Below are 112891 nucleotides of genomic sequence, written 5' to 3'. Positions count from 1 at the left end.
TTGATCATATACGTCAAGAAACTCATGAAACGTTTCTTTTGGATTCTCATAGCGAGTATCAAGCATGGCTGCGATCGTAAATCGCTGTGATGATTTTAACGTAGAAAACATCCCTACTTGATTTTTGATATAGTCGCTTAACTCGAGGTAATCCTGAAGCTTGAGCGGTTTACCTTTCACTGCATACATAGAAGCGATAGCCATAAACTGCTTGTGATCTCCTACTTTCCATTTCAGTTCATTTTTTAAGCTGATATAAAAATCTCTATACTGATTTACTTTTTGTTGAATATTCTCTGGCACCATCTCAACACGTCCTTTATTAGGTGTTAGCTTATATACGTAACACTTCAACAAAAGTTTCAATATTTGGTAAATGTTCTGCGCATTTATTGCAAAAAAAAGACCTCGGAATATTCCGAGGTCTTTTTTTTTCAGTTCTATTTATTAACCTCTTCCCGCTTGGAAAGAAGGATATTTTGTCATACCGCCATCCGCAAATAATGTAATACCTGTTACATAGCTTGCTTGTGATGATGCTAAGAATGCTGCAACTGACGCGATTTCTTCCGGGTTACCGATGTAGCCCATTGGAATCATACTTTCTACGTCTGCACGCTGTTCTGGATCAGCGAATTTTTCAGCGTTAATTGGTGTATCAATTGCCCCAGGTCCAATGTTATTCACGCGGATTCCTTTTGGTGCATATTCAAGAGCCAATGTTTCTGTCATTAGCTTCATGCCGCCTTTACTTGCTGCATAGTGAACAAATAATGGCCAAGGAATCATTTCGTGAACGCTAGACATGTTAATAACGTTTCCTTTGATATCATTTTCCACAAAATATTTAATCGCTTCGCGGCTGCCTAAAAACGCGCCCGTTAAGTTTGTGTCGATTACTTGATTCCAGTTTTCTAATGATAATTCATGAGAAGGAACCGGGTTTTCAACACCAGCATTATTAATCATAACGTCTAATGTGCCAAATTCTTTAACAGCTGTCTCTACAAGGTTCACAACGTCTTCTTCTTTTGTTACGTCGCCTCGAACAATAATTGCTTGACCGCCAGCTTGTTCAATTTCTTTTTTCACTTCTAGCGCTTCGTCTTCATTGCTGCGGTAGTTTACAACTACTTTTGACTGCTCTTGACCAAAACGAACGGCCATTGCGCGACCCAATCCTTTTGATCCACCTGTTACAACTACTACTTTACCTTTTAAATCTGTATACATCTTGAAGTCCTCCTACTTTTCCTGCGTGATATGTCTTGTTATACTGTATTAATTATAGATACAGTTTAAGTTTTAAAAAGAGAATAAACATTTTTCTATCTCTTCTTTCTCAAACTGTCATTCATTTAAAAAGTAACAAATTCACTTTTGTTTCTTTTCGTTACTTATCGTAACCAAGAGAAATAAAGTAGTCAAACTTTTTGTTTGATCATTTTTATCATTTCTTTTTTCCTTACTCTCTTTATAGTTGTTTGTTCACTGGAGAATGATTCTTCACACTTCCAATTCACACCACTTCAAAAGTTTAAACTTTTTCCCTTGCAATTCTTAAATCAATGTATTATATTGTTGATGTATCAATTATTGATATGTCAAACAATTGTCCACAATCAAAAATATGGAAATGACAATAAATATGTTTAACGCCTAAAAAGAAAGGAATAATGACTATGACTACAAAAGACTTTAACGAAATTGCTTTAAAACGTCGTTCAATTAAAAAATATGATCCTTCAATAAAAATTAGCCGTGAGGAAATGGAGGAAATTCTTACAGAAGCTATGCGCGCTCCTTCTTCTGTTAATATGCAGCCGTGGCGCTTTGTTGTAATTGAAACGCCGGAAGGAAAAGAAAAGCTAGCTGAACTTGCGAAATTTAACAGTGAACAAGTTCATACATCTTCAGCTGTTATTGCCGTGTTTGGTGATATGAATAACGTTGAATATGCAGATGAGATTTTCGGCAAGGCCGTAGAGCTTGGCTATATGCCTCAAGACATTAAAGAACAGCAGCTAAATTTCTTTAAGCCGATTTACGAAAACATGCCAAAAGCAGATATGAAAGACATCGTGCTGATCGATTCAGGTCTTGTATCTATGCAGCTTATGCTTGTTGCTCGTGCTCACGGGTATGATACAAATCCAATTGGCGGATACGAAAAACACTTAATTGCAGAAGCATTCGGTCTAGATAAAGAACGTTATCTTCCAATTATGCTTATCTCAATCGGAAAAGCAGCAAGCGAAGGCCATGCTTCTTACCGTTTACCGGTCAATACGGTTACGACTTGGAAATAAGCAGCTAGTTCTATTCAATAAGTAAAGAGCTAAAAATGTGAAGTAAAAGGAGACTTTCTGATGAATAACTATCAAGAACTTACAAAAAAACAGCTTTCATTCTTCAACAGCGGTAAAACAAAAGACGTTGCGTTCCGTATCGAAACGCTAAAAAAATTAAGAGAACTTGTGGTGCGTCATGAAGAGGACATTTTAAAAGCAGTAAAAGCTGACCTTAACAAACCAGAAATGGAAGCAAAACGTGCAGAAGTTGGTCTTGTGCTAAGCGAAATCGACTTTGCAGTTGAGAATCTTGCAGAATGGGCATCGCCAAAAGAAGTAGAAACACCATCTACTCACGCTGGAGCAAAAAGCTACATTTATCAAGATCCATACGGTTTAGCTCTAGTGATTGCACCTTGGAACTATCCGTTCCAACTTGCTGTCTCACCGGTAGTAGGCGCGATTGCTGCAGGTAACTGCGTGGTGTTAAAACCTTCTGAATTAACACCTCATACGTCAAGCCTTCTTGCTAAGATGTTTAATGAAAACTTTCCTGAAGAATACTTGACTGTAGTCGAAGGTGAAGTGGAAACAAGCACGGCTTTACTAAAAGAAAACTTTGATTACATCTTCTTTACAGGAAGTACAATGGTCGGCAAAATTGTAGCAGAAGCTGCAGCTAAACATTTAACGCCTGTTACGCTAGAACTAGGCGGAAAAAGTCCTACAATTGTACACGAAGATGCTAATATTGAAGAAGCAGCTAAACGCATTGCGCGTGGTAAATTTGCAAATGCTGGTCAAACTTGCGTAGCGCCAGACTACATTCTTGTTCAGCGAAATGTAAAAGACGAGCTGCTAGCTAACCTAAAAGCAGTCGTAACAAACACATACGGTGAAGATGTTTCACAAAACCTAGACTTCCCTCACGTAGTGAGCGAAAAGCATTTTGATCGTCTTAGCAGCTTCTTAACAAACGGAGATATCGTTTTTGGAGGCAAAACGGATCGTTCTCGTCTGTTTATTGAACCAACTGTTCTTGACAACATCTCATGGGAAGATGATGTGATGCAAGATGAAATCTTTGGACCAATTCTTCCAGTCATCGTATACGATGAAATCTCAGAAGTAATCCAAGCAATCGTCAAACGTCCAAAACCATTAGCACTTTATCTTTTCTCTGAAGATGAAGCTGTTCAAGATCACATTTTAAACAGCGTGTCATTTGGCGGCGGTTCTATTAACGATACAATTAACCATATGACATCTCACTACCTTCCATTTGGCGGCGTTGGTGACAGCGGAATGGGTGCGTATCACGGAAAAGCAAGCTTTGATACATTTTCACATGCTAAAAGCATCTTAAAACGTTCAAATAAATAAAGAAAAAGCCGAAGTCAGCGTCTGACTTCGGCTTTTTTTATTCTTTCATTTGTTTGGCGATTTGTTCATACTGCTCTTCTTTTTTTGTGGAAACCGCTAAATCGCAAAGAATATGTAAAAAATATTTTTTATCTTGAACAAATAAATACTCTTCTTCAAAGCCTTTAGAAATGTATACGGCGAACTCCCAGATGTCGTCATAATAAGCTGGCCCAATGGCCTCAGCGAGATTTCCAAGCGTTTTGAGCAGCTCCATCGTAATGATAATATTCCGTCTCGCATAGTGCCGGATATTCGCAAATCCATCATATAAAAAGTCCTCAAACTTTTTGTCAGGGATCACCATTCGTATCACGCCTTTATCATCAACTAAGTAAGAAGAAAATTGACTCGCGGCACAAATTTCCCGAAGAATATCGCTAATTTGGTGAATGGAGTTAACTGCCGTTTTGAAGTCATCATTTCCTAGTGATTTAATCGCCATCTCCACAAACTTGGTAATAATATACGTCGTGTCTTGAATATCAGTCTGGGATTTCCCTACATGGATATATTGGTGAAAGACGGTGCAATCCATTTCATCGTGCTCTGTCGAATCTCTATGCCAATAATAAAACAATACGGTTCCGCTGAGCACATAATCCCCTACTTCACGCTCCATTTTTATCACTAAATTATGCTCTTTGGCACAGTGAATCAATTGGCTGTAGTTCAACGTTTGAATATAGCCAGATGTTTGAATACATACCGGCTTTTTCTCTCCTTCTGGAAAGGAAAATTGTTCGCTATGACTAGACTGCGTTCGATGAATCTCCAGTTCCTCGCGAATCGTTGTCTTAATCGCTTTTATGGACGCTGTTTTCATCGATTGAGTCATATGATTTACTTGCAGCCACTTAACAGAATGATTAATGAAGTAGACAAACGTGCCCGCACTAAAAACAGAAAGGGCTGTCGTCACAAAGGGAATCGCAAAATATCCGTCTACTTGAGAGCTGTTTAAAAATAGAAAGACAAAAAGTGTATACAAAAAACTTCCTATAAAAATACCTAAAATTCGCTGAGTAGACTTAGAAGAAGCAAAGTTTTTTAACACGCGAGGAGAAAACTGAGCTGCAAATGATGTAAACACAACAAGCATTAAATTAAAGGTAAATGTGGTAATCGATAAAATCCCGGGCATAATCGTACTCACTAACGTATTCGTTAAATCCATGTTGATTGAAAAAAATGAAGGGACCTTCTCTCCTACTTTGCAATAATAGTCAAGAAACAGCGTCAGTGCAGCTAAAAGAACAGAAAAGAAAGCATAAATTAAGGGACTAAACCAGATTTGACTAGTTAACTCATCTTTAAACGCGCGAGGAGAAAGCTGTTTCCTTGCAGCTATCCATCTAAATGTATTCATATAAAACCTTCCTTTTTATTTGTAAATCTCTAACTTTTTTCTTAGTTCCCTTAATTTTTCTAATTATGCTTATACAATGGAAAAAATCTATTTTTTAAGATATAGGCACACAACGCAAAAAAGAGGTTGAGATACCCCTAATTATTTCATCTAAATGAGTACAAATAGAATACATGAGCTGAACCGCTCATGACGCGGCCGGTGAGCCTTTCCCCGCAGGAGTCTTCGCCTCGCCCTCCAATCAACTGCTAGAAGGAACTGAATGAAGATATGAAAGCTATGTTCACCATCCAAACAAAAAATCCGAACGCGTTGGATTCTCAATCAAGAATCCATCACGTTCGGATTTTCTTTCAACTAACCTAATTTTATCTCAGCTTCTTTTAACTCTTATCTTTTTACCAGCCTCGGCTCGCTCCGCCGCCTCCGGAGCTGCCGCCTCCCCCTCCGCGAGGACCGCTTCCACTGCCGCCACCTCCGCCGCCTCTTCCTCCAAACATGACAAGGAAGTTTAGCAGAAATTGAGTGATGGCTCCTTTAAAAAAGACAAAGTCAAGGATAAGCAAGCCCACAATAACAGCTGCAATCAGCAGCGTTTGAAGCGTTGTGAAATGAACACCGCTATCAGAAGGAGGGGCTGCTTTTGGCACTTTTTGTTCAAAATCTGTTCCTAAATCATACTCTTTTACGACTTGGTTATAAACAGCTTTGTATGTGCTTTCTAGCGCCGTATCGTATTTGCCGTTTTTTAAGTTAGGAATAGCATAAGAGTCAATGATTTCTCCAGATTTGATATCGGTGATAGCTCCTTCTAACCCATACCCTACTTCGATTCGGATTTTTTGTTCTTTTTTAGCGAGCAAAATAAGAACGCCATTGTTCAGCTTTTTATCACCGAGTTTGTACTTTCGAAACGCTTCATTTGCGTACTCTTCTACATCCGAATCACCTAATGAATTCACGGTCAGAATCGCTACTTGAGCTTTCGTTTCATCATCTAACTTTCTGCCCATTTGATTGAAATCCGCTTTTTCCTGGTCATTTAACAGATGAGCAAAATCTTGAACGTAAATATCGCCTACCGGATTTGGGATATCAGGTGCAGCAAAAGCAACGCTTGCGGTATTACATAAAAGAGATAATAATAAAGCAAACGAAGCAAGAAATTTCATCACTTATCGCTCCCAAAATCAACTTTCGGCGCTTCTTTTTCTTCATTTGTTACTTCAAAATATGACTTTTTTTCAAAGCCGAACGTACCCGCTAACATGCTTTTAGGAAATCTCTTAACGGATTTATTGTATTTCGCAACTTCATCGTTATAGTCTTTACGGGCTACAGCGAGTCGGTTTTCTGTCCCTTCTAAGCTGTCCATTAAGCTTCTGAAGTTTTCGTTCGCTTTTAAGTCTGGGTACTTTTCAACCACTACAAGCAGGCGATTTAACGCGCCGCTTAATTGCTGATCTGCATCAGCTTTATCTTCAGGCGTTTTCGCTCCCGCTAGCTGCGCTCTTGCCTGAGTGACTGAATCAATTGCTTCCTGTTCATGCTTAGCGTAGCCTTTTACCGTTTCCACTAAGTTAGGAATTAAATCAGATCGTCTTTTTAGTTGGTTATCCACTTGGGAAAATTTATTATCTACATCTTCCTCTGCGCTAACGAGGCCATTGTAAGAGCTTATTCCGTAAATTACAATAAGCACTAACACAACAATCGTAGCGATCAAACCTTTGTTTCTCAATGTATTACCTCTTTTCTTCATCAAAATTATGTATCTATTTACTAGTACGAATCATACCCTAAAAAGATTCATTTTTTGCCAATTTTATTTATGATGACCACATGTTTTAACGATCACTCTCTCTATAAGTTGAAATACTTTTATACTACTCTCATCGCAAACTCCTCATTTCTCAAACACGATTCTCTATCTAGTCTTTCTATAATCTAGTACATGTAATCCTTATCCATTTTATCTTATTTCATACATCTAAAAAAGGAATGGCTAAGAACCATTCCTTTTTCTACTTAAGACCAACCTTCAATCTTGTATGCGACTCGGTGAAATTCAGGAACCGTTACAAATTGATAGTCGTTCTTTATTAAATACTTAATGATTTTCGGCAATGAAGCAACAATTTGGTCCCGCGCTCCGCTGCCATACCGATCCCCATCGTGCATGACAATAAGATTCTTTTCTTGTAGATTTTTAATCGTATGTTTGTATATGGCCAGTGGATCTTTTTCACGCCAATCCTGGCTATCTATATTCCATAGAACAGACGTCATTCCCAATTCCTTAATGGCAGCAAGAGCTGTATCATTTATCGAACTGTAAGGTGGACGAAACAGCTTGGGAGAATAACCGATGATTTTCTCTATTTGAGCATTTGTAGAAATGATTTCTTTCCACAACTCATGCTTAGAAAGAGTTGTAATATCAGGATGACTCCACGTGTGATTTCCAATTACGTGCTTTTCTCTATGAATACGTTGGATCAGCTTTGGAAATCTTTCTACTTCCGAACCAACGACAAAAAAGGTCGCACGTACATGATATCTTTTTAGAACTTTTAAAACTGCAGCCGTGTAAGCTGAGGGGCCATCATCAAACGTTAACGCAACGTACTTTGGTGAATTTTGATTCATGTTTTCTCCCCTTATATAAAATAGATATAGAAATATACCCCTCAATTTGTGGGTGTAAGCTGAGGGGCTTTTACGACGAGACAATTTTTAAGAGATGATGTTATATCTTTTTCTGCATGTAATAGCGCTATAGGTAATAGATTTGTTCAAAAGAACTCGCCAAGTAGTCAAATCCGCGAGGGCGCAGTGTTTCGAACTGCTGAATAATTTTTATTCTTTCATCTGATCCTCCTGGGAGATCGTAAAGTTTCGTCACGGGCTGTCCACTATTTAAATATTCAATGATTCTATACAGCATGACGCGAAAAGCATGTTTAAATTCCTTATATTCATCAGGAAAACGCTGCTCCAGCGCTTTATATTCAACTAATGTTCTATGCATATGCATAAACGGAAGCTCTTTCCATTCAAGAGAGAGGATAAGAACGTCTATATTGGGATGTTTTTTAACGAAGCGATAGTGATTTCCCCACTGTTCTTTCACTTTTCGCTTCGATATCCCATGTTCCTGATGATAAGCAACTGTTGAGGGATCTAAAACAAATTGTGCACCATTTTTATACAAACGATATCCAAGCTCCCAGTCTTCTGCCCCATAGCCAACAAACGTTTCATCAAAAAGACCGGATTTTTTTAAGTTCTCTTTTCTTACTGATACATTTCCACTTAAAAATGCAATATAAGGTAGTGTAAACCCTTCAAGTCGCTCACCGAAATGTTTTAGCCCGCTGTTAAGGAAATAGCGATTAGGAAATGATAAACGTTGAAAACGGTTTGTATCAATGTCTTCTTTTGTTACAAGAGGATAAGGAACGTTTGAATGCCACTTCGTCTGTTCATAGTTTTCATACGATCTTCTATACTCAGGATCCCTACCGACTAGTTCTTTTAAGTGGGCCATTTGATCTTCATTATAGTCTGGCATAATAAATGTGTAGACTCCTTCATAATGCATGGCACCGGTAACCACGAGATTTGATTCGTGCATATGATGTTTATAATGATTTTTAATAAAAGAAGGCGGCGCTAGCATTTCTCCATCTAAAAAGATTAAAAGATTCCCTTCAGCATGATTAATTCCTATATTGCGAACAGAGGAGCGTCCTTTATTTTGTTTCATGCGGATATACTTAAATTTGAACGGGACATCAGCTTCTTTAAAAATATTGGGCGTATCATCAGAAGAAGCATCATCCACTAAAATGACTTCATACTCAGCTTGAGGAAACGTTTGTTTTGATAAACTATAAAGCGAGAGAGAGGTTTGATGATATTTATTATACGTAGGCATAATGATACTAACTTTAATAGGATGTTTGTGATTATTTTTTATACTCATACTATATAATGAATGGTCTGCTTTATTTATTTTATTTTTGGTCTCTTTTAAGGGATTTGGACTCTTTTTTTTCTTTTTAATATAGTATTTTCCATCGGAACGGTTGTAATAGGAATCATATAATTCTATTTTAATCATCCTTTCTTTGTTTTTCCTCTATATACTATTCAATAAATGACCGGGTGCTTGTACAATATATAATTTTTTTTGGAAAAGGCGTATATAATAGATTCGGGAACTTTAGTAGATCGTTCTATTGAATTAGAAACATATTCTCTTATCATAAATAAGTGTTCTACTTCTCAGTATAAAAAAGCTGCTTACAACTTCATGTGTTATAAGCAGCTTCCTTTTATAGCTGATTTCCATATACCCCATCAATATTTGCAACAGCCGTTTGATCAAATATATCTGCATCCATATTTGTATTTTTCATTCGCGCACAAGCAGCTGAAATGTCTCCATAGGTTGAGTTGATTCCAACAGATTTAACATCCGCTGTGTGTCCGTTGTGAAGAACTTCTCCAAAATTCATCGATCCATTTCTTGCCATACCATTAATTCTCGTGTTACAGATGTTAATAACTCCTGCCATGACCATACCACCTTTTCTTAAAGAGAATTTGTACATCATATGTTGTGACAAGCCTATGTGTGAAAAGTTTTTATAAAACAAAAGGCAAGGTACAAACATTAGTGAATTTATTCATTTCACCCTGCTTCACCCAAAGTTTCCACATGTTTTTACGCTTTTTCTGTTACAATAAATGCATAAGTTATTTTTCATCCATATTGTTTGAAGGAGGATACGTAATATGGACGAACCAAAAGATATTCAACCTAAAGTAGAAAAAAGTTTCGAACTGATTGGCAAGAAGTGGACAGGATTAATCATCTATGTGCTTATGAGCGGTCCTAAACGCTTTAGTGAATTAAATGAAAGTATACCAGCTTTAAGCAGAAGGCTGTTGACAGAACGGATTAAAGAGCTTGAAGACCACGGAATCGTTGTCCGAAATGTCATTCCCGACCGCCCTATTCGTTCTGAATATTCGCTGACTCAAAAAGGAACAGAGTTAGGTAAAATACTAGGACCGATTAGCCAGTGGGCAGAAAGCTGGGTCCAAGATTAATAAAACTACTCCATAGAAAGGATGAGCATCATGGCAAATGTTCTCTATATTACTGCACACCCTTTAGCTGAAGACGAATCGCTTAGCATGGCTGTAGGGAAAGAATTTATTGACGTGTATAAGCAAACACATCCAGAAGATGATGTGGTTCATTTAGATTTATATCAAGCAGATATTCCATACTTAGATGCAGACGTATTTAACGGATGGAAAAAGCTTCGTTCTCACTCCTCCATCCAGGATTTATCAACGGATGAACGATTAAAAGTGGGACGGTTAGCCGAACTAGGCGGACAGTTCGTACTTGCTGACAAATATATTTTTGTCACGCCAATGTGGAATTTTTCCGTTCCTGCGATCATGAAAACGTACATCGATGCGATTACCGTGTCAGGTAAAACCTTTACATATACAAAAGAAGGCGCTCAGGGATTGCTTAAAGGAAAAAAAGCAATTCACATTCAGTCCCGCGGAGACGTGTATTCAGAAGGCCCAGAAATGGCAAGAGAAATGGGCCACCGCTATTTAGAAATCATGATGGACTTCTTTGGTATTGAAGCGTTTGAAAGCATTATTATTGAAGGGCAAGTAAAATTCCCGGATCAAATTCCGCAAATTAAAGAAAAAGCACTCCAAAAAGCACATTCAATGGCCAAAACGTTTTAAATTCAATAAGAATCAAAAAGACCTCGAAGCTGACCGGGGTCTTTTTCTTTTCTTTCCTCTTCGCTACATTATATTTCCCTTGAAATATTCCTCTCTTTCTGTCTCGTTTTGCGCTAAAAATATATGTTAAACAAACGGTTAAACGCTGTTATTTTTTGTTACTATTAATAACGCATGAAACAAAAATATATAATTTTTCTTTTTCGTTTTTTAATTATCCACCTTCAAAAAAAGATAGTTCCTCTAGATAAATAACGTTTAAAATCACACTTCAACCTGAAAAAACCCTTATTTTTAAAGGATTCAGCCATAAAATCCAAAAGCGTAATACTCTTAAAAATGTTTGTGAACATGATAAAACCCAATAAAAAACCTTTGACTAAATTTGTTACGTAAGTTACTATTAATAACGTAGTAGATGTTTTCGAACATATTATCTTTAATTCATAAAACAACATTTATATATTGAAAACAGAAAGGTGAAAAGAATTATGGCAAAAGTATTATATATTACAGCAAACCCTAACGATGCTACGCAATCATTCAGTATGGCTGCGGGAGATGCATTTATTAATGAGTATAAAGAAGTAAACCCAGCGGATGAGATTGTTCACGTTAACTTATATCAAGAGCATATCCCTCACATCGACGGCGATGTATTCAGCGGATGGGGCAAACTTGGAAGCGGCGCAGAATTTGATACACTTACTTCTGAAGAACAGCGCAAAGTTGCTCGCCTAAACGAGTTAAGTGACCAATTTGCTCAAGCGGACAAATATGTATTTGTTACACCAATGTGGAACTTCTCATTCCCTCCAGTGATGAAAGCATACTTAGATGCTGTAGCAGTAGCTGGAAAATCATTTAAATATACAGCAGAAGGTTCTGTAGGTCTATTAACAGATAAAAAAGCGTATCATATTCAAGCAAACGGCGGTATCTACTCTCGCGGCCCTGCTGGTGAACTAGAAATGGGTCACCGCTATATGCGCATTATGATGAACTTCTTTGGGGTTCCTTCTATCGGAAGCCTATTTGTAGAAGGACAGGCTGCAATGCCAGATAAAGCACAAGAAATTAAAGAAGACGGTATTGCTCGCGCTAAAGAAGCTGCACGTACGTTCTAATAACAAATATAAGCACAAAAAAAAAGGAACATCTCCCCATGTTCCTTTTTTTGTGCTTACAATTATATCTTTGCTTCCCCGCGCAGCAGCGAATAAACATATGTATCAAACGGGATATTGTTTTGATATAGGTACTCTCTTAACGTCCCTTCTTTTTTAAATCCTACTTTGCTTAACAAAGCGATAGATCCGCTATTTTGCGTAAATACAATCGCTCCTATGCGATTGTATTGAAGTTCGTGGAAGCCATAAGAAATCGCTTCATGAACGGCTTCCGTTGCGTATCCTTTGTTCCAGTGCTCTGGAAAAAGAGCATAGCTTATATTTGCTTTTTTATGCTCTGAAGACCACTCTTGAAACCCTATTGTGCCAATCAGCTTTTCGTTTCCTTTTAGCTGAATCCCCCATTTAATCAACTGCTTTTCTTCGTAGCCTTTGGAAAAATTCTCAATGATCCCTTTCACTTGGTCAATCGATTCTAAAGATTTTTGCCCGTAATAGCGCAGCACGTCTTCATCAGAAAAGCATTCTAAAATCTCGCCCGCATCATTTTCTACAATTTTTCTTAATATCAGCCGTTTTGTCTCTAATTCCGGAAACATTTTCTTCCCTCTTTTCTGCGCAGCTTATCTATCTACGGTAAACCATACTATTCTCCTCTCAACTAGCAATATCCTGCTAAAACCTCACCCGGGAGGGCTCATTTCCTATCCAAATAGTCGATTTACAGCAGAGATAGTGGTATTTTATATAGTGGGCATACGTTGCTTTTTATCAATACAGAGGCGGTGAACGCAGAAATGAGCCAAGATAAAGAATTGCTGTCCACGATACACGCTCTTCAAAAAGAGCTGCAGCAAGAAAAAGAAAACCGTGCGTATATGCAAAAAGATATGGACGAACTAAGAAGCGCTTTATTACAATCAGAACAAGTAAAACAAAACTTAATCGATCAGCTAGAAAAGAAAGTTGATTTGATTTTAACGTTGATTCAAAAAGGAGACGCATAAAGGAATGGATTTTTTAAAAAACAGCAAAATACTATACACCATTGTAGCACTTGTGATTGCTCTCATCGCTGTATTTACCAACAATTCGCCTATTTCCCTCATTCAGCAGCATGAAAATTCAAGCAGCACATCCAGCAGTACATCGGGGAGTACATCGGACACTACATCAAGCAACGAATGCTCTGCAGAGACTCAAAGCGACAGGTTATTTACCGGCAAAGAGCTTGTCTTACAAGAAGGAAATGATAAATACGGATATTGCCACATTGTCGCGCATATGCAAAAACCAGGAGCGGACAATTACCATGGTAAAAGCCAATTCAGCAAGTATTTAAATGAAAAACAAGCCATGTCTATTGCCGAAAAAGTCATTAACGAAGGTGAAGACGGCACCAATAATAAATCTGGCAATTACGTTAAAGAAAAATATATTAGTTCTTTAAACCAAGAAGTTAGAGTTGTGTATACCGACTACAGAGGCAAAGACTACGACTACAGTGTAACGACCATGTATCCAATAGGTCATTAACCCTAATATATACAATGAAAAAGCAGGCCCACGCCTGCTTTTTTTCATTATACCTCTTCTCATTATCTACAGCTCTAGAAAGTTAATAATTGATTTAAAGTCTATTTGATATGTAAAAAACCCAACTTTAGACTGTTAAATTTTGGAGATATGACAGTAGCACTTTTACATCTTGGACATATTCTAAATATAAAAAAGAAACAGTCCTTTGCTTCTTTTTTAAGAAAGAGGTTTAAAAATGAGTAACAAATATAAAGTCAGAAAAAACGTATTACATCTTACAGACACCGAAAAAAGAGATTTTATTCGTGCCGTGCTAATACTAAAGGAAAAAGGAATATATGACCGCTATGTAGCCTGGCATGGTGCAGCAGGTAAATTTCATACTCCTCCGGGCAGCGATCGAAATGCAGCACATATGAGTTCTGCTTTTTTGCCGTGGCATCGTGAATACCTTTTGCGATTCGAACGTGACCTCCAGTCGATCAATCCAGAAGTAACCCTTCCTTATTGGGAATGGGAAACGGATGCACAGCTGCAGGATCCATCACAATCAGCAATTTGGAACGCAGATTTTATGGGCGGAAACGGAAATCCCAAAAAGGATTTTATCGTCGATACCGGGCCATTTGCAGCTGGGCGCTGGACGACGATCGATGAACAAGGAAATCCTTCCGGAGGGTTAAAACGTAATTTGGGCGCAACGAAAGAGGCACCTACACTCCCTACTCGAGATGATGTTCTCAAAGCTTTAAAAATAACTCAATATGATACGCCGCCTTGGGATATGACCAGCCAAAACAGCTTTCGTAATCAGCTTGAAGGATTTATTAACGGGCCGCAGCTTCACAATCGTGTACACCGTTGGGTTGGCGGACAGATGGGCATTGTCCCTACTGCTCCGAATGATCCTGTCTTCTTTTTACACCACGCAAATGTGGATCGTATTTGGGCTGTATGGCAAATTGTTCACCGCAATCAAAACTATCTGCCGATGAAAAACGGGCCGTTTGGTCAAAACTTTAGAGATCCGATGTATCCTTGGAATACAACCCCTGAAGATGTTATGAACCATCGAAAGCTTGGGTACGTATACGATATAGAATTAAGAAAATCAAAACGTTCCTCATAACCCGTTCTAGAAACAGCGGTATAAAATTTAGAACAGGTAACCCCCTTCCCTTCTGACATAACTTATAAGGCCACAAGCATTGTAAAACTAAGTTCCACATTTCCATTCACCATAAAATATAGTTAATCAACCATAATTGGGCTGTGAATAAGCTTCATATGAGGACCTTCGAACATATGAATAAGTTATCAAAGCTTTATAAAAGTTTTATAAATGAAGGGAAGATATTAAAATGCATAATAACGTAAACGCACCTTTTAGTTCTAATGAAAATATGCCGTTCTCACCTGCTATGGCTCACCACGGCTATGCTGCTCCTGCTTATGACCATATGATTCCACACTGCGGATATACAATGCCGGACTATGGATATATGGAATGTGGATATAGCGTTCCTTGCCACAGAGGTAATGGTTTTGCCATTATCATCGTACTGTTTATTTTACTCATTATTATTGGTGCATGTGGTTTCGGTTTCCATCACGATGATTGTTAACCTAAAAAACTCCAGTATAAATACTGGAGTTTTTTCATGTCTTAATCGCTGCAAACCTTATAGCGTTTCGTCCAAATCTAGAGGTCTCAGCTTCTCTTCAATTTCTTTGCGCTTCGGCTCTAAAAATGGCGGCAGCGCTAATGTTTGACCCATCGTTTCAAGCGGTTCATCGGTCGCAAATCCAGGTGTGTCCGTTGATAATTCAAATAAAATGCCGTTTGGTTCTCTGAAATAAAGTGCTTTAAAATAGTATCGCTCTACTTTACCGGAATTCGGCAGACTGTTTTCATTTAATCGAGTTGCCCACTTATTGTATTCTTCTTCATTTGGCACACGGAAGGCAACGTGATGAACGCCACCGCGCCCTAAGCGAACTTTCGGCAAATCGGGTCTCGTTTCAATATGAACTTCGGCTCCGCTTCCGCCTTCACCCGTTGCATAAACCAAAATATCCTTTTGATTTTCTGCAAAAGATGGATAAGAACCTACATAGCGAAATCCCATAATGTTTGTTAGTACACCGACTGTTGGTTCTGCCGTGCCCACCGTTAGCGTGACCGGTCCTAAGCCGATGATCGCATGTTCTAACGGAATGTCTTCGCGCTTCCACGGCACGCCTGCTCTTACACCTTTTTCACCGTTGTCCGCGACAAGAAGCAAACGTGTACCTTCGTAATCTTTAAATGCTAATGTATCACGATTAGCTCGTTTAGCTATTTCTTCATATTCCACTCCGTGCTGCTCGAAGCGTTCTTTCCAAAAGTGTAGAGAATCCGTACTTTTAACGCGAAGCGACACAGTCGAAATGTCAGATGCACCTTCATGTGTTCTTGCAAGCCCTGGAATATCAAAAAACGTTACTTCCGTTCCTGGGGTCCCTTCTCCATCTGCATAAAATAAGTGGTAAGACTGAGTGTTATCTTGATTCACCGTTTTTTTTACTAATCGCATGCCTAAAACTTTAGTGAAAAACTGATAGTTTTTCTCAGCTTTCCCCGTCAGAATAGATACATGATGCAACCCTAACAATTCCATCTGATCCGCCTCTTTTCATAATATATAAATTTTTTAACTCACGCTAAAATTATCTTTAATTTAATTATCTTTAATTAAAGATAATTTTAAAGGATATACAGCCTGTTTGTCAATAACAAGAAAAGTACTGTGGACATAAAAAAAGAAACTAAAAACATATTCAGTTTCTTTTTGGATTTAAGCTACCGAATAGATCATTCTTTTAACTAGCCCTTACTTTTTAAGCGCGCGCTGCACATTTTGTTCCATCAGGGCTGCAATTTTCTTTTCATTTTCACGCGACGTCTGCTCTAATTTTTCTATAACTAGCTGCTGTCTCTCTGCTGAATGATTTTGACTTATCTTTTGTTTGCCTTCCATTTTAGTGATATCGATTTTAAATCCAACGATTCCTTTACTTAAACCATTCATATAAGCAGGATCAACGTCATTTAGTGTATATGTACTGCTCGGACTTTCATATTTCTCCACCATCTTCCTCAGCAGCCCAAGCAGTTCTGCTGGTTCTTCAATCATTTTCATCGTTCCATACACGTGAACAGCTTCATAATTCCATGTTGGTACAGCTTGATTCGTTTCATACCAAGACGGTGAAATATAGCAGTGAGGCCCTTGAAACACAATCAAAATATCTTGATTTTCAGCATCTTTCCACTGCTGATTCGGACGAGCAAAATGTCCGTATAAAGCTTTTTCTTTCCGGTTTAACATCAGGGGCAAATGAGTAGCATAAGGCTTTTCGTTATGATACGAAAACAAAGTGGCGAATCCATTATCTTCAATAAAATCATACATGATTTGTTCATCATTCACTTTAAAATACTTTGGAATATACATCGGCGCTTCTCCTTTATCTCTTATTTAGTAAAAGATATAATACTATACGCGTTTGCAACAGCGTCAGTTATGAACTTTTTATGGAGGTCAGCAAACATTTAACCATTTATGAATCGATTTTTTAAGAAGTTTATGCTACACTGGTGCGATGTAAACCGCCGATTTTTTACATGTATTTATTTAGCACATGATGCAATTAGATAGCTGTTGGCTAAATAAAGCTCCCGGAACTCAAAAAAGAAGAGCTTGTTTAAAACAGCTCATTTCTCACGTTTATCTATACAATTGAGGATTTCTTTCTCGTTTGATAGGTCCGCCTTTGGCTATATGCCACTCAATGACGCGGTCGGTTAAACGATCGTATACGTCGTCTTCTAAGTACGGATCTTCTGCCGAAGTGAACAAGATGTGAACATCGGCTTTTATTTCGGCTAACATAGCTGCGCTGAATACGTCCGGGTCATTTAATACGTCTAGTATATATAGCACTAGCATCTCAAATCCGCCGTCCCAATTGGCATTTCCGTTGCCTTGAGCTTCACAGCGAAGCTTTTCAATGGCTCGGATGACCTCGCCTTCTACGATATCCGACTGCCCATTTCTCGGAACATAGTTTAACCATAGTTCTTTTGCTTCGTCAAAATATTTCATTCTGCACTCCTTTCTTCTGAACTTTATTCTTTTTTGTTTCTTTGATTCATCGTCGTTCCAAAAACAACGCCTAATGATGTCCCAATCGCAATACCAAACCCGATATTATCCATCAACATTCCAAGAGAAGCCCCCATTGCAACACCTAAACCTAATCCTACCCCTAGATAATCTGTCTTTTTCTTTTCTTCAGACAAAAAATCACTCCTTGTTGCTACTATTTTATTGATACCTTTTATACGTAAAAAACGCGCTAAAAGTTTCATAAAAATGGAAAAAAGCAGTTACTTTAACTGCTTTTTAGATAATTAGCTGATAAACGGCCTCTCCGAGCAGCAAAATCGACGTAAGCATGCAGATAAAACCGAATACATACATCGTTTTACGTGCAGAAAAATACAAACAACTCAACAGGGAAAGGTATCCAAACCTTAAGAAAAGGGCAGTTTAAAAATAAAAAACTTTTCTTACTTAAAAAGGATGGATCACGTTGACAACCAATCAAAAGGAATATCTTGAAAAAATACATAGTATACAGGAAGATCTCTCCAAAACGTGGGCTGAATATTGGCATCACTACTCCACTCCAGGCTCTTGGCAGTTTTGGGTGACCTTGGGCGCTTTTATTTTACCTTTAGTCATTCTCTATTTTTTTATTGATCGAAAAAAAGCCTTTCACTTAGGGTTTTATGGATTTAACGTGCACGTTTGGTTTCACTATAGTGACACCGCTGGAGTTTATAACGGGCTGTGGACGTATCCTTACCAAATCAACACAATCATACCCGTAAGCTTTAGCCTAGATGCTTCGCTTATTCCCGTTGCTTTTATGCTTCTCTATCAATGGACGATCAACCATCATAAAAATTATTATTTATATGCAACGGCTCTTTGTTTATTTTTTGCTTTTATTTTCAAACCATTATTAACAGGGATCGGCTTTTTCCAGCTGCATGAATGGGCTACTTACGGTTATTTATTTGTATTTTATCTCGGGGTGATAGTGCTATCAAAATGGATTACCAATCTGTTTCTTTATTTTGAAAAGCAGCATTCAATATGATAAGTGGCATCAATAAAAAACGTAAGCACCTTCAAAAGACCTTACGTTTTTTTGCTTATTTTCTTTACTAATTGTCAGCTTCCTCAAAAAACAGCTTTCTTTTCTTAATGTTAATTTAGAACATGCTGCATCTAGCAATAATAAAACTTCTGTTACTAAGGAGAATGGCAATTTTCCTAAGCCCTGCTTAACTTAGCGTTGTATAAGTCCATTAAACTGCTTAAATCATCTAACAACGGGCAGTGGCCTACACCTTTCATGATTTTTAACGTTGCATTTTCCCCTATGCCTTTTGCGATGTCAGATGCATCTCTTGTTGAAACCATCTTATCTTCATCTCCTTGAATAACCATAGTAGGAATCGTGATTTTTTCCACCTCTCCTGTTCCTTGAACAACCCCGTTAAAATCGTTTGAAATGTTAAATCTCATGAGTGCGTAATTGATATCAATTAAGTTGCGCTGCTTGATCGTTCCTTCTAAATACTTTTCAAATTGATCAGCAGACGGCTTATTTTTTGTATATAAAAATTGACGCAGCATCATTTTTAAAAACCATGTGTTTTTTGTTTCTTTCGCGTTTTCTACCATTCTAAATGCTTCTTTTACTTCTTCTTTGGTTTGTATAAAATTGTTAGGAATAGGCAGTTCTAGAAACGTTCTTCTTGGAATGGGATAGCCTTTGATGTTGACGGAGCTTAATAGGATTAAATTTTTGGCATCATTCGGATGATCAATCACATATTGCATAGCAACTGCTCCTCCTAATGACCACCCGCTTATTGTAAAAGCAGACAACTTTAAAGCATCTGCAAACAGTTTGACATCATCTGATAAGTCTTTGATTGTGTGGATAGGTGTATGATAAGTGGAGTCTCCAAACCCTCTTAGGTCGATGGCATAAGCTGTGATGTGTTCTGGCAGTTCGTTCATTAACACATCCCAGTTAAGGGAAGAATTCATGTTTCCGTGAATTAACAAAAGCACCTCTTTTCCGCCTTTTTTCATTCGGTAATTTACTGTTTCTCCATTCGGTAATTCTACTTTTGCTTGTTCTAAAGCAGATACGGTCATCGCTATTTTCCTCTTTTCTTATATGATTAGAACGATAGCTATCTTTAATTTTTACATACCCTATTTATCTAGAGTTAAGCAGTTCAAAAGAAGTTGTACAAACACCAAGATGATTGTGCGTCATTCTATTTGCTAAAAAAAGCAGCCAAATACGCGATTCGGCTGCCTTTTTATTATGAAGAAATATACGAATGAGCAACAAGGCCATTACTTTTTCGGTGCGTCTAATGCTTGATAAGCAAGCTGATATTTCCCGCCTTCAGCCACTTCTGCATGGTAGAGAGCTTTAAGAGCAAAGTTTTTTTCAAGGCTGTGCTCTTTCATCAGTCCATTCAGCTTACCTTGCAGTTCCTGATTGTCTTTAATGAGCTGCTTCATCTGTGATTTTAGATATTTCATGGTGTTTTCCGCTCCTTTCACTTGATGAATATCTATCAAGTATATCACTTAAGGATAGGATAATGGTAAAACGACTTACGATTGACGGATTAAATTTGTACCGCTCTGTTCTTTAAGCGCCCTACAAGCGGAACGACAATGATACCGGCGATAACAACTTGCATCACATTGCCTGGTATAGAGCCAAGCGGAAGGATCCAGTTACCGTAAAGAATCACTTCGGCAAAATAGTAGCCCACGATTTTCACAATCAGCGCAGCAACAACTGCCAGTGTGTTGACAAGTGCTCTTTTACCAGGTGCTTTTTCAGAGATAAGACCTGCTAAAAAGCCCATAGCCCCTACAATAATAAACGTAAACGGTGCCCATGCTGTCCAGCCCGAGATCAGATCGAATAACCCCATTCCAAAAGCGCCGGCGATGGCTCCTGTTTTTTTACCGTAAATAAAGGCCGCTATAAAAAGAGGAACGTTGCCTAAATGGATGAGACCTCCGTTACCCATGATTGGAAGCTTTATGTTGATAAACATTGTCGCTACAAACGTCAGTGCGATAAAAAGCGCATGCATGGATAAAGCTTTGATTTTGGTTGATTCTCTTGGTGAGTATGTTGAATTCATCTGTTGACCTCTTTCTTTTTTTACTACTATCATACTCCTATTTGGATACTAAATAAATATGTAAAACTATTTATTTAGTAGGGTATATCATTCTAGCAGCACACAGAGATCCGCTAACTTCAAAAATTGTCCTATCTCTTCTTAAAAAATAAAGCTGCCTCTCCTTCCTTTAGCAGACTGCACCTCCTAATTTTTGTTATGGCAAAGTGTCTGTTCGGACATAATATGAGCAAATCGTTCTTTTTCAAGAGTTGACGAAGGCTGATAAATATGAGAAGTTATATGTTTGTAGAAATGAATGGAATAACTTAGAATTCCAGCAGAACCTGTTACTATCATTGTACTGATATTGACCAAGTCCGTTCAGATTGTGGCAGTCATAATTTTTACATACAGCAAGCAAGTTATAGGAGGAGCAAGAATGGATAATAACGATATTTTAATTAGATTACGATATGCCTTAGATTTAAAAAATACAGAAATGGTAGAGATCTTTACTCTTGGCGGAGTAGACGTAACAAAAGAAGACGTATTAAAAATCCTTACGAGAACACCGGATGAAGAAGACGAGGATGCAGTTCATGCGGACGATCATATACCGTGCACGAACAGTATGTTAGATTCTTTTTTAAACGGTTTTATTACCTTTAAAAGAGGAAAACAAGATCCTAAATCAGGGCAAGCACCTCCAGCGCCGGTTCAGAGCAATCAAAATATGTATAACGTCTTATTAAAGAAAGTGAAAATCGCTTTATCCCTAACAAGTGAAGAGATGTTAGAAGTATTTGATGACGGTGGAATACGTGTATCTAAAGCAGAATTAGGTGCTTTATTACGAAAAAAAGGCCATAAAAATTACAAACCGTGCAAAGAGAATTTTGCTCGAAAATTCCTAAGAGGCTTAACCGTACAATATAGAGGATAACATGATACACACTTTTTCAAATCAGAGTATCCATTATGAAATACGATATAAAAACCGAAGTTCTTTTGCAATTAAAGTAGACGGATACGGAACGGTCGAAGTCCTTGCTCCTAAAGGAACGTCTACTGAACAAGTACGTATGTTATTAGAGAACAACTGGGCATTGATTCAGCAAAAAATAAATGAAATGAAAGATAGAACGCATGGACCCAAGAAAAAAGTCTATGAACACGGAGAAAGCTTTTTATATGTAGGAAAAAACTATCCGATACAAATTCATCACGATTCGACCATTCCAAAGGATTCTGTAGTGTTTGAAGCGAACACGCTTCAGATTTATGTCAATCAGCACGACGATGAAGCGATAAAACAAGCGCTCAAACGTTTTTACTATCAACAATGTAAAGCGCTCGTAACCAAAAGTATCTCCTCCTATCAAAAACATTTTAAAACAAAGCCGCGATCCATCTCGATTTCCGATAGCAAAAAAGCGTGGGGCACGTGTGATTCTAAGCGTCAGCTAACCTTCAACTGGCGGCTGGCAATGGCACCGCAGCACGTCATTGATTACGTAGTCGTTCATGAAATGTGCCACATGGTTCACATGAATCATGATCGGTCCTTTTGGCGTCTTGTCGGGAAAATTATGCCCGATTATCGTGAACAAGAGCACTGGCTGGAAATGTCGAGCTGGGAAATGACGGTGTAGTGGCTACATAAAAAAGAGCAGAAGCCCCGGGGCATACTGCTCTTTTTTTATCTTTAACTATAGCGATATTTTCTTAAATCTTTTAAAATCGAAATTTCTTTTAACAATTCTTCTCCGACATTTGTTTCTAAAACCATTTTTCTTTCTAGTTCTTTATCGACCAATCGCTTTACGGATAAGACGTCCGTTCCTTCTAATAAAATATCTTCTTTTGAATTAAAGTGTTTGTGAGCAACTAGCTGCATGCCGTAAGAATTATATAATAATGTATATCCAGCGATACCTGTTGTGGATTGATACGCTTTTGAAAAACCGCCGTCAATAACAATCATCTTTCCATTTGCTTTGACCGGGTTTTCTCCTTCGATTTCTTTGACAGGCGTATGACCATTAATAATATGACCGTGATCAGGATTCAGATTAAATTCTGCGAGGATGTTTTGGCAGACTTCCTCATTTTCCCGTAAATAGTAGTATGGATTTTTCTTCTCTTTATGCGTTGCTTTATCACTGATAAAATATCGTTCAAACGTCGTCATGGCGCGTTTCCCAAAGAGTGATGAATATTCTCCTGTCCATAGGTACCAGACCATATCTGTTGCCAAATCATCCGTTTCTTCAGGGTGCGCAAAAGCCTCCTGTAAATAATGTTCAAACACATCAAGCAAGTTACGGCCTGCATACGTTTTATCTTCTATCGTCATTTTTTCCATGTTTCCTTCTTCATCTAAAGGAATGCAGCCGTGTATTAATAAGTTTCCGTTGTATTTCAAATAAAGGCTGCCTTTTTTCATAAGAAACTTCATATGTCTCGCCAGCTTTTCCGAATGCTGCACGGAAAGCAGCAGTCTTTCCATTACCTGCTCTTCTTCTTCTAATAGCTGATCAGGCTGCGCCGGATCCACCGTTGCAAAGCAGCTGTTTTCTAGCGGATATGTGTTTCCGTATATCGTAATTTCATTTTTATCATAATCAATTTTTTCAAGCAGCAGCCTTTCTGACATATTAAAGAAAGGACGTCTTTTTATAATCGGACTTTCAAGCTTGAACTGAATCATCGCAATGGCCTGATGAATTTTCGTGATTTGTAGTCGCTCGTGATCGGATAGCTTGTCACTCGAGCTTACTTTTGGTCTAAAAGCAGGATTATCATCATAGTATTTCTCCGCCAAGTTAAGCAGCGGTCTCAGGTTAATGCCATATACGTCTTCAATAATATCTAGATTGTCGTATCTCGCGCAGATCCGAATAATATTGGCAAGACACACTTTCGAGCCCGCAAAAGCGCCTAGCCATAGCACATCGTGGTTTCCCCACTGAATATCAACGGAGTGATAGTTAATCAGCGTATCCATAATTTTATCCGGTTCAGGTCCACGATCATAAATATCCCCTACTACGTGCAGATGGTCCACAACCAATCTTTGTGTCGTATAAGCTAGCCCTATAATAAGCTTATCGGCTTGCCCTAAAGAAATAATCTGCTGAACAATCTTTGTATAGTACTGTTCTTTATTTGTAAATTCATCGGTTTTATATAGCAGCTCTTCAATAATGTACACAAATTGATCCGGCAATGCTTTACGCAGTTTAGAGCGCGTGTATTTAGAAGAAGCGTACGAGATGAGATTAAGCATACGATCGATGATTTCTTTATACCACTCATATAGTTCTCGTTTGTTTCGAAACTGCGCTTTAATCAACGGTAATTTTTCTTCAGGATAATACACTAATGTCGCAAATTCATTGATTTCTTTGTCAGATAATACATTTTTAAAAAGGTCTTTGATTTTCTCTTTTACATTTCCTGAACCATTTCGCAGCACGTGCTGAAAAGCTTGATACTCGCCGTGTAAATCACTGACAAAATGTTCAGTCCCCTTTGGCAGATGAAGAATAGCTTCAAGGTTAATAATTTCGGTTACCACTTTTTCTTCCGTATCATACTTTTGTGCAAGTAAATCTAGATATTTTGTGTTCAAAACTATGTATCCCCTTTCAACGTTCACCATTTAGTACAATCACTCATCAAGCTTGTGATTATGATGTTAAATACCTTTTATTTAACTCTTCTCTTTTCTCTCCACGCCTCACCCCTTTATTTTAACCTATTTTACGTATGGGTAAAATGGTATAAAGTCTATTTGTCTATAAAGATTAACCGGTCTTGCCCCCTTGAAGATGATAGCTAGCTGCTAACAAAAAAAACCTGCTGATCTTAGTCAACAGGTTCGATACATATGAAAGAAGCGCACATAATTAAGAAAGTTTACTCCGACCTCTATACAATAGCAGAGTTTTTCTTCCCTCGCTGTGAGAAAACGCACAGCGCCAAGTCCTTGGTGGTGGTACGATAAAGATGACCTTTCTGAGACAGGAAAAGTCATCCTTTGTATGATATAAGAATCATCATTCTGTTGAATCTCTGTTCTTCTACGTTCAGAGATTTTTTCTGTTGGCTTTGTTAAGTACAGCACGAGAGGAAAGTGAATACAAATACATATGGTACACGTAGGCTATCTGAGTCTGCTGTTTGACGGCGGAAGAAGTTGCATGTGGCTTTTCCGAGTAACAATTGCTTCTATTATAATATGGAACGCTGTTGTCAAATTTCCAAAGAAGAAATACAAAGGAAAAATCATTACGTGAATGTCTGCAGGTACCCTATCTACTTTAACTCTGACCGTCTCATTTTTTGAGCATATCCGATTTTAAAACCCTCCGCTCAGCATGTGGATTTTACGATATAAAAAAGCAGCGGATGTAAAACATCACGCTGCTTTTTCTTATCTCTACACGCCTAAGTAAAAAAGGATGTGGTAGAGTGTTCTTACAATGTATTGATGATGTTAGTGAATATTATTCTTTCGGAAATTACCGCCTTTAACTTCGGCTACGTCATATACCGTAACAAAAGCCGTCGGGTCAATTTCATTAATAATTTCTTTCATTTTGCTTTCTTCCAAGCGGTTGATTACACATGTGATTTCCTTGAATTTCTCATGGGAGTATCCGCCGTAAGCTTCTTTATATGTAGCGCTTCGACCTAAACGATCACGTATTGTCTCTACCATTAACGCAGGCTGAGAAGTGATAATTTGGAAGGTTTTCGATCCGCTTAGACCTACTTCTACGATGTGAATAACTTTGGATGCAATAAAGTATGCAATTGCAGAAAGAATCGCGCCTTGCAGACCAAATACTAGTGAAACAAAAATAAAGACAAACGCATTTAAGAACAAAATAAGATCACTTGTTCCAAACGGCAATTTTCGAGAAAGCAGTACAGCTAGCATATCGATGCCATCTAGCGCGCCGCCATTACGCAGTGCAATTCCCATTCCAAAACCAAGGATAATACCGCCGACAACGGTTACGAGTAGTGTATCTCCTTCAATAATCGCTGGAGTATGATGCATGAGGCTTGTACCGACAGCTAGTGAGACGATTCCGAGGATGGAAAATATAGCAAAACTTTTCCCGATTTGTTGATATCCTAACCATACAAAAGGAATATTAATAACGGCAATGAGAACTCCTAGTGGTAAGCCAAATAGGTTTGACGCAACGATACTAATGCCTGTTACTCCTCCATCTGAGACGTGGTTTGGAATTAAGACAGTTTCTAAGCCGTAAGCTGCAATAATCCCTCCGATAATGACCATTAGTGCTCGGAAAGCAATTTTTAGCCGCTTAGGCCTGTGGTGTTTTTTAGTTGTGTTCATATAATTCCTCGCTTTTAAATGTTTTTTACTATTTAAGTGTACCACAAACATTCTCTTTATTTGAACTGAGGAGGCTTACGTATCGGTTTTTAGCTCACATAGTGCAAAATAGACAAAGGATAACTTCTAGCTGTACAGACTCTATCCTTGCAATACGTCATCATTTCTGTTAAGTTTAAGGAGAATTATTTTTGTTCGGTAAAGATTGATAAGTTACATAACTTTCGTCTATAGATTTGAGCAAGGATAGTAACACAATGTGTGCGTGTCACACTAGGAGGCAACAATTATGGAACAAGGTAAAGTAAAATGGTTTAACGCAGAAAAAGGTTTTGGATTCATCGAACGCGAAAACGGAGACGATGTATTTGTACATTTCTCAGCAATCCAAAGCGAAGGCTTCAAATCTTTAGACGAAGGTCAAGCAGTTACATTTGAAGTAGAACAAGGTCAACGCGGCCCTCAAGCTACTAACGTTCAAAAAGCGTAATCCGTCATAAATAGAAAAAGACAGACTCCATGGAGTCTGTCTTTTTCATTACTTTGAAAATGTAATAATAAAACCCTATCCACTGAGGAATAGGGCTTATTAATACAAAAATAGTAATCGGTAATACAAATGGTAAACTCAGTATAGCATAGTATTGGCGGAATCCAAACTATAAATCAATATTTCTTCATGAATAATTATGATTCGTGCTTCATTAACTCTTCTTCAAAGAAAAATGTACTGGGATATTTATCAACTGTATAAGAATATCTTTTCATATTTTTCACATAATGACTTTTTAAGATGATCACTATTTCATTAGATGCTTTTATACTTACTGTTTCTCCATTAGCAAATAAGCTTATACTCATATCCTTCATCCTCTCTCATATCAAAAACAAGCAAATTTTTAACTTTATTTATCGGGAAATATAATGTGCATCTTATATTTGAGACGTTATCAGCATTCTGATAGTCGGCAATCTTTTCCAACGGCTAGTCCAGCGAAGATTTCTTTTTTAATTATTAAAATCCAAAGCAAAAAGACCCCTATGTGGAGTCTTTTTACGTTGGATTAATTATGCTACTTTATGAACGTTAGCAGCTTGTGCTCCGCGTTGACCTTGTTCAATGTCAAACGTTACTTTTTGACCTTCTTCTAACGATTTAAAGCCTTCACCTTGAATAGAGCTGAAATGTACGAATACATCGTCTCCGCCTTCAATTTCGATAAAGCCGAAGCCTTTGTCTGCATTAAACCATTTCACTGTACCTTGTTCCATAATAGTGCCTCCTGGTGTGGAATACTCCACGGTTGTATTACTACCCTTGTCCAACCATACTATCTTAAGATAAAAAATTCTATTGAAGAGATTTCTCTTCTCTCAATCCTATACCGAACAAAAATAATTAATTTAATCGTAACATACGGAACCGCAGATAGCAAATACAGGAAATGGAATAAATCATCGAACGATAAAAAGAGCCTTCTCTTTGTAGCTCTATACAAAGAGAAGGCTCTTTTTGAGTGTTCCTATTTTACGCAGCAGTGAATGTAGCAGCTGCTTATTACTTACTTTATTTTTCTGTTTGCTCTGTGTTCCACCATAATGAATCTTTTGGATTTTCAACCGCTTCATTGTACTCAGACTTAGAAGCAACTGTAGGGTATGAACCTTTGAGTGATTTTCCTGCCGTGTTCGCAAACAGGAACAAGATTACGAAAAATCCGATGATGCTCACAATCGTTAAATAGAACGCTGGAGCTAAGTGATTGCCCGTTGCGTGAACTAACCATGTCGCAACTAATGGCGTCGTTCCACCAAAGATAGAAACTGAAACATTAAACGTAATCGCTAATGTTCGGTAGCGAATATCTGTGTAGAACATCGTTGGCAGCGTTCCTGGCATTGTTCCTTCATACGTAGCAAGTAAAACACCTAGAATAAGAATACCGATTGAAATAAAAACCAAACCATTTAAGTTGATTAAATAGAACGAAAAGGCTGACAGTAAGCTCAATCCGCCTAAACCGATTAAGAAAACTTTCTTGTTTCCGATTTTATCGCTCAATTTTCCAAACATAAGAGCAAGCGGCACCATTAAAATCATAACTGCCGTAATTAATACCGTACCAACTGTGTTTGATAAACCAATAATTTCATTCAAATAAGAAGGCATGTACGATAATAGCATATAGTTTGTAATGTTAAAGAAAGCCACGGCTACGAAACAAACAAACACATCTTTTTTGTGATTTTTTAAAATAGAGAGGAAGCTTTCTTCTTCAACTTCGTCTTCGTTGGAAAGTTCATTTTCAAAAATAGGTGTTTCCCCTAAACTTCTTCGTAAATAAAAACCAATAAGTCCTAAAGGCAATCCTAATAAGAAGGGAATTCTCCAGCCCCATGAGGCCATCTGTTTATCCGAGAGAACAAAAAACAGTAAGCTGGCTAGCAGTGAAGCAAGAATATAGCCAACAAGTGTACCGATTTCTAGTCCACTTCCAAGCACATTTCGCTTATTGTCTGGAGACGATTCTGCAATATACACCATCGCACCAGCATATTCACCACCCGTTGAAAAACCTTGAATGATTCGTGCAATTAATAAAAGGATGGGTGCCCATATACCGATTTGATCATATGTAGGTAACAACCCAATGAGTAATGTGGAAAAGGCCATTAAAATAATGGTGGTGGTTAAAACGACTTTCCTTCCTAACTTGTCTCCAATTTTACCGAATATAACACCGCCTAATGGACGCATTAAAAAGGCAATCGCAAATGTGGCAAATGTGAACACTAATTTGAGCTGATCATTTTCAACTGCACTAAAAAAGTTTTGACTAATAATTACGGCTAAATATGAGTACAAGCCAAAGTCAAACCATTCCATCGCGTTTCCTACTCCTGTAGCAAAGACGCTTTTTTTAGCTTTATCAATATCTACGACGTTAATTTTTTTCTTGTTAAACTTCATTTCATCACGTCACCTCCGCGGTATACGATTATACAAGACTGAGTAGTAAAGTCAAATTTGACTTACTGTAATTCACACGTAACTGTCTTGGAACACTACTTATTTTTAAGTAAAAAACAAAAAATATTCATCTGGCGGTAAATATAAAAAAGGTTGCTGCTAAAGGGGTTAGAGCAAAAAAATGCTAAAGAATAATCGTTGATAAAGAAATTAATTAAAAATAAAATAATTTTTTTATTTCAACGTACAATTCACGGATCATAATTTCCACTCAGATCACCTGACAATTATTGTCACAACCCATTAGATACAAGCTTCATTTTTGCAATGAATACACGGTTTTCATTACGAAAATTATGTAAACTTAGTAATAAATTATAAAGCTCGTTCTAATAATTGTAACAGTGTATGATTCTGCCCTTAGAACAAAATTTCAAGAGTTGGCTGGGTTCGGGGGATAAAAATTCAGCTCCTTTCTCCCTATCGTGGTTCGTGGCTTCATGGAAGTTTTCTACCGTAAAAGCAAACTGGTTTACAGCGCTGCTTTTGTCATATTCTTCAAGCTTTGTAATATGCTCGCTCAACCTCCTCACCAAGCTGTTTTTCCAAATTGAAAGATATCCTCTTTCTTCTCTTAGATACCCTCTAAGACAAACTTTAAACCTACATTCACTCATATAGTTTTGAACATAAAGATTCACACTTATTACAATTATTTACATTAAATAAGTGTGAGTGTGCGATGACATAAAAAATAGACCTCCACTTAGGCGGAGATCTATTTTTTCACTTGCTTTATTTTTTAGTAAGGCTGCCATTTCGCTCTAAAATTGGTACTTCAATATCTACCGTATTTGGATATTTAACTCCAAGCCCTGTATTTAAAGCAACAACCGTTTCGTTTTCTTTAATCCAGCTTTCTTCTCGCAAACGGCGTGCAGCTAAAAATGTAGCCGCACCTTCCGGACAAATAAACAATCCTTCAAGCTGCGCAACCTTTTTTTGTTCTTCCACAATCTTATCTTCATCGACCGCAATCGCACATCCATTTGTATTGTAGACTGCTTCTAAAACAAGAAAGTCCCCGATTGCTTTTGGTACGTTGATACCAAAGGCAATGGTTGAAGAATCCGGCCAAAATTCAGATTCTTGTTTTCGTTCATTCCATGCTTTTACAATAGGCGCGCAGTTTTCAGCTTGTACCGCAACTAAACGAGGAAGATCACCTTTAATCCAGCCAAGCTCTTTTAATTCATTTAACGCTTTATAGATTCCAATTAAGCCAACGCCTCCTCCTGTTGGATATAAAATCACATCAGGAAGATTCCAAGAAAACTGTTCAGCAATTTCTAAGCCCATTGTTTTTTTACCTTCGATTCGGTACGGTTCTTTAAGCGTAGAAGCGTCATAAAGACCCCATGCTTTAATAGCCTCGCCGACAATTTTACCCGCATCGCTGATGAGTCCATCGACTAAGTAAAGTTCAGCTCCAGCAACAGCACACTCATTTCGTGTAATAACAGGCGCATCTTTTGGCATGACAACGGTTGCTTTTATGTCAGCGCGTGACGAATACAGTGACCAAGCAGCTCCTGCGTTGCCATTTGTAGGCATCGCTAACTGTTCAACGCCAAGTTCTTTTGCTTTTGACACCCCTACAGCGGCGCCTCTAGCTTTAAATGATCCCGTTGGAATAATGCCTTCATCTTTCATATATAAGTTTGGAATGTTCATTTCTTTCCCTAGCTTAGGCATTTTTATAAGCGGAGTCATCCCTTCACCTAAGGACACGACGTTTTTTGGATCTTCTACTGGAAGCAGCTCATGATATCTCCATAAATTTGGTTCTCTGCTTTGAACAGCTTCTGGAGTCAAGTTAGCTTTCAATCTCTCTAAATCATACGCTACCAATAGCGGTGAGCCACATTCACATAATTGATGTTTTTCTTTTGGACTATATTCTTTTTTGCATTTAGGACAATATAAGTGAGAAACATAACTAAACGGCATCATACACACTCCTTTAAATTCTGTAAACATACTACCCTATATACATTATAATTTATATTATTTTTATCAGAATTGTAAGGTATGATTTACCCATCATTTTATTGAATATTTTAAAAAGCATAAAATACTATTAAATTAAGATTTTATGCTTTTTCCTACGTTGTTTATATTACTTTTTTAGAATTAACCTCAGTAAATTTAAATAAAAATGCGAAAAAGAAACGCACTTCACACTTTAAATATAGGAATAATTATTTTAGTGTGTTAAAAAGCGACTTGAAGGAGGTAACGAAGGGCAGTGAGTGCACTTTCGATGCTGAACAAACGTAATAATAGAATGTACACTTATATAAAACTCCACCTTCACTATTATTCAGAACGAAACTGCTTCAATAAGACCTCTCTTAAACTAGTAGACAAGGCCTCTGCTTGCAGAACTCTATCCAGCTTCTCTTTATTAAACCGGTCTTTGAATTTTACGTCGTTAACTGTTGCTATAGACACTTCGTTCGGATCTTTTTCAAGCAAGATCAACTCATCTCTCACTGAGACGATGCCTTCTTTTAAAACGCGAAATAAAAACCCTGTATAGCCTGTTTCTCTCATTTTCACGACGATATCCGGCACTTCATATTTTGCAGCAAGCTTGTAACAAGGATTTCTAGGTTCAGATACTTGAATAATAGCCTCACCAAATGCAAATATATCCCCGACGTGCGCGTTTCTTTCTGTTAATCCAACGGTTGTGATGTTTTCTCCAAACAACGCGGTTTTAACAGGGTTTTGGATGATGTTATTCCAGTATTCATAATAATCATAAGGATACAGACATAGCGCTTTATCCACTCCTCCATGATCTTTATACGCCTGCTCGTCACCTTCTAGCCCCAACTTACTTAAAAAGACGGGGGCATCTGCTGCTATTTTTCTAATAGCTGATTGAAACGTTCGTTTTCCATACGTAAGTGTTTCAATTTTTCCGTAGTTAAGCGACTGAACTTGATAGTGATCTGCCATATGCTCTCTCCTTTTTTAAATCAATAGATTTTTTCATCATGTGATAATTCTTTCACCTCTGAGCGCTTGTGCATGAATGCAGTAAGCACTAGCAAACAAATTGTTAAAACAAGTAAAACAAAAAATAACGGCGTATTTGTATGAAAGATATCGCGCACAAAACCAGATAAAACCGGAGCGCACCCTCCTACAATATATCCCCCTGATTGCATCATAGCTGTCCATGAGCTCGCTTCTTGAGACGAACTTGTCTCGTTTAACGGCAGCATAAGTGCTAAAGGAAAAAGTCCTCCAAGCCCTATTCCTAATAGTATCGAAGAAAACCAAAGACTGGTTAAAGGATAGAGAATGAAAACTAAACCCGCTGATGCAAATAATGTACTGCTTACAAGCCAAAAGGTTTGGTTTTTATAATAATCGGCTAGCGTTGGAATTAAAAAGCTAAACGCCATTTGAACGAACGTAAAAACGGTAATAAGCGTACCCGCTTCTTGATTGCTCATGCCCAAATCGTGTGCGGCTGGCGCTAGCCATGTGGTCACAGAGTAAAAAATGCCGGCCTGCAGCCCAAAGAAAAGCGTAAACACCCAGGCTTTTTTATTTTTTAACGGCAACTTGTTTTTTCTGGAGCCAAACGCTTGCTGAGATTTACGCGCAATCGGAGACCAAACAATGAGAGCAATCACGGCCAGCACGCTCCAGCTAGCAAGAGCTACATTCCACGAATCGTGTAGTACATGCTGCAAAGGTACCGTCAGCCCCGCGCTTAACGAAGCGCCCGTTCCCATGCCCACGGAGTAAATTCCGATCATGAGGCCTATTCTATTCGGAAATTTCTTTTTGATAAATCCCGATAACAGCGGTCCAGCGATGGCAATACCTACACCTAAAAGAAAAGCACTGCTTAAAAGAACAGATATTGAGTGTGCGGCCACTCTCATACACGTCGCGATTCCAATCACCACTAAGCAAAAAGAAATCACTTTTTCAGCTTCCCACAGCCCTTCAAGTTTTCCTGTAAACAATGCAAACAACCCCATACATAACACAGGAATAGCTGTTAAAAAACTAACTGTAACATTGCTCAATCCCAGCTGATTACGTATGGTTTCAAGCACAGGCGATACGGATGTAATACCGATTCGTAAATTAATTGAAACTAAAAATAAAGCAATCACGTACACATATATTCTCTCTTTTGACTTCATGTTGTTATTCCTCTCTCGTTGATTCAGTATATCATCTGATGTTTAACTTTTTAAAAAAGGAACTTAGATAAGCTCCAAATTTTGACCGGCATATTTTTTTGCTTGTTCTGTATCTCCATTCAAAATAGCGGTAAATAAGTTTTCATGAATGGTGGAATTATCTTTATAATCAACCGTTTTTAAAATCAGCTGACTCAGCGTATGTCGCAGTACAGGCACAAACGATTGATATAAATCCATTAAAACATTATTTTTACTAGCTTCTGCAATCGAAAGATGAAACTGAATATCCGCTTCTATATATTCAGCGTAATTGCCTTTTTCAAGCTCTTTTTTTCGTTTATCTAAATGCCCTTTCATCTTTAACAAGTCTTCATCCGTTCGACGCTGCGCCGCTAACATCGCCACTTGCAAATCGAGCATTTCACGTGCTTCATAAATATGATCAATATCTGCCGTTTGAAGTCTTGTTTCAAACGAATCCTGTGTAAAGCTAAGAGACTTAATTCGCGTTCCTTTTCCTTGTTTCACTTCTAATACATTTGCATGAACAAGAATTTTAACCGCTTCTCGCAAAGTAGATCGCCCTACGCCCAGCTCTTCCATTAGCTGAGGCTCCGTTGGAAGCTGATCTCCTACCTGATATTGACCTGAAAAAATTTTCGTTTGAAGCTGCTCTAGCACCTCATCCACTAGCTTTCGACGCGGTACTTTTGAAAACGATTGTTTATTATGTATATTCATCTGCTCATCTCCTGTTTATATCACTTTTATGATAAACAAATTTCGTTTTTTTAGCAAGGTTGCTAGTTCGATTCTAGGGAGACAAAAAAGACCATTCTGAGCGAATTACCATTAAAGATTGGATTCAACGGCTCGTTTTTAACTTTGCGGCTTAGCTGGGTAGAAATCAACTATACTAGGAACACTTTCATACACAGAATTAGCGTACTCCTGCAGTTTTTTTAGAAAAAGTACAATCTCCGTACTTTCCATTTTCGCATGAGTAAGATGAAAAATATTATCTTTCCCGATAATCAGCTCGTCTTCCAATACATATAGAGGTAAAGTTCGGAACACATACCAAGGATAATAGAGAGAAACAAAGGTTTCTCTAAAGTAAATTCCATTTTCACAAACAATAATTCCGTCCGTTTTCTTTAACGGGAACGTACATAAAAAAGCAACAATCTTTTTATTAGCTTGTAAATTAAAATACCGTATTATTTTCTTTTTTAAGTCTAAAGAAATATGTTCATCTACTAACAGACCATTATTCGGTTCAAATGCTTCCTCATATTTTTCAAATAGCGCACTTATACTATTTAGCTCATGATAAGTTACAGAACAAGATACGTTCTGATGCTTTAAAAGTAATTCATACGAATATTCTTTTAAGAAATCTCTTATGTTTGTCAAAAGATCTATAAATAACAGGGATGGGTAATTGCTTCCTCCACCTATTAAAAATGCTTTTACTTCATCAAAGTGAACTTCAACTTTATTTTGAATTGTAATCCGATTTACTTTACGGAATTCAGTCCATTCTATATTACCTAATCCATTACCTAAACTTCTCCATCTTAATCCTTTATCAGTAAAATAAACTCCAACCTTTCCTGATCCTAATATCGTACAGTCAAGAAAAGCAATAATTTCCTCATTCTCTCCAATTTCAAATCTTTTATTTGCTTTGGACAAAATAGAGGCAGGAATTTCTTCAATGTAAAATTTGTCTTGCTGATACCTTGAGCATAATTCAGTTAAATAATTAAATTTTATTTCCTTCATTCTAACAATCTCCGTTCATTTTAATAGATACTTTCAATATTTATTAAAACATAATTTTTACCTTTTATTCCATTAAAAAGAAGAATCTCTTTTATCTCTTCTTGATATTTAGATTATTAGAGTACCTAAGGTTTATTTATATAAAAGTCGTTCTAAAAATTGAAGACACCAATCCAAATTTAACTTGAATTGGCGTTTTTTATTAATTAAAGATTTTAATTTTGGAGTAATATTACTATCAATCAAACTCTTGATTGTTCTTTCTTTTTTCTTAAATAGATTTATTCACACTCTCTTTCTTAAAGACTCCTATTAAAAGCGTAACAAGTCCTACTAAAAAGAAAAAAGGAAATAATAGCATCATTAAGGCAACCCCTGCAAAACCTTCTTCCTGACTGATTGCATACAGAACCGAAACGACCCATGAAAAAAATGGGGCTATGATTAATATAATCGTTGTTCCCCACACTATATATTTTCTTTTAGCTGTTTTTCCTTGGCTTAGTCCGCTTGCAAACATCAGACCTACTACTAAAACAAGTAATGCCACTCCAATTGCCATTTTATCCCCACCTTTACAGCGTTTTCTTTTTTGCCTCTTGTACGGAAATGAATACGCTTGTAACAACAAGTAAGAGTAAACCTTCTCCGATAATGATTAAACCTTTTATTTGAATGTCTAGAGCATCAAGCCCGCTTATTTTCGCAAAAGCGTAAAAAAGTAGAAATAAACCGAATAACACTGTAACGAAGGAAATAACCAGCGCGGCTATTCTATTGTTAAATACAATACTTACAAAAAGGATTACCACAAATATGATACTAATGGCCATACAATTAGTAAGAATGAAAGACATACGCATCCCCTCAAATCTCTTTTCATTCCATTATTGTGACTCAAACCTAAACCCAATCCCGCCGTCTACAATAATGTTTTGACCCGTAACAAACGATGCGTCATCCGAAAGGAGCCATTTTACTGCTTTTGCGGCTTCAAGCGGATCACCAATTCTGCCTAGCGCGTTTAATTTTTGATAGGATTCATTGAGCTTTTCTTTTTCCTCTGAAGATAGAGCTAAAAACTTTTCTTCTAGCATAGACGTCCGAAATGCACCTGGACACAGAGAGTTAATTCTTATGTTTTGATGGCCATATTCCTGAGCAACTGACTTTGTTAAAGCAATCACACCGCTTTTCCCAGCCGCATATACGCCTGTCCCTGCTGAACATAAAATAGCGTCCATTGACGACGTATTCACGATGACACCGCTGTTTTGTTTGGTCATGACCTGCAGCTGATATTTCATACAAAGCCATACGCTTTTTAACGTAACGTTTATTAAATGGTCAAAGTCTTCTTCTTTGAATTCATGGGTAGCATTAGAAGCTGCCTCCGTGTTAGCCGCATTATTAAAGCCCACATCAATTTTTCCAAAAGTAGAGTATGTGTGGCTCACAAGGTTTTTGACATCTTGACTATTCGTTACATCCGTTTTAATAAAAAGAGAGTGAGGAGACCATTTTCTTAATACAGAAAGAGCTTCTTCTCCTTTTTCACTATTTCTAGAAGCAATCACAACATGCATGCCCTCTTTTGCGAGTAATTCCGCTGTTGCTAAGCCAATCCCCGACGTTCCACCCGTAATAATCCCTACTTTTTCTTCAAACATATAGTTCTCCCCTTTTGTGTTCAATAAGATCCCAAAAAATTAAATTTAGTAACATTAGCCATAGAAGTTATTCAGCTTTGGGTAGATTAATACCTGCTTCGAAACACTAAAAAGAGAGTGAGACACAACTAAAGCATTTCAATCTAAAGGCGAGCAAATCGGATACATGAGCTAGTTTGGGTCACTCGCTACACCGCTGTTGATTTCCGTGCAAGGCTTCGCTTTCCGCGGGCGGCCGCTGAGCCTCCTCGTCGCTTACGCTCCTGCGGGGTCTCACCTATTCCGCTTTTCCCGCAGGAGTCTTCGCCTTGCCCTCCAATCAACTGCTAGACGCACGTACCCACATAAACGAAATCTACGTTCATCCCAATAACAAAAAATCCGAACGAGTTTGATTCTCCATCAAGAATCTCCATTCCTTGTTCGGATTCACCTTCAACTAGACTACTTTTGTCACAACCTCTTTTAATTAGCCACTAACTTGATGATGAGAAACAGATAAAGTAGATTTTCGATTCCATAAATAAAAGGCATATCCGCTTAAAAATAGAAGCAGCGCGTAATTAACAAATAAAGAATCATTTGCGTTGACAGGGCTTGTAAACTGGAGAAAATTATTTAAGCCGTGAAATACGATCGTCACTCCAATCGATTGACCGTTAACGATCAGTAAAGCCAAGACCAACCCAATAACAAATGCAAATAGAATTTGAAAAATTGTATTTGCTACCGATTGACCGCTTAGCATATTCAAACTGTGCGTAAAGGCAAATAGGAACGATGAAAGAAGAACCGCCACTTTATAGCTTTTTGATAACAGCAAATTCAGCATAAATCCTCTAAATACCATCTCCTCTACAAATGCTATGACTAGAGTTTGGGTAAGCAAAATAAGAACAATATCTGCAGTAGAACTTCCGTGTACACCTTTGTTCCCGATGAGGATAATAAGCAAATACAAAAGAAGCGGAGAAAGAACGAGGATTCTTGTTCTAAAGGACATGTTTTGTTGAAAGGAGAAAAAATGCTGCCACTTTTTTGTTTTTGTTAGATAAAAAGCTATTCCTATTGCTAAAGGGACAACTCCTAAAAACTGAAGATAATGTGCAGTAGGATGCGTCATGCTCACGTATGCACCGTTTACCACAAACCAAAAGATAACTAAGATTTCTAGGCCAATAACTTTCCATAAAAGCTTTGACTTGATCATCACTACACTACCTTTCTACTTTAGGCTTCATTGATAACCTATATTCGTTTTAAGGATTTTATATGTTTTCACCTTTTTATCATTCAAGCTCAAAGACCATGTGAGGCAACGCTTTTTCCTTTTAAAATAAGAAGATCGTTCCTCCTTTTTTACTGTGATTACACAAGATACAAAAATGCACAAAACCCTGCCCATGTGACGTAATCACTGAACTCCATTTTTTTATCGCCTCTCACGAGTACATTTACAGCCCAATTTAAAACACTTCCCTCAGACGTTTTATCTACATATTTTCTCGCTAAAGCGTATGCACCCACTCGAAATAAGTAATAGCTGATTAAACATAAAAAAGAGATGGTCATAAAATTTAACTCTTTCACCTTGTACACCTCATCGTTTTTGTGTTATTACATAACATTGCTTTTTATTTCTGTTCATAAAAATCTTTTTTGACACCTTTCAAAAGCTTTAAGATTTCTTTATAAAAACAGATAATTAACATTCCAGCGATGTTTGTCACCATCATAATCATAAGATTGCCGATGATGAGACTCGGAAAATTCCCAAAAAACATGAGGCCAATTCCGATATAAAAGCCTGGGTGAAGCAGCTTATCGTCGTCTTCTTTTTCTTCTTCCTGAATGTTTATTCTGTTTTGTAACGCAGCATCATTTTTAATAAACTCATTAATAGTTGTTCCATAGATGTCGCTTAAGTTTAAAAGTTGTTGGATATCAGGGTAGCTCTGATTACCTTCCCATTTATGTATGTGCTGTACCGATACACTCAGCTGTTCAGCAACCTCTTCTTCTGACATTTTTTGTTCTTCTCTTAATTTTTTTAATTGATTTCCTAGCCTCAACTCATTCACCTCTATAACTGTGGCAGCTTGTAAACAAAATTTGTTTGCACTACGTTTTCTCGTTTTCTACAATTCTAACATATTGTGGTAAAAAAGAAAGAAACAGTAATGAGACGTATAAACCATAAAACGATACCCCTAAAAAATAGTGAGAATTCTCATGTGTAAAAAATGAAAGAATGCACTTTTATCTTCATCCTTTTATTGTTTATACTAAATAGTGGATTGTAAGAACGTAGAACTGAAAAAGGAGGCAAACTGACGATGGAAATGCTGCTTATTTATCTATTTGTTATCGCTCTTATTGGATTCATTATTTGGAGAAAAATGAAAAAGAAAAATAAGCCCATTAAAAAGAATGGACTTGGTATATTAGCACCTATTTTCTTTATAGTCATTGCATTTTCTCTTAGTCTAAGTCAGATGATGCACATACCGGGCCAATCATTTCACTTACCACCCTACTGGGAAATGATGATTGCTGGTGTATTAGGTATTATATTTGGACTCATTATGCTTAGCCAAACAGACTATGAAGTAAGAGAAGATGGCTTTATTTATTCAAAGCCAAACAAGAATTTTAAATATGTAATTATCGCCATTATCTTTATAAGAATGGCTTTGAGCCAGTACTTCAAAGGCTTAGATTCCATAGACTTCGCGGTCTTGACGATGACACTAGCTTTTATATATATTGTCATTTGGAGAGTTGGCAGCTATTTAAAATTCCGTAAATTAAATGGTGATAATTACAGTGTAAATGCTGGGTAATCATCAATATAACTAATCCTTCTTCCTGTTTGGAAAGAAGGATTTTTTGTCATAGTGAGTAAAAGTCTCGCGTGTTGTGTAAGACAACCTATATATTGTATAATGCAATATGTGTTTTTTATAACAGAAGTCTATCTATAAAAACAGATTATAGGAAAACTGTACCTAATCACCAGCTGTTTGATTTACAGGTATATAATGAAAGGAATCGTCACATGACATTTATCAATTCTGTAACAGGCCAAGTCGATGCGTCAGAACTAGGGCTAACACTAATCCATGAGCATATGCGCGTTCGTTCTGAATCTGTTCACGCACAGTTTCCTCAGTTATATGATGAGAAACAAGAAGTGGCAAAAGCAGTCGAACAAGTAAATCGTGCGAAGGCGCTCGGAGTCAAAACAATCTGTGATCCTACGGTGATGGAACAAGGACGCGATATTCGTTTTATTGAGCGAATTGCCCGTGAAACGGATACTCAAATCATCGCAGCCACAGGAATTTATACGTATAACTACATCCCTACTCACTTTCAAACTCGTAGCATTGACTATATGGCAGACCTGTTTGTTCGAGACATTGAAGTCGGCATTCAAAACACATCGATTAAAGCAGGCTTTTTAAAATGCGCTACGGATGCACCTGGCGTAACGGCTGATGTAGAAAAAGTAATGCGCGCTGTCGCACGAGCTCATAAAAAAACGGGCGTGCCAATTATGACTCATTCACATCCTGCAAGCGGCACAGGCTTAAAGCAGCTGGACATCTTACTCGATGAAGGCGCTAATCCAAATCAAATTCTGATTGGACATACGGGAGATACGGATAACCTTGAGTATATTTCAAACATATTAAGTCAAGGTGCCTTTATCGGTATGGACCGCTACGGCCTGACAAGAGAATGTTCAACTGAAAATAGAAATGAAACGGTCATTGAATTGGCTAAACAAGGCTATTCAAACCGCATGTTTCTCTCACAAGACTACTGCTGTACAATGGACTGGTTTCCAGAAGGCGTGATTGAAGAACGTTTTCCAAAATGGTCGATGAGCTTTGTATTAGAAGAAGTCGTGCCTGAGTTAAAAAGAAAAGGCGTAACGGAACAGCAGATTCAGCATATGCTTTTTGATAACGCCCGCTGCTGGTTTGAAGGAAAGTAATTAAAATATTATAAAAAACCCCCACTGTGCAAGCTTACAGTGGGGGTTTTCCGCGTATTATTCTACTTTACGTTAACCTGTTTTTCTTAATAATTTCTGCTTTTCTTTGCTCTTTTTTATCATAAAGTGGGCACCCGACAGGCATAATCCAACGGCGATTCCTATCGTCAAGTTTGTAAACACCGTTAGCGAAAATGTCGTAAGTAAAACCACTGAATGAAACGATTTTTCTTTTATCACCTTTGCAAACTGCTCTTTTTTACTGATATTCCACGCTACGACCATCAAAACTGGGGCGAGACTGGCAAGCGCTACGTATGAAGCATACGGAGCAAGCACTAGCAGCACAATCAACACAAAGATAGCGTGCGTGATTCCTGCAATTGGAGATGAAGCGCCGTTTTTAATATTGGTAACGGTTCTTGCAATCTCTCCTGCCGCAGGAATACCTGAAAACATCGGTGTTACCATGTTTACGATTCCCTGGCCAATCAGTTCTTTTTTGCTGCTGTGCTTTGATTTTGTCATTTCATCCGCAACGCGAGCTGTCAGTAAAGACTGTAGCCCTACAAGTATAGCAATGACAAATGCAGAAGGTAAAAGAGTGACCACCCTCTCCACTGTTATATCTGGAAACGCTGGCGCCGGAAAATGACGAGGTATCTCTCCGTAAATCGAACCAATCGTTTCAAACTGATTGGAAAAGAAAAAAGATGCCAAGCCCGTTGATACAATGATTCCAAGTAAATAGGACATCCCAAGCGACTTTGGTGAAAAATAAAGAACAATTAAAATCGTAGCTAAGCACAATCCTGCTGTAGCGATACTATAGATGTTGATGAAGGGTAAATTACCAAAAATCTCTTTTATATTCAAATGAAAAAATTGAAATTTGTCAATCGCGTGCAGCCCAAGGAAGTTTGGTATCTGCCCGATAAAGATAATCAGCGCAATTCCTGACTGAAATCCTACAATAATAGATGATGGAAAATACTTGATTAAAGCTCCTACTTTGCATAGCGCAAAGATAATGAGGAGAATCCCTGACATAAAGCCGGCAATTAATAAGTTTTCATAGCCATATTGCAACACAATTCCTAATAAAACAGGAACAAACGCACCCGTAGGTCCAGCGATTTGAAACCTACATCCACCTAAAATAGCAATTAACAATCCCGCTACAATCGTCGTATAAAGTCCTGTAACAGGCGATATTCCAGAAGCTATCGCAAATCCTAACCCTAAAGGTATAGCTATGATGCCAACAACAATACCCGATAGTATATCTTTCTTCAAGTGCTGCAAGGAGTAATTTCGAAAAACCTCTAGATTCATAAGTGTACATCAGCCTCCATTTTAAGTAGTGAGGTTACCCATTCGTATTTTCGTCATACAACCTTATTGAGCTTTCTCAAAATAAGGTGGGCTACTCGATTACTTCTATCTTAAAGGAGACAACTTACAAAAAAATAAAGAGGAAATTAGAAGTTTCTTAGACAGTTATTAAAATTTTCTTAAAAATTCTTACTTTTTATTCTTTTAGTTATTTTTTAGATAAACTGCGGTTCTTTGTTGTAAATAAAGCAAGATAACTAGACCCTATAGTAACGATAGAATGAATGGATGTGGACAGGCTGTGTTTAAAAATCTTTAAGTTTAAGTAGACGACACGCCTACCTCCATTCGTTTAACTATATTCGAATTCATAGGAAGCTCGGTTACATAAGGCCAATTAATTACAAACGTGAACACTAAAAGACAGGAGCTTTGAATCATAATTCAAAGCCCCTATTTTTACTAATAAGATATATAATACCAATTTCTTTGTATCTTTTCTATTTCATCAAACTTCATACCAAAATCGCCCGATGAAGGTTTACGGTTTTTTGGGTCATACACAAAACCCGAGAAATGCCCGAATAGTCCACTGCTTGTAAAGAAAAGTACGGAGATTGCCTTTCCTTTGGTTTCTACTGCAACATCATCTCGACCTCTGGACACACTCGCATACTCTTTCGGTAGATCAATTAGCGATGAGTTGTCGGGTTCATTGGAGAAAGGAATGAGCGATGGGTAGTCGACTCCATCGGCTTTCAAGACGCCACTTTGTATGTGAGCTGCCACTTCTTCTCTTTTCTGCTGATGGAGTTTAAAGTTTATGTCTAAATTAAGCTGCTCAAACGGAATGAAGAACCACAGCACAACGGTTATCACTTGAATAACCAGTGGTAGCCACTTTCTACTACTAAAGAGATAAATCAATGTCCACAGCGTTAGTAATAAAAAGAAAGGAAGGACAAAGAATAACCATATATATGGACTTACGTATTTCCCTATACGATCATCTAAATCCCATTGAAACAGGGACAATAAAAAAATGAACAAACTGCTACATAACGATAAAAGCAAAGTTAAATGACGTTTCACATATTTCCCTCTCTCTGAAATAATTCTTTTTAACCTTCACTCTTTATCATTCATTATTTACTATAGTTCTGTGAATCCGTTTTAAGAATTCTCTTATTATTCTAGAAAGCCCATTATTGGCGTTATAAAAATACCCAAAAGAATAAGTTTTATAGTGCGGAGGAGCAAAGTTAACGACTACATATTGATCACTTCTAGATAAACCAGCATCTGTTTTAAATGCGTAGTCAAATCCTATATTTATTGCCGTATTATTTTCCAATGTATGACGAATTGTATCTACATTATTGGTAGTAAACAAGATATCACATGGCAGTGAACTAAAACCTTTCATAAATTCCTGAATATACTTGTCGTTATATAAAACAATTGGCTGGTTAATTAACATCTCTTCAGTAATGAGTGTTTGTTTGGCTAATGGCGACTTCTTATTTACTGCAGCTACCATATGACCATCCAATAACTTTTTAAATACCAAGTTCCGATACTTTTTTTCTTCTTTTTCTGTATAAGTAATGAAACCTACATCTACTTCCCCATCTAGAACTTTATCTATAATATACTCGGTGCTATTTTCATAGACAGAAGCCTTTATGTTCGGATATTCTCTTTTAATTTCTGTTATTAAGCGAACGAGAATCTCCATTGGTCCTGGGTAGGTTGCAATCTTTATTTCACCATTCATTGTATTTGTATACGCTTCTGCTTCATCCATAAATTCTTGAATTTTCAATAAAGCAGCGCTGGCCTTTTCAATTAACCTATGACCTTCTTCAGTTGGAATAGATCCTCTTCTGGAACGATGAAAAATCATTATATTTAGTTCTTTCTCTAAATTTTTTATAGATTGGCTTAATGCAGGTAACGTAATATGCAGGTTACCAGCTGCTTCTTTTAGTGAACCCGTTTTATCTATTTCCACTATATGTTTTAATTGTTCAATATTCATAATGCCCTCTTTTTCTTTTAGTTAAGTATTACTTAACAATCGTTAATATTAACTAAATTTACCATAAGTATATCTGGTTGTATACTGATAGATATAGTAAAAGAAATGACACAAGGAGATGGAGTATATGAAGGCGCTAAGATGGCATAATCAAAAAGATATTCGTCTTGAAGAAATAAATGAACCAGTTGTACAGGCTGGTCAGGTAAAAATGAAAGTTAAATGGTGTGGAATTTGCGGTAGTGATTTGCATGAATACTTAGGTGGTCCCATCTTTATTCCAGTTGATAAACCGCACCCTCTCACTAATGAGGTTGCTCCAGTGACGCTTGGACATGAATTCTCAGGTGAAGTAGTAGAGGTTGGAGAAGGTGTAACCCATTATAAAGTTGGTGATCGTGTGGTTGTTGAGCCAATCTTTGCTACACATGGACACCAAGGCGCTTATAACCTAGATGAACAAATGGGATTCTTAGGTTTAGCCGGAGGCGGTGGCGGTCTTAGTGAATATGTCGCAGTAGACGAAGAACTTTTATTCAAACTTCCAGATGATTTATCTTATGAACAAGGTGCTCTAGTAGAACCAGCGGCAGTAGCTCTTTATGCAGTACGTTCAAGTAAAGTGAAAGCCGGAGACAAAGTTGCTGTATTTGGATGTGGACCAATTGGACTTCTTGTCATTGAAGCGTTGAAAGCAGCAGGTGCAACCGATATTTATGCAGTTGAATTATCTCCAGAAAGACAAGCGAAAGCAGAAGAATTAGGAGCCATCATCATTAATCCTGCTGAAGTTGAAGATACGGTAGCCGAAATTGCTAGATTAACTGACGGTGGCGTAGATGTATCATTTGAAGTAACAGGCGTACCTATTGTATTACGTCAAGCCATCCAATCTACGGGAATTGGCGGAGAAACGATTATCGTTAGCATATGGGAAAAAGGAGCAGAAATTCTACCGAATGATATTGTAATTAAAGAACGAACTGTTAAAGGAATCATTGGCTATCGTAACGTGTTCCCAGCAGTATTGTCTCTTATGCAAAAAGGCTACTTCTCAGCCGAAAAGTTAGTAACGAAAAAGATAGCTCTAGACGATGTAATTGAAGAAGGGTTTGAAAGCCTGATTAAAGAAAAAAACCAAGTTAAAATTCTGGTTAAATCGGAACAGCAATAACAATCATCAACAATGAAGATTTCTCTAAGCCACTGATCGTAATTAGTGGCTTTTTATTTCTTTAATCGGGTCCAGCCGAGAGATGTGTAAAATTTCACCAACACAATTTGACAGTTTAGAAGAATGAACGAGTCAACTACATAACGATGCCCATTGACTTAATTACATTTGAATCCGTGGGACGCTTGGTTACATGAATCCCATGGATTACAGAATTGATCACCTAAAAAACTTTTCTAGTCTAGTGTTGAGGTACCAATGGGTTAATCGACGAGGACTAGACAGATATAAAATACATATGCCCGCCCTTTTTAACCACCGTAGTAATACTTTAAAAAGTTTAAAATGGATAACAGGATAATCAAAATAACCAAAGCTCCTCCTATTAATATCCTTCGTCCTTCTTTTGGGGATTTCTTTTGTTTTTTATGGGCATACAAAACCAGTTTTCGAAAGGAAATGTGAAGTAAAACAACGAAAGCAAACAAACCAATCTTCACAAGAATAAACAGATTATCACATCCATTTCAACAAACTAAAGATCTAAGAGACATTCGGCAAACAACTCAGCTATGAAACTTTTTATTTTCTTTGTTCTTTTGATACTCTACAAAAAAGGATACTGGAACTGCTCCAATACCTATACCAATCGAAATAAACAGCGACTGGTTCAGCTGAAGACTCGGATTTGCCGCTGCCTTACTATAAATGATAGAACACACAAAGCTTAAAAAGCCTATAGCTAAAGGAATGAGCGCGTGCTTATACCATTTCATTGTATTAGCCTCCCCTCTTTTTCACCCCACCTAGCTTGATAGTCTCAGCATACGATTTATTTGTCAGCAATTAAGAGATGCATCGATTAATAGCACCATCCTGTTTAGGTAAAATGACTTCCCGCTATAGCGCTGGCTAAAAGAACGATTACGGCTAGCTCTCTTATCATATAGGTTTGGCTTTCACTCAAAGGTTTCTCCTTTCTTTCACTCATAACAGGGTAAAAATAAAAAAGGTAAAAAGATAAAAGAAAACCCATACCCGCTGTCACAGCTATGATCATTTCCAAATTATCACATCTCCTTTTTTCTTCCTTTTCCTTCTTTTCTTCTTGTTAAACAAGTTTAGCCAAATAGTCAGCGGCGCCTCTACAGAACATACGAGTCCTCTTGAAATCATACAAAAATAAAAAAGGCAGGATTTCTCCTGCCTTTTTGCATATGTAATTCCTCTTCACTATGTCAACTCAGCGCTTTTAGCGAGCATAAAAGCAGAGATACTAAACAAAACAATCAATAAAGAAGCGGCATGTAACAGTAAAAAAAGAAATTTTTGGCCGCCTTTAATGAAGCACGAATAAATCATTCCTAGGATTGTTACTAAGATTAAAAGTGCTGCTGCTACTTTAATTACTATAGCAAAGAAAGCTCCTGAAAATACAATTGACGGAATAAAACACGCTACAATAATTATGTACAAAATCAGTGTAGCAATAAAAGCGGTTTTTGATACGTTTGAAGCCCGTTTAAACAAATTCCCCATATAGTCTCCTTTCACATTTTAAAACTGCATCTTTTACTATAATACATGTGCTTAGAGGACACAATTAACTTTTTTTAAAGTGCCCATCACTTAAGCTTTATCACCAATAATATCGGTTATATTTTTGAGATCTTCTTTGCTTGGTTTATCAAACGTTGTGGCTGTTTTTTTATTTGAACTATTGGTTGATAAATAGTCTTAAAGAACGCTTTGTAGTCTTTACTTCAAAATCAATTCACACTAAAATTCTCTCTTTTGGTAGATAGACAGCGCAATAAAGTAAGAAGCAATATACATCCCCACTCCAAAGAGAGTATATAAGATAGGAACATGCAAAGAAGAAGCGATCGGTAAGCTGGATGCTGCTAATATTTCAACTATATACCCAACAACTCCTTGTAAAGCAATCGCAACGAAAAGGCCGCCCATTCCACCTCCAAGTACTATTCCGTCAGATTTCTCTGCCCCGAATACATAAAGAAGCGGATAAGCAATTGCACCGGCGAAAAGTACGATAAATGTACCAAACGAAACGATATTTACTATATCCTCTACTGCACTCTTGGAAATAAGCGAATACATTGAAAAAACACCATAGGACAGGATGGTTCCGCTGACGACAATTAAAAAGTAAAAAATATAGTGGCTTTGCACCACATTTTTCCGGCTAATTGGAAGAGTAAGCACGTATTTGTCATAGCCGGTCTTACTTTCTAATTTGATCACTTCAAGCGCGGGCATTGCCATTAACAAAATAATTAACATCGCTATAATACGGTAAAATGAAGGATCCGCAAAATAAAAGATGACCGCAGAAATAACTATGGCGAGCGCTGTGTACGTCAAAAAGCTTCGGTGAATGAGGTAGTAATTCGTTAACAATAGACCTTTCATTTACGTTTCACTCCTTGTTAAAAGCACGCTTAGTTCTTCCATCGACATCGGTTCAGTTACAGTTCCACTTGGCAGCTGATGTTTAGCTGTAACGAGTACGCGGACATTCGTATCATACGTTCTTTTTGCTACTACTATCTCTTCGGGAAGTACGTTTAGCTGCTCTTCGTTCATAACGGCAATTGCGTACTCCTCAAACACTTTCTCTTTTTCTTCATTTAATAAAATTTCACCGTTTTTAATCACAACAAGATGGCTCGCGATTTTTTCAACGTCGCTCATAATGTGAGATGAAAGCAGTATTCCGCTGTTGCCATCGCTGACAAAAGCTTTTAACTCATCTAATATTTCCTCTCTAGATGAAGGATCAAGTCCTCCTGTCGCTTCATCTAACAGCAATAGTTTAGCACCGTGAGACAGCGCTACCGCTAGAGATAATTTCATCGACATGCCGCGTGAAAAAGTATGTATTTTTTTATCTTCCGGCAGTGAAAAAGAATGAACCAGTCGGTAAAAATCAGCTTCTTCCCAAGAATGAAATAGCTTCTTAAAAACGTTGTTTAGCTGTTTTATTGTTAAAGAAACCGGCAGATTAATCGCATCAAACACGACTCCAATGTCTTCTTTAATCGTCGCATCTTTATTTAAATTGTCTTCACCAAATATTTCGACCGTACCGCTATCTCTCGAAATTAATCCTAGTACTGCTTTAAACGTCGTCGATTTCCCTGCTCCGTTATCACCAATAAATCCAACAATCGATCCAGGAGGTACATGAAATGAAACATCTTTTAAAACCTCATTTCGGCCAAACGATTTTGCCATGTTTCTAACTTCTAAAAGATTTGTCATGTGCTCACTTCACTTTCTCTATTAGTAGTTAGTGTAATCTAATCGCTATGATGATTCGCGATATCACCTTTTTTTTACAAAAATGACGATTCACTACCAATTATAGCTAATAAACTATAAAAAGTCGATGACGACATAAAGCTTTGTTTCTAACTCGTTCATTTTTTATGACCGTAATATGTATGACAACATCTGCCTGTACTATTCTTGCCTTACCTTTTTACCCAAATCATAAATAAAAAAAGGATCTCCTATAAAAGATCCTTTTGTCTTCACTATAATTGATGACGCTGCTTTTTTTCTTTTTCACTTAATACGTAGTCTGTTATAAAACCAAGAATAAGCCCAACGGCTACCGGTATCAAACCGCCTTTTGCTTCCATTTGAAAATTTTCCGGTTCATTTACATAAAGCCACTGAACTGAAAACAACGAAATATGAAAGGTATTGCCAATAAAAAATAAAAGTGCTATCGTTCCAAGCGTTACGCCGAATGAAATGATGTATTTCTTCACTGTACCCCTCCTTTCATTAAAAGGCTGCTCGAAGCAAAGCAACCTTTTAATTTATTCATTTTGCTTCAAGCACTGCCTTTTCTTGAAAAACCTTCTTTAATACAAGAGACTGAAAAATCATAAACAAACTGCCTGTCATCCAGTATAAAACGAGACCAGACGGTGAAAATATCCCAAATGAAAGCACCATGACAGGCGAAAGAATTTGAGATAACACTGCGTGCGATCCATTCATTCCTGCTACATCCCTTTGCATGACTCTTGTCTGCAAATACGTAGCCACTGCCGCCACTATTGGAAGAATAAAGTACGGATCTGCATGTCCTAAGTCAAGCCACAAAAAAGATGATGCGCTAATCTCATCTATTCGTCTAATCGCGTAGTACACAATTGAAAAGACGGGAAGCTGGACAAGTAAAGGAAGGCAGCCCATAAGAGGATTGGCTCCATTTTCTTTAAGCAGTTCCATCATTTCACGCTGATATTGCTGCTGACTCTCAGGATCTTTATTTTTGTACTTCTCTTTTAGCTGTTGAAGCTGAGGCTGTATACGTTTATTGCTCAGCTGATTTTTATATTGAAGAATGTTTAAAGGAGCCAGCAGCATACGTACGCCCACCGTCACAAGCATAATTGAAAAGCCAACGCTTTGATGAAGCCACATATTTCCTACAAACAAAATGAGCAGTGAAAAAGGATAAATAAAATAGTGATCAAAAAAGTGAGTGTGCGAACTTTGAATCACGTTTGCTGAATCACATCCGGCAAGTAGAAAAATGGAAACAAAGATAAAGAAAAGCTTCTTTTTATGTTTTAACATTTATATTCCTCCAGTATTTTTTTAGTTAAACGAAAAAAATACTGGCGAATAAGGACCTTCATCATCTTGTTCACCTATTGCTTCTTGTCTGTGAACAGAATGTATAAATTTAAATTTATGATACACGCAGCATATGAGATTCTGAGCGCATAAAAGATTTACGTTTTGTATAAGATACATGTCCTTTTGCTGCAGAGAGACATGCTTATGTAGCGTTTGAAAGGTAGCTAGTTTAATAGCCGCATGTACAAAAAAGGCCGTCATAATCGCAAATGACACATACAGAAAAGCATCCGGTATAAACAATTCCATTTATTCACATCCTTATGGATTATTGTATCATATTTTCCTTAATTTAGGTTGAATGTTTTATAACGCAGAATCTGCTATCTCAGTAAATATACTCTACAGAGTCGATTTCCTTATAGGAACGTCAAAGAATAAGTTTCTTTTTGTACATATCATCTTACCTTTAATAAAACGACGCATAGAAAATATACAGAGACACATATAATTCTAAAAATTTCTACTTTTATTAGTAAAAAGGATATTATTCCTTTTTATGGTATAATCAAAAAATATAATTCATAGGGAGTGAATTCATTGGAAACTAATACAAAACCTCAAGTAAACACCAACTCTATTGTTTCTCTAACTCTAGGTATCGTATCTATTTTCATTCCAATCATTGGGTTTATTACAGGGATTATTGGAATTATCTTCTACAAAAAAGCATCTAATCAAATAGCTGCTACGAATCAAAGCGGTAAAGGACTCGCGATTGCCGGTCTGATTTGCAGTATAGTAGGCATGATTTCTCAGCTACTCTTTATATTAGGAATTATTACGTTTATGTTTGGAGGAACAACGGTTGACTATGAATAAAACAGGTCAATTAAAAATGTAAGAAAATCGAGATTTAGATAGGGTTATTGAAATTTCTATATGAAAGAATAAAAGCTTGATTTTCGACTATCCGAAAATCAAGCTCTTGAAATTTAAACGTTATGACTCATTGTTACTACGTCTATAGCTTTTAATGTAAATTGCAAAGGAGAATGAAAAATTAAATCTATCGTTGAATCTGGAATAAAAGAAATCATAATTGTTCTACTTACTTTACTACTAGTAATCTCTGTGTTGATTAACTGTTATAGCTATTTTAATAGTACAGAAATAAAAACTTTGACCTCAAAATGTTATGATAACGGCGGAGAAGCCATAGTAGAAATACATAATCCAATTATTAATGATTATTCTTTTGAATGTAAATAAATGAGTTGAAAAACAGCTGGTTAATTAACAAGCTTACTTAAAAGAGGGCTAACGATTTAGCCCTCTTCTATACGTTAAAAAGCTGTATGAAGTCAATGACAAACTAAACACCACAAAAGTTCTTATCCACAACGATTCATAATTTCATCGTTGTACTTCTTATGTACGAGCTATGAGAAAAGATAGCCGGTAAAGATAATAAACCCTGTTACTAGGATTAATCCACCGCTAATTATTACTGTCAAAATACTTCTCAGAGCCGATACCCAATTGTTTATTCCAAAGAACCCTGCGATACCAATACAAAATAGAATAATTGCTAAACAAAGATTGATATTCAATAACGCTGGATAATAAAAAGCGATGAAAAAGAAACCAACGCACAGTAGCGTAAAGATAAATGACCAGAAATTAATAATTCGTGCCATCTCACCTACCCTCCTCTACCTTTAAAAGTTCCACGTTTAAACACATTCGGAATTGAGTTATTTCAAATCTGTTTTTAAACGCTGCAAGAAAAAGTCACACACTTCCATTTGAATACACTGCTTCTTTAAACTGTACAATAAATATTCTAGTTCAAATTCCTGATAAAAAATCTTAGCGACAACCGATTTTAATTCCTCTAAATTTGGTTGTTCTGACGCATATAATTTATCCAACGGAAGATTAAATTGAGAGAATAGCTGATCATTTTGATACCATTCGAAAATTTCTTCACCTTTTATTCGGCAGCTAAACACACCTAGTATCTTCAAGAATACCTTCACTTGATTTTCTTCAAATTCATGATCAATCACAAACATAAAAAAAGGATGTTCCTCTGCGTTAATCATGTGCTTCATGAGACTCATTTGGTATTTTAATAGCTTCACTTCTTTTACGACATCCAACTTCTTCCCATCTTTCTTTTAAAAATGATACTACTATACTCTGTGAATTTTACCATAATCTAGTAGTGCAGATAAACCGTTTATAGAAAATCACTTTGTAATGAATGGAATAATAAGGTATATTGTTATAAATGGTAATAATTTCATAAACCGAAAGAGAGGATACATATGGGCCTGTTACTAATTGCGGTTATTATCACGCTATCCATCATTTTAGATTACTTTATTTTTGACTATGACGTTAAGCACTGGGGCTGGTTGAAGAAAGCTTCTACACCCGTTAGAAGAAGTGTTATTGGCTGTTACTTGCTTATGTCGTTTGTTATTTATTTTGGTTTGAGCCTTCCGTATATTAAGCCTTTTTTATAAATATTAGTCTGCCTAAACTGGTTAGCCTATAACTCTTATTTAAAGGTTATAGGCTAATCCCCTCATTTCACCACCACTACAAATTGTTTGTCTTCAAATTTGAACATCTCCCCTAATTCATAGATATCTACTTTTTTGCCCTGTTCTTTACTGCATGTATAGATTTTCAATGTACACCTCTTCTTTGTTCATTACGATTTTTTATTTATTTTTACTGCGTTTAAGATACTCAGGCGTAGACACAGACTCAACAAATAAAGCACCGTCTAGCTGATCGCGTGGTACAAATAAAGTTGGCATAGTACCACTTTCTAAAAAGATCGTTTTAGTAAATATCCATTTGTTGTCTGAGTTTTTTTCAAGCTGTGAGAAATCAGTAAATAAGGACGGTGATTGCACTTGATGCATATAGTCCTCTAGACTTTTTTTCGGCGGCTTCTCTATTTTATATGGCTGCCCTGTATCCGTATGTATTTCACCTTCATACATAAATAAGCCTAAGTAATAAGACTGTTTTTTTATTTCATTAGAGACAATTGCTCCTAGAGGTTCAAATCCCGTAAACGTTTTGTATTGTTTAAAGATATGAAGGTTATGGGCCCAAATAATAATTTTCTCGTCAGGATACAGATCTTGACAAACCCACTCTAGATTTTCTTTCATCCTTTTTTCTCTTACTTTTTTATAGGTTCGGTGGTTATGGTGAATATGGTTAATAAAATATAAGCGATTTTGCAGACATCGAATAATCATTTTAAACTTACATACAAGCTCTTGATTTTCAAGATGCAAAACGTATTCTTCATGTAGATAAGCTTCTAAATCTCCTATCACTGCGCTTGCTTTTTCTTTAAACTCTTCAAACTCATGTAGCATTTCTGCTGGGACTTTTTTTCTTCTCGCTTTATATTGCCCTAGCTGGTAGTACCATTTATATACGCCTGCCTCAATGTATTCGATCTTTTCTATCACGTCTTTAGACACTACGGGACTCAGCTGCTGAACAAATTTTACGAAAAGATCAGGATTAGAAGAAGGATTAATATCGATTCCTATTAAACTTAAATCTGATTTTTTCATCAGCTGAAACAAAGACAGATTTTCTTTTGTTGCCCATAAAGAATAAATCGCGTTTTTTAAAAAGTCTTCATCTGTAAACTCTTCCTTTAACTCATTAGCACTATGGCATTCCGCCAAGCCGCTTTCAAATGCCAGTACGGTAAAATTCATTTCTTTATGTAGAAATTCTATTATTTTTGACTTCATCATATTATGTTCTCTTATGTTATGACCGTTTTCTCCTAACCACACAACTCTCTTACCTTTTACGATATGACGGAGAAATTCAAACTCTTGCGGCGTACATTCAGTTGGTTTGCTTAAATTGATTGAGTTTTCAGATAGCCATTCTATAGAGTTTAAATACTTCTCTTTTCCTCTAAAAAAAATTCCCATACACTATCCCCCTTTATCGCATTACCTATTACTTCCATTTTACTAAAATACAGCTAACACTTCACTATTTATGTCCAGTAGCTGATCACTAGCAAAAAGACCTTATATATCTATAAGGTCCTAGCTTTCTAGAATCCTAGATTAAGCCCTTCTGAGCTTTCTCCAAACGTTCTTTAATTATTTTCTTAAACGCATGAGGATCATCTACGCGAATAGCTACCTGCTTGTATTTCTTTTTGATTCCCATAAAAAGTGTTGCTTCAACTGGAAACTTTAATGTTAGTAAGAGATCAGGATGCACGGTTTCAAAATCACGTGCGATAAATTCAATCGTAGTGTTAGGTATTTTTTGTTCGAGGGTGTGAGTGTCTTCTATTATTTCTTCAATATCTTTAAAAGAGATTTCAATACGCTTGGCTAAGCCAAACGAAACGTATATACGGTCGTCTTCAACTCGTAAAGGGTTAAGCCTTAATGCTTGAATATCTCCTATAAAGAAAACAATACTGTAAATATTAAGGATCAGTAAAACGATTGAAAGAGTCATAGACGTATTGTGCAGCAGCCAGTGAAGCCCTAATGTTTCAATAACAATCGCGTGAATAATCATAATTTGAAACGTGATAAAACTTGAGCGTTTATACAGAGTAAACGTATTCTCTTCAGTACTCGGCTGCTTCTTCCACGTTCCAAACGCATAGTAAAACATCAGCATTTCTGAACACAGTACGTGTATAAACGGTTGTTTGGAGAACTTTTCGTTTACAGCCCGTGAAAAGGAAAATAACAGCGGTAAAGAGCTTGATTTGATCCTTCTTAAGATAGGCGGTACGTTTTTGACTAGCATAAATAGCAGTGAAAGTTCAAATAAAATGAGTACTCCTTCTATGCCAACTCCTAGCCACATAACCGACTGAAAAGAAGCCAAGTATTCACTTGGAATGATAAAACGCGCAGCAATAAGGCCTGTAGCCATTAATACAATAAAGTATTTTAGACTGAACTTACGCTGCCAAGCTAGAAATAAGAGCGGAGCCACAAGGCTTAAGTCTAAAATAGAACCTACTACTACTCCGTTGAAATTACCAGGCAACGACTGAAGTCCAAAAGAAGAATGATATAACACGTAATTTGAACTTATTACTAACAGCAGTAAAAAAAGAGCGACCAGAGACACCGTTTTTTTATGAAGAACCAAATAACCCACCTCACTTTTAGTTGGTGAAACACAAAAATTCCTGTTACTTCCATTTTACCAATGGAGTTGATTTAAGTCACTTTGTAGCGTGACATTGTGTTATAAAATCATTTTTTATTTACCAATTCTTCTATACAAATAATTTACAATGCAAAAAGAGTTTTACATTTATTGTAAGGAGGAGTAAGAATGGATTGGGTTAAAATTGTGTATTCATTCATCCTGTTAGTTTGCGGAATTTTGATTTTTGTTTCATCATCTTCTCGAAAAGGTGATGAAAGAAAGAAGTTTATCAGTACGAAGGCTCAATCATACGCATTTGTGGTAGTTATAGGTATGCTGATTTTAGAAGTTATAGAGTCCATTTACCGGACTTTTCAAGGGAAAAGTTCTTATGATGGCATTGGCATTTCGCCGCTAATATTTCTAACGATGATTTCAGTTATATATTTAATAACGTTTCTTACCTACAGAAAAAAATACGGTGATTAAATGAAAGCTCACAAGTAAGAAATAAAGAAATTGAGCTCATATTTTCTGGTGAAACGATAAATATAACCTCACTTTATAATTAGCCTCTAGATGACATCCGACAGTAAATGAGCTTGTTATAAGTGCTTTTAAAAGTAATAACTAGACCTCCTACTGAGGTTTTTTTTATGCACTCTTAAAATAAAACATCTCCCTTAACTAAACTCAGGAGATGATATTATAAACGGTGAGTTCATTAGCGTTTTCTTACTCTCTATTCTGTTTCTCAAGTAAATCAATGATTCTATCATTTTGCTTAACGATTGTTTTTAGCTTTGCTTCTAATGAACACAAAGTAATAAAAACTGCTATAAATCCTATAACGCCATAAAACATAACGGCTTCTCCCCTTTTTTAAAACAATCAATCATATACGTCCTACATCTCAAAAAAACTATGTCTTTCCACTTTACACACTCTAAGCGAAAACGTTTGGTACCATTCTTTTTTTCCTTTGTGCTGCGCTGCGCGGTGAGCTGAATGTTCTTTCCACATTTTGATTGATTCTAAGGAATCCCAGTATGAAACGGTAATGCCTAAATCTTGATCTCTGGCACTTTCTATTCCTAAAAAGCCTTTTTGTTTAGATGCAAGCTCCACCATTTTATCTGCCATTAGTCCATAACCCTTCTCACCTTCCGTTCTTTCAGAAGCAAAAATAACGGCATAATAAGGCGGTTCGGGGGTTTTAGCAATTCCACTCATATTGATTTCCTCCTTTAGACGTCATATTAATAGTAAAAAAGTATAAATGCATAATTAATTTTTCTATTACCTTTATCTTCTTTTAGTACTATTTTTATAAATTCCATTATAATACTTTTTTAAGTTTACCTATACAAAATGTAACATTTAATAGTATATAAAGATAAATATTCCATTTATATGATATAGTCTTTATAAGTAAGTAATAAACAAACAGAAATGGAGTTTCAACATGAGGAACATAAGCAAGATAACAACAGGTACCCTTACAATCGCTTTGGCGCTTGGATTAATGGGGTGCAGTCACGCACGTTCAAACAATGAAAGCATAGATGAAAGCGAAGCAAGAAAAGAGCTGGCCATAGAGCTGAAATTTCTCCAAAACGAGTCCGAACGCTTAATCAATAAAGACGGAAAGGTAGAAGATAAAACGTTTCAAAGCTATAAAAACGATTTTAACCTGCTGTCTGCGTCTATTAATAGTACGTCAAAAGTAGAAACACAAAGTGATAGCGAGCTAAAAAAAAGCATAGCCCACTTAGCAAAAGACGTAGATACTTTAACAGAAAAAGAGTATGTAACATCCTATAAAAAATTCAATTCAAGCAAGACGATCTATGAAGTTACGCTCATGAACAATATGCATGACGTTATAGATGCAACAAAAACTTCGGAAGAAAGCAGTAACGTGTTAGACTCATTTGATGATAAACACTTTCATTCTTCCGAAGCACAAATAAAAAAAGATATGGGGCCTGCGATTAGTCATATCAACACCGCATCTAAATATAAAATAGAGCTCATGCAAGACGAAATCCAAAAGCATCGCGACAGTTATACAAAGCTCCAGCTCGAACAATTAAAAAAAGCCACTCATAATTTTGATTTGTCTCTTAACGATCAAATTAAATCGATTCAATCCTATAAACCTATAAGTGGAGATTATAATATAAGCAGAAACTTTCGCTATAATTCCTATGATAAATATACAAATGCCTGTGTGTACATTACTGACTTTGAATCTAATTTAGGAATTGCCAAGGCCGGTGATTTTTAAAAAAAGGCTCTCTATAAAGTACTTTTAGAGAGCCTTTTTGCTGTATTCATTACAAACGCGATTTCTTTATTTCTAGCGTTCTATAAATATTTTCTTCTCATGAGCCAGATAAAGCATCGCGTACATCCTAGTTATATCAAGGTTATATTTCACAAATAATAACCAAAATAAGGGTTTTAAGAGAGCTTTATAGCTCATTTACCGCGTCAGGAAACCTTATTGTTTGATACATCAACTAATAAAGAGTAAAGTTTTTCTATAATAAAGGTTAAAAGCGAAAGGATGAGTAAGATGTTTAAAGACGGTTATGTAAAAGTAAATGATGTAAATCTTCATTATGTAACAAAAGGTGAAGGCGAGCTTATGCTGTTTCTACACGGATTCCCTTACTTTTGGTATACATGGCACCATCAGTTAGAAGAGTTTTCGAAAGATTATCGCGTGGTAGCTGTAGATATGCGAGGCTATAACTTATCAGATAAGCCAGAAGAAATTTCTTCTTACAGCATGCCCATTCTAATGGAAGATGTAAAGCAACTAATTGAAGCATTTGGTGAAAAAGAGTGTGTGCTAGTGGCGCATGATTGGGGCGGCGCTGTAGCATGGGCATTTGCTTATACATATCCGCAGTATGTCAAAAAGTTAGTGATGTTTGATGCACCGCACCCTTACACATTTATAAGAGAGCTTGCTGAAAATCCTGCTCAACGAGAAGCAAGCAGCTATATGAGCTTTTTCCAACAGCCAAACTCTCAGGATGAGCTACTCGCGAATCATAGTGAAAAATTAAGAAACATGCTGACGGAGCCTGGCATCAAAAAAGGCTATTTAACAAAAGAAGAAGAAGCTAAATACGTAGAGGCGTGGAACCAGCCGAATGCAATGAAATCCATGCTTAACTACTACCGTGCGTCTTCCCTTTATCCGTTTGAAGAGCGCGTTCATAAACCTGTAGCACTGCCGCATAAAGTATTCGAATCTCCAACTTTAATTGTATGGGGAAATGCGGACGAAGCGTTTGAAAATAGTAATTTAGATGGAATTGAAGAGTACGTTCCAAACGTAACGATTCACCGCTTAGATGGTGTAGGACATGCTCCTCAACATGAGCAGCCAGAAAAGGTGAATGAATTTATGAGAGAGTTTTTAAGCAAATAAACGAGAGAAAGACTGCAGAATACGGTATACCGCCGTTTTGCAGTCTTTTTTTAAATGCTAAAAGCTAATTTCATCTATTTTTTACATGATTGGTTTATTTTTCAACGTTTTAACAAGTGCATACCGGGTATAAATTTTACTGTACAGATGCAGTCCCCCAAAGGAACATGTACATTTCTTTCTTACTTACCCTTTTTGGAACTCTCTTTTTTGAGGGTTCTTTTTTTACGCATTTACTCTTTCCTTATCGGAAGAACAATCTTAAATAATGCCCCTCCCGTCTCTTTATTATCGACCGTGATGCTTCCTCCGTGGTTTTTCACAATGGAATGAGCAATATAAAGACCTAACCCTAAGTTTCCGTGGCCGCTTGTTCTTGACGCATCTTCTCTGTAAAACTTTTTAAACACCTGCTCTTTGTTCGATAACGCAAAGCCGGGACCCGTATCATGTATTTCAAAAATCACTTCGCCGTGATGAATGACGGTATTCCACCCTATTTCCCCTCGTTCAGGCGTGTAGCGAATACAGTTTGTAATAATATTATCTAATACTTGAGAAATGCGCTGAGGATCTCCGTAAAATTGACTTGATGCTTCTGTTTCACTAACCGAAGGTAAAAAGGCAATCTCTTTTTTTTGACATAAAAGCTGAAACTCGTCTGTTTTCTCATGAACAAATGAGATTATATCGATTGGCTCTCTCTTTACGGTAAAGCCCGGATTTTCGATCACAGATACTTCTTGCAGCTGATTTAATAGCTGAATCGAACGCTGTGTATTTGTGTAGATCGTATGTAAATATCTATCGAGCCTCTCTGGATCTCTTTTGCTTCCTTCTACTAAAATTTCCGTATGGCCATGAATAATCGTAAGAGGCGTTCGTAAATCATGCGCAATCGCGGCCGTCATATCTTTGCGGTCTTCTTCTAGCTGCCACTGTTTAGCTAACGATTGCTTTAATTCTTTTCGCATTTCTTCAAAGGCATGAAGCAGCTGACTTAATTCTTTGGCGTCTTGAGTCAGGGACAGCGAAAAATCCAAATTATTATGCTGAATGTTTTTGGCTGCGGTCATCAGCTCGTTAAAAGGCCGTTCAATTTTTTTACTAAATCGTCTTCCAAACAAATAAGCAAACAAGTAAAAATAAAGAAACGGACTAGCTAGCGATACAAATGTAACAAGCGCAACAATCCATTTAATATTTGGATTAGCAGAGGCCATATTTAATTGATACCGTAGCGCAATCGCCCCGTTTACTTCTTCTTTTGAATTAAAAAGCGGATAAACTTTTATAATATATTTACCTGAGCGGATATTGGTATTGACCTGAGAGTAAAGATCACGTTTATTTTTTATGTATGAAGTGGACATGGATCCATACACGATTTGCCCTTTTTTATTTATAATTTGATAATCCATTCCTTCTAGCGGAATAACCGATTCTACTTGGTTTTTAGCATCTTTAGAAAGAAGCGCATCTTCTTTTTCTTTGACGAACTGAAGAATATCAGGAATTTGTTTTTCATAGTAATTTGCTGGATTCAGTGCTCCAGGCATAAGAAACCAGTTTACTGCAATCACAATTCCCCACGTTAAAAGCGTCGCAAGCAGGCTGTACAGTAAGATTAAATGAAACGATAACACAAACTGCGCTTTTAATGTTGCTCGGTTCATCCATTTTTTTATTTTACCCATTTGTAGCCAATTCCCCAAACGGTTGAGATGTAAGGCGTTTCGTCATATTTTAATAGTTTTGCTCTAATTTTTTTCACGTGTTCTGTAATCGTAGACGAATCTCCTTCCGCGTCGTAGCCCCACACTTTTTCATACAGCTGCTCACGTGTAAAAACCTGACCTGGATGAAGAGCAAGGAAATGAATCATCTCAAATTCTCTTGAAGTAAACGGAATCACTTCATTGTTATGTAGAATTTGATAGCCGTTTAAATCAATGGTTAACTCTCCAAAGTGAAGCCTGTTGTAAGAGTTACTGCTAATTCTTTGTTCTCGGCGCAGATGAGCATAAATGCGGGCTTTTAGTTCTTTCATGCTAAAAGGCTTAACTAAGTAATCATCTCCACCGACTAATAGTCCTTTTACTCGGTCCTGCTCCGTTTGTTTGGCACTTAGAAAGATAATGGGGCATGATATGCTTTTTCGGATCATTTCACAAAGCGCAAAGCCGTCCATGCCTGGCATCATCACATCCAGCACAATTAAGTCTGGATTTATTTTTAACTTTGTTAACGCTTCTTGCCCTTCGTAAGCAAACACCACCTCATATCCTTCATCTTGCAGCGCATCTTTCATAAAGGAAATAATGTCTTTTTCGTCGTCCACTAGTAAAATTGTTTGGTTCATCTCCAGCTCACCCTACCCATTCTTTCTTTTTCCACACGAATAGGTTTATTATAAGGCTAATGAACAAAATTGGAAATAATAGGTTTACTAAAAATTCAGAGTTTGGCTTGCTTAATTCATGAAAAACAGAATCGGTTACGGAGAAAAAGAAGCTTAGTTTATCTGACACATACACGCTTCCAATTAAAGCACCAATGGTTGCGACGTAAGATAAAATGGAATTAGGCATAAGCACACTCAGGATACTCCCGATGCTAATTACCGCTATAAAGATACAAAAACAAATGCCGTAAAATTTGAGCGAATATAGTAACGCTCCAATAGTTCCTAGAGTCTGTCCTCCTAAAAACGTTGTTTCATTTACATGAGGCATAACCATTCTTCCAAGACATGTCCCCACTACCCACGTAATACAAAGAATAATAAAAACTAGTGAACATTGAACGGTCCACTTTACAAAAAACAGCTTCACGCGATGGTGCGGTCGAATTAGTACCATGCGCAGCGCTCCCGACGTATACTCGCCGTTAAAACTATCTGCCACAAACATAGGAATAACAATAAACGTAATCACAAACGATAGGTCTCGAAGAAGCAGTGGTGCTGAATTTAAAGAATCAATTTTTACGTCATGAGCCGCATCAAAAAATGAAATGCCTCCCCTTTGAAAGAAAAAGAACCAACTAAAAGCAAGTAATCCTATGTACACACCTAGTACCACTGCTGTCTTTTTCCGTTTAAACGTTCGCTCTAATTCACTGACAAAAAGTCCTGTCATCATGTCTTCTCTCCTTTTATAGAAACGATTCTTTTTTTCGAATAGCTACATACGTTAAACCGCCAAAAAATAAAATATAAAAACCTAAAACGCCGACATTCCACCCTACAAACTGCGGGTTTTCTGCCATCATGACTGTAATGCCCTGCCATTGAATCATCGGTACGGAAGTAAAGAAAAGCTGTCCAAAGAGCTCTTCACTCATCCACTGCCTAAACCCTCTTAATAAAGTAGGATACGAAAATGATATTAGTATAAAAGCAACCCCAATTCCAACAGCCGTAGTAGTCGTTTTGCTGATAACAGAGATAAAAAACAGCACACAGCATATTGCAATCGTCGTTAAATAGGCATATCCATAGAATGCAAGATTATATACTAGCGCTTCTTTTATGTTAAAAGTATGACTGTGATAAAATACAAAGTAGCTTTGCGGGTGTTCAAACATTAGAAAGCCTATCGCATAGCTCACACAGAAATACGTGATAAAAAACAGTAAATTAAACAGCAGAAGCGCTATGGCTTTTGCGAGGATGATTTCTTTAAACGAATACGATCGCATCATGACCATTCGCAGCTGTCCTGACCGGTACTCTTCAGTAACCACGAGCGTAATAAAAACTAAGAACATGGCATTAAAAACTGTAAATAACATTTCGGCTAAGCTCAGCACAGGAAAGTTTCCCGCAAACGTATACTGTGGTAAATCGACTGTGAGTGCTCCATTTTGTTTTTGGAGATAAGAAGAAGCAACTAACAGCACCACCGGCACTAACAAAAAGGTCAGCCAGGCCACTTTTCGTTTCCAAAGTCTTTCCCACTCCGCTACTAACAGCTCCTTCATTGCGACACCAGCTCTACAAACGCATCTTCAAGATTTTTACCGGATGCTAACTGATCTAAAGCGCCGTCCCACATTAGCTCTCCTTCTCTCATCACCACAATTTGATCACATACTCGCTGTAATTCATCCAGTAAATGACTAGAGATTAAAATCGTTTTGTTATAGTCACGTTTTAAGGTAAAAAGCAGCTCGCGCAGTTCACGTACGCCCATTGGATCTAAGCCGTTGGCTGGCTCATCTAGTATTAATAAGTCCGGGTCGCCTAGGAGCGCTTGAGCAATACCGAGTCTTTGCTTCATCCCAAGAGAATACGTTCGAACTTTATCATTTTCTCTGCCGGTTAATCCCACAATATCAAGCACTTCTTTTACTCTTTGCTGCCTTTCTTGCTTTGTTGAAAATGGATGCAGTCGAGCTAAGTTTGCCAGGTTTTCTTTTCCCGTCATATAAGGAAAAAAGATGGGTGACTCTACAATCGCACCAACGCTTTGCAGTGCTTCTTTTCTTTGTGAAACAATAGGTTTATTAGTAATAAAAACTTCTCCCCCAGTTGGTTTAATCAACCCCGTCAATAAACGAATTAACGTTGTTTTACCAGCTCCGTTTGGCCCTAGCAGTCCGCATATTTCCCCTTCCCCAATTTGAAACGATACTTCTTTTACTAAGTGACGACGTCTCACTTTTTTCGAAACGCTCTTTACCTCTAAAATAATATTTTTCATCTTAAATCCCCCCTACACGTAGTATAGGAGGGATTTATAAAGAATTTATAAAGTTTATAAAAATTATCCTACAGGTTTTTTGGCAATGATAAATGCAACAGTCGCAAACACAAGTAAACATACGCATAAAAACAAATAGCCAGCGCCTTCAAACCCTCTTACTTCTACATAGCCAATATAAAAAAACACAGCGGCAGCCATAACGGTAAGCATTGAAGGAAGCATTCTAATGACCTTGTTCCATTTCATTTTTCTGAACAGCCAAGTTAACATGAGTATAAGTACACCTGGCAGCAGTGCAATCAGTAAAGGACCGCCTATCATCATATCTATCAACCTCTCTAAATCCTTTTCATTCACTTAAAATAGAGATAATCAGCTTACGACTCAGAAATTCCATTTGCAATCGCTAATAAAAACATCAAAGCAGAAAGCAACACAAAAAAGATGCTGTTTGTGATAATGCTAAACCACACGACGCTTGGCTTCTTTGTTCGAACTCCTAAAACTAACGCCACAATAAAGCCAACATCTATCGCAAAAAACAGCCACAGCGGAATAGTCAAATCACCGCTTCTACTTGGAAAAATTGAATTTGATGGGAATATCCGATTCGCAAAAAACACTACAAACGAAGCTGCCAGCAAAATAATTGTTAATACAATTGGCTTATTTTCTTTTGAAACACTCATTTCAAATACCCTCCTAACTAAAGAAAATAATACCATATAGTACTAAATTGAAATATACAAATTACAAACTTCATTCATTGTTCCAATAATCTTGATTTCTCAGATTAAAAAACCATATATTCAATAATATGGTAAAATCATTTATATAAAATCGTTTAAGGAGTCTATATATGAAACTGGATTCGAAAAGAAGAAACATTCAATCGAAATATAGAGAAAAAATAAACGTAAAAAAAGCGGAACGACAACATTCTGCCGAAGCCTTATTTGTTTTTGCCTTCTTTATACTGCTTGGTTTTCTAGTCTTCCAAAACTATATAGACTGGTAAAGAAAACAAGGTGACATATTTAACCGCAAAAGAAAAGGTTCAAATTCTATAGAATTTGAACCTAGGAATTATCACTCTCTTAATGAACTGATGCTCTTGCATTTGGCTTGTTGTAAGTCGCTAATCTTTGAAGTAATTCTTCACTTACATCATTTAAACCTGTCAGCTTCACCTCAGCAGACGTTTGTTCTTTTAGCTTCAGTACAATTTTATCGATAGCCGCTACGGCTGAGTCATCCCAAATATGCGCTTCTGAAAAATCAATCAAAATTTGATCTTGTTTTTCTGTAAACGTAAAAGAATGAACAAAGTCTTCTACGGAGGCAAAGAACAGCTGACCTTTTACTTTATAGACCGTTCGATTTTCCGATTTCTTTGCTGATACGTCTAGCTTTGAAATTTTTGCAGCAAAGAAAACTGCACTTAAAATAACACCCGCAATAACTCCTTTTGATAAATCATGTGTTGCTACAACCGTAATTACCGTCACAAGCATCACAACGGTATCTGTTAAAGGAACTTTCGTTAATGTACGAAGCGAAGACCAGTCGAATGTTCCGATGGATACCATAATCATGACCCCGGCTAGTGCAGCCATTGGGATTTTAACAACCCAGTCCCCTAGCACCAAGATGAGAAACATGAGAAATATCCCCGCTACAAACGTTGATAAACGACCGCGTCCGCCTGATTTTACATTGATAACGGTTTGACCAATCATCGCACAGCCGGCCATGCCGCCAAAGAAACCAACGACGATATTCGCAATTCCTTGCCCTCTGCTTTCTTGGTTTTTATTACTAGACGTATCTGTCATATCGTCCACAATCGATGCCGTCAGCAGCGATTCCGTTAATCCGACAATAGATAATCCTAGCGCTGTTGGAAAAATGATAGACAGTGTTTCCATATTCCAAGGAACGTTAGGAATAGAAAACACCGGCAGTGATTTTGTAATTTCTCCTAAGTCTCCTACTGTACGCAAATTAAATCCTCCAAAAATAGCTACAATTGTCATGACGACAATCGCTACTAATGGCGAAGGCACTGCTTTTGTAAAGCGCGGTAAAACGTAAATAATAACAAGAGTTAACGCAACAAACACATACGTCATCGTTGAGATTCCTACAAAATGCGGAACTTGTGCCATAAAAATTAAAATCGCTAATGCATTCACAAATCCTACCATTACGGACCTCGGAATGAATTTCATAAAGCGAGCAATTCTAAAGATGCCAAACAGAAGTTGAATCACACCTGTTAAAATAGTCGTTGCCCATAAATACTCCATTCCATGCTCTTTTACGAGTGTCACCATCAGCAGGGCCATCGCGCCGGTAGCTGCAGAAATCATCGCAGGACGCCCTCCTACAAAGGCCATCACAACGGCGATACAAAAAGATGCGTGTAAGCCCACCATCGGATCTACTCCGGCAATAATGGAAAAAGCAATAGCTTCAGGGATGAGCGCAAGTGCTACGACAATACCTGAAAGAATATCTCCTTTCACGTTGCCAAACCACTCCACTTTTAATTTATTGAACATGATAACCAAAAACACCTTTCTCTCTATAGTCATAAACGTTTACTGTACGCTTTTCTAGATTTTGGACAATAAAAGTAGTAAAATAGAAAATAAACAGCACCTAAATGGAACGTTTATGGTACTTTTAATATATAAAAAAATGAGTGAAAACAGCCCAACATATCCCATCTTCCTCAAGTATTATATTTACGTACATGAAACACGTTTATTAAAACGATGAAGTCAGCTTCTTTATTTTTTCCTCATTTAATCCAAACGCTTCTTTCACTTTATTTTCTAAGTCCTCTGTAATCCTCCTCTTCCCAACTTCCACTAATGCAATGAGTGAAAAACTGCAGTTTACTCTTTCAGCGAAATTCCGCTGATTCAAATTGTAGCTTTTCCGAATCAATTTGATGGTGTCTTTATCCATATTGTCACCTCGCTTTTTTTATATAAGTGGCTTCCAACTCTCATAGAAGCCGAGACGTTGTTAACAACTAAAACTCTAGCAGACCTAAACCAAAATGTCTATCACTTTTTGTTCCAAAAACGATCTTTTTTGGAACTATACTTCTTTCTATACTGAAAAGAAATGTTATGAGCGGAAGGAATTTGGTACAATAGGTAAATATAAATAAACAATCCATGCAGGAGATGGTGTAGTGATTATTGGTTATACCCGTCCATATAGCGAAGATGAAAACTTGGACAAACAGTTACAGGCGTTGCAGCCTTTTAATTGCGATAAAATTTATCATGAAAAAACAAATTCCATAAAAAAAAGAGTAGAATTCGATGAGATGGTAGCTTCATTTCAGCCAGGCGATACAGTCGTTGTGTATAAATTTTACTGCATTGCAGACTCTACTCGGCACCTTATTGAATTAATTGAATATCTTTCAGATAATCATGTTCACTTTGTATCGATTTTGGATGACGTTGATACATCCACCGAACAAGGAAAAACCTTTTTCAGTACCATTAAATGTATTGGTGAATTTCAACATGACGTGATCAGTGAACGCACAAAAGCCGGTCTTCAAGAAGCAAAATCAAAAGGAAAAAGCGGCGGCCGGCCAAAAAAACCTGACTATAACGTCCACCGAGCACTTGACATGTACTGGAGTAAAAACTATACGATTGCTCAAATTACAGAAGCTACAGGTATAAGCAAGACGACTTTGTACCGTTACTTAGATAACTAAAGCACATGTAAAAAAGACGTCCTTTTATTCGGTAAAAAGGCCGTCTTTTTTTAGTGACTATATCACTGAAGGTATTTAGGATTCGGTTTAGAATGGTGGTTAATTTCTTCAAATATATTTGAAGAAGGTTTAGACGACACTTTGTTATGTAAATCTTGCGCAGGCACGCTGGTTTGAGAAAAAGATGACATATATAATTCCATCAACTGTTTAAAGTCCCCTACAGTCAAAGGTTTTGCATCTTCTCGAAGTTCGTATCCTAACTGTCCATTTGGTTCGATTGTGGCGATTTTAACATCTTTTATGTTTGATATACCTGCATTTCGTAATCTCATTTCTAATTGATCGGCGGTTAAACGTAATTTTTTAAGCTGCTTAGTATCTAATTGACCGTTATTTATAACGATTTTAGATTTACCTGTCAGAAATTTTTCAAATCCATTAAACTTTAATTGTAAGTACTCTAAAACTAAAATAGCAAGAACAAAAATTGCTGCCCCGCCAATGGCTTTTAGCATACTTTTCTCAACAATAGGTTGTACAATGATGGTACCTAAGGAAATCATAACGACCGTTTGAGCGAGCGTCATTTGAGCAATCGATTTTCTTCCCGCTATTCTCAACAATAAGATTCCCGTTAAAATCAAGATTACAGATTGCCAGATAAAATTCATAATATCATCCTTTTTATTACAGTCTGCTTTTAGATTAGGCATCTGAAAGCAAATTATTCATGTATCAAAAATTTCGTTTCCACTCCTCATACCCTAATAAAGTTAGAAAACAAAAAGATACCTTACGTAAAGGTATCTTTTTGTTTTGTTATTTTCTTTCTCGAAATCACAGGACTTATACAGATTGATCAATGCAGCGTATTAATCTTGTTTCGATGTCTTCTGCTAGTGTTTGGAGCTCTTCATTATGAAGCATATTAATCATAGCCGTAGGCCTAGGCATGCCAATCTTTGTTTCACTTTCATCTTGATATACAACCATTTTACAAGGGAGAAAATATCCTACTAAAAGATTTTGCGAAAGAACACGCTGAGCTTCTTTCGGATTACACACTTCTAATACTGTAAACGGTGTATGAAAGTCCTGCCCTTTTTCCTGTAGCTTTGCAGTTAAATCGAAATTCCACAAAACACCGAACCCTTCGCTTTTTAAGTTTTCTTCTAGAGAACTAATCGCTTCTTCTAGGCTTTTCGAGGTTTTTACCGTGTAATCAAACATCCAATCTCCTCCTGTTAAGTTAGAATGAATTCCTTTCTTCTACGAAACTTGAAGTTCATGTTATTCTGCCCCATCCTTAAAGTTTAAATCTATAGAATATCAACGGCAGCAGCTCCAAATAAAATCTACATCGCATGCTTTACTCCTTTTTTAACAAGTACCCAGTTCGCTGGATAGCTTGTACAAAAGCCAATGATCATGGCGATTTGCATCATAAACCAAAAGACCACGCTGTCTGGTTTGGGTGCCTGTGCAAAAAAGACATAATGTGATAAAGCCATCCAGCCGAACATCCCTATTTCAAACGCAATAAGCGACCACGTATCTGCTTTTACTGCATTTTTCAGCTCATCTTTTGAGCCGTTATCTTTCATACTCATACCATAGTATTGAAAAGCAATTCCCGCTATATAAGCAAGAATAAATTCCACTACGTAATCTGCAAAAAGTACGCTTCCGGCAATCGTCCATCCCGTTAAAAATACGATTGGTGCGCCAATTAAATCTCCGACCGAGCACCCGCTGCTGCAGTGGGTCGTAGATACAAAAACACTTTGCCAAAAAGGCTTCTTACTATGATGGTGTTCATGATGATCTTCATGGCTATGATGCATATGTTCAGAGGAATCATGAGCGTGATCGTGTTTCTTTCGATCTTTACGGCCTAATTTAAAGTAAAACCATATCCCGGCCACAGGAAAATATAGGCCCGTAATAGGCCACACAATATTCATCACAAACATCATCTGCGGATGCCTGATCACGTCGATTGTAATAACTAAAAATTGAATAATTCCGATTGTAATAGCTATATAAGAAAGTATTTCTAGCCAGCTCATGTGCTACACTCCTTTAAGATTTATGTATCAATCACATACCCTCTACCCCTATATCTAAACGTAAAAAAAAGAAACTGCTCATTACTTAATAACTTTTACAATGCTGTTATCTTTTATTAGGTTTAATAAACTAAACGATAGTCTAATGTAATAAAGAGAAGAAAAATAAGGAGGAATTTTACAATGTCTAACGAAAATTATCAAACTGTTATTCAAACGCTGCATGACTGTATGAGTGCCTGCAACCAATGTTTTGATGCTTGTCTAAAGGAAGAAAATGTAGGGATGATGGTGGACTGTATCCGTTTTGACCGAGAATGTGCAGATATGTGCGGATATTTGGAACAAGCTTTAGAAAGAGGAACGCCTTTCGTTGCTGAACTAGCGGGAGTTTGCGCCGAAATTTGCGAAAAATGCGGTAACGAGTGTAAGAAACACGATCATGACCACTGTCAAAAATGTGCAGAGGCTTGCTTGAAATGCGCCGATGAATGTAGAAAATTAGCTGCATAATCTTTGGAATATAAGAAAGCTAGAACCCTTGAAGCGCATTTCAGGCATTAAGGGTTCTTTTTAGTGATAAGGCAAGAGAGAATCTCTAGGCTTTCTAAAAAACGAATAAACTTTTTAAGACTTTGCGAGCGCTGCTTCCCTTTCTTTACTATAAAATCAATTTGAACGTCTTCTGCAAGCTCTTCGTATTCAATTCTTTTCATATCACCACGAGAATTTACTACGCTAGCCGGGACTACACTCATCCCCAGTCCATCGCGGACACCTTGTAAAATCGCTTCTAATGAATCAAATTCCATCATGTTGGCTTTATGTGTATGATGTTCTTTTGAAAACGCTACTAGTCTGTTTCTATAGATGCAGTTTACATCACTATTGATGAGCAGCATTGGTGGGGTTTTTTCTTCTATATCTTCAGACGTAGGTGAGATGAGTACCACCTTTTCTGCGTAGTGATAAACTCTTTCAAACTGAGCCCCGTTATAGGTACCGCTAAGAAAAAGTCCATCAATTTCCCCGTACGAAAGCATTTCTTGCAAGACTTGTTTTCTATCTGTTTTGATTTTAACTTCAATATCCCGATGTTCTTTCAAAAAAGACGAAAATAAAGCTGGAACTTTACTAGCAGAAACCGTCTGCGACGCACCAATGATTAAAGATGTTCTAAACTTATTCGGATTAACTTCTGCTTTAGCTTCCTCCATTAACAGTAAAATACGCTGTGCATAGTTAAACAAAGCTTCCCCTTCATCCGTTAACGTGACTCCTCTATTTGTGCGTGTCAGTAATTTAGTATCTAACTCTTCCTCTAATTTTTTTATGCGCTGACTGATATGCGGTTGAACATATCCTAATACCTCGGCGGCTTTTGATAGTGATTTTGTTTCTGCCACACATTTAAAAATTCGTAAGTCTTGGCTTTCCAATTTCCATTCCTCCGCTGATATCATTTTAAATGATACCTCTCTTAGTATTACCTATTATATCCTTTTTTTTATCGAAGATATAATAAAAGATGTTGAGAGAAAGGAAGGTTAAGAGAAATGAACGATTTTAAAAACAAAGTATTTATTATCACAGGCGGAGGCACTGGTGTAGGCAAAGCAACGGCTTTAAAGCTAGCCGATAAAGGCGCAAAACTTGTGATAAACTACAGCAACTCAGAAAAGGAAGCTAAAAAAGCTGTGGAAGAAATTTTAGAAAAAGGAAGTATGGCTTTTGCTTTTAAAGCGAATGTAGCCAACGAGAATGAAGTGAATGAAATGATTCATCAAACGATTGCACAATTCGGACGGTTAGATGGATTAGTGAATAACGCTAGTATTACTGCTCAAATCCCGATGCATGACTTAGAGTCTGCAACGGATGACGTATGGGACTCTTTATATGATATAAACGTAAAAGGCATGTTTCACTGTGTAAAAGCAGCCGTTCCACATATGAAAAAACAAAAGTCAGGAGCGATTGTTAATGTAGGAAGTGTTGCCGGCACAACTGGAATTGGCTCGTCTATTCCTTATGCAGCAACAAAAGCAGCGATTCACACGATGACGAAGTCGTTAGCGATTGCACTGGCACCCCATATTCGAGTCAACTGCATCTCTCCTGGTGCAGTCGACACAAGGTGGTGGTCTGGCAACGAAGATAAAATGTATCAGCTTGCAGGAAATCTGCCTCTTCAGCGCATTTCTTCTCCTGAAGATATCGCAGATGCTATTCTTTTTCAGTTAAAACAAGAGTCCGTGACGGGCCAAGTGTTTACGATTGATAACGGACAAACTCTTTAAGCATATGAAAATATTCCAAAAAATAAACCCCACTACTAGAAAGAAATAGTAGTGGGGTTATAATAAGCACTATGCTACTGATTGGCTCTCTCTTTCCCCAGTGAAAATCCTTCAAACAGCCGGCCTCCATATGGTTCTAACACTTTATCAACCAGTTGAATCACTTTATCTTTATTCCCTGTTTTATAAAAGGTATCAAATGCCTCTACAAACTCTTTACTAAAGCGTTCATTATAGTGATTCAAAGACCGGACAATCCATTTAGAATCCCCGATCCAATGACCGTTTGTTCTTAACACAAATTCATGCGTTATATAAGCGAGCGTGTTGGCAATAAAAAGTGCTTCACCTGTATTTGAAGAACCGATTAAATCATCCAACGCATCGCTTACAAAATATCTTTTTAGTTCAATCGTCTCTTCCGACCATTTTTCCGGTCCTTTTTCTAGTAATTGTTTCGCTTCTTTTTTTATAGACTGGATTACTCCTTTATCCACTAAAATAATTCCCTCGGAAATCATTCTTGGCAATGAAGGTCTAGCCCTCTTACAGTCGCTTTTAAAAAAGACTTGGTATGAAGTCGGATTATGAGCAAAAACTTCAATGGCCCATCCAAATTCAATGAGTGACTCCCTAAAAGAAGAGGTAAAGCTATCGTCAAAAATAACAAGATCAAGGTCGGACGTATGTGTAGCTTCGCCTCTGACTACGCTTCCGGCAAGTAATGCCCCCTGACAATTAGGATAATGCTTAGAAATAAATTGTGTAGCTGCTTGCAGCGGTTCTAACTTTTTTAGCTCTTTCATCGTATTCCTCCAGAAAATGATATATATTGTTTTTCTGGTTAGAACGTGGAAATTCCTTTAACAATAAGTTCTTATTTAACCTTTCTGAACATGTCTACTGTATTTACTTTTAGTTACCGTCATTTAAATGACTCTTTTATCCAAATTCCCCCTTGCCTTAAAGTTAACTTTAACGTTTAAGCTAGTTTTATAGTTTTTAAAATACAAAAAAGGGGAAACACTATGCTAATTAAAAGAATAACGGTGCAACTTTCCGGTGGACTTCTAGCTAGACATACAGCTTTGTTTGTACGCGAAGCGTGTTCGTTTCAAAGTGATATTTTTCTTGCGAAAGATGGAAAATGTGTAAGTGGAAAAAGCATCATGAAGGTAATGGCTTTGGCTGTTAAGAAAGGAGATGAAATAACACTGCTGACAAATGGAGTTGATGAACAAGCTGCCGCTCGCACCCTTGAAGAATTTCTTTTAACTAAACATAGATAGAAAGCTGCCATGCTATTCCTTCCTTTCCTTTTTTCATAAAGTCATAGAACGAAATTTTTTTCAAAAAACTCTTGCTTTAAAGTCGACTTTAACGTTTAAGCTAGTATTGTAGTTTTTAAATACATCAAGCGTAGTCAGTGAATGCACGTTTAGTAGCAACTGGTTATGTTTAATACGAAAGGATTGTGTTTTTACTTATGTGTAATAATCATCAACATACAACAACATCACGTGTTTTAAGTGCACCGCACGCAAAGGCAAAATTTGAAAATACGACAATTGAACGCAGAGAACTGCGAGCAGACGACGTTTTAATTGATATTAAGTTTAGCGGTATCTGTCACTCTGATATTCATAGTGCATTTGATGAGTGGGGCGGCGGGATGTTCCCGATGGTTCCTGGTCACGAAATCGCAGGAGTGGTTGAAGCGGTTGGCGAAAACGTAACAAAATACAAGGTTGGCGATCGCGTAGGCGTTGGATGTTTCGTTGACTCTTGCGGAGAGTGCGAGTACTGTGTGAACGGTGACGAGCAATACTGTACAAAAGGCGTTGTTCAAACGTACAATTCATTGGATTACGACGGAAACCGTACATACGGCGGCTACAGCCAAAAAATCGTCGTAAAAGAAGGATTCGTTGTTCGTATTCCTGATAACTTAAGTATGGATGCAGCAAGTCCGCTTCTATGCGCAGGGATTACAACATTTTCTCCATTAAAGCACTGGAATGCTGGCCCTGGCAAAAAAGTGGCGATCGTGGGAATGGGCGGCCTTGGACATGTAGCGATTCAATTTGCACATGCAATGGGTGCTGAAGTGACGGTATTGAGCCGTTCTAACAATAAAAAAGAAGAAGCACTAAGCTTTGGTGCAGATCATTATTTTGCAACAAGTGATGAAGCGACATTTACTGAATTAGCGGGTCGCTTTGACCTTATCTTAAACACGGTATCGGCTAACTTAAACGTAGATCAATACTTATCATTACTTCGCGTAGATGGAACGCTTGTTAACGTGGGCGCACCTGCTAACCCAGATCAATACAGCGTATTCTCCCTTATCATGGGACGTCGCAGCATTGCGGGTTCACTTGTAGGCGGCATTCGTGAAACACAAGAAATGCTTGATTTTGCGGCTGAACACGGCGTTGCTCCTATGATCGAAGTTATCGATGCAAATCAAGTAGACGAAGCGTATGAGCGCGTTCTTCGCAGCGACGTTCGCTATCGATTTGTTATTGACATTTCTACACTGTAAGTTTAGAAAAAAGCGGGCAGCTAATTGGATTAGCTGCCCGCTTTTTATTTCTTTATAAAATAAAAAACAAACGGTAAATTAGGCTTTAGATGAAAGCTCTTCCCGGTACTTTTGCTCTAATTTATCATAGTAGTCAATTTTCGTTTCCACTTTTCTAAAAGCTGCGTCCAGCTCTCTTTGTTTTTCCATCATTTTCTCTCTATGCTTTTCAAATATCTGCTTGCGCAAACCGATTGTATCATCACCTTCTTGTGTTAATTCAACAATTTTACGTAACTCTAAAAGAGAGATGTCTGTTTTTCGTAAGCAAATAATAAATTCCAGCCACTCGATATCCGACTCGCTAAAAATACGATTTCCGTTTTCGTCTCTTTTTATAAAAGGCAAAAGCCCTTGCTGCTCGTAGTATCGAAGCGTATGCGTAGGCAGCCCTACCTTTGCAGCGGCCTCTTTAATATGATATTCCATTCCACTATACCCTCCATCGCCATTCTTAGTACGGCGTTTGCTTTATGTATCTAAGCTTCCCTTTTCAAGGGTGCTTTCAACTCATCTTCTAGGTTTCTACTATACGATATATATAATCAAATCCCCTATTTTCTTTGCTATGAGATAACTGTATAAATAGTATCATAAACATTAAAGCAAACGTGAAGGCAACTTATAAAGAGCTGCCGTGAAATCAGCAGCTCTTTTCATTTATATATAAAATACGATTAATCTGCGGCCATCACTTTACTTAGTTCATTTAATAAATAATCCAGGGTTTGACTGATTCGAACTGTATTACGACTTGTAAGACCTTCTGTAAGTCCCAACATAACCATGTGCTCTCTTGCTGTTTCGATTTCTGTCATTAAGACTTGCATGACAACTCCTTTATACCACTTCACAGCTCATCACCCCTTTTTACTATACATATATCTCATATGCGGCAATCTTAAACCTATCATACAGGTTTTTGGGGGTGAATAGCGAGTTTTAGACCTTCAACAGCTGTATTTTTTATGAAGTAAATATACTAATATACTTATTGAAATAGAAAGTATCACTCCACTTACTACTAGAAGTGAAGAAAAGGCCCCCTAAATGGAGGTCTTTTCTTATTTCTTATAAAGCAGTCTAATACAAAGCCTTAGCCTTTAAAATATTCTCGGTAATACGAACCTTTCTCACACTCTATCTCATAGCGCAGCCTCGTTTGCTTCCTGTAAAGCTCTTCGGACAGCTCATTAAATTCACCTTCTGTGATAGATCCATGAATTAAATTGTTGAATAAATTATTAAGATGTTCAGTTAATTCTTGAAGTTTTTTTTCTTTCAATGAACGTCACCCTTTAAAATAATTTTCATCTTCTAAAATTATATCAAATAAAACGTTTTCATACGATATATTTTTTACTGAATTATCGTATTAAAGTGATGAAAGTATTTTTTAACCACCGAAAAACAATCAAAGAGCTCAGAGAAATCATTAATTACATGATTTGGGCAAAAAATAAGTGGATAAAGACCGCGGACAAAAAGGCAAATGGTATCAACCGTTTTGACAAAAGCATAGGATGAAAAGAAAAATGAAACGAGAAAAGGAGAATGAGTATGCACTATGCACCTTATTATCATCAGTGGCAGACCCCAGTGTACTATGGCTGGCAGCCATATAGTTATTATGTGCCGAATCACTATCACACCAGCGAACAGTTTCAACAAAGAAACGGGAAATTAAAGGACTACGGACCAAGGCCATTTGTTATTAACATTAATGAAGCGTCAAAGCAAAACAATACGTACCGCACTGCTTTATGGACGGGAACACATTTACAAGTGACGCTAATGAGTCTCAAGCCCGGTGAAGATATCGGCTTAGAAATCCACCCTAACGTTGATCAATTCCTGCGCATTGAACAAGGGCAAGGCGTTGTTCAAATGGGAAAAAGTAAAAACAACCTAATCTTTAAACGAAAAGTCTACGATGATGATGCGATATTTATCCCTGCCGGAACGTGGCATGATCTCACTAATACGGGTACCACTCCGCTAAAGCTTTACTCCATCTACGCTCCTCCAAACCATCCGTTTGGCACAGTTCATGTGACAAAAGCAAATGCCTTAGCTGAAGAACATTAACTAACATAAGCTCGCTAGAAAATCGGTGTACTACCTTTTCTAGCGAGCTTTTTTTAACTTGCTATACATAAAGGATTTTATAGCCAAAGAAAGAATTATAGAATAAACGAACCTTTTTAAACAGCTTAAAATAACTGAAAGGCAAACGGGCGATGAAATTATTTTATAAAATTCCTAAATCAAACGTAAATCCTTCCCTTAAACTAGCAAGAAAAGTTCTATATATATCGGTAGAAGCAGTCATTATGACCATGCTTGTGATTAAATCTTTTACTGTGGCCTATGAAAACGACATAAATTTAATTCTCAGGCAGCTAAATGAACTAAAAGCTTCGATTGGCGGATTTGGCATAAACGAAGCTCTATTTTGGTTTATGATAAAATGCAGTATTTGTACCATCGTTACATTTGATATTTGCTTATATTTTCAAAAAAAGCTAAAAAGAAACCAAAAAGATTTATGATGTATACGCTAAAGCTTTTACATCGGACCGCTGTTAATTTCCGTACAAGTTGGATTCACAATCAAGAATCAAACTCGTTCGGATTTCCTTTAGCAAAAATACTTTTGCCCCAGCTCCATTTTTAATAGAAAAATAATAAAAGTAGAGGCATATCACGCCTCTACTTTCTGTTTAAAAATCTACATCGATATCTTCTTGAATGGTTCCGGTCACTTTTTCACTTTTAATTAATTGACCTTCTTTAAACGTTTCTTCCTCATCTGTAACGGGCTTCAGCTGCTTATAAGAAGGAACTGACGCAGAGCCAAGCTCTTTTTTAAGCAAGTGAATTTCTCCTAACAGCTCGCTTCTCAATGAATGAACTAACGATTGAAAATCTTCTTCGCGGCTGTCTTTCTGCCCGTTTTGTTCCACAAGCTTCGCTACATAATCCTGAAGTTCATTTGCCTGCGAGGACTCATATTCCTCACGATTTGCAGCAAAACGTGAATTCATTTCTTGTTTTAGCAAGTCAATTTCGCCCAGCAGCTCTTTTCGAAGTGAATGAACGAGCGACTCGACTTCATCTTTTTTATTCATTTTTTGCAAGTCTTGCTGTATGAGTCTCACTATATAGTTCTGCAGCTCGTTTGCCTGCTGTTTTTCTTTTAGAAATGAAGACACTTCTGACGGAATGTCAGCAGTTTCAATTGTAAAACTTGCATGTTCATCTCTATTACTTACGGTCTTTCCCCTTGCTCCCATCATATCTGCTGATAGATTCCCAGCTGTTAGAAACGCATTTGATAATAAGTAAAATGGTGCAGCCACCTGGGAGCTTAGCTGACCGTACCAATCGTCTAGCGCTTCCTTAAGGCGAGTGTGTTGATGACTCATGTATGCTCCCCCTTTTTAAGCGTGAACCGCTGCGTTTGTTTCATGTCTGCTTAAAATTTCAAGACCGTATAAATTTAACTTTCGTGTCTCCGGCAAGAAAAGATGGTTTTCTTCTCTGATTTCTTCCCCGTACATGTTATCAATCTGCTCTGCAATAAACTGTTGAAGGATAGGAGCCAGTCCTCCAATATAAATATATTTATAGACTTTATCTTTTGGCGATGGAAATAGATTTTCAACTTTTGTTAATAAAATTTGCGTGTATTCTCTAAGCGAAGCGTGAATAGGCTCCGTGAGATCTACTTTTTTCCCGCTGTTGCCGTCTCTTTGCTCCATTTTTGCTTTATGGATATTGGCAATAATAAATTCTTCTAATGAACGAACATCATCAAAATACTCAAGCAGCTTTTCATTTCTTAGCTTTTCAATATGCTTCAAATATGAAATATCCGTAAGACACTTCAACGAATTTCTGCTTTTAGGAGCTTGAAGTCCTGCAGGAAGCAGTGCCAGGTCAACCGTACCTCCGCCCAAATCTACAATTAGTGTTTCAAAATGTTTGAATGCATTTGCTTCTTCTCTATCTTGTAATTCAAAATCTTTTTTGATCGCCCAGCGAGCCACTTCGCTTTCAATACGGCATTTGCTCGTTTCGATGTTCACAGTGAGCGTTTTTTCTAATCCAGGAGTCAATACTGTAACCGTATGCTCTCCTTGAAAACGTTCGGCCATCTTCTGCTGCATTTCACTGAATTTATTTGTTTTCTTAAGCAGCCAAATCGGAAGCATAGTCGAGAAAAAATTAATCCCCACATGATTATCCTCTTTGTCTTTTCCTTTAAGTATGTTGTAATAAGCAACTGAAGCTAAAAACATTACATAAGGAATATCAGATTCAGTTTTATTATGTAACTTATTAATATGGATATTGCCTAGCACGTGTTTCTCTGCGGCGTCTCCTACTAAATAATACTTTTCTACTCCTTCAATTGTGGTAGAAATCAGTAAATTTTGAAGAAGTAATTCCGGTTCATTTACACTTGAAGGAAAATGCCCCTCTGCCTGATCTTTTGTGATTTCTACTACGTTTGTAGGAATTTCATAGTAATAACCATCCACTAGCGTTTGAAAAATTGAGTTACCAAAATCAACGTTTTGACGTTTGATATCCATCCTTGTTTCTCCCCTTTATCTTTTCGTGACAACACTAATAAGTATATATTTTCCTCATTTGTTTGTCTAAGTATTTAAATAATTTATGTTATTCGAAATTGACAATTAATTAATTTTAGACGGCTAATGTAATTGAAAAGCGCTTGAAATGCTTCTTTTTACCAGTACCCCTTTTTACAAAGAATGTAACATGTGACGCCGTGACTTCCTCTTAAATTTTTCGTAATATAAGCCTTTCTTTTATTTTTTAGAGACACGAGAAAACGAAGAGATGGAAACATAACTGAATCAACCCAATCGAAAGACGAACAAATGAGATAAATGAGTTGGACTGCTTTTTACACCGCTGATGATTTCCGTGCAGGACTTCGCTTTCCGCGGGCGGCCGGTGAGCCTCCTCGTCGCTTATGCTCCTGCGGGGTCTCACCTGTTCCGCTTTTCCCGCAGGAGTCTTCGTCTTGCTCTCCAATCACCAGCTAGAAGCAGTTACATACATGAAACCTACGTTCACCATAACAACAACCATAACAACAAAAAAACCCGAACCATCAATCAAATTAATGGTTCGGGTTTGACTTCAACTAACATACTTTGTCTAAGCCTCTTACTTTTTTTATTTATTGAAAAGGCCATTTGTTTGGTTTTCTTTGCGGATTTTCTGGCAGTTTACTGAAGCCTATTTCTTCAAGACCTTTTTCTAACGTAGCTCTTGTTTTGATTGTTCCAAAATCGACGCCTAAATCAACAACGGTTTGCGCGATTTCCGGACGTATTCCGGTAATCATCGTTTTAGTGCCGATAAGCTGTAAAGCTTTTACGATTTGAAAAATATTGTCCGCTACCATCGTATCGACGATCAGAACACCTGAAATATCAAATATTAAATAACTCAGCTGCAGCTGAGCACTTTTTTCTAAGGCCGTTTCCATAATAAGCTGCGAACGATGCGTATCAATTTGTCCAACGATTGGCATCACAGCGATTCCTTCAGAAAGAGGAACGATGGGAACTGATAATTCTTCTAGCGCTGCATAAGCGCGTTTTATGGTTTCGGTATTATGTTCTTCGTAAATTTCGACAAATATATGATTAAGCTGATCAAGCATCGGATCAATTTTTTTACTTACATCAAGCATCGTAATAGGAGCAAACTGCTTCTGCTGCAGCTCTTCTGTAAAAACGCCCCATATCACTGTTCGAAACAGCGCGAGTGATTTTAACGTTTGACTCAACGAAAGTCCGTTTTCCACAGCCACTTTTCCTATATCTGTACCCCACTGAATGATTTTCTTTAAAACGACCGAGTGCTCTTCGAATAACGACTCGCCTAAATACTCAATGAGTTCTGCTCTCCATTTTAAAACTTCGCTTTCTTCATGGTAAACAAGCTTCCGCTTATATTCAGAGTCCATCAGATCAGAAAATTGTATCGCTAATTCCTGTTTATTATCGATAATTTTCTTCCCTATATATAACAACTCATCCCTCATTTTTTTCTTTATCTCCTTTAGTTAGCAGAATTAACGATTACATTTTATAACAATAGTTATATCACAGACAATATAAAAATATAACTGAAATGAAAAAATTGTTAAGCCCTCCCTATTTGCTTTTCCCGACTCTTCTAATCGGTATAACGATCATAAAAATGATTGAGATTTCAGCGTTTGGGTAAAAACCTATTAAGAAATTATTTCTATACTTATAAGGGGGATTTATCAATGAGCAAACATAAAGGAACCGTTAAATCGTTCAATGAACCAAAAGGATCTGGATTTATCACACCCGAGGACGGATCAAAAGAAGTGTTCGTTCACTCTAATGCGATCGACCGTGAAGAATATAAAAACCTGTCAGAAGGACAAAAAGTAGAGTTTGAAATCCAAGAAGGAGCTAAAGGACCCAGCGCTATAAAAGTAAACCCTGTTGACTAATAGAGTGACATTTACATACAGGTTATGAGTAGACTCTCGAATCGAATACTCTTCGAATAAAAACACCTCTTCGACTTTCGTTCGAACGAGGTGTCTTTTATGATGCAAATACTTCTACATTCAAAATTAGTTACTAGTGGCTATTAAAAAACACAGTTCTAAAGTTGTCGGACAAGTATCCAAACATTTCCTCTATGAGTGAATACAGTATAGAGTACTGCAAAGAAAGGGTGATTATTATAAAAAAGTATTATTTCCATTACAATGATAAAGATGATAAATATTATGTAGAAAAATCTTATCCTCACAGGAAGAAAGCTTCCCTTAACAATAAGAAAGAGCAGCATCAAGAAGATGCTCCTGAGGAGGCACGCGGCTGGGCTTATGGTCACGAAGAAGATAGCTCTGAAGAATCACAAGTTTGGACTTATGGACGCGCAGAGGATTTGTATGAGGAGTCACATGATTGGGCTTCTAAATGTAAAGAAGATAAAGACAAAAAAGGAAGTACACGGGAGTCAGCATTTAGAGCGCTCAATTTAACGATGCCTCAAAATGTTCCTGCAAATACGTTTGTAAAAGCCGTTTTCCCAACTGAACAATTTGATTTAGCAAATGAATATAACCCGATTACTTCTACCTTCCGCCCCAAAAAAGATGGCGTATATTCCATCATTGCTACAATTGGATTCTCTCCTAACGACCAGATGCTAGATTATAGAACTCGCATTGAAATACGTGTAAATGGGACAACCGCTATTGCTATCGATAACGATTTCTTTGGCGGGAACACACCGTTTGTTAATGCGGTATCCGTTTCTACTATTTATAATTTAGAAGCTGGAGACCGCGTTGAAGTTTTTGTTCAAAGCAGCATAGCCGGTACAATCGTCACATCCGAAGATGGCTCACATTTTGAAGCAGCAAGATTTCCTTCTCCAACAAACAACTAAACAAATGGAACATTAGCTTTTAGAGAAAAGTATGAATCCCCTTTTGCAGATAGCTTCATATCTCAAAAAAGGGGATTTGTACTAGATTCAGTGATCTAAAGGCAGAAAATTTTTTAAGCGTTGGTATTTACATAATTTTTTAATAGATTTATTACATTTTCTTGTCCATTCTCTATCGCTACATCAAGCGGCGTTTGATCATCATCTTTTTTCACCTGAATCTGAGCTCCGTTTTCAACTAAAAGTTTGACGATGTCTTCTGCGCCGAGCAGGGCAGCTTCGTGAAGGCTTGTCCATCCGCCGCTTTGCTTGGCGTTGCTGTCTGCACCGCCCTGTAATAAAATCTCTACCACTTTTGTCTGTTTATTGGCAACAGCTGCGTGAAGCGGCATATTTTCATTGCTATTTTTCGCCCGAGCTTTCATGTTCGCTCCTAATGATAGCAATAGTTTTACAGTTTCTTCTTTCCCAAAATACGAGGCTAAGTGAAGCGGTGTCCATCCGTCTAAATTAAATTCATTAATAAGTGCAGGGTTTTCACCAATCAAAACTTTTATTTCTTCATTATTTCCACTCATTGCGGCCTGTGTAAGTTCTTCCATTCTATCCATATGCCATTCCCCCATATAAAAGATGAATTACTTATCCTTCCATTTTATCACATATAACTGGAAAATAAGCGAATCGTATTTCTAATGAAGAGGCTAAAAATTATGTACGTCTACGTCATCTGCTGCTCTACCTCACTCACGCTTGCTTCGCTAACTTTTCCGTTACGCTGCCAAGCTCTTCAACTAACTCACTTAAAAATTCCGCCGTTTGGTCGATAGTCTGCAGCGATTCCAGCTGACGCACGGAAGCAGAAGAAATGCTGCTGCTACTTGCCGCTGATTGGTTCGCAAAAGCGGTCATCTCGCTGACGGCATGGAGCACCTGCGTAGATCCGGCTGCTATTTGCTGTGCGGAAGCAGCCGTTTGCTGAATTTGTTCGTGAACGTACGTAGATGCGTCGGCGATTCGATTAAAAACATTTTCCGCTTCGTTGGCTAGTAAAATACCGTTTTTTACATCAGCAGTTCCTGATTGAATGAATGCTACGGCTTGAAACGTTTCTTGCTGAATATGCTGAATGAGTCTTGCTACTTGTTCGGCTGACTGATTGGATTGTTCTGCAAGTTTGCGAACTTCCGCTGCTACGACCGCAAACCCTTTACCATGTTCGCCTGCGCGCGCTGCTTCAATTGCAGCATTTAGCGCCAGTAGATTTGTTTGTGCAGCAATGCCTGAAATCACACTCATAATATCGTTGATTTCTGCAGAACGTTCTTTTAACTGATGAATAACGCTAGCTGCATGCTGAACAGAAGAATCGATTGTATGAATTTGTTGAATGGCTTCTTGAATTTTTTCTTTTCCCTGCACGGCTTCATTTGCTGTTTGATCAGAAGCTTCGCTGACTGCCGCTGAAGCCTCGGCTATTTTGGTTACGCCTTGCGTCATCTCTTCTAGAAACTCACTGCTTTTTTGAGCCATTATTACCTGCTGGTCCGCTCCTGCGGCTAGTTCTTGCATTGAAGCCGTCGTATGATGACTCGCTGCTTGCGATTCTTCTAAGCTTTCCTTTAAGTCAGCAACCGTTTGTCTTACCTGACCATTCGTTTCATGCAGCTTTTTCATCATGTCATAAATGATGTGCTGCTTTTGTTTATTTTGCTGCTGAAGCTGTTCTGTGTATTTTTTCTTTGAAGTAATTTGCCAAGCGGTTGCCCCTGATGTAAAAATCAGATAAGCGGCGTGAAGGCAAAGCATCGAAAAGGAATAAGAAGACGTTCCGAAAATAATCGGTGTAAAAAATGGCACGAAAAATCCCACTAGATGCTCGACGACAAAAATACCCGTCATTAACAATAATAGCTTTACATTTTCATAGTAGGAAAGAATGGCTATCACCATAAAAATTGAAAAGTGATACTCAACCATTCCTCCTCCGCCTATAACCGTGCTGATGCTTGAAAACGTGAGCGTTAGCGTCACAAACGCAGGTACTAGCTCATGCTTTTTAACATACAGTACAAGCAGCACACCAAGAAAAACAATAGGAAGCATCAAAAAGATCAATGACACTTCGCCTGGCGCTGAATTATGTTCCATCGACATGCCGGACATCTCCATCGGCCAAATACGATGAATGATATGTATGAGCAGAGAAAGTATCACTGCTCCGCTTGATAAAACAACCATTAATTTATGTTTATTCATATTTATCCTTTCTATATTAAACAATACTTTCTTTATCTATAGAATCGGCTACAGATTGGTTTTTTTTATAGAAATTCACGTTATTTTTCCCCTGTCGTTTTCCTTCGTACAGCGCTTGATCCGCCTGTTTTAGCAGTTCTTGAAACGACTCTCCGTTTTCTGGATAATAAGCGGCTCCAATGGTCGATGTAGCTGTAAAAATGCAGGATTCAATACTCCATTCTTTTTGAAGCTCTCGGTGAATTCGTTCCATGATCTGCTGGATTTCCTCGCGCCTTTCAATGTGCCGAAGCAAGATAACAAATTCATCCCCTCCGAGGCGATAAGCTTCGTCACATGTGCGAATGCAAGACGTTAAGCGATGTGCGTACTGGATTAAAAATGCATCGCCGATATCATGACCAAATTGATCGTTCACTTCTTTAAAATTATCACAGTCTAAAAACAGCAGGCCAAATCTTTCCTTTTGCTCGATCGCAGCCTGCACTTGTTTTTGCAGCATCATTCGATTCGGCACCCCCGTCAAACTGTCATGAAACGCCTTAAACTTCAGCTGATTTTCTAGGTTTTTTTGCGCAGTAATATCAGTTTGAATCAGCACGTAGCTTGAGATTCGGTGATGAATATCGGTCAGCGGAACGATGGTCTTATGGCTCCACACGATGACGCCTTCTTTTGTTATGCTTTTGACTTGCCCTCTCCAAACCTTTCCTTGGCCAATACTTTCAAGAACCCGAAGGTCATAGCTTACATCAAATAACTTGTATGATTGTCCGATTAGCTCTTCTTTTTCATAGCCAAATATTGTACAGAACATATCATTGACATACCTAATCGTTCCATATGGATCCAGGACGCTTACGATTGCGGACTCATCAAGGGCATACTTCATGTTTGCTAAATCTTTCACCGTGTTTTCCAGCTTTATTTCAGCTACCTTTTCTTTCGTAACGTCCTGAGCAATCAAGTAAATACCCATCCATTCATTTTCCACGATGATGGGCACGTTTGTAACATATAAATAAATCATTCCTTTTTCTTTGTGCCACGCTTGGATTTCTTTGCTGTAGCTTTGGTCGTATATGATGTGATGCAAAGGCAAAGCACGGACATCAATCTTCAGCTCTTTTAGAAGCTGCATGTAAGAACTATTGATGATCTCTTGCGTATCGTAGCCGAACATTTGCTCACAGGCAGGATTTGCTTGAACAATTTTACCGCTTAAATCCATCATACATATGGCGTTTTCATGGTTCATAAAAAGCGACTTATACCGCTCCATACTTTGGGCTAAATCTTTTTTTAACTTTTGGATATTTTTACTCATCACTAATAAGTGCGTACTATTGTCGGTATCATCAAAAATGGGGGTAAGCGTTGTTTCAAACGCTTCAGCTGCATCTGAGAAGGTATTTATGTCATGGTAGGTAACTGGCTTTTTTGTTTCCATCGCTTTTATATAGTAAGGGTAAAGGGAGTGATACGCCCGCTCAGGGAGTACGCTTTCTAGCCGCATGCCCGCTTCTCCTTGGTACCGTACAAGCTTAGCAGCCGCTTTATTCATTTTTTTATAATAAAGATGCTGGTTCTTTACTTCCGCCAAAAAAACCAGCTCATTCATTTGATCAAAATAAAATTCAAACATATGATCTTTCAACATGATAGGATGCATCTCCTTCGTTTTTTCACAGATGAACGCCCCCTGTACTTTACACTTCTGTATGAAATATACACTAGATCTTTTCACACACAAACTCAACTTTAAATGTACAAACAGTAGTTCTTTTGTATCATTACCTACCCTCCTTCACAAGAAAGGTAAACATGATGAACAAAAATAAAAGAGATTGAGGCATAACAAACCACTAGAAGCACCTACATACATGAAAGCTATCTTTACCACAACAATAAAAAGATCCGAACGCGTTTGATTCTAAATCAAACGCGTTCGGATCTTCCGTCAACTAAGCTACTTTTATTCCAGCCTCTTTTTTAAACCTACTTAATTCCGTAATATTCTTCAAGCGTAATGCCTTTACTCTTAATCGCCTGCGCCACTGGTTTGCCTACATAGCGCAAATGCCACGGCTCATATTTATAGCCGGTTACCGCGTCTTTCCCTTTTGGATAACGAATAATAAATCCATATTCGGCTGCGTGGGCATCGAGCCAAGCTGCTTCTTTTGTTCCGCCAAAGCAGTCTTGAGCAGCACATGTGCCGTCTCCTTTTGTTACATCAATTCCAAGACCTGTTTCATGTTCACTCGTGCCTGGCAGTGCGCTATAAGTTGCCGCTTTATCATAACCGTCTCGTTGAACATACGAACTAAAAAGCGCGCTTTGCGTTGCATGTGAACGGTAAGCTGATACGCCAAGAAGCGTAACGCCTTGTTTTTTCGCACCCGCAAATAACTGTGCAATAGCAGCGGCTGCTTCACTGCGCATTTTTTTCTTTTCCGTTTGTTCTTTGAATGTAAACGGAATCGTTGTATATACTAAATCTTTCGGAACGTAGTTTTCCGGAAGCTTGTTTTGTTTATTCACAACAACTTGTATACTTTCAGGGTTCGAAACCACTTTCATCCCAGCTAATGCTCGTACGTATTGACCGCTTACATAGCCAACCTTCCCTTGATACGTAATTTTTAGCCAGCCGTTTGCTGCTTTAGCCGTTACGTCGAGCTGTGTGCCGGCTTTCAGTGTTGCGATAACCGCACCAGAAGTTGAAGCAGCTGTTCGAACATTTAAATTCGCCGTTGCCACATAGACAGAAGCCTCCGGAGCTGGAGCCGGTTCAGAAGAACCCGTTGATTCTTTTACGTACTGCGTGCTCACGTAACCCGTTTTGCCTTGATAGCTTACTTTTAGCCAGCCGTTCGCTGCTTGTGCTGTCGACGTTAGCTGCGTGCCTTGTTTGACCGTTACAACAATCGCGCTTGACGTCGATGGAGCGCTTCGAATATTTAAATTTGCAGTTGTTACATAAGTTTTAGTCGTTGAACTCCCTGACTTTTTAACATACTCACTGCTTACGTAGCCCGTTTTGCCTTGATAGCTTACTTTCAGCCAGCCGCTTGCTGCTTGTCCAACTACCGTTAGCTGTGTGCCTTGTTTAACTGTCGCAATAATCGCGTTGGACGTCGATGGACCGCTTCGAATATTTAAATTCGCCGTGGTTGTATAGGTTTCCGCTGCTGCGCTTGCGACAGTTGGCTCACCCGTAAAATGTAAGGAATGAAGACCTAGAGTTCCAGCTCCTACAAGTGTAAAAGCAAGACCTGTTACCGCTAATTTTTTGTAAAATCTTTGTTTGTTCACTTCTGTCATTTTTTATACCTCATTTGCAAAATATAATAGAAATACATGTTGCCAGTTTAATAGATTAAGTGAAAACAGGATCCGATGTTTAAGCTCAATCTTAAACTAGCCACACTAAATAAAATCATTTGACGTCTAGAGGCTCTGTACATTTGTTCGTTCCAGCTAGCACGTACTTTTAGAATACCGGATAATCGTGTCAAAAGTATATCAAAATATTTCAAACTTGTTTCCAAACTGATACATTTTCAACAAAAATAGAATAATAGAGCAAAAACAGCAAAAAAACCCTTACGTTTACTCCCAATGGCTTAGGGTAAAAAACAATTAAAAACAAAGATTGAGATGGTGATAAAATGAACACGGCAACGGATTTTTCCTCAACTGCGTTTCGAAAACCTCACACATTAAAACAGCATATTTTTGATACGCTTCATTTCTACTACCCCGCTTGTATTGACCAGAAAAACGGCGGGTATATCCATGAATACTACGACGACGGCACCGTCAACAACACGCATTCAAAGCACTTGGTAAGTACGGCGCGCTTTATTTATATCTTCAGTGTAGGGGCTCTTTTAGACGGACCGGATTGGTGCAAAGAAGCAGCTCAGCACGGCATTCGTTTTCTACAAAACAACCATTATGATAGAGAGCACGGCGGGTATTTTTTTGAAATAGCCGATGACGGAGAAGTAAAAGATGATTCTAAACAAGCGTATGGCCACGCTTTTGCTCTTTTAGCTTCTTCCATCGCGTATCAAGCCGGCATTTTAGAAGCAAAAGAAACAATTGAACAGGTATATGACGTGATGGAAAAGTACTTTTGGGAAGATGCGCACGGCTTTTACCGAGACGAATGGAACGCATCGTGGTCAGCTTCTTCTTTCTATCGGGGCCAAAATGCAAACATGCATATGTGTGAAGCGATGCTTTCTGCCTTTGAAGCAACAAGAGATAAAAAATACGTAGACCGAGCGTACACGCTTGCAAAAGGCGTTACTCAGCAGCTTGCTGAACGATCTGGCGGCATGATTTGGGAGCATTATGATACAGACTGGCAGCCGGATTGGGACTACAATAAAAACGATACAAAAGATGAATTTCGTCCGTACGGCTTTATACCAGGACATCAGTTTGAATGGAGCAAGCTGCTTTTATGGCTTGATCGGCACCGTTCGGAAAACTGGATGACAGAACGTGCAAAGTATTTGTTTGATAAGGGGTGGAACGGAGGCTGGGATGCTAAGTACGGAGGTCTTTACTTTGCGCTGTCTCCTCAAGAAGAGGTCATTGACCCGGATAAAAACTACTGGGTGATGGCCGAAGCCATTTCTGCGGCTTCACTGCTCGGGGTAAAAACCGGAGACAGCGGATATTGGAAAGCATACGACGCCCTGTTCTCCTACTCTCAGAAACACTTTATCGATCACACATATGGAGGCTGGTATCAGCTGTTAAATCAACAAAACGAACGCTACAGCTCGAAAAAAAGCCCGGCTCCTAAAGCCGATTATCACCCTGTGGCAGCTTGCTATCAAACGCTGATAGCACTGAATTCTCTCTAAGATTACAATCACAAAGAAACCGTTTTCTTCCAGATGCGTTTATTTTGTTTATTTAAGGGAATTTACTTACTAACAATCAATGTTTCTACATTTCAGCAAAAGCACGACTATATATATGCAAGGAGTGAGGACGATGTATTTTTACGCGTTAGCACAAGGAACAGATTCTGGAGACCCAGTAACACTGCATCATGAGAAAAAATTTTCAAAAAAAGAATTTTTAGAGATGTTTAATGAAGCGTTAGATGAGCTGGATACGCATCCAGCTCCAAGCGAGGTCGGCGAATACCTTTGCCGTGCATACGGATTTCAAGAAATTGAAATCGAGACGGGTGTTGTCTGCTACTGCGCTCCGTTTAGAAAGCTAGACGACTCGGATATTATAGAAGACCGCACGTACATGGACGCCACGACAGGGACACTAAAATACAACTAATCAAAAAGAAAGGTTGGATGTATGTGAAGACCGTACAGAACATTTATCGAACGAGTGAAGCTGTACCAGAATCCGGTGCTTATATTTGCGCTGAAGGAGAAATTAAGATTTTTCAAAAAGATGATCTTTTTACACCGTGTCCACACACACGTGAATCCACGACGTGGAAGCCCGTAGATGACGCCTTTTCAACCGGAGAATTGGTTCCGCAAACCGGTCGCTATACCGACGAAAACGGCAATCAAGTAAAGCTAAAAGAAAACGATTTATTTCCAAGGTGCCTTCGTTCAGGTGAGCCTACGACGTGGAGGCGAGGCTAACAAACAACAAAGAGGCTGGGACAAAAATATTTTAGCCCAAGTGAAAAACGAACCATTAATCAACATGTTTGATGAGTGGTTCGTTTTTTGTGATGGTGAATATAGTTTGATCTATTTTGTTCCTTCTAGCAGTTGATTGGAGGGCAAGGCGAAGACTCCTGCGGGAAAAGCGGAACAGATGAGACCCTGCAGGAGCGCAAGCGACGTGGAGGCCCAGCGGCCGCCCGCGGAAAGCGAAGCCTTGCACGGAAATCAACTGCGGTGTCATAAGCAGGCCAGCTCATGTATCTCATTTGTTCGCCTTTGGGTTGGATTCATTTAGTTATGTCTCACCCTCTTTTATTAAAGCTTATTTAAAAAATGAATTCTTTTTTCTTCCTTTTAACAGATCTCCCGTCCAGCCTTTCATTTTTAAATAGAGATAAAGAGCAACCGTTGAAAGAACAATTAAAATGAGCGCGTAGATATAGCCAAACTTCCAATCAAGCTCCGGCATCCCTTTAAAGTTCATTCCCCAAAGGGCTCCAAAAGCGGTTAAAGGTGTACTAATTGCTGTTAAAAGCGTTAAAGCTTTCATGATCTCATTTCCTCGATGAGTAGACACAACTTCTTCTAATTTAATTAACGCGTCAAATTCTTTTTGATATTGTTCAATCAGCGTGAGGCCGATTTCTATTTTTTTACACATTCGCTGATATTGAATCGTTTGGTTAATTTTTTTATGAAACGCTTCTTCGATTCCCATGGTGACTTCTCGAACAGAACTGATTAAATTTGTCCATATAAGCAGGTCGTACCTCGCTTTATGAATGTCATCTAACACGTCGATGTTATTATTATGGCGCACTTCCCACAGAAGCTCTCTGAAATGACTTTCAAACTGATCAAATCCGTTTAAGTGCTTTTTCATAATTTCACCTAAAAGAATAAAAAAACTTTCTGCTGTATTAGCAGACTGCTTCATGCGTTCAATCATTCGTTCATGGTTGGTTTGTTCGAGGATTTTTAAATCGAGTCCCGCAGTTATAATAAACTCCTCGGTAATATAAAAGTGAAACGAATCGTAATCCCTTTGATCAAATGACTTCTTATGATAAATGAGTGAACCATAAATCAGCTCACTTTCTCCTACTACATCTACTTGAATATGATTAGAGTTTTTCTTTTGCAGCTGATGGCAAAACCATTCATCTCGTGGGTACTGATAGTCTTTAAGGACATCAGCTATTCCATCTGCTTCTTCTACATCAAACTGATACCATTTCCATTCGTCGTTCGTCACGGTATTCATACTTTCCCTCTTTCCCCTTTTATTAGGATTTTTCCCTATATACAATCAATTAAAACCTCCCACATTAAATAAACATACATTTCATATACATCTTTATTTCAAAAGTGCTATAATAATAGATACACTGCGCGTATGCGCGATGCTTCATCAGTTTGAGAGGAGAATAATAGTGAAGAAAGATATCGCTTTACGTTCTTATCTGCTAGAAAATGCACCAAATATGACCGAAGAATGGTATGAATCTTTGGACAGAAAATCTTCTGAAGGCGTTTATATCTCTAATGACCCTGATGTCATTCAACGGTTAAAAGCGCAAAACTATGAATTTCATTTATATATCAGCAACATCTTTATAGAAGATGAAAAAAGCTTTTTTGACTCTTTTAACACGTGGCTAAATAAAGTTGCCAAAGACCAGCAGCATCTCAGAACCCCCATTCAAAGTATTATTAAGGAATTTATGAACGTCCGAAAACAATACTGTGAGTATATTCGCCGATTTGCAGAACTTCATGATGACATCACTCAGCAGCACCTCGATGTGTGGAATGAAAAAGTAATAAGGGTATTTGATATTATTATTTTGAAATTCATTACAGAAGCGCAGGAATATGCCTCAAACCGCCTCCGCTCTCAGCAGGAAATGATTCATGAATTAAGTTCACCTGTTATTGTGATTAAAAAAGACGTGGCTCTTTTACCATTAGTTGGTGATATTGACACGACAAGAGCTAAAATGATTCTAGAAAGCACGTTAAAACAGTGTGCAGAAAAGCAAATTGCTCATTTGTATATTGATTTATCAGGCGTTGTGATGATTGATACAATGGTCGCACACGAGCTATTCCAGCTGATAGATGCACTTGATTTAATCGGCGTCAAATCGATTTTATCAGGTATCCGCCCTGAATTGGCCACTACTGCGATGCAGCTTGGACTAAAATTTGACCGTATACGGATTAAATCGAATCTTGCTCAAGCATTAGAAGATGATTCAAAAATTGTAATTGCTTCTAGTACTCATTAATAAATAGGTTTATAAAGACAAAAACAGCCTTCTCAGGCTGTTTTTTATCTTTTATTTTCTATGATGAATACGTTCAGAACCCGATTCATCCTTCGTTTTCTTTTTATTTTTCTCTTCTTTTTGTTCAAGTCTTATGTCTTCCATTGGCATAGGATCCACCGTTTCTTCTTCTTTAAAACGCTCAAATAACGTTTCGTCTTGATCTGTTACACGCTGTTCCGTTTCATCTCGTTTTTTTGGTGTATTTGAAATAGATCTTTTCTCGCGTTCTCCCATCGTTTTCTCCTCCTTTATAATAGGTGAAGCAATTATGTGTTCATGAAATCTCCGCCGTTGACATGAAGCGTTTGACCCGTCATATAAGATGAATCATTTGAAGCTAGCAGCACATAACAGCCTACGTGCTCCACAGGATGCCCAGGTCTGCCCATAGGCGTATCTGTACCGAATTCTCCTACTTTATCACTTGAGAAAGTAGACGGAATAAGCGGTGTCCAGATTGGTCCCGGCGCTACGCCGTTCACACGAATACCGTCTTTGACAAGCGCTTGCGCCATACTGCGCGTAAAGCCGTTAATTGCACCTTTTGTCGCCGTATAATCGATCAGCTGAGGATTCCCGCGGTAAGGATTAATGGACGTTGTATTAATGATAGCACTGCCTTTTCCTAAATAATCAAGCGCTTTTTTCGTAAAATAAAAGTATGAATAAAAGTTCGTTTTGAACGTTCGTTCAAGCTGTTCACTCGTAATTTCTTTAATGCTTTCTTTTGGATGCTGCTCTCCTGCATTGTTCACAAGGATATCAAGCTTTCCAAGCTCACTCACCGTTTTTTCTACCGCTTCGTTACAGAATGATTCGTCTCCTACGTCTCCTGCAATCAGCAAGCATCTTACACCTTCTTCTTCAATGCGGGCTTTTGTTTCCTCGGCGTCGCTATGTTCGTTTAAGTAAACGATGGCTACGTCCGCTCCTTCTTTCGCATAAGCAATGGATACAGCTCGTCCAATTCCGCTGTCTCCCCCGGTAACCAGCGCTACTTTTCCTTTTAATTTTCCTGTACCAATGTAATTGTCATCCTCATAAATAGGGAGAGGATTCATCTCACTTTCGATACCCGGCTGGCGGTCTTGCGTTTGCTCGGGCTGGCCTTGTGTTTGTTGATCTTGTAAATTCACTTTAATCTCCTCCTATTTTTGATGGAACTTTTTAGTATAGTCTAGGTTTAGCCTTCTGTTTTGAAGTTCAAACATCTTTTTTTGAAAATTTATGATGTTTCTATTCTCTTTTACTATCTGAGAAAATTCATAGAAAACAAGTTTAAAGTTGGAAACAAAGGCTACATGATGAGTAGAAGATGTATTTCGGAAATATCTTTTATCAGGAGGTTTGGTTCGTGTATGAAACACATTCAAGTAGCAGAAAACCAAGAGGAGGCAGTCTGCGTCATCCGTTCTTTTTTAAAGAAAGGATTTACAAGCAAAGAGATTTATCTGCTGGCCTACGATAAAGAATGGGCTCAGCATTTAACGGAGGCAACACATACAAAAAAGTACAGAATGGCAGAGCAAGGTATTTTTGAAACAGCGGTCAATATGCTTCTTTCAAGAGAAGATGAGCTTCTTTCAAAGATGGCTTCACTCGGCTTATCTAACAGGGAGGCAAACCGGTATATAGAAGAGATGAGACAAGGTCATGTCGTGGTTGTTGGCGCACAGAGTCAATCCATTCCCTACTAAAACAGCTGAAACGTTTTCTATTAGCTTATAAGGGTATTTAGTAAAATAAACCATTTTTTATCAAGAAAGGAAGTTATGATAATGTTAAACTACTTGGGCATTCAGATAGGCTCTCTTTACTTTCCTACTAGTATTCTTCTTATTACACTTCTTGTATTAGCCGGCTTTTTTATTTATTTCTTTTCTAGAAGAAGAAAAAACCGACAGCAGTCACGTGATCATAATGAAAAAGCGTGAAGCCAAGCTCCACGCTTTTTCATTATTTACGAGATTCTTTTTGCAAAGGCGATTTTTCAATGGAACGCGTAAACCGGTAAACATCAAGTTCTTGTCCTACCTCTGAAGGCAAATACCCAAACGTTGTGAAGCTGTCCACTGATTCCGGCTCAAGCGATAGAGACAATAAATTGTTTTGCGGCTGAGACGTTAAAAAGACGTAGCTTCCTTTTGGGAACGTCACCGTTTTCGACTTGACGATTGTTTGCACATCTACATTTGGTTTGTTTTCGTAGACTTCATTTTCAATGCGGCTGCTGACATTATACGCTTCTACTGAAAGAGCCGTTTCTTTCGTTAACTTGAATCCTTTTACTCCTTGTCCCTGCAGTTTTTTTGCTAACTCTTCATGTCCTGGTTTTAAAAGATAAGCAGTCGGACGCTCGCGGACAAGCGTCGGCGTTGCTTTCTTTGCACTGTAGTACGTCACAGGAATTTCTTTAACAGACGCGCTTTCCACATCAACCATTTCTAACGTAGAGTTTGGTATTTTTTTATTTTCACTGTTCACCACAATTGGATCATGATCATTTGCATTTTTTCCTTTTTTGACAAGCGCCGCTTTTTCTTTGGCAATCAGCGCTTTAATTTGTTTGGCGTGATTGGCTGTTTGTGTAATCAGCTTTTCTTGTGTAGCAATTTGCGCACTCACTCGCCGCGGAAAATCTTCTCGGCCAATGCCGATTCCTCTGCTTTCGACTAAAAATGAAAACGATGGATACAAGCCTAGTGAGTTTCGCCCGATTCGCGGTTCAACTGAGCCTTCTTCTACTTCCAGCTGCCCTTGTTTATTCACTTGAGACGTATAGTATACTTCTCCTGAATATCCTTGGTTTTCAATGGCTGTAAGCGTACTGTTCACAAACAGCTCATCCGACACGTCGCGAATGTTCTGCGGAATATTTAAGTTTCGACCGGACTGCAGTAAAATATCGTGATACTTCCACACGCCTTCTTTACCGATATTTTTAAATCCGCTGCTGTAAGGCGTATATTCATGAGCGTCGATGACGACTTCTGGTGAAAAACGGTTAAATTCAGCTCGTACGCTCTGCACTTCAGGGCTTTCAAGCTTTATGTAATCGCGGTTTCCGTCTAAATTATTTGCTAGCTGACGTTTAAATGCATAAGATCCGTCAGGATTAATGCGCGGCACAATGACAATGTTGACTTTATTTAACACATCTTTTCCAAAGTCTTCTGTCAAACGCGTTGCAACGGCGAGTACGGATTCACCGCTTGCCGGTTCATTACCATGAATTTGACTTTGAAGCCAAATCGTTGGCTTTTTAGATGTCTTTCCATCAGCAAACTTCTTTTCCTTCGAAAAATATAGAGCCGGAATGTCTCGCCCTTGCTGTGATTTACCGATAATCTTCAGCTTTACGTACGGACTTTTATGAGCAAGCGTTTGAACATAGCTCATCATTTCTTCTTGAGTCGTAAATGCGTCTTGCCCTTTCAGAAATGCCGGCGTTGCTTCATCCACCTTTATTTCTGGATAAAGCGCTTTAATTTTTTCCGGCTGACTGTAGTCTTTTCCGTAGTAAGGCATCTCAGCTTGTACCGCAAGCGGCGACAGCAATAATCCAATTGACAAAATCGCCGGCACGGCCGTTCGTTTTACAGTTTTTTTCATTCATTTACTCCTCCCCATCCCCTTGATTAGACATTTTAAATTTTTTAAATATTTAAAATGTTACATAAATAATTATACCGTTTAAGGAAATAACTTCAAGATAAGGGAGCTGAACCTTTTTGACTATTTTTAATGTATCAAATGAGTGCATTTATATAAAAAAGGATTGAGACATAGCAGAATCAATTCAATCTGAAGACAAATAATCTGGATTAACAATTCGGACTTCTTGTTCAACCGCAGTTGATTTCCGTGCAAGGCTTCGCTTTCCGCGGGCGGCCGATGAGCCTCCTCGTCGCTTGCGCTCCTGCGGGGTCTCACCTGTCCCGCTTTTCCCGCAGGAGTCTTCGCCTTACCCTCCAATCAACTGCTAGAAAGAATGAAACACATGAAATATACGTTCAACCTAACAAAACAACGAACCCCTAATCAAACATGTTGATCAATGGTTCATTTTTCCCTTCGGCTAAAATACATTTGGTCCAGCCTCTCTTTTATGTATGAACTGCTATAAACTTTAGCCCTTCATTGAACCCGCACTGTCCGTAATTTAGCTGCACATACTCCATGCAGCTATTGATCATTTCTTTACAGATTCTAACGTCTCTAAATCATATCGACCAATTTCTTTGTTATTTCTTGTAATGATGAGCTTTCCATGCCTCGCGACTTTTTGGAGGTTTTTTAATTTCTGATCGGAAGGAGCGAGAGGCATTTCTTTGTTTTTAACAGTCGCGCCCAGATCGTAGTGCACATCGACCTTTCCTTTTTTCATATAGTTAAACTCTTCAATTCCCATACCTGTACCGAACTGCTCATGCCCTTCATCAAATACATTAACGCCTACTGTATTGATAGATGCTTTCTTTAAATCTTCATTCGGTATAATTTTAGCTTCTATTTCGTCTTTATCATTTTGATAGAATTTACGCTTGCCTTGCTGCTTCATTTTAAACTCGTAATACAGCGCTTTTGGTTTTACGTCGACCATTTTTCCTTTGCTATCTTGTATACCAACTTTTCCAATTAAATCAGCATCATCCGTTATCTTGACTTTCACTTTTTGAATGCTATAGCCGCTCTCTTCTTTGCTAGCAGAGTTTGAGCACGCTACCAATGACATTGCCAAAAAAGCACTCAATGTGCCCACCATAAATTTTTTCACTTCACCACTCCTTAAGGATTAATATACCATAAAAGGAATTTAAATGAATGTTTATCAGTCGATTTTGTAAATAAGTAAAGGGACAGCAACCTATTGACTTACGTTTCCTCATCAGCTCTATAGAAACATAAAAAAACTCTCTCCATCAGGAAAGAGTTACTCAATCACAAAATCCGCTTCTGCTTTTACCACTCCGTTTACAATAACAGAAAGCGTATGCTTACCATTATAATGTTTTCGTGTACTTAAATCTTTAAACCCATGCTTTTTTGTGACTGTCAGCGCTTGGCCTGCTTTTGCTTGAACATTTTTTAGCATAAACACTTTTTGAGTGCGGTTTCCTTTTGCTTTTACGTAATGAATTCCATACTCTATGCGAAGCGGCATGTTTTTTTCCACCGATAACTCAAAGGAAAAGTCAATGCTATCACCAATCGTAATGACATGCGGCTGTAAGCTAAGCCCTGTGACACTCACGCCCGGATCATCTCCATAGCCAAAAAGAGACAGAGCTTCAGGATCTCCTTTTTTCAGCAGTGAACGGCACGCATGCTTGACGATCCAATCGGTTTTAACGTCTTTTCCGTACCATCTTTTCATCACGTCAAGCATCCAATCTTTTTCTATGTACGAAATATCGTTTAAATGATTGGCTACGCTTTTGCGGACATAGAGCGATTCATCTCGTTTTAACTGCTCTAAAATCGGGAGCGTTTGTTTTGGATCCTGCTTTAACGCAGGTACTGATTGTCCCCACGGAAGTCTAGGTCGGCTCCCTTCGCTTGCTAATCTGCGAATATGATGGTTTTCATCTCCTGCCCATTCAATCATTTGCTGGAGCATTCGATTTGTATCTTGAATCAAAAACGGACGCACCCCAAATTCTGATGTGGAAAACGGTGTAAAAAACGCGAGTGCTTTTATGGAAGCTTCCCAAGCGTTTAATCCGTATAGTTCAACGTAATCTGGAAAAATCGTGCCTTGAAGTCCTCCTACCGTTGGAGCCGCTTTATATAAAATATGAAGTGCTTCTTCATAATCCGCCGGCAGCACTTCATGCATGGAAAGCGTAATTCTTCTCATGCGCTCTTTCAGCGCTAAGCCTTCCCAGTCCTGTTGAAAAACCAGCTGATGAAATGCTTTTTGATCAAATGAACTCATTTCACGTGAAAAAGCGTCACTCAAGTGGGTAATCAATTCTTCATTAAATACGCTTTTACGTAACTCTTCAGCCATATCTATCCCTCTTTTCCAGGCAGTATTTTATTTTCTTTTGAATAAAGCGCCCGCTCATACATGCCTTTTTTAAAAATTTGCATAAACAGCTGCTTATTTTTAACTTCTTTAAATCCGTACTGACTGTACAAACCGTGAGCATCTTTTGTCGCTAGTAAAATTTTTCGTACGTCTTGAATCGGCTGATAGCGAATCATTTCTTGTACCAGCGCTTTTCCAAGGCCGTTGCCTCGCGCGTGCGGAAGAATAAACACATCCGCCAAATAAGCAAACGTCGCAAAATCTGAAATAATTCGCCCAAATCCTACTTGTTTATCACACTCATCATATACGCCAAAGCAAACGGAGTGTTCAATAGACGTTTGAACAAGGTGAAGCGGAATTCCTTTTGCCCAGTACGATTCATGATGAAGGTACGAGTAGATAACATCTATATCAAGCTTTTCTTTATCTGTATGTATGGTAAACTGATGATTTTCTTTCATGCTGTATCCTCCTTGCTTCTCTATCATAGCACAAATGTTCGCCATAGAAAAAAGCCTTTTATAGAGAAAAGGCTTTTTTCGTTAGTATGATATTTTTTTAGAAACGGAAGGATTTTTTCGATAGCGTCTTCCGACTATGTAAATAAGCGGACTGCAAATAAATCCAACGCTCTCTCTCCTTTTACGCACTTTTCTCTTATATCTTCGGCTAGCGTACTTATTTTTTAACAAAATATCCCTATTTTCTTTCCAACTCTTTACTTACATGATGCATATGCTCCACGTTAAAAAGCGCATACTAGCTGTAGAAAAGGAGGCGGATGGATAGTGGAAAAAGCTCGAATCAGCGGATGGCAGCTGTTTGTGTTAATTACGCTCTTTGAGATTGGCAGTGCCTTTTTAGTCGGCTTAGCTATGGACGCTAAGCAAGATGCTTGGATTGCTATTTTAGTTGGTATGATCAGCAGCTACGCACTCATTTTTATGTATTATCGCTTGTACCGCTATTATCCGCATTTAGCGCTGACGGAGTATATCGAAAAAATTATTGGAAAAGTGCCGGGACGCATACTTGCTTTTCTTTATGTATTATATTTTGCGAATGGAGCCGCGCGGGTGCTGCGCGATTTCGGTGCGATGCTTCTCACTTTCGTCTATCCCGATACGCCGCTTTTTATGGTGAACGCTTTACTGATGCTCGGAATTATCTATACGATTCATAAAGGAATTGAAGTAATGGCACGTTCGGCAGAACTGCTGTTTTTCTTCATTTATATACTCGCCGTCGCTGGCTTTATTCTTATCTTTGTTTCTGGCCTTCTTGATTTTTCAAACCTAAAGCCCATGCTTGAAAACGGCATTGTGCCGGTACTGAAAGTTGCCTACAGCCAAACGCTTTATTTTCCTTTTGGTGAAGTGATTGTATTTTCCATGATTTTCCCGTATACAAAAAATGTGAAAAAGACCGCTCTGATTGTATTCAGCGCAATCACGTTAAACGGTATTAATCTTATGATCACAATGATTGTGAATATAGGTGTGCTGGGCGTTACCTTAACGTCGAGGTCTGCTTTTCCACTTTTAAGCACCGTTCAAAGCATTCAATTTGCAGGGTTTTTAGAGCGGCTTGATGTATTTTTCATGGTGGCTTTAATTACTGGCGGCTTCTTTAAAATCGGTCTGTTTTTCTACGCCACCGTGCTAGGTCTTTCTCACGTGTTTGAGCTTAAAAACCCGTCACCGCTTGTATTTCCAATCGGCTTGGTCATTTTGTTTTATTCATTGTCTCTTGCTCAAAACTATTTCGAACATATATATGAAGGGTTAAACATCATTCCGTTCACTTTACACCTTCCGTTTCAAATTGTCATTCCTGCTTTTTTACTAGTGATCGCATTTTTAAGAAATCGAAAAAAAGTACAGTCCGTCACTGTGAAGAAGACCGCAGAAAATTCGTAGTATGTCCATTTCTCTATTGGATTTAATCTCCTAAAATTATACAATATAGTCAAGAAGCCAAAAGGAGAACCAATATGATTGGATTAATTCTTTCTATTTTAGTATTTAACGTTCTTGCTTTTAAAACAAACAAGCGCTTCACAGCAAATCAAATTGTACACATTTGGATGTTCACCATTGCTGCTCAGCATATCTTTGACGTCTTCATTAATTTCAAATTTCACGGCTACTGGTATTTTACACAAGAGACGGACTGGCAAGGTATTTTTGCCTATACTGTTCTCATTCCGCCTGTAAACATGCTTTTTCTTACCTACTATCCCCTTGCCGGGAAATTCACAAAAAAAGCCGCCTATATTTTATTTTGGTCGGTTGCTGTTTTACTTTATGAAGTAGTGGCTCTTCTCCCTGCTCCTTGGGGTTATTTTCACTACGGATGGTGGACGTGGTGGTATTCGCTTCTGCTAAATCCACTGTTGTTTTGGATGGTGGTGCAGTATTACCGGTGGGTGTGTAAGTTGGAGAGGAATTCTAGACCAATATAAGTAATTAATGAAAGAACAGCTTTTCTGCAAAAGAAAAGCTGTTCTTTGATGAAATCTATTATTTTAAAGCGCTATCCTTCTTCTCCCTCACAAACTCCACCACAGGCCCGACAATAATACAAATCCCTGCGATAATCAGCCAGCCAAACGCCAGATACGTCCAACCTTTAAAAAAGGAAAGCGTATATTGATAGCCCGTTAAAAACATAACGCCTGGAAACAAGAGGACAAATAAGAATGTAAGTCCCAGCGCCCAGCACGTACATAGCTTTGCGTCTTTATTTAACTGTTGTTGTGGATCCATACGCCACTTCCTCCCTTAATGGTTCATCTCCATGTTCATCAAAGCTTTTGAATTTGTCTTTTAGTTCATCAAAGTCAAATTCTTTTTTAGCAAGCAAGCCGTGTCCAATTGATATGACCCCACTGATGATAAAAACGGTAGAATTTCCAATAAGCATTGGATACAGTCCGCCAAGGGCATCCACATTAATGTAACCATTAATCACGTAAGCAGATGTGTTCCATGCGATAACGCCTCCGATCATTCCTAACAGCGCGCCGTAAAATGCACCTGTGTTCGTCGCTTTTTTCCACATCAGTCCAAGCGTGACGGGAATAACGGCTCCGCTGACGAAAATACCCATGGCCATATACACAAACCCAAGGCTAATTCCTAAGTAAAACAGTAAAATGGAAAACACGCCCATCGCCAGCCCAAAGCCAAGCGTCACTTTTCGCGACGTGCTTAAGATTTTTTTACTGCTTGCTTTCGGGTTGATAGAACGCAGGTAAATGTCCGTTACGATAATATTCGTGATCGCCGTTAATTCAGCCGCTCCTGTCGACATTACTGCCATAAACAGCATCGTTAAAAACAAAATAGAACCTAGATTTCCAAGCACGTGTGACGCCATAACGGGTGCAATGGAATCTGGTGAATCAACCGCAATTCCAAGACCAGCGGCACTTACGCCAAGGAAAGTGGCAACGGCAAAGGGAATCGAAAACCAGGCAATTCCGCCGTAAATATACGCTTTTGAAGCAGCGCTGTTTTTACTTGCGATGGCACGCTGCCAGTAAGCTTGATCCACAAAGACCGTACCGAAGTTCCCGATAATATTAATCATCCCAAACAAAAGGCCCGGCACCGATGCCATCGTAAGCATATGCTGTGACGAAGGCAGATTTTTCAGCCCTTCGTACACGCTTGTTACGCCGAACTTATAATAGACGGCAGCAGCAAAAATAAATAAAATAATGAAAATAAAAACAGTGTTAAAATAATCAGCAACAAATGAGGCTTTTAAACCGCCAATCATGGTGTAGATGGTAAACGTAAGAGGAATTAAAAAAGCGGCAACAAAAATATTCATCCCAGTAAGAGAGTTTAAAGCAATGGCTCCTCCTAAAATAACCATGGCGGTCACAATAATATTTGTCATAAGAGCAAAGCCAAGCATTAAACGATGATTTTTCACGTCGAAACGCTGTGCAATAAATTCTAAAAACGTATGAGCGTTCGGTGCTTTTTTCTTCAGGTTAATCGCTACAATGGCAAACAGCAAAATTTGAATGCTTGCTCCCGCTGCGTACCAATACGGTCCGCTAATTCCGTACTGATAGCCTGTGGATGAAGACATCATTAACGTAGCGGCCCATGTCCACGCGGCGATAATGGATGCACTCGCCAGCCCAACGCCTACATTTCTTCCGGCTGTACTGAACTGCTCAGCCGTCATTTCCTTTCCTTGACGGCGCTGCATCATAATTGTAACGGCCGTAAATCCTCCTCCAAAAATCAGTAAAATCAAATATCCGACGCTTGATGAAAGCATCTTATCCCTCCTCTTTCTATAAATGTTAGATTTACTAACATAAATATGTAAATAAAAGTAACATTTGTTAATAAAATACCACGTCGTAAAATTATTAACAATACTGTATTTTCTGATTATTAAAGAGTATAATTAGATATTTTCTCCTTTCACACAAAAAAAAGCCGGCACATTTGCACCCGCTTAAGCATAAATTTTCGTTTTCATCGTGTGCTATTTCCTCACATGAATGGTCTGATTAATAAAAAACGACAGCCACTAGGGCTGTCGTTTTTTTATTATTGAGATACCATTACTTTTTGGCGAACGTGCTCTAAGTGATCACGAACCGCTTCTGCTGCTTCTTCTGGCTCTCCATTTTTAATCGCTTCAAAAATACGCTCATGGTCAGCATCCGTTTGCTTGCGATTTTCTTTTTGGCTTTTATTTAACGAATAAGCAAGCGCTTTTCGATATAAATGCCCTAAATCTTCTACGGCATGAAGAAGGAATGAATTATGAGCTGCTTTCACGATATCATGGTGAAAACGATAGTCTGCTTCATGTCCAATTTCTTCACTGTTATGAACCGTCTTTTTAAATGCTTCTAACGATTCTTTAATTTCAATCAGTTCTTCATCTGTGCGGCGCAGCGCGGCTAAGCTCGCTGCCTGTGACTCAATGATAATACGCATTTCAATTAGTTCAAGAACCTGATCTGCTTCAACCATTTCAAACGTCATTGGATCAAGCATGCCCACTAAGTTTACACGCTTTACGTAGCTTCCTCCGCCTTGTCTTGATTCAATCAATCCACTGGCAGAAAGAACGCTTAGCGCTTCACGAATCGGTGCGCGGCTCACTCCAAACATTTTTGACAGTTCATGTTCCGACGGTAAACGAGACTCTGGCGGGAACGTTTTCTCTTTAATCATCTTCTTTAATTGATCAAGCACTTGACTAGATACTTTTTTACGCTCAATAGGTACAAACATACTTCTATTCCTCCTCCAAGTAATTATCTCTCTCTCTTTTTTTAGTGTTCATCGGACCCAGATTAACTATGTGTATTCCGATTTATGTAAACGCTTCAATCTTTGTATTACAAGTATACATTATTTCAATTCAAATGTGTTGATAAAATTTTACTATTATTGTTATTATACCATGAAAACAAGTTATAAATGAATAACGATTCATGGTTTTTTGATATAATACCACTATCTTACATATAATCCGTATACAATCATAATCGCCGCATCCGCTAGCGCATGACTGATGATGGCCCCTTTGATACCATATCGCTCTCTTATATACGCCCACATCATACCTGCTGAAAAGACGCCTATTACCGAGATCATATTAAACGGAAATACGAAAACAGGAAGGATAATGAATACGTGATAAAGCGTATAAAAGCTTGATGTAACAGCGCTTGAAGCAAGTACAGAAACATGCTTTTTCACTTTATTTTGTATATACACCCGCCAATACATTTCTTCTAAAACAGGATTAATAAAAATCAAAACGACGGCTAAAACGGCAACTTTCCACCCGCTAAATCCCCATATTTGCAAAACCGCTTGCATATCTTTCACATGAAAGATTTTACCAGAAAAAAGCAGGCTGCTTCCAATTATCGCAGCGGCACATAGAACTCCGCTCAGAGTTCCCACATACAGAGATTTCTTTGTAAGCGCTACCTTAAAGTTAATTTTATTATTCGCATATAAAATCATAAACATCCAGCCGTAAAAGCAAACAAATGTTACCAACACATTTTGGATAAGCCACAAACCGAAAAAAACAAAGATTGTAGGCATGAACAGCAAAAACAAAAATTTTATCACGTTTATGGCGCACCTTCTTTAAAAGCCGCTTTTCTTTTACCAAGTAAACCTTTCGCATTCAAAAGGTTTACTATCTTTTATCTTATAAAAGTCCAGTGGTATTTTCAATTATTTTTTAATTCTTGCTCCAGCTCGCGAAGACTTTCTTCCAGCTTTTTCTTTTCTTCTTCAAAGTGAGCATCGTCTTTAAAAGCTGAAGCTAAAGGCGCTGCCTCTTCATTTTCTCTTAGCCAATCCGGCGTCAATTCTCTGCGAACGACACGCTTTTTATTGACGTAGGAAATCGGCTTGTCAGTCTGTTGACTCGCTAGCGCTCGCTGTGATGTTACATAATGCTTATGAAAAAGATGCTGTTTGATATAGGCAAACGCTCGAATCGTATCACCGCTGTATTTAGGCTCGTAGTGATCGAATGCCTCATGCAGTCCTGATAGCGCCGTTTCTAGTGGTATTTCGCTTTTTGCGACTTCGTACATATGCTTCAAGTCATTCGCTGAAGGATACACCCCTCGGTTTCTTCTAGCGATAAAAGCAGCTTCTAACGTTTGGACGTAAGCGTCATGCGCGTCTTCTTCTTTTTTTATTTGAGTTGTATTTTCTGCTGTAGTCTCTGTTAATGACGCCTTCACTGTGACCGGCTCCGCTGCTTCAATTTGACTAGCCCTTTCTGTCAAATTGACATCTTCGAGCTCTTCAAATTCATCGCTTGGCATAAGCTTTTCTAATTGCTCATAATCAATTCTATACCAAACCGTATTATTAAATTTAGAGCGGTTGTATTTTCCTTTTATAATTAACCCTTCTTTTTCAAGCTTTGAAATGATGCGTTGAATCGTTGAAAGCGACCAAAACGGAAACTGCTGCAGCCACTGCTGATTGGTATTGTATACCCACGTATATCCGTCCTGGACGTTTACGCTTTTTTCAAGCCAGTAGTGAAGCTGCTGAAGAAACAGCGCTCCGTTCACTCCTACTTTGACTGCAAGCGCCGGCAGTACAAGTAACGGCTGATCTTTTAATAATAATTTACTCATTACGTCATCTCCTTTGTTATGTAAAATAGCTACTATATATATACAAAGAAAACGGAAAAACGGGGATACCACCTTTAAATTTATGTTAAAATATAGAAAAAAACGAGGTGAGCAGATGATACGTCAAGGGAGAATTGGTGATGAAGCGGGCATTGCCCACGTACACGTAGAAAGCTGGAAATCGACTTATAAAGGACTTGTTCCGGATTCTTTTTTACATTCGTTGAACGCTGAAAAGCGAAAAGCCGTCTGGAAAAAGCAGCTGGAATCAAATTCTGTTTTCGTTGCAGAAGAAAACGGTCAAATCGTAGGCTTTGCTTCTTATGGTAAAGAAAGAACCAACAAGCATCCTTCCTATACCGGAGAACTGTATGCCATGTATTTACTCACAGAGCATCAGCGAAAAGGAATTGGCAAAGCGCTTATGCATAAAATAGCGCAAAAGCTTGTAGACCGTGATATACATACGATGCTCACATGGGCTTTTGAACAAAACGGCGCCTGTCAATTTTATGAAGCGCTTGGCGGAAAAAGAATCGATCGCGCCGACGTTATCATTGATGGTACATCTCTATCTGAAGTGGCTTTTGGGTGGGACACACTTGAAAATTTGTAGGACAACTCTCTGGACAGATTTTTTTCTTCACGGTAAACTGTTTAGTTGGTATAAAAAGAAAGGATGACTTACCGTGACGAATTCTACTTATCGAAACATTATTTTGCTCGTTCTTTGCGTAACAGCAGGTATCGTCGATGTGATTGGCTACTTAAGCCTTGGTCATATCTTTACTGCAAATATGACGGGAAACATCGTGCTGCTTGGGTTAGCAATCGGAAACTCGCTTGAAACAACTGTTTTTCATTCCCTCACAGCTTTAGGAGGTTTTATTGTAGGAGTTGTAGGAGCTGCAATCCTAGTTGGAAACAAAGAAAAAACGTTTTGGCCTAAAGCCGTAACGATTGCCCTTGGAATAGAAGGATTGATTTTACTTGTTTTTGCACTTTTATCTTCGTTTTCTCCTTCTTTACACTTAACTTACTTATTTATTTTCTTATTAAGCTCAGCAATGGGTCTTCAAACAACGGCTGCTCGAAAGCTTGGCGTAGCCGGAATTTCTACAACTGTATTAACAGGGACGCTTGCTAACTTCTTTGAAGACGTAACGGCACGTTTTCGCAGCTCTCGCTACCGCAAAACGTTTAACACCGATGCGATTCTTCGCGCGCTGTCTCTTGTGCTTTACTGCTTTGGCGCTGTTATCGCCGCACTTGCAGAGCCAGCTTATAAATTTGAAATTATTTGGCTGCCAATTGTGATTCTATTAGCTATTATCATTTTTGTCAGCACGAAGTTTCGTTCTGATTCAGAAAACAAATAATAATAAAAAACCCGTTTCAATAAAGAAACGGGTCTTTTATTTTCCGGATAGTGCCCCTAACACGCCAAAAATAATGGCGACCACAGGTCCTACAATAAATAGTCCAATTAAAATCGATCGTATAGCTTCCCATAGAAACCATAAAGGGCCTTGCCTGGACTCTGCTTTTTCCACTCTTTCCTCTAGGTGTTCGACTCTTTGCTGAAGCTTCGCTAATTCCTGCGTAACATCTATTTGTTCGCTCATCGCTCAAGCTCCTTTTTACTCTACATTACCATATACTTCCTTACTAACACTACTATTTATTTGTGATTACTTCAATGCCGATTTCGCGGTAAGCATTTAACACGGTTTCGTTCACATGTTCTTCTGTAATGAGCCAATCTAGGGAGTTGGCTGAGCTGAACGTGTACGTTGAAGACGTATTGAGCTTTTTTGCTGTTACAATAGCCGCTACTTCACTCGCGCTTTTTATCATTTGACTTTTGATGTGCATTTCTTCAAGCAAAGGAATGCTCATACCGATTTTAGGATCGATTGCGTATACGCCTAAAAAACAAATATCCGCTCGAATTTGTTTAAGCGTATCAACCACGCTTTGTCCTACCGTGACCATCGATTCTTTTCGAAACGTTCCTCCAAGAGAAACAACTTCTACAAAGTCATGTTCCGCTAGTGCAACGGTAATTAACGGACTGTTTGTAATAACCGTAACGTTTAAATTCTTTGGAAAAGCTTTGACGAGCTGAATATTTGTTGTACTTCCGTCCATCAAGAGCACCTGCCCGTCTTTAATTAACGGAAGCGCCGCAACGGCAAGTGAATGCTTAACATCCATCAATTCACGTTTACGCTCTTTGTAATCAACCGCAGACGTGGAACGCGGAAGCGCTCCTCCGTGTACGCGCTGCAGCAGACCAAGCGCATCCATTTCCCGCAGGTCTCTGCGGATTGTATCTTCTGAAACGTTCAGCGTTTGGCTAAGCGTCGTAGCTACAATGCGCCCTTCTTTTTCAAGCAAATTCATAATTTGTTTGCGTCTTTCTTGTTTTAACATTGCTTGTTCACCTGTTTTCTTTCTGCTTTTTACTTTATTATACTTGTTTCTTTTGTAAAAACAATGTAAAAACGCTTGATTATCAGTGTTTTTTCGTTTATTGTAGGATAAACAAGATAAAACACGCAAAAACAAGTAATAATAGTCAAAGGGAGAGATAGTTTATGAAGATGATTTTTACAGACTTAGATGGAACTCTTTTAAATAGCAGCAGTGAAATTAGCACAATGAATGCAGAAGCAATTAAAAAAGCGCAAAAACACGGAGTTGAAGTCGTGGTTGCTACAGGTCGCGCTTATTTCGACGTGCAGGAAATTTTAAAAAAAGCTGAGCTTTCCAACCTTTGGGTGATTGCCGCAAACGGAGCGACTATTCATGACCCGGACGGACAGCTCAGACATTCTGTTCCAATTGATGACCAGCACGTAAAAGAAGCGCTTCAGTGGCTGGATGCAAACGAATTTTATTATGAAGTGTTTGCTGAACATGCGATTTATACACCAAACTCAGGCCGTGAGCTGCTGGCCATTGAAATTGACCGGGTAAAAAGCGCCAATAAAAACGTGGACGAAGAAAGACTTCATCACGCTGCGGCTAAGCAGTACAGCCAAACGGGATTTGCCTTTGTTGCATCGTATGAAGATATTTTAAATACAAACGCTGAGCTTTATAACGTATTAGCTTTTTCATTTGATGATGAAAAACGAAAAAAAGGCTGGGATCACTTTAGCAAGCAGCACGACATGACGCTTGTCTCTTCCGCTGATCATAACTTTGAACTCGAACACAAAGACGCCTCAAAAGGAAACGCATTAAACTACGTTGTAAAAGAGCTTGGCGCTTCTCTTCACGATACCATTGCCATTGGAGACAGCTTTAACGACGTATCGATGCTGCAAAGAGCTGGAAAAGGAATCGCTATGGCAAATGCGCACGCAGAAATTAAAGCACTAGCTGATGACGTTACATTAACAAACGATGAAAACGGAGTAGCTTCCGTTATTGAAAACGTGTTAGAAACGCAGCTAAAAGCACATTAAAAAAACGCTTGGCAAATGCCAAGCGTTTTTAAATGGTCATGCGATAAAGACCGACAAACCAGCTGAATAGCGCAACGAAAAACAGCAGCCAGGCGCTGGTTTTCTTTCTTTTTTGCCACTCAATTGCTCCTAAAACTAGCATCGTTAAGCCTAGAAGTATATTTAAAAGCGAAAGGAACTGGTCATTGTGGGTGAGCATCATATAAAGAGCCAGTCCAACGGTAATAATTGAAAAAATAAGCTGTAATGCTTTTAACAAAAAATCTCTCCTTACTTGTAGTTCACTTCTTCATTCACGCACGTCACTAAAGGCTTTTTCTCAAGGCCTAAAAGCAGGTTTTGGACGGCTAGATCTGCCATGCGATTGCGCGTTTCGTACGTAGCGCTTCCAATATGCGGCGTTACTAACACATTTGAAAGCTGCAGCAGCTTGTGATCTGCCGGAAGTGGCTCTGGGTCTGTTACGTCCAGTGCGGCATACGCAATTTCTTCATGTTTCAGCGCTTCGTACAGTGCTTCCGTATCCACCAATCCTCCGCGCGCTGCGTTCACAAAATACGCGCTGTTTTTCATAGCTTTAAATTCCGCTTCTCCAAACATGCCTTTGCTTTCATTTGAAAGCGGCACTAAGCATACGATACAGTCAGCTGTGTGAAGCAGCTCTTCAAACGAAAGGTATACGGCATCAAGCTCTTTTTCGGCTTCATGCTTGCGGCTTCGGTTGTGGTAAACGATGTTCATCCCCGATGCCTTTGCTCGTCTGGCAACGGCGCTTCCGATATCGCCCATTCCAACAATACCAAGCGTTTTTCCAAATAAATCAACGCCAAATACCGTTTCCCAGTTTCCTTGTTTCACTTTTTCATAGCCTTCATGAATGCGGCGAGCTGCTGACAATAAGAGACCGAACGTTAAATCGGCTGTCGCTTCTACTAACACGCCTGGCGTATTGCTAAACGGCACGCCTTTTTTTGTACACGCTTCGACATCTACACTGTCATACCCGACGCCTGATTGAGAAATAACGCGCAGATTCGGTGCTGCTTCTAATAGCTCTTCGTCCACTGTAATGTGGCCGATATTAAAAAAGCCGTCAGCATCACGAAGCCAGTCGCGCAGCGTTTCTTGTGGAATCTTCCCTTCTCCTTCCCACATTTGAATATCGCAGTGTTCCGCTAGCTTTTCGTAAGCGTTTGGCCACGTCTTTCCAGACATAACAACTTTGTATTTCCCCATGTTGATCTCTCCTTTTCCTTGTTCACTCATATGTATGAATAGTAACTAGCTATCCTATCATAAGACTACTATAAAGATGAAACTTTTTCCATTCAGGAACCGTATTTATAGTAAGGGGGAATACGAATGTTTGAAGATGAAATGATATTTGAAGATAACCCGTCCGGAGATGACATTGTTTTTGAAGGTGATGCTGACCTAAGCGGAGGCGCTTTTTTTCCAGACGATGCGTTATTTAACGGAATGCCTACGTTTGTTATGCTATTTTTTGTTATTGTTATTGGTATTTTCTTATTTTCTATTTTTAAAGGAATCAGCACGTGGAGCAAAAATGAGCAGTCTCCCCGTCTATCTGTAAAAGCAAAAATTACGGGCAAACGGACAAACGTCCAGCACCATAACAGCCATGCTCACGAACATCACCACTCTCATACGTCTACAACTTACTACGTAACCTTTCAATTTGAAAGCACCGACCGCTCTGAATTTACTGTTTCAGGCAGCCAGTACGGCAAGCTTGCAGAAGGAGACGAAGGAATACTGACGTTTCAAGGAACTCGTTTTTTGGATTTTCAAAGAAATCTCAGTGAAGAACATACAGATGCTTAGCTTATGACCTCGTGCTTTTAGAGGTCTTTTTTACTGTAATGGAGCATTCATATAGCCAATGACCTAATTGTGCCCTTTTTGCATTGTAGAAGAACGTTAACCAACGTAAAAACATACCGTGTAACACATTCATTTAAGCAGGCAGGTGATTTTATGTATTCTCCTTATTCAGGCAGCGGTATCTACTACGGACATTACGGAGAGGCCCCTCATTCGCATCCTATTCAAACAATACTGACGCAATACTGGCACGAAACCCACTATCCAGGCCCACACAAAAAATATGTTCACGTGTATTATCTCAACCCATCTTCTCTTCATTATTATCCAGCCTATCGAATATTTTTGTAAAAAATTGGTGATTTCCGGACTTTTATATTGTAAAATTAATCCATATACTTTTTTTATTGAGAAAGGAGGTTAACAAACAGTGCGTAATTCGACAACAAAAAATAGTGTAGCGATCACCACTTTGCTTTCTGCCCTATTTTTCTGCTTTATCTTGGTTCTTGCTTCGCTTTCACCTCTAGCAGATTCAGGTCCAAATGTTAACACGTTCGGTTCAGTTGGGATGTGGTTATCTCTTGGCATGATTCTATTTTTATATCTGTTGCCTTTAGCATTTTATCTGCTAGGAATGCATTTCTTAAAATTTGTGATGGCTGCTTTTTGCAGCATTGGACTTTTAATCGCTGCTAGTACTCTATTACTAATGCCGGCTCTGTTTTTATTTGGACTGGAAGATTTCTCAGGAAACTTAGCTTCCATCATAGGTGTAATGATTTCTTGCTTAGGCTTACTGATTACGAATATTGTGTGGTTAGTTGCTGCGTTTAAAAGACCGTCAACCACCGTGCAGGAAAGCGTTTAAAATGGTGAAGAGATGGCATACTAATTTTTCAGTTAAAGACGAATAAAATGGAGAGATGAGCTGAACCGCTTGTTACACCGCTGTTGATTTCCGTGCAAGACTTCGCTTTCCGCGGGCGGCCGGTGAGCCTCCTCGTAGCTTACGCTCCTGTGGGGTCTCACCTGTTCCGCTTTCCCCGCAGGAGTCTTCGTCTTGCCCTCCAATCACCAGCTAGAAGCAGCCACATACATGAAACTATCAATAAAAAATCCAAACGAATTTCATTCTCTATTAAGGTTCTCCATTCATCGTTCGGATTTCCTTCAACTAAAATACGTTTATCCCAGCCGCTTTTTATAGCTCGGTAGGCAAGTAGTGCAAATACATATCCAAGCAGTCTTCGTGCTGAGACAACACGTCCATTGTTTCTTTGCGAGGTTTTGTATAAATAGTCGCATAGTCTACTTCACCCTGTGTAGGATTTACTGGAAAAGCCAGTTTTTCTTTTTTTAGCGAAAAGTCGGCTTGCACTCCTTCTTTATTTCCTCTCGCGTCTAATCGAATCCATTTCTCTTCACTTTTGATGTAGACAGCATTTAACGCATGAATACAGTAGCCTGTGTCTATCGTATCCCCAAGGATTAATCTTTGATAACAAAAGCCTGTCGGAATCCCTTCTGCACGCAGCAAAGCGGCTAGTAGATTAGATTTGCTGTAACAAATTCCTTCCTTTTCTTTTAAAGCCTCTGAAGCCGTTTTCGTGATGATTCTGCTTTGAATATCCCATGAATGAGAAACTTCATCTCTCACAAACTCGTACGCTTTTTTTATGTACGCTATTGGAGAATAAGGCGAGCCGCTTTTGAGTTCACGTACCTTTTGTTGAATTAAAGGATGTGTAAAATTCACTTCAGAAAGTTCTTGTATATAGTCTTCTTTTTGTAACGATTCACAAATTAACTTCATTTACTTTTTTCCTCCTCTTATCTTCACTGTATGTTTTTTTATTCATAATATTGAATTTTATTACATATTTTTATATAATGAAAGACCACTTAAACGGAAAACGATAGTAGATACGAGATTGAAAGAGGTTTTGTTTTTGGTGACGTTATTTTTAACAAATGTGCTGCTCGGTCTTTCGATTGCCCTTCCCGTTGGTACGGTAACGATTGAAATGACGAAGCAAGGTTTAAAAAATGGTTTTCTTCACGGCTGGGTTGTGGGACTTGGAGGCATGACGGTTGATTTGTTGCTAATTGTGCTTCTTTACTCTGGACTGGCTTCTTTTTTGTCTGCTCCTTTTATCCAGCTTGTTATGTGGCTTGTAGGGGCACTTTTTTTACTTTATATTGGCTATGACAGCATTAGACACGCGGATCATGATATAACGGCTCCTGGAGAACACATAAAAAAGTCGTTTGCCTCTTCTTATGTGAACGGAATCTTTGTTGCGATTTCTCCGAGCAATCTCATTTTTTGGCTGAGCGTGTTTGGGACGGTGCTGACAAATTCGCTTCAAGCCTCTCACTCGTTTCATTTCCTAGTGATTGCTGCCGGAATATTAACGGGAATTTTAATTCATGATCTGGGCTTAATGACAATTGTCTCTGGAACTAGAAAAGTGCTGAATCAGCTTTATATCAAATGGGTTTCTATTGCAGCTGGA

At 38.2% G+C, this 112891-nt stretch carries 137 protein-coding genes (2 of these 137 cut by a window edge); 45 read left to right on the top strand and 92 right to left on the bottom strand.

The genetic code is table 11. The features are described from left to right. Both ACXAE4_RS10845 and gdh read right to left on the bottom strand, forming a co-directional pair. A protein-coding gene (locus tag ACXAE4_RS10845; protein WP_228307344.1) for a DUF4003 family protein crosses the window boundary here: on the bottom strand, positions 1–306 show its start. It extends 684 nt beyond the left edge of the window; the window shows 306 of its 990 coding nt (coding positions 1–306); it begins with the start codon at positions 304–306; its stop codon lies off the left edge, out of view. Positions 307–447: 141 nt separating this feature from the next. Continuing rightward, a complete protein-coding gene (gdh, locus tag ACXAE4_RS10840) occupies positions 448–1233 on the bottom strand; it encodes a glucose 1-dehydrogenase (RefSeq protein ID WP_028414595.1) in 786 nt (261 codons plus the stop codon). A gap of 449 nt (positions 1234–1682) precedes the next feature. Between gdh and ACXAE4_RS10835 the strand changes: the two genes are divergently transcribed. Next, on the top strand, positions 1683–2309 hold the full coding sequence (locus ACXAE4_RS10835; RefSeq protein WP_081732904.1) for a nitroreductase family protein: 627 nt from the start codon (positions 1683–1685) through the stop codon (positions 2307–2309). 60 nt (positions 2310–2369) lie between these two features. Further along, the gene (locus ACXAE4_RS10830; protein ID WP_028414597.1) at positions 2370–3674 is read left to right on the top strand and encodes an aldehyde dehydrogenase; all 1305 of its coding nucleotides are present in this window, start codon (positions 2370–2372) and stop codon (positions 3672–3674) included. A gap of 37 nt (positions 3675–3711) precedes the next feature. Here ACXAE4_RS10830 and ACXAE4_RS10825 read toward each other — a convergent pair whose 3' ends face one another. The 6 genes from ACXAE4_RS10825 to ACXAE4_RS10800 form a co-directional block, all read right to left on the bottom strand. Further along, a complete protein-coding gene (locus ACXAE4_RS10825; RefSeq protein ID WP_047750403.1) occupies positions 3712–5082 on the bottom strand; it encodes a DUF2254 domain-containing protein in 1371 nt (456 codons plus the stop codon). A gap of 398 nt (positions 5083–5480) precedes the next feature. Beyond that, positions 5481–6254 carry a TPM domain-containing protein gene (locus ACXAE4_RS10820; RefSeq protein ID WP_228307345.1) on the bottom strand — a complete coding sequence of 258 codons (774 nt, stop codon included), beginning with the start codon at positions 6252–6254 and terminating at the stop codon, positions 5481–5483. Continuing rightward, the gene (locus ACXAE4_RS10815) at positions 6254–6823 is read right to left on the bottom strand and encodes a LemA family protein (protein WP_028414600.1); all 570 of its coding nucleotides are present in this window, start codon (positions 6821–6823) and stop codon (positions 6254–6256) included. Before ACXAE4_RS10815 ends, ACXAE4_RS10820 begins: the two co-directional genes overlap by 1 nt. Positions 6824–7110: 287 nt before the next feature. Continuing rightward, the gene (locus ACXAE4_RS10810) at positions 7111–7731 is read right to left on the bottom strand and encodes a polysaccharide deacetylase family protein (RefSeq protein WP_475236009.1); all 621 of its coding nucleotides are present in this window, start codon (positions 7729–7731) and stop codon (positions 7111–7113) included. Between the two features lie 127 nt (positions 7732–7858). Further along, a complete protein-coding gene (locus tag ACXAE4_RS10805; RefSeq protein ID WP_028414602.1) occupies positions 7859–9208 on the bottom strand; it encodes a glycosyltransferase family 2 protein in 1350 nt (449 codons plus the stop codon). A 214-nt stretch (positions 9209–9422) separates the two neighbouring features. After that, positions 9423–9665 carry a spore germination protein gene (locus tag ACXAE4_RS10800; protein WP_013084095.1) on the bottom strand — a complete coding sequence of 81 codons (243 nt, stop codon included), beginning with the start codon at positions 9663–9665 and terminating at the stop codon, positions 9423–9425. Positions 9666–9885: 220 nt separating this feature from the next. Between ACXAE4_RS10800 and ACXAE4_RS10795 the strand changes: the two genes are divergently transcribed. From ACXAE4_RS10795 to ACXAE4_RS10785, 3 genes are all read left to right on the top strand, one after another. Further along, positions 9886–10203, top strand: a complete 318-nt coding sequence (locus ACXAE4_RS10795) for a winged helix-turn-helix transcriptional regulator (RefSeq protein ID WP_013058076.1) — start codon at positions 9886–9888, stop codon at positions 10201–10203. A 30-nt stretch (positions 10204–10233) separates the two neighbouring features. Next, positions 10234–10869 (top strand): FMN-dependent NADH-azoreductase, encoded by a 636-nt coding sequence (locus tag ACXAE4_RS10790; protein ID WP_028414603.1) that lies wholly within the window; start codon positions 10234–10236, stop codon positions 10867–10869. Between the two features lie 491 nt (positions 10870–11360). Next, the gene (locus ACXAE4_RS10785; RefSeq protein ID WP_028414604.1) at positions 11361–11996 is read left to right on the top strand and encodes an FMN-dependent NADH-azoreductase; all 636 of its coding nucleotides are present in this window, start codon (positions 11361–11363) and stop codon (positions 11994–11996) included. A 62-nt stretch (positions 11997–12058) separates the two neighbouring features. Here ACXAE4_RS10785 and ACXAE4_RS10780 read toward each other — a convergent pair whose 3' ends face one another. Continuing rightward, positions 12059–12598 (bottom strand): GNAT family N-acetyltransferase, encoded by a 540-nt coding sequence (locus ACXAE4_RS10780; protein WP_028414605.1) that lies wholly within the window; start codon positions 12596–12598, stop codon positions 12059–12061. Positions 12599–12796: 198 nt separating this feature from the next. On the opposite strand from ACXAE4_RS10780, the gene ACXAE4_RS10775 reads away from it, so the two are divergent. The 4 genes from ACXAE4_RS10775 (at position 12797) to ACXAE4_RS10760 (ending at position 15163) form a co-directional block, all read left to right on the top strand. Further along, the gene (locus tag ACXAE4_RS10775) at positions 12797–13006 is read left to right on the top strand and encodes a hypothetical protein (RefSeq protein ID WP_028414606.1); all 210 of its coding nucleotides are present in this window, start codon (positions 12797–12799) and stop codon (positions 13004–13006) included. A 4-nt stretch (positions 13007–13010) separates the two neighbouring features. Beyond that, positions 13011–13535, top strand: a complete 525-nt coding sequence (locus ACXAE4_RS10770; RefSeq protein ID WP_028414607.1) for a hypothetical protein — start codon at positions 13011–13013, stop codon at positions 13533–13535. A gap of 238 nt (positions 13536–13773) precedes the next feature. Beyond that, entirely contained in the window at positions 13774–14667 is an 894-nt protein-coding gene (locus ACXAE4_RS10765; protein WP_205664244.1) for a tyrosinase family protein, read from the top strand. A 292-nt stretch (positions 14668–14959) separates the two neighbouring features. Then, positions 14960–15163 carry a YjcZ family sporulation protein gene (locus ACXAE4_RS10760; RefSeq protein WP_375164330.1) on the top strand — a complete coding sequence of 68 codons (204 nt, stop codon included), beginning with the start codon at positions 14960–14962 and terminating at the stop codon, positions 15161–15163. A gap of 57 nt (positions 15164–15220) precedes the next feature. Here ACXAE4_RS10760 and ACXAE4_RS10755 read toward each other — a convergent pair whose 3' ends face one another. From ACXAE4_RS10755 to ACXAE4_RS10740, 4 genes are all read right to left on the bottom strand, one after another. Continuing rightward, entirely contained in the window at positions 15221–16198 is a 978-nt protein-coding gene (locus ACXAE4_RS10755; protein WP_028414610.1) for a ring-cleaving dioxygenase, read from the bottom strand. Between the two features lie 213 nt (positions 16199–16411). After that, on the bottom strand, positions 16412–17035 hold the full coding sequence (locus ACXAE4_RS10750) for an FMN-binding negative transcriptional regulator (RefSeq protein WP_228307347.1): 624 nt from the start codon (positions 17033–17035) through the stop codon (positions 16412–16414). Positions 17036–17308: 273 nt separating this feature from the next. After that, positions 17309–17686, bottom strand: coding sequence for a hypothetical protein (locus ACXAE4_RS10745; RefSeq protein ID WP_098999213.1), 378 nt, complete (start codon positions 17684–17686; stop codon positions 17309–17311). A 23-nt stretch (positions 17687–17709) separates the two neighbouring features. Beyond that, positions 17710–17883, bottom strand: a complete 174-nt coding sequence (locus ACXAE4_RS10740) for a glycine zipper domain-containing protein (protein WP_167387325.1) — start codon at positions 17881–17883, stop codon at positions 17710–17712. Between the two features lie 293 nt (positions 17884–18176). On the opposite strand from ACXAE4_RS10740, the gene ACXAE4_RS10735 reads away from it, so the two are divergent. Next, positions 18177–18749, top strand: a complete 573-nt coding sequence (locus tag ACXAE4_RS10735; protein ID WP_028414613.1) for a CBO0543 family protein — start codon at positions 18177–18179, stop codon at positions 18747–18749. A 176-nt stretch (positions 18750–18925) separates the two neighbouring features. Here the strand turns inward: ACXAE4_RS10735 and phaZ are convergent, their stop codons facing one another. From phaZ to ACXAE4_RS10720, 3 genes are all read right to left on the bottom strand, one after another. Further along, entirely contained in the window at positions 18926–19822 is an 897-nt protein-coding gene (gene phaZ / locus ACXAE4_RS10730) for an intracellular short-chain-length polyhydroxyalkanoate depolymerase (protein WP_028414614.1), read from the bottom strand. A 207-nt stretch (positions 19823–20029) separates the two neighbouring features. Beyond that, on the bottom strand, positions 20030–20221 hold the full coding sequence (locus ACXAE4_RS10725; RefSeq protein ID WP_013058089.1) for a hypothetical protein: 192 nt from the start codon (positions 20219–20221) through the stop codon (positions 20030–20032). A gap of 89 nt (positions 20222–20310) precedes the next feature. Beyond that, complete coding sequence (locus ACXAE4_RS10720; protein WP_028414615.1) at positions 20311–20841, bottom strand: ECF transporter S component; 531 nt, start codon at positions 20839–20841, stop codon at positions 20311–20313. A gap of 421 nt (positions 20842–21262) precedes the next feature. Between ACXAE4_RS10720 and ACXAE4_RS10715 the strand changes: the two genes are divergently transcribed. Further along, entirely contained in the window at positions 21263–21766 is a 504-nt protein-coding gene (locus ACXAE4_RS10715) for a YehS family protein (protein ID WP_028414616.1), read from the top strand. Position 21767: 1 nt separating this feature from the next. After that, positions 21768–22475, top strand: a complete 708-nt coding sequence (locus tag ACXAE4_RS10710) for a M48 family metallopeptidase (protein WP_028414617.1) — start codon at positions 21768–21770, stop codon at positions 22473–22475. Between the two features lie 53 nt (positions 22476–22528). Here ACXAE4_RS10710 and fbp read toward each other — a convergent pair whose 3' ends face one another. Further along, a complete protein-coding gene (gene fbp, locus ACXAE4_RS10705; RefSeq protein ID WP_028414618.1) occupies positions 22529–24457 on the bottom strand; it encodes a fructose-1,6-bisphosphatase in 1929 nt (642 codons plus the stop codon). Between the two features lie 867 nt (positions 24458–25324). Further along, a complete protein-coding gene (locus ACXAE4_RS10700) occupies positions 25325–26200 on the bottom strand; it encodes a YitT family protein (RefSeq protein WP_013058095.1) in 876 nt (291 codons plus the stop codon). A 289-nt stretch (positions 26201–26489) separates the two neighbouring features. Here ACXAE4_RS10700 and ACXAE4_RS10695 point away from each other — a divergent pair, with 289 nt between their 5' ends. After that, the gene (locus tag ACXAE4_RS10695) at positions 26490–26690 is read left to right on the top strand and encodes a cold-shock protein (protein ID WP_025908891.1); all 201 of its coding nucleotides are present in this window, start codon (positions 26490–26492) and stop codon (positions 26688–26690) included. Between the two features lie 197 nt (positions 26691–26887). On the opposite strand, the gene ACXAE4_RS10690 is transcribed toward ACXAE4_RS10695, so the two are convergent. From ACXAE4_RS10690 to ACXAE4_RS10620, 15 genes are all read right to left on the bottom strand, one after another. Continuing rightward, positions 26888–27061 carry a hypothetical protein gene (locus tag ACXAE4_RS10690; RefSeq protein WP_014459100.1) on the bottom strand — a complete coding sequence of 58 codons (174 nt, stop codon included), beginning with the start codon at positions 27059–27061 and terminating at the stop codon, positions 26888–26890. Between the two features lie 207 nt (positions 27062–27268). Then, positions 27269–27472: a cold-shock protein gene (locus tag ACXAE4_RS10685; protein WP_013056405.1), complete on the bottom strand. Its 204-nt coding sequence runs from the start codon at positions 27470–27472 to the stop codon at positions 27269–27271. A 295-nt stretch (positions 27473–27767) separates the two neighbouring features. Further along, positions 27768–29171: an MFS transporter gene (locus tag ACXAE4_RS10680; protein ID WP_028414619.1), complete on the bottom strand. Its 1404-nt coding sequence runs from the start codon at positions 29169–29171 to the stop codon at positions 27768–27770. A gap of 795 nt (positions 29172–29966) precedes the next feature. After that, positions 29967–31181, bottom strand: a complete 1215-nt coding sequence (locus tag ACXAE4_RS10675) for a threonine synthase (RefSeq protein ID WP_289578103.1) — start codon at positions 31179–31181, stop codon at positions 29967–29969. Between the two features lie 369 nt (positions 31182–31550). Continuing rightward, complete coding sequence (locus tag ACXAE4_RS10670; protein WP_154990145.1) at positions 31551–32198, bottom strand: MOSC domain-containing protein; 648 nt, start codon at positions 32196–32198, stop codon at positions 31551–31553. Positions 32199–32218: 20 nt separating this feature from the next. Further along, on the bottom strand, positions 32219–33406 hold the full coding sequence (locus ACXAE4_RS10665; RefSeq protein ID WP_154990143.1) for an MFS transporter: 1188 nt from the start codon (positions 33404–33406) through the stop codon (positions 32219–32221). Positions 33407–33469: 63 nt separating this feature from the next. After that, positions 33470–34150 (bottom strand): FadR/GntR family transcriptional regulator, encoded by a 681-nt coding sequence (locus ACXAE4_RS10660; protein ID WP_154990141.1) that lies wholly within the window; start codon positions 34148–34150, stop codon positions 33470–33472. Between the two features lie 138 nt (positions 34151–34288). After that, complete coding sequence (locus ACXAE4_RS10655) at positions 34289–35197, bottom strand: hypothetical protein (protein WP_098999205.1); 909 nt, start codon at positions 35195–35197, stop codon at positions 34289–34291. A 271-nt stretch (positions 35198–35468) separates the two neighbouring features. After that, complete coding sequence (locus ACXAE4_RS10650; protein WP_098999204.1) at positions 35469–35759, bottom strand: hypothetical protein; 291 nt, start codon at positions 35757–35759, stop codon at positions 35469–35471. Positions 35760–35772: 13 nt separating this feature from the next. After that, the gene (locus ACXAE4_RS10645) at positions 35773–36054 is read right to left on the bottom strand and encodes a hypothetical protein (protein ID WP_098999203.1); all 282 of its coding nucleotides are present in this window, start codon (positions 36052–36054) and stop codon (positions 35773–35775) included. Between the two features lie 30 nt (positions 36055–36084). Beyond that, positions 36085–36867: an SDR family NAD(P)-dependent oxidoreductase gene (locus ACXAE4_RS10640; protein WP_098999202.1), complete on the bottom strand. Its 783-nt coding sequence runs from the start codon at positions 36865–36867 to the stop codon at positions 36085–36087. A gap of 188 nt (positions 36868–37055) precedes the next feature. Continuing rightward, positions 37056–37190 (bottom strand): hypothetical protein, encoded by a 135-nt coding sequence (locus ACXAE4_RS10635; protein WP_261763710.1) that lies wholly within the window; start codon positions 37188–37190, stop codon positions 37056–37058. A gap of 146 nt (positions 37191–37336) precedes the next feature. Then, a complete protein-coding gene (locus tag ACXAE4_RS10630; protein ID WP_154973871.1) occupies positions 37337–38077 on the bottom strand; it encodes a CPBP family intramembrane glutamic endopeptidase in 741 nt (246 codons plus the stop codon). Positions 38078–38235: 158 nt separating this feature from the next. Further along, positions 38236–38457, bottom strand: coding sequence for a hypothetical protein (locus tag ACXAE4_RS10625; protein ID WP_228307349.1), 222 nt, complete (start codon positions 38455–38457; stop codon positions 38236–38238). A 44-nt stretch (positions 38458–38501) separates the two neighbouring features. Then, positions 38502–38948 (bottom strand): helix-turn-helix domain-containing protein, encoded by a 447-nt coding sequence (locus ACXAE4_RS10620; protein ID WP_289578104.1) that lies wholly within the window; start codon positions 38946–38948, stop codon positions 38502–38504. A gap of 255 nt (positions 38949–39203) precedes the next feature. Between ACXAE4_RS10620 and ACXAE4_RS10615 the strand changes: the two genes are divergently transcribed. Beyond that, positions 39204–39710 (top strand): CcdC protein domain-containing protein, encoded by a 507-nt coding sequence (locus ACXAE4_RS10615; RefSeq protein ID WP_176521448.1) that lies wholly within the window; start codon positions 39204–39206, stop codon positions 39708–39710. Between the two features lie 215 nt (positions 39711–39925). Further along, positions 39926–40870, top strand: coding sequence for a phosphotriesterase family protein (locus tag ACXAE4_RS10610; RefSeq protein ID WP_154973872.1), 945 nt, complete (start codon positions 39926–39928; stop codon positions 40868–40870). 72 nt (positions 40871–40942) lie between these two features. On the opposite strand, the gene ACXAE4_RS10605 is transcribed toward ACXAE4_RS10610, so the two are convergent. The 3 genes from ACXAE4_RS10605 to ACXAE4_RS10595 form a co-directional block, all read right to left on the bottom strand. After that, entirely contained in the window at positions 40943–42205 is a 1263-nt protein-coding gene (locus ACXAE4_RS10605) for a SulP family inorganic anion transporter (protein ID WP_154973874.1), read from the bottom strand. Positions 42206–42667: 462 nt separating this feature from the next. Beyond that, positions 42668–43297 carry a hypothetical protein gene (locus ACXAE4_RS10600; protein WP_028414634.1) on the bottom strand — a complete coding sequence of 210 codons (630 nt, stop codon included), beginning with the start codon at positions 43295–43297 and terminating at the stop codon, positions 42668–42670. Between the two features lie 46 nt (positions 43298–43343). Continuing rightward, positions 43344–44246 carry a LysR family transcriptional regulator gene (locus ACXAE4_RS10595; protein WP_028414635.1) on the bottom strand — a complete coding sequence of 301 codons (903 nt, stop codon included), beginning with the start codon at positions 44244–44246 and terminating at the stop codon, positions 43344–43346. Between the two features lie 127 nt (positions 44247–44373). Between ACXAE4_RS10595 and ACXAE4_RS10590 the strand changes: the two genes are divergently transcribed. Beyond that, complete coding sequence (locus tag ACXAE4_RS10590; protein ID WP_029714146.1) at positions 44374–45420, top strand: 2,3-butanediol dehydrogenase; 1047 nt, start codon at positions 44374–44376, stop codon at positions 45418–45420. Positions 45421–45986: 566 nt separating this feature from the next. Here the strand turns inward: ACXAE4_RS10590 and ACXAE4_RS10585 are convergent. The 7 genes from ACXAE4_RS10585 to ACXAE4_RS10555 all read right to left on the bottom strand — a co-directional run bounded on the left by ACXAE4_RS10585 (position 45987) and on the right by ACXAE4_RS10555 (position 50352). Continuing rightward, the gene (locus ACXAE4_RS10585; RefSeq protein WP_033580215.1) at positions 45987–46196 is read right to left on the bottom strand and encodes a hypothetical protein; all 210 of its coding nucleotides are present in this window, start codon (positions 46194–46196) and stop codon (positions 45987–45989) included. Positions 46197–46653: 457 nt separating this feature from the next. Continuing rightward, on the bottom strand, positions 46654–46959 hold the full coding sequence (locus tag ACXAE4_RS10580) for a hypothetical protein (RefSeq protein WP_289578105.1): 306 nt from the start codon (positions 46957–46959) through the stop codon (positions 46654–46656). A gap of 240 nt (positions 46960–47199) precedes the next feature. Beyond that, positions 47200–47853 carry an ABC-2 transporter permease gene (locus ACXAE4_RS10575; protein WP_289578107.1) on the bottom strand — a complete coding sequence of 218 codons (654 nt, stop codon included), beginning with the start codon at positions 47851–47853 and terminating at the stop codon, positions 47200–47202. Next, positions 47854–48705 carry an ABC transporter ATP-binding protein gene (locus ACXAE4_RS10570; RefSeq protein ID WP_049165693.1) on the bottom strand — a complete coding sequence of 284 codons (852 nt, stop codon included), beginning with the start codon at positions 48703–48705 and terminating at the stop codon, positions 47854–47856. Between the two features lie 275 nt (positions 48706–48980). Beyond that, a complete protein-coding gene (locus ACXAE4_RS10565) occupies positions 48981–49220 on the bottom strand; it encodes a hypothetical protein (protein WP_289578110.1) in 240 nt (79 codons plus the stop codon). Between the two features lie 55 nt (positions 49221–49275). Then, positions 49276–50040, bottom strand: coding sequence for a membrane protein insertase YidC (yidC, locus tag ACXAE4_RS10560; RefSeq protein WP_289578112.1), 765 nt, complete (start codon positions 50038–50040; stop codon positions 49276–49278). 21 nt (positions 50041–50061) lie between these two features. Continuing rightward, a complete protein-coding gene (locus ACXAE4_RS10555) occupies positions 50062–50352 on the bottom strand; it encodes a hypothetical protein (RefSeq protein WP_289578114.1) in 291 nt (96 codons plus the stop codon). Positions 50353–50643: 291 nt separating this feature from the next. On the opposite strand from ACXAE4_RS10555, the gene ACXAE4_RS10550 reads away from it, so the two are divergent. Further along, positions 50644–50925 (top strand): DUF4190 domain-containing protein, encoded by a 282-nt coding sequence (locus ACXAE4_RS10550; RefSeq protein ID WP_033580207.1) that lies wholly within the window; start codon positions 50644–50646, stop codon positions 50923–50925. 560 nt (positions 50926–51485) lie between these two features. On the opposite strand, the gene ACXAE4_RS10545 is transcribed toward ACXAE4_RS10550, so the two are convergent. Further along, positions 51486–51743 carry a hypothetical protein gene (locus ACXAE4_RS10545; RefSeq protein ID WP_098334289.1) on the bottom strand — a complete coding sequence of 86 codons (258 nt, stop codon included), beginning with the start codon at positions 51741–51743 and terminating at the stop codon, positions 51486–51488. A 57-nt stretch (positions 51744–51800) separates the two neighbouring features. Next, positions 51801–52208 carry a DUF1878 family protein gene (locus tag ACXAE4_RS10540; protein ID WP_289578117.1) on the bottom strand — a complete coding sequence of 136 codons (408 nt, stop codon included), beginning with the start codon at positions 52206–52208 and terminating at the stop codon, positions 51801–51803. Between the two features lie 168 nt (positions 52209–52376). Here ACXAE4_RS10540 and ACXAE4_RS10535 point away from each other — a divergent pair, with 168 nt between their 5' ends. Next, positions 52377–52577 (top strand): hypothetical protein, encoded by a 201-nt coding sequence (locus ACXAE4_RS10535; RefSeq protein WP_289578118.1) that lies wholly within the window; start codon positions 52377–52379, stop codon positions 52575–52577. Positions 52578–52778: 201 nt separating this feature from the next. Here the strand turns inward: ACXAE4_RS10535 and ACXAE4_RS10530 are convergent, their stop codons facing one another. Both ACXAE4_RS10530 and ACXAE4_RS10525 read right to left on the bottom strand, forming a co-directional pair. Then, entirely contained in the window at positions 52779–54032 is a 1254-nt protein-coding gene (locus ACXAE4_RS10530) for an erythromycin esterase family protein (RefSeq protein WP_289578120.1), read from the bottom strand. A gap of 136 nt (positions 54033–54168) precedes the next feature. Next, the gene (locus ACXAE4_RS10525; RefSeq protein WP_289578122.1) at positions 54169–55230 is read right to left on the bottom strand and encodes a beta-carotene 15,15'-monooxygenase; all 1062 of its coding nucleotides are present in this window, start codon (positions 55228–55230) and stop codon (positions 54169–54171) included. 189 nt (positions 55231–55419) lie between these two features. Here ACXAE4_RS10525 and ACXAE4_RS10520 point away from each other — a divergent pair, with 189 nt between their 5' ends. Then, positions 55420–55722: a hypothetical protein gene (locus tag ACXAE4_RS10520; RefSeq protein WP_028414656.1), complete on the top strand. Its 303-nt coding sequence runs from the start codon at positions 55420–55422 to the stop codon at positions 55720–55722. 246 nt (positions 55723–55968) lie between these two features. Here ACXAE4_RS10520 and ACXAE4_RS10515 read toward each other — a convergent pair whose 3' ends face one another. Together ACXAE4_RS10515 and ACXAE4_RS10510 are read right to left on the bottom strand one after the other, a co-directional pair. Next, on the bottom strand, positions 55969–56097 hold the full coding sequence (locus ACXAE4_RS10515; protein WP_255256928.1) for a hypothetical protein: 129 nt from the start codon (positions 56095–56097) through the stop codon (positions 55969–55971). Between the two features lie 42 nt (positions 56098–56139). Further along, the gene (locus ACXAE4_RS10510) at positions 56140–56466 is read right to left on the bottom strand and encodes an antibiotic biosynthesis monooxygenase family protein (protein WP_289578123.1); all 327 of its coding nucleotides are present in this window, start codon (positions 56464–56466) and stop codon (positions 56140–56142) included. A 232-nt stretch (positions 56467–56698) separates the two neighbouring features. Between ACXAE4_RS10510 and ACXAE4_RS10505 the strand changes: the two genes are divergently transcribed. Together ACXAE4_RS10505 and ACXAE4_RS10500 are read left to right on the top strand one after the other, a co-directional pair. Beyond that, positions 56699–57523, top strand: a complete 825-nt coding sequence (locus ACXAE4_RS10505; RefSeq protein WP_289578127.1) for a hypothetical protein — start codon at positions 56699–56701, stop codon at positions 57521–57523. Between the two features lie 291 nt (positions 57524–57814). Beyond that, on the top strand, positions 57815–58681 hold the full coding sequence (locus ACXAE4_RS10500; RefSeq protein ID WP_289578129.1) for an alpha/beta fold hydrolase: 867 nt from the start codon (positions 57815–57817) through the stop codon (positions 58679–58681). Between the two features lie 233 nt (positions 58682–58914). Here ACXAE4_RS10500 and ACXAE4_RS10495 read toward each other — a convergent pair whose 3' ends face one another. The 9 genes from ACXAE4_RS10495 to ACXAE4_RS10455 all read right to left on the bottom strand — a co-directional run bounded on the left by ACXAE4_RS10495 (position 58915) and on the right by ACXAE4_RS10455 (position 66366). Next, positions 58915–60378, bottom strand: coding sequence for a sensor histidine kinase (locus ACXAE4_RS10495; protein WP_289578130.1), 1464 nt, complete (start codon positions 60376–60378; stop codon positions 58915–58917). Next, positions 60366–61043, bottom strand: a complete 678-nt coding sequence (locus ACXAE4_RS10490) for a response regulator transcription factor (protein ID WP_028414661.1) — start codon at positions 61041–61043, stop codon at positions 60366–60368. Before ACXAE4_RS10490 ends, ACXAE4_RS10495 begins: the two co-directional genes overlap by 13 nt. A 7-nt stretch (positions 61044–61050) precedes the next feature. After that, the gene (locus ACXAE4_RS10485) at positions 61051–61824 is read right to left on the bottom strand and encodes an ABC transporter permease (protein WP_475235980.1); all 774 of its coding nucleotides are present in this window, start codon (positions 61822–61824) and stop codon (positions 61051–61053) included. 13 nt (positions 61825–61837) lie between these two features. Then, positions 61838–62665: an ABC transporter permease gene (locus ACXAE4_RS10480; RefSeq protein WP_098113666.1), complete on the bottom strand. Its 828-nt coding sequence runs from the start codon at positions 62663–62665 to the stop codon at positions 61838–61840. Next, on the bottom strand, positions 62662–63387 hold the full coding sequence (locus tag ACXAE4_RS10475; RefSeq protein WP_028414664.1) for an ABC transporter ATP-binding protein: 726 nt from the start codon (positions 63385–63387) through the stop codon (positions 62662–62664). Before ACXAE4_RS10475 ends, ACXAE4_RS10480 begins: the two co-directional genes overlap by 4 nt. Positions 63388–63450: 63 nt before the next feature. Then, positions 63451–63714, bottom strand: coding sequence for a YesK family protein (locus ACXAE4_RS10470; RefSeq protein ID WP_098113665.1), 264 nt, complete (start codon positions 63712–63714; stop codon positions 63451–63453). Between the two features lie 53 nt (positions 63715–63767). Continuing rightward, on the bottom strand, positions 63768–64079 hold the full coding sequence (locus tag ACXAE4_RS10465) for a hypothetical protein (RefSeq protein ID WP_289578135.1): 312 nt from the start codon (positions 64077–64079) through the stop codon (positions 63768–63770). Between the two features lie 408 nt (positions 64080–64487). After that, positions 64488–65954 carry a SulP family inorganic anion transporter gene (locus ACXAE4_RS10460; protein WP_289578137.1) on the bottom strand — a complete coding sequence of 489 codons (1467 nt, stop codon included), beginning with the start codon at positions 65952–65954 and terminating at the stop codon, positions 64488–64490. Between the two features lie 208 nt (positions 65955–66162). Continuing rightward, complete coding sequence (locus ACXAE4_RS10455) at positions 66163–66366, bottom strand: helix-turn-helix domain-containing protein (RefSeq protein WP_028414668.1); 204 nt, start codon at positions 66364–66366, stop codon at positions 66163–66165. A 232-nt stretch (positions 66367–66598) separates the two neighbouring features. Between ACXAE4_RS10455 and ACXAE4_RS10450 the strand changes: the two genes are divergently transcribed. Further along, positions 66599–67141: a recombinase family protein gene (locus ACXAE4_RS10450; RefSeq protein WP_475235976.1), complete on the top strand. Its 543-nt coding sequence runs from the start codon at positions 66599–66601 to the stop codon at positions 67139–67141. A 62-nt stretch (positions 67142–67203) separates the two neighbouring features. On the opposite strand, the gene ACXAE4_RS10445 is transcribed toward ACXAE4_RS10450, so the two are convergent. From ACXAE4_RS10445 to ACXAE4_RS10435, 3 genes are all read right to left on the bottom strand, one after another. Further along, positions 67204–67815, bottom strand: a complete 612-nt coding sequence (locus tag ACXAE4_RS10445; RefSeq protein WP_028414670.1) for a DUF421 domain-containing protein — start codon at positions 67813–67815, stop codon at positions 67204–67206. 175 nt (positions 67816–67990) lie between these two features. Further along, the gene (locus ACXAE4_RS10440) at positions 67991–68374 is read right to left on the bottom strand and encodes a DUF302 domain-containing protein (RefSeq protein WP_028414671.1); all 384 of its coding nucleotides are present in this window, start codon (positions 68372–68374) and stop codon (positions 67991–67993) included. 125 nt (positions 68375–68499) lie between these two features. Beyond that, positions 68500–69213: a DUF4396 domain-containing protein gene (locus ACXAE4_RS10435; protein WP_098113661.1), complete on the bottom strand. Its 714-nt coding sequence runs from the start codon at positions 69211–69213 to the stop codon at positions 68500–68502. Positions 69214–69396: 183 nt separating this feature from the next. Here ACXAE4_RS10435 and ACXAE4_RS10430 point away from each other — a divergent pair, with 183 nt between their 5' ends. Beyond that, positions 69397–69726, top strand: coding sequence for a four-helix bundle copper-binding protein (locus tag ACXAE4_RS10430; RefSeq protein ID WP_098113660.1), 330 nt, complete (start codon positions 69397–69399; stop codon positions 69724–69726). A 47-nt stretch (positions 69727–69773) separates the two neighbouring features. On the opposite strand, the gene ACXAE4_RS10425 is transcribed toward ACXAE4_RS10430, so the two are convergent. Next, the gene (locus tag ACXAE4_RS10425) at positions 69774–70652 is read right to left on the bottom strand and encodes a LysR family transcriptional regulator (RefSeq protein ID WP_289578139.1); all 879 of its coding nucleotides are present in this window, start codon (positions 70650–70652) and stop codon (positions 69774–69776) included. A 117-nt stretch (positions 70653–70769) separates the two neighbouring features. Between ACXAE4_RS10425 and ACXAE4_RS10420 the strand changes: the two genes are divergently transcribed. Continuing rightward, a complete protein-coding gene (locus tag ACXAE4_RS10420; RefSeq protein ID WP_028414675.1) occupies positions 70770–71513 on the top strand; it encodes an SDR family NAD(P)-dependent oxidoreductase in 744 nt (247 codons plus the stop codon). A gap of 74 nt (positions 71514–71587) precedes the next feature. Here the strand turns inward: ACXAE4_RS10420 and ACXAE4_RS10415 are convergent, their stop codons facing one another. Further along, positions 71588–72319: a nucleotidyltransferase domain-containing protein gene (locus tag ACXAE4_RS10415; RefSeq protein ID WP_028414676.1), complete on the bottom strand. Its 732-nt coding sequence runs from the start codon at positions 72317–72319 to the stop codon at positions 71588–71590. Between the two features lie 222 nt (positions 72320–72541). Here ACXAE4_RS10415 and ACXAE4_RS10410 point away from each other — a divergent pair, with 222 nt between their 5' ends. Continuing rightward, the gene (locus ACXAE4_RS10410) at positions 72542–72802 is read left to right on the top strand and encodes an HPr family phosphocarrier protein (RefSeq protein WP_028414677.1); all 261 of its coding nucleotides are present in this window, start codon (positions 72542–72544) and stop codon (positions 72800–72802) included. Positions 72803–72999: 197 nt separating this feature from the next. Then, positions 73000–74061 carry an NAD(P)-dependent alcohol dehydrogenase gene (locus ACXAE4_RS10405; RefSeq protein ID WP_028414678.1) on the top strand — a complete coding sequence of 354 codons (1062 nt, stop codon included), beginning with the start codon at positions 73000–73002 and terminating at the stop codon, positions 74059–74061. 78 nt (positions 74062–74139) lie between these two features. Here ACXAE4_RS10405 and ACXAE4_RS10400 read toward each other — a convergent pair whose 3' ends face one another. From ACXAE4_RS10400 to ACXAE4_RS10390, 3 genes are all read right to left on the bottom strand, one after another. Next, positions 74140–74529, bottom strand: a complete 390-nt coding sequence (locus tag ACXAE4_RS10400; RefSeq protein ID WP_028414679.1) for a MerR family transcriptional regulator — start codon at positions 74527–74529, stop codon at positions 74140–74142. A gap of 248 nt (positions 74530–74777) precedes the next feature. Continuing rightward, positions 74778–74954 carry an aspartyl-phosphate phosphatase Spo0E family protein gene (locus tag ACXAE4_RS10395; RefSeq protein ID WP_223260221.1) on the bottom strand — a complete coding sequence of 59 codons (177 nt, stop codon included), beginning with the start codon at positions 74952–74954 and terminating at the stop codon, positions 74778–74780. Between the two features lie 242 nt (positions 74955–75196). Then, entirely contained in the window at positions 75197–75385 is a 189-nt protein-coding gene (locus ACXAE4_RS10390) for a hypothetical protein (RefSeq protein WP_028414680.1), read from the bottom strand. A gap of 275 nt (positions 75386–75660) precedes the next feature. Here ACXAE4_RS10390 and ACXAE4_RS10385 point away from each other — a divergent pair, with 275 nt between their 5' ends. Together ACXAE4_RS10385 and ACXAE4_RS10380 are read left to right on the top strand one after the other, a co-directional pair. After that, a complete protein-coding gene (locus ACXAE4_RS10385) occupies positions 75661–76188 on the top strand; it encodes a cupin domain-containing protein (RefSeq protein ID WP_028414681.1) in 528 nt (175 codons plus the stop codon). Between the two features lie 152 nt (positions 76189–76340). Beyond that, positions 76341–76652 carry a hypothetical protein gene (locus ACXAE4_RS10380; RefSeq protein WP_028414682.1) on the top strand — a complete coding sequence of 104 codons (312 nt, stop codon included), beginning with the start codon at positions 76341–76343 and terminating at the stop codon, positions 76650–76652. Between the two features lie 171 nt (positions 76653–76823). Here the strand turns inward: ACXAE4_RS10380 and ACXAE4_RS10375 are convergent, their stop codons facing one another. The 4 genes from ACXAE4_RS10375 to ACXAE4_RS10360 all read right to left on the bottom strand — a co-directional run bounded on the left by ACXAE4_RS10375 (position 76824) and on the right by ACXAE4_RS10360 (position 80191). Further along, a complete protein-coding gene (locus ACXAE4_RS10375) occupies positions 76824–77528 on the bottom strand; it encodes a hypothetical protein (protein ID WP_028414683.1) in 705 nt (234 codons plus the stop codon). A gap of 15 nt (positions 77529–77543) precedes the next feature. Beyond that, a complete protein-coding gene (locus tag ACXAE4_RS10370) occupies positions 77544–78701 on the bottom strand; it encodes a ParM/StbA family protein (protein ID WP_028414684.1) in 1158 nt (385 codons plus the stop codon). 338 nt (positions 78702–79039) lie between these two features. Beyond that, on the bottom strand, positions 79040–79174 hold the full coding sequence (locus ACXAE4_RS10365; RefSeq protein ID WP_255906673.1) for a hypothetical protein: 135 nt from the start codon (positions 79172–79174) through the stop codon (positions 79040–79042). Positions 79175–79318: 144 nt separating this feature from the next. Continuing rightward, complete coding sequence (locus ACXAE4_RS10360; protein WP_028414685.1) at positions 79319–80191, bottom strand: STAS domain-containing protein; 873 nt, start codon at positions 80189–80191, stop codon at positions 79319–79321. 231 nt (positions 80192–80422) lie between these two features. Here ACXAE4_RS10360 and ACXAE4_RS10355 point away from each other — a divergent pair, with 231 nt between their 5' ends. Continuing rightward, positions 80423–80635, top strand: a complete 213-nt coding sequence (locus ACXAE4_RS10355; protein ID WP_028414686.1) for a cold-shock protein — start codon at positions 80423–80425, stop codon at positions 80633–80635. A 446-nt stretch (positions 80636–81081) separates the two neighbouring features. Beyond that, positions 81082–81588: a hypothetical protein gene (locus ACXAE4_RS10350; protein ID WP_028414687.1), complete on the top strand. Its 507-nt coding sequence runs from the start codon at positions 81082–81084 to the stop codon at positions 81586–81588. A 113-nt stretch (positions 81589–81701) separates the two neighbouring features. Here the strand turns inward: ACXAE4_RS10350 and ACXAE4_RS10345 are convergent, their stop codons facing one another. From ACXAE4_RS10345 to ACXAE4_RS10330, 4 genes are all read right to left on the bottom strand, one after another. Continuing rightward, positions 81702–82199, bottom strand: coding sequence for an ankyrin repeat domain-containing protein (locus ACXAE4_RS10345; RefSeq protein ID WP_028414688.1), 498 nt, complete (start codon positions 82197–82199; stop codon positions 81702–81704). A 136-nt stretch (positions 82200–82335) separates the two neighbouring features. Beyond that, the gene (locus ACXAE4_RS10340) at positions 82336–83847 is read right to left on the bottom strand and encodes a methyl-accepting chemotaxis protein (protein WP_081732906.1); all 1512 of its coding nucleotides are present in this window, start codon (positions 83845–83847) and stop codon (positions 82336–82338) included. Positions 83848–83863: 16 nt separating this feature from the next. Continuing rightward, on the bottom strand, positions 83864–85507 hold the full coding sequence (locus tag ACXAE4_RS10335; protein ID WP_034328140.1) for a sensor domain-containing diguanylate cyclase: 1644 nt from the start codon (positions 85505–85507) through the stop codon (positions 83864–83866). 338 nt (positions 85508–85845) lie between these two features. Next, positions 85846–87174, bottom strand: coding sequence for an SH3 domain-containing protein (locus ACXAE4_RS10330; protein ID WP_289578144.1), 1329 nt, complete (start codon positions 87172–87174; stop codon positions 85846–85848). Positions 87175–87521: 347 nt separating this feature from the next. Here ACXAE4_RS10330 and ACXAE4_RS10325 point away from each other — a divergent pair, with 347 nt between their 5' ends. From ACXAE4_RS10325 to ACXAE4_RS10310, 4 genes are all read left to right on the top strand, one after another. After that, positions 87522–88733: an AGE family epimerase/isomerase gene (locus ACXAE4_RS10325; RefSeq protein WP_289578145.1), complete on the top strand. Its 1212-nt coding sequence runs from the start codon at positions 87522–87524 to the stop codon at positions 88731–88733. A 133-nt stretch (positions 88734–88866) separates the two neighbouring features. Further along, complete coding sequence (locus ACXAE4_RS10320; RefSeq protein WP_048019436.1) at positions 88867–89169, top strand: hypothetical protein; 303 nt, start codon at positions 88867–88869, stop codon at positions 89167–89169. 17 nt (positions 89170–89186) lie between these two features. Beyond that, complete coding sequence (locus ACXAE4_RS10315; RefSeq protein WP_289578146.1) at positions 89187–89489, top strand: hypothetical protein; 303 nt, start codon at positions 89187–89189, stop codon at positions 89487–89489. 132 nt (positions 89490–89621) lie between these two features. Continuing rightward, complete coding sequence (locus tag ACXAE4_RS10310) at positions 89622–89759, top strand: hypothetical protein (protein ID WP_176343688.1); 138 nt, start codon at positions 89622–89624, stop codon at positions 89757–89759. Positions 89760–89838: 79 nt separating this feature from the next. On the opposite strand, the gene ACXAE4_RS10305 is transcribed toward ACXAE4_RS10310, so the two are convergent. Beyond that, positions 89839–90780: a magnesium transporter CorA family protein gene (locus tag ACXAE4_RS10305; RefSeq protein ID WP_221781414.1), complete on the bottom strand. Its 942-nt coding sequence runs from the start codon at positions 90778–90780 to the stop codon at positions 89839–89841. 169 nt (positions 90781–90949) lie between these two features. Here ACXAE4_RS10305 and ACXAE4_RS10300 point away from each other — a divergent pair, with 169 nt between their 5' ends. Continuing rightward, the gene (locus ACXAE4_RS10300) at positions 90950–91807 is read left to right on the top strand and encodes an STAS domain-containing protein (protein ID WP_289578149.1); all 858 of its coding nucleotides are present in this window, start codon (positions 90950–90952) and stop codon (positions 91805–91807) included. A 51-nt stretch (positions 91808–91858) separates the two neighbouring features. On the opposite strand, the gene ACXAE4_RS10295 is transcribed toward ACXAE4_RS10300, so the two are convergent. Continuing rightward, positions 91859–92083 (bottom strand): hypothetical protein, encoded by a 225-nt coding sequence (locus ACXAE4_RS10295; protein WP_014459016.1) that lies wholly within the window; start codon positions 92081–92083, stop codon positions 91859–91861. A gap of 32 nt (positions 92084–92115) precedes the next feature. Then, complete coding sequence (locus ACXAE4_RS10290) at positions 92116–92985, bottom strand: SDR family oxidoreductase (RefSeq protein WP_028414695.1); 870 nt, start codon at positions 92983–92985, stop codon at positions 92116–92118. 222 nt (positions 92986–93207) lie between these two features. Between ACXAE4_RS10290 and ACXAE4_RS10285 the strand changes: the two genes are divergently transcribed. Further along, positions 93208–93546 (top strand): YflT domain-containing protein, encoded by a 339-nt coding sequence (locus tag ACXAE4_RS10285; RefSeq protein WP_033580172.1) that lies wholly within the window; start codon positions 93208–93210, stop codon positions 93544–93546. Positions 93547–93627: 81 nt separating this feature from the next. Then, positions 93628–93783, top strand: a complete 156-nt coding sequence (locus ACXAE4_RS10280; RefSeq protein ID WP_141483553.1) for an intracellular growth attenuator family protein — start codon at positions 93628–93630, stop codon at positions 93781–93783. A 22-nt stretch (positions 93784–93805) separates the two neighbouring features. On the opposite strand, the gene ACXAE4_RS10275 is transcribed toward ACXAE4_RS10280, so the two are convergent. From ACXAE4_RS10275 to ACXAE4_RS10260, 4 genes are all read right to left on the bottom strand, one after another. Beyond that, positions 93806–95461 (bottom strand): M14 family metallopeptidase, encoded by a 1656-nt coding sequence (locus ACXAE4_RS10275; protein WP_289578152.1) that lies wholly within the window; start codon positions 95459–95461, stop codon positions 93806–93808. 580 nt (positions 95462–96041) lie between these two features. Next, positions 96042–96626: a hypothetical protein gene (locus ACXAE4_RS10270; RefSeq protein WP_289578153.1), complete on the bottom strand. Its 585-nt coding sequence runs from the start codon at positions 96624–96626 to the stop codon at positions 96042–96044. 156 nt (positions 96627–96782) lie between these two features. Next, on the bottom strand, positions 96783–97862 hold the full coding sequence (locus tag ACXAE4_RS10265; RefSeq protein WP_099331201.1) for a DNA alkylation repair protein: 1080 nt from the start codon (positions 97860–97862) through the stop codon (positions 96783–96785). Between the two features lie 2 nt (positions 97863–97864). Then, positions 97865–98347, bottom strand: coding sequence for a GNAT family N-acetyltransferase (locus tag ACXAE4_RS10260; RefSeq protein WP_099331202.1), 483 nt, complete (start codon positions 98345–98347; stop codon positions 97865–97867). A gap of 327 nt (positions 98348–98674) precedes the next feature. Here ACXAE4_RS10260 and ACXAE4_RS10255 point away from each other — a divergent pair, with 327 nt between their 5' ends. Together ACXAE4_RS10255 and ACXAE4_RS10250 are read left to right on the top strand one after the other, a co-directional pair. Continuing rightward, complete coding sequence (locus ACXAE4_RS10255; RefSeq protein ID WP_165636365.1) at positions 98675–99805, top strand: GerAB/ArcD/ProY family transporter; 1131 nt, start codon at positions 98675–98677, stop codon at positions 99803–99805. Positions 99806–99879: 74 nt separating this feature from the next. Further along, positions 99880–100350 (top strand): hypothetical protein, encoded by a 471-nt coding sequence (locus tag ACXAE4_RS10250; RefSeq protein WP_289578156.1) that lies wholly within the window; start codon positions 99880–99882, stop codon positions 100348–100350. Between the two features lie 58 nt (positions 100351–100408). Here the strand turns inward: ACXAE4_RS10250 and ACXAE4_RS10245 are convergent, their stop codons facing one another. From ACXAE4_RS10245 to ACXAE4_RS10225, 5 genes are all read right to left on the bottom strand, one after another. After that, positions 100409–100654, bottom strand: coding sequence for a hypothetical protein (locus ACXAE4_RS10245; RefSeq protein ID WP_165636363.1), 246 nt, complete (start codon positions 100652–100654; stop codon positions 100409–100411). Continuing rightward, positions 100629–102188 (bottom strand): sodium:solute symporter family protein, encoded by a 1560-nt coding sequence (locus ACXAE4_RS10240; RefSeq protein ID WP_099331205.1) that lies wholly within the window; start codon positions 102186–102188, stop codon positions 100629–100631. The genes ACXAE4_RS10245 and ACXAE4_RS10240 overlap by 26 nt, the downstream gene beginning before the upstream one ends. 278 nt (positions 102189–102466) lie before the next feature. Next, complete coding sequence (locus ACXAE4_RS10235; RefSeq protein ID WP_013058211.1) at positions 102467–103162, bottom strand: FadR/GntR family transcriptional regulator; 696 nt, start codon at positions 103160–103162, stop codon at positions 102467–102469. A 225-nt stretch (positions 103163–103387) separates the two neighbouring features. After that, a complete protein-coding gene (locus tag ACXAE4_RS10230) occupies positions 103388–104017 on the bottom strand; it encodes a CPBP family intramembrane glutamic endopeptidase (protein ID WP_047750310.1) in 630 nt (209 codons plus the stop codon). Between the two features lie 104 nt (positions 104018–104121). Beyond that, positions 104122–105051, bottom strand: a complete 930-nt coding sequence (locus ACXAE4_RS10225; RefSeq protein WP_098999162.1) for a hypothetical protein — start codon at positions 105049–105051, stop codon at positions 104122–104124. A 115-nt stretch (positions 105052–105166) separates the two neighbouring features. Between ACXAE4_RS10225 and ACXAE4_RS10220 the strand changes: the two genes are divergently transcribed. Next, positions 105167–105667 (top strand): GNAT family N-acetyltransferase, encoded by a 501-nt coding sequence (locus ACXAE4_RS10220; protein WP_098999234.1) that lies wholly within the window; start codon positions 105167–105169, stop codon positions 105665–105667. Between the two features lie 73 nt (positions 105668–105740). Next, positions 105741–106430 carry a YoaK family protein gene (locus tag ACXAE4_RS10215; RefSeq protein ID WP_049165781.1) on the top strand — a complete coding sequence of 230 codons (690 nt, stop codon included), beginning with the start codon at positions 105741–105743 and terminating at the stop codon, positions 106428–106430. Positions 106431–106466: 36 nt separating this feature from the next. On the opposite strand, the gene ACXAE4_RS10210 is transcribed toward ACXAE4_RS10215, so the two are convergent. Together ACXAE4_RS10210 and ACXAE4_RS10205 are read right to left on the bottom strand one after the other, a co-directional pair. Then, on the bottom strand, positions 106467–106676 hold the full coding sequence (locus tag ACXAE4_RS10210) for a hypothetical protein (RefSeq protein WP_028414708.1): 210 nt from the start codon (positions 106674–106676) through the stop codon (positions 106467–106469). A 52-nt stretch (positions 106677–106728) separates the two neighbouring features. Further along, positions 106729–107487 carry a DeoR/GlpR family DNA-binding transcription regulator gene (locus ACXAE4_RS10205; RefSeq protein ID WP_475235960.1) on the bottom strand — a complete coding sequence of 253 codons (759 nt, stop codon included), beginning with the start codon at positions 107485–107487 and terminating at the stop codon, positions 106729–106731. A 164-nt stretch (positions 107488–107651) separates the two neighbouring features. On the opposite strand from ACXAE4_RS10205, the gene ACXAE4_RS10200 reads away from it, so the two are divergent. Next, positions 107652–108527, top strand: a complete 876-nt coding sequence (locus ACXAE4_RS10200; RefSeq protein ID WP_176343664.1) for a Cof-type HAD-IIB family hydrolase — start codon at positions 107652–107654, stop codon at positions 108525–108527. A 28-nt stretch (positions 108528–108555) separates the two neighbouring features. On the opposite strand, the gene ACXAE4_RS10195 is transcribed toward ACXAE4_RS10200, so the two are convergent. Further along, positions 108556–108786 carry a DUF3953 domain-containing protein gene (locus tag ACXAE4_RS10195; RefSeq protein WP_049165787.1) on the bottom strand — a complete coding sequence of 77 codons (231 nt, stop codon included), beginning with the start codon at positions 108784–108786 and terminating at the stop codon, positions 108556–108558. 11 nt (positions 108787–108797) lie between these two features. Further along, on the bottom strand, positions 108798–109763 hold the full coding sequence (locus ACXAE4_RS10190; RefSeq protein WP_028414711.1) for a 2-hydroxyacid dehydrogenase: 966 nt from the start codon (positions 109761–109763) through the stop codon (positions 108798–108800). A gap of 126 nt (positions 109764–109889) precedes the next feature. Between ACXAE4_RS10190 and ACXAE4_RS10185 the strand changes: the two genes are divergently transcribed. Together ACXAE4_RS10185 and ACXAE4_RS10180 are read left to right on the top strand one after the other, a co-directional pair. Further along, entirely contained in the window at positions 109890–110372 is a 483-nt protein-coding gene (locus tag ACXAE4_RS10185; protein WP_028414712.1) for a DUF2500 domain-containing protein, read from the top strand. Between the two features lie 430 nt (positions 110373–110802). Then, the gene (locus ACXAE4_RS10180; protein ID WP_028414713.1) at positions 110803–111243 is read left to right on the top strand and encodes a DUF5391 family protein; all 441 of its coding nucleotides are present in this window, start codon (positions 110803–110805) and stop codon (positions 111241–111243) included. A 72-nt stretch (positions 111244–111315) separates the two neighbouring features. Here the strand turns inward: ACXAE4_RS10180 and ACXAE4_RS10175 are convergent, their stop codons facing one another. Further along, positions 111316–111450, bottom strand: coding sequence for a hypothetical protein (locus tag ACXAE4_RS10175; protein WP_255293408.1), 135 nt, complete (start codon positions 111448–111450; stop codon positions 111316–111318). A gap of 126 nt (positions 111451–111576) precedes the next feature. Continuing rightward, positions 111577–112188: a transglutaminase-like domain-containing protein gene (locus tag ACXAE4_RS10170; protein ID WP_154973918.1), complete on the bottom strand. Its 612-nt coding sequence runs from the start codon at positions 112186–112188 to the stop codon at positions 111577–111579. A 139-nt stretch (positions 112189–112327) separates the two neighbouring features. Here ACXAE4_RS10170 and ACXAE4_RS10165 point away from each other — a divergent pair, with 139 nt between their 5' ends. Continuing rightward, on the top strand, positions 112328–112891 hold the 5' portion of the coding sequence (locus ACXAE4_RS10165) for a LysE family translocator (RefSeq protein ID WP_028414714.1). Its footprint extends 69 nt past the window's final position; only the first 564 of its 633 coding nucleotides appear in the window; it begins with the start codon at positions 112328–112330; its stop codon lies off the right edge, out of view.

Source organism: Priestia sp. ABM2_011 (assembly GCF_056158845.1).
Note: the sequence above shows the minus strand (reverse complement) of the source record. Positions and strands in the feature narration are given on the sequence as shown.

Excerpts from the sequence above, each read along its gene's own strand:
- ACXAE4_RS10445 (WP_028414670.1), bottom strand. The coding sequence starts at position 67,815 with ATGAATTTTATCTGGCAATCTGTAATCTTGATTTTAACGGGAATCTTA.
- ACXAE4_RS10260 (WP_099331202.1), bottom strand. The coding sequence starts at position 98,347 with ATGAAAGAAAATCATCAGTTTACCATACATACAGATAAAGAAAAGCTT.
- ACXAE4_RS10575 (WP_289578107.1), bottom strand. The coding sequence starts at position 47,853 with ATGAAAGGTCTATTGTTAACGAATTACTACCTCATTCACCGAAGCTTT.
- ACXAE4_RS10665 (WP_154990143.1), bottom strand. The coding sequence starts at position 33,406 with ATGAAGTCAAAAGAGAGAATATATGTGTACGTGATTGCTTTATTTTTA.
- ACXAE4_RS10800 (WP_013084095.1), bottom strand. The coding sequence starts at position 9,665 with ATGGCAGGAGTTATTAACATCTGTAACACGAGAATTAATGGTATGGCA.
- ACXAE4_RS10240 (WP_099331205.1), bottom strand. The coding sequence starts at position 102,188 with ATGCTTTCATCAAGCGTCGGATATTTGATTTTACTGATTTTTGGAGGA.
- ACXAE4_RS10615 (WP_176521448.1), top strand. The coding sequence starts at position 39,204 with ATGGAAATGCTGCTTATTTATCTATTTGTTATCGCTCTTATTGGATTC.
- ACXAE4_RS10775 (WP_028414606.1), top strand. The coding sequence starts at position 12,797 with ATGAGCCAAGATAAAGAATTGCTGTCCACGATACACGCTCTTCAAAAA.
- ACXAE4_RS10675 (WP_289578103.1), bottom strand. The coding sequence starts at position 31,181 with ATGCCGTTTAGTTATGTTTCTCACTTATATTGTCCTAAATGCAAAAAA.
- ACXAE4_RS10630 (WP_154973871.1), bottom strand. The coding sequence starts at position 38,077 with ATGATCAAGTCAAAGCTTTTATGGAAAGTTATTGGCCTAGAAATCTTA.
- ACXAE4_RS10200 (WP_176343664.1), top strand. The coding sequence starts at position 107,652 with ATGAAGATGATTTTTACAGACTTAGATGGAACTCTTTTAAATAGCAGC.
- ACXAE4_RS10490 (WP_028414661.1), bottom strand. The coding sequence starts at position 61,043 with ATGAACCAAACAATTTTACTAGTGGACGACGAAAAAGACATTATTTCC.
- ACXAE4_RS10420 (WP_028414675.1), top strand. The coding sequence starts at position 70,770 with ATGAACGATTTTAAAAACAAAGTATTTATTATCACAGGCGGAGGCACT.
- ACXAE4_RS10555 (WP_289578114.1), bottom strand. The coding sequence starts at position 50,352 with ATGGAATTGTTTATACCGGATGCTTTTCTGTATGTGTCATTTGCGATT.
- ACXAE4_RS10755 (WP_028414610.1), bottom strand. The coding sequence starts at position 16,198 with ATGGAATTGTTAGGGTTGCATCATGTATCTATTCTGACGGGGAAAGCT.
- ACXAE4_RS10795 (WP_013058076.1), top strand. The coding sequence starts at position 9,886 with ATGGACGAACCAAAAGATATTCAACCTAAAGTAGAAAAAAGTTTCGAA.
- ACXAE4_RS10570 (WP_049165693.1), bottom strand. The coding sequence starts at position 48,705 with ATGACAAATCTTTTAGAAGTTAGAAACATGGCAAAATCGTTTGGCCGA.
- ACXAE4_RS10760 (WP_375164330.1), top strand. The coding sequence starts at position 14,960 with ATGGCTCACCACGGCTATGCTGCTCCTGCTTATGACCATATGATTCCA.
- ACXAE4_RS10745 (WP_098999213.1), bottom strand. The coding sequence starts at position 17,686 with ATGAAATATTTTGACGAAGCAAAAGAACTATGGTTAAACTATGTTCCG.
- ACXAE4_RS10380 (WP_028414682.1), top strand. The coding sequence starts at position 76,341 with ATGAAATTATTTTATAAAATTCCTAAATCAAACGTAAATCCTTCCCTT.
- phaZ (WP_028414614.1), bottom strand. The coding sequence starts at position 19,822 with ATGACCGTATCTGCTTTAGAACAAGCAAAAGTAGAATTACCGAATGGA.
- ACXAE4_RS10235 (WP_013058211.1), bottom strand. The coding sequence starts at position 103,162 with ATGTTTGTACCTATTGAGCGTAAAAAAGTATCTAGTCAAGTGCTTGAT.
- ACXAE4_RS10535 (WP_289578118.1), top strand. The coding sequence starts at position 52,377 with ATGGGCCTGTTACTAATTGCGGTTATTATCACGCTATCCATCATTTTA.
- ACXAE4_RS10780 (WP_028414605.1), bottom strand. The coding sequence starts at position 12,598 with ATGTTTCCGGAATTAGAGACAAAACGGCTGATATTAAGAAAAATTGTA.
- ACXAE4_RS10375 (WP_028414683.1), bottom strand. The coding sequence starts at position 77,528 with ATGAGTCATCAACACACTCGCCTTAAGGAAGCGCTAGACGATTGGTAC.
- ACXAE4_RS10505 (WP_289578127.1), top strand. The coding sequence starts at position 56,699 with ATGAGGAACATAAGCAAGATAACAACAGGTACCCTTACAATCGCTTTG.
- ACXAE4_RS10680 (WP_028414619.1), bottom strand. The coding sequence starts at position 29,171 with ATGAAGTTTAACAAGAAAAAAATTAACGTCGTAGATATTGATAAAGCT.
- ACXAE4_RS10360 (WP_028414685.1), bottom strand. The coding sequence starts at position 80,191 with ATGAGGGATGAGTTGTTATATATAGGGAAGAAAATTATCGATAATAAA.
- ACXAE4_RS10530 (WP_289578120.1), bottom strand. The coding sequence starts at position 54,032 with ATGGGAATTTTTTTTAGAGGAAAAGAGAAGTATTTAAACTCTATAGAA.
- ACXAE4_RS10355 (WP_028414686.1), top strand. The coding sequence starts at position 80,423 with ATGAGCAAACATAAAGGAACCGTTAAATCGTTCAATGAACCAAAAGGA.
- ACXAE4_RS10220 (WP_098999234.1), top strand. The coding sequence starts at position 105,167 with ATGATACGTCAAGGGAGAATTGGTGATGAAGCGGGCATTGCCCACGTA.
- ACXAE4_RS10185 (WP_028414712.1), top strand. The coding sequence starts at position 109,890 with ATGTTTGAAGATGAAATGATATTTGAAGATAACCCGTCCGGAGATGAC.
- ACXAE4_RS10825 (WP_047750403.1), bottom strand. The coding sequence starts at position 5,082 with ATGAATACATTTAGATGGATAGCTGCAAGGAAACAGCTTTCTCCTCGC.
- ACXAE4_RS10225 (WP_098999162.1), bottom strand. The coding sequence starts at position 105,051 with ATGAGTAAATTATTATTAAAAGATCAGCCGTTACTTGTACTGCCGGCG.
- ACXAE4_RS10280 (WP_141483553.1), top strand. The coding sequence starts at position 93,628 with ATGTTAAACTACTTGGGCATTCAGATAGGCTCTCTTTACTTTCCTACT.
- ACXAE4_RS10410 (WP_028414677.1), top strand. The coding sequence starts at position 72,542 with ATGCTAATTAAAAGAATAACGGTGCAACTTTCCGGTGGACTTCTAGCT.
- ACXAE4_RS10430 (WP_098113660.1), top strand. The coding sequence starts at position 69,397 with ATGTCTAACGAAAATTATCAAACTGTTATTCAAACGCTGCATGACTGT.
- ACXAE4_RS10605 (WP_154973874.1), bottom strand. The coding sequence starts at position 42,205 with ATGAATCTAGAGGTTTTTCGAAATTACTCCTTGCAGCACTTGAAGAAA.
- ACXAE4_RS10460 (WP_289578137.1), bottom strand. The coding sequence starts at position 65,954 with ATGTTCAATAAATTAAAAGTGGAGTGGTTTGGCAACGTGAAAGGAGAT.
- yidC (WP_289578112.1), bottom strand. The coding sequence starts at position 50,040 with ATGTTAAAACATAAAAAGAAGCTTTTCTTTATCTTTGTTTCCATTTTT.
- ACXAE4_RS10455 (WP_028414668.1), bottom strand. The coding sequence starts at position 66,366 with ATGGATAAAGACACCATCAAATTGATTCGGAAAAGCTACAATTTGAAT.
- ACXAE4_RS10440 (WP_028414671.1), bottom strand. The coding sequence starts at position 68,374 with ATGTTTGATTACACGGTAAAAACCTCGAAAAGCCTAGAAGAAGCGATT.
- ACXAE4_RS10715 (WP_028414616.1), top strand. The coding sequence starts at position 21,263 with ATGGATAATAACGATATTTTAATTAGATTACGATATGCCTTAGATTTA.
- ACXAE4_RS10320 (WP_048019436.1), top strand. The coding sequence starts at position 88,867 with ATGTATTTTTACGCGTTAGCACAAGGAACAGATTCTGGAGACCCAGTA.
- ACXAE4_RS10495 (WP_289578130.1), bottom strand. The coding sequence starts at position 60,378 with ATGGGTAAAATAAAAAAATGGATGAACCGAGCAACATTAAAAGCGCAG.
- ACXAE4_RS10325 (WP_289578145.1), top strand. The coding sequence starts at position 87,522 with ATGAACACGGCAACGGATTTTTCCTCAACTGCGTTTCGAAAACCTCAC.
- ACXAE4_RS10470 (WP_098113665.1), bottom strand. The coding sequence starts at position 63,714 with ATGATGATAGGCGGTCCTTTACTGATTGCACTGCTGCCAGGTGTACTT.
- ACXAE4_RS10765 (WP_205664244.1), top strand. The coding sequence starts at position 13,774 with ATGAGTAACAAATATAAAGTCAGAAAAAACGTATTACATCTTACAGAC.
- ACXAE4_RS10640 (WP_098999202.1), bottom strand. The coding sequence starts at position 36,867 with ATGTTTGAAGAAAAAGTAGGGATTATTACGGGTGGAACGTCGGGGATT.
- ACXAE4_RS10785 (WP_028414604.1), top strand. The coding sequence starts at position 11,361 with ATGGCAAAAGTATTATATATTACAGCAAACCCTAACGATGCTACGCAA.
- ACXAE4_RS10805 (WP_028414602.1), bottom strand. The coding sequence starts at position 9,208 with ATGATTAAAATAGAATTATATGATTCCTATTACAACCGTTCCGATGGA.
- ACXAE4_RS10480 (WP_098113666.1), bottom strand. The coding sequence starts at position 62,665 with ATGAAGGAGCTGTTAGTAGCGGAGTGGGAAAGACTTTGGAAACGAAAA.
- ACXAE4_RS10580 (WP_289578105.1), bottom strand. The coding sequence starts at position 46,959 with ATGGGGAATTTGTTTAAACGGGCTTCAAACGTATCAAAAACCGCTTTT.
- ACXAE4_RS10835 (WP_081732904.1), top strand. The coding sequence starts at position 1,683 with ATGACTACAAAAGACTTTAACGAAATTGCTTTAAAACGTCGTTCAATT.
- ACXAE4_RS10295 (WP_014459016.1), bottom strand. The coding sequence starts at position 92,083 with ATGGGAGAACGCGAGAAAAGATCTATTTCAAATACACCAAAAAAACGA.
- ACXAE4_RS10810 (WP_475236009.1), bottom strand. The coding sequence starts at position 7,731 with ATGAATCAAAATTCACCAAAGTACGTTGCGTTAACGTTTGATGATGGC.
- ACXAE4_RS10750 (WP_228307347.1), bottom strand. The coding sequence starts at position 17,035 with ATGTATATTCCAAAGTATTTTAAAGTGAATGATGAACAAATCATGTAT.
- ACXAE4_RS10830 (WP_028414597.1), top strand. The coding sequence starts at position 2,370 with ATGAATAACTATCAAGAACTTACAAAAAAACAGCTTTCATTCTTCAAC.
- ACXAE4_RS10340 (WP_081732906.1), bottom strand. The coding sequence starts at position 83,847 with ATGAATAAACATAAATTAATGGTTGTTTTATCAAGCGGAGCAGTGATA.
- ACXAE4_RS10590 (WP_029714146.1), top strand. The coding sequence starts at position 44,374 with ATGAAGGCGCTAAGATGGCATAATCAAAAAGATATTCGTCTTGAAGAA.
- ACXAE4_RS10415 (WP_028414676.1), bottom strand. The coding sequence starts at position 72,319 with ATGAAAGAGCTAAAAAAGTTAGAACCGCTGCAAGCAGCTACACAATTT.
- ACXAE4_RS10205 (WP_475235960.1), bottom strand. The coding sequence starts at position 107,487 with ATGTTAAAACAAGAAAGACGCAAACAAATTATGAATTTGCTTGAAAAA.
- ACXAE4_RS10695 (WP_025908891.1), top strand. The coding sequence starts at position 26,490 with ATGGAACAAGGTAAAGTAAAATGGTTTAACGCAGAAAAAGGTTTTGGA.
- ACXAE4_RS10595 (WP_028414635.1), bottom strand. The coding sequence starts at position 44,246 with ATGAATATTGAACAATTAAAACATATAGTGGAAATAGATAAAACGGGT.
- ACXAE4_RS10435 (WP_098113661.1), bottom strand. The coding sequence starts at position 69,213 with ATGAGCTGGCTAGAAATACTTTCTTATATAGCTATTACAATCGGAATT.
- ACXAE4_RS10265 (WP_099331201.1), bottom strand. The coding sequence starts at position 97,862 with ATGGCTGAAGAGTTACGTAAAAGCGTATTTAATGAAGAATTGATTACC.
- ACXAE4_RS10305 (WP_221781414.1), bottom strand. The coding sequence starts at position 90,780 with ATGAATACCGTGACGAACGACGAATGGAAATGGTATCAGTTTGATGTA.
- ACXAE4_RS10820 (WP_228307345.1), bottom strand. The coding sequence starts at position 6,254 with ATGAAATTTCTTGCTTCGTTTGCTTTATTATTATCTCTTTTATGTAAT.
- ACXAE4_RS10685 (WP_013056405.1), bottom strand. The coding sequence starts at position 27,472 with ATGGAACAAGGTACAGTGAAATGGTTTAATGCAGACAAAGGCTTCGGC.
- ACXAE4_RS10720 (WP_028414615.1), bottom strand. The coding sequence starts at position 20,841 with ATGAATTCAACATACTCACCAAGAGAATCAACCAAAATCAAAGCTTTA.
- ACXAE4_RS10370 (WP_028414684.1), bottom strand. The coding sequence starts at position 78,701 with ATGGATATCAAACGTCAAAACGTTGATTTTGGTAACTCAATTTTTCAA.
- ACXAE4_RS10515 (WP_255256928.1), bottom strand. The coding sequence starts at position 56,097 with ATGTTTTATGGCGTTATAGGATTTATAGCAGTTTTTATTACTTTGTGT.
- ACXAE4_RS10465 (WP_289578135.1), bottom strand. The coding sequence starts at position 64,079 with ATGAGTGTTTCAAAAGAAAATAAGCCAATTGTATTAACAATTATTTTG.
- ACXAE4_RS10545 (WP_098334289.1), bottom strand. The coding sequence starts at position 51,743 with ATGGCACGAATTATTAATTTCTGGTCATTTATCTTTACGCTACTGTGC.
- ACXAE4_RS10655 (WP_098999205.1), bottom strand. The coding sequence starts at position 35,197 with ATGAAGGAAATAAAATTTAATTATTTAACTGAATTATGCTCAAGGTAT.
- ACXAE4_RS10385 (WP_028414681.1), top strand. The coding sequence starts at position 75,661 with ATGCACTATGCACCTTATTATCATCAGTGGCAGACCCCAGTGTACTAT.
- ACXAE4_RS10315 (WP_289578146.1), top strand. The coding sequence starts at position 89,187 with ATGTATGTGAAGACCGTACAGAACATTTATCGAACGAGTGAAGCTGTA.
- ACXAE4_RS10400 (WP_028414679.1), bottom strand. The coding sequence starts at position 74,529 with ATGGAATATCATATTAAAGAGGCCGCTGCAAAGGTAGGGCTGCCTACG.
- ACXAE4_RS10170 (WP_154973918.1), bottom strand. The coding sequence starts at position 112,188 with ATGAAGTTAATTTGTGAATCGTTACAAAAAGAAGACTATATACAAGAA.
- ACXAE4_RS10650 (WP_098999204.1), bottom strand. The coding sequence starts at position 35,759 with ATGGCAATTGGAGTGGCATTACTTGTTTTAGTAGTAGGTCTGATGTTT.
- ACXAE4_RS10670 (WP_154990145.1), bottom strand. The coding sequence starts at position 32,198 with ATGGCAGATCACTATCAAGTTCAGTCGCTTAACTACGGAAAAATTGAA.
- ACXAE4_RS10710 (WP_028414617.1), top strand. The coding sequence starts at position 21,768 with ATGATACACACTTTTTCAAATCAGAGTATCCATTATGAAATACGATAT.
- ACXAE4_RS10285 (WP_033580172.1), top strand. The coding sequence starts at position 93,208 with ATGAAACACATTCAAGTAGCAGAAAACCAAGAGGAGGCAGTCTGCGTC.
- ACXAE4_RS10275 (WP_289578152.1), bottom strand. The coding sequence starts at position 95,461 with ATGAAAAAAACTGTAAAACGAACGGCCGTGCCGGCGATTTTGTCAATT.
- ACXAE4_RS10485 (WP_475235980.1), bottom strand. The coding sequence starts at position 61,824 with ATGATGACAGGACTTTTTGTCAGTGAATTAGAGCGAACGTTTAAACGG.
- ACXAE4_RS10500 (WP_289578129.1), top strand. The coding sequence starts at position 57,815 with ATGTTTAAAGACGGTTATGTAAAAGTAAATGATGTAAATCTTCATTAT.
- ACXAE4_RS10210 (WP_028414708.1), bottom strand. The coding sequence starts at position 106,676 with ATGAGCGAACAAATAGATGTTACGCAGGAATTAGCGAAGCTTCAGCAA.
- ACXAE4_RS10610 (WP_154973872.1), top strand. The coding sequence starts at position 39,926 with ATGACATTTATCAATTCTGTAACAGGCCAAGTCGATGCGTCAGAACTA.
- ACXAE4_RS10475 (WP_028414664.1), bottom strand. The coding sequence starts at position 63,387 with ATGAAAAATATTATTTTAGAGGTAAAGAGCGTTTCGAAAAAAGTGAGA.
- ACXAE4_RS10700 (WP_013058095.1), bottom strand. The coding sequence starts at position 26,200 with ATGAACACAACTAAAAAACACCACAGGCCTAAGCGGCTAAAAATTGCT.
- ACXAE4_RS10510 (WP_289578123.1), bottom strand. The coding sequence starts at position 56,466 with ATGAGTGGAATTGCTAAAACCCCCGAACCGCCTTATTATGCCGTTATT.
- ACXAE4_RS10790 (WP_028414603.1), top strand. The coding sequence starts at position 10,234 with ATGGCAAATGTTCTCTATATTACTGCACACCCTTTAGCTGAAGACGAA.
- ACXAE4_RS10690 (WP_014459100.1), bottom strand. The coding sequence starts at position 27,061 with ATGAGTATAAGCTTATTTGCTAATGGAGAAACAGTAAGTATAAAAGCA.
- ACXAE4_RS10335 (WP_034328140.1), bottom strand. The coding sequence starts at position 85,507 with ATGTTGAAAGATCATATGTTTGAATTTTATTTTGATCAAATGAATGAG.
- ACXAE4_RS10190 (WP_028414711.1), bottom strand. The coding sequence starts at position 109,763 with ATGGGGAAATACAAAGTTGTTATGTCTGGAAAGACGTGGCCAAACGCT.
- ACXAE4_RS10645 (WP_098999203.1), bottom strand. The coding sequence starts at position 36,054 with ATGTCTTTCATTCTTACTAATTGTATGGCCATTAGTATCATATTTGTG.
- ACXAE4_RS10725 (WP_013058089.1), bottom strand. The coding sequence starts at position 20,221 with ATGAAATATCTAAAATCACAGATGAAGCAGCTCATTAAAGACAATCAG.
- ACXAE4_RS10405 (WP_028414678.1), top strand. The coding sequence starts at position 73,000 with ATGTGTAATAATCATCAACATACAACAACATCACGTGTTTTAAGTGCA.
- ACXAE4_RS10770 (WP_028414607.1), top strand. The coding sequence starts at position 13,011 with ATGGATTTTTTAAAAAACAGCAAAATACTATACACCATTGTAGCACTT.
- ACXAE4_RS10250 (WP_289578156.1), top strand. The coding sequence starts at position 99,880 with ATGATTGGATTAATTCTTTCTATTTTAGTATTTAACGTTCTTGCTTTT.
- ACXAE4_RS10330 (WP_289578144.1), bottom strand. The coding sequence starts at position 87,174 with ATGACAGAAGTGAACAAACAAAGATTTTACAAAAAATTAGCGGTAACA.
- ACXAE4_RS10660 (WP_154990141.1), bottom strand. The coding sequence starts at position 34,150 with ATGAATATACATAATAAACAATCGTTTTCAAAAGTACCGCGTCGAAAG.
- ACXAE4_RS10245 (WP_165636363.1), bottom strand. The coding sequence starts at position 100,654 with ATGGATCCACAACAACAGTTAAATAAAGACGCAAAGCTATGTACGTGC.
- ACXAE4_RS10585 (WP_033580215.1), bottom strand. The coding sequence starts at position 46,196 with ATGAAATGGTATAAGCACGCGCTCATTCCTTTAGCTATAGGCTTTTTA.
- ACXAE4_RS10345 (WP_028414688.1), bottom strand. The coding sequence starts at position 82,199 with ATGGATAGAATGGAAGAACTTACACAGGCCGCAATGAGTGGAAATAAT.
- gdh (WP_028414595.1), bottom strand. The coding sequence starts at position 1,233 with ATGTATACAGATTTAAAAGGTAAAGTAGTAGTTGTAACAGGTGGATCA.
- ACXAE4_RS10520 (WP_028414656.1), top strand. The coding sequence starts at position 55,420 with ATGGATTGGGTTAAAATTGTGTATTCATTCATCCTGTTAGTTTGCGGA.